Below are 112,435 nucleotides of genomic sequence, written 5' to 3' on the forward strand. Positions count from 1 at the left end.
CCCCCGGCGCTCCGTTCCGACCGGAGAAAGATAGGCATTAAGCTAGAGCGCAGAAAAGCATTCCGTGCAGACTACCCCAAACCTAAAAACCACCGCCGAACTAAAAAAGTACCGCCAAAAATTAAATCAGCGCTCCGAAAAAGGATGCGTCTTCTTCCAATGTTCAGCAATATCGATGCGTCGGCAAATCCAGACCTTGTCGTGTGACTGCACGTAATCGAGGAAGCGTTGGAGAGCACGGAATCGTCCGGGTCGTCCGAGCAGGCGGCAGTGCATCCCGATGGATAGCATCTTCGGAGCCTCTTCACCCTCTTCATAGAGCACGTCGAAACTATCCTTCAGGTACTGGTAGAAGTGCTCGCTGGTGTTGAAACCTTGCGGCGTAGCAAACCGCATGTCATTGGAGTCCAGCGTATAAGGCACCACCAGATGCGGCACCTTCACGTCGGCACTGGTTTCCACCTCCATCCAGAACGGCAGATCATCCCCGTAATAATCCGAGTCATACGCAAAGCCACCGTGTTCCACCACCAGCTGCCGCGTATTGGGCGAATCCCGCCCCGTATACCAGCCCAGCGGCGCGCTCCCGGTGAGCTCACGGAAAATCTGCACCGCCTCCTGCATATGCGCCCGCTCGGTCTCAATATCCATGTTCTGATAATGAATCCACTTCAAGCCATGGCAAGCGATCTCATGCCCCAATTCCTGGAACGCCTGGGTCACATCAGGCGAACGCTGCAAGGCCGTGGCCACGCCAAAGATCGTCATCGGCAGACCACGCTTCTCGAACTCGCGCAGGATACGCCACACCCCCACCCGCGACCCATATTCGTAAATCGATTCCATCGACATGTGCCGCGCCGGATAAGCCGCCGCCCCCACGATCTCGGAAAGGAATTGCTCCGACGCAGGATCACCGTGCAGCACGCAATTTTCGCCGCCCTCTTCATAGTTCAGCACGAATTGCAAAGCCACCCGCGCCTGGCCAGGCCAGCGCGCATGCGGCGGGTTGCGGCCATAACCGGCCAGGTCGCGAGGATAAGTTTGTTGCTGTGACATAAGTTCTTCGTTTGGCTGTCAAGAAAAGAAATCGCAGCGCCGGACAACAGCACCGCATGGAAAATCAGACACGGGCAAAACCGCTGAGCAATCCATGATAAGCCTTGGGCAAGGGCCGCGCCCATTCACCACCCTTGGCCGTGCCCAACCCCAGTGCCACCAGCGACTCCGCCAGCTTGACCGCTGCGGTCACGCCATCGATCACCGGCGCACCAATGTCGCGGCCAATGGCCGCACACAGGTCTGCCATGCCGGCACAGCCCAGCACGATGGCCTCGGCCCCGTCCTCGGCCAGCGCCCGCCGACACTCCTCGATAATGCGCGCCCGCGCATCGGACGCCGGATTCTCCAGCTCCAGCACCGCAATCTCGCAGGCCCGCACGTTACGGCAAAAACGCTGCATGCCGTAACGCTCGGCCAGATGCCAGGCCATGCCGCTGGTGCGCGCCAGCGTGGTCACCACCGAGAAGGAGGGCGCGACCAGGCTGGCCATGTGCATCGCCGCTTCCGCAATCCCGATCACCGGTCCCCGCGCCAGCTCACGCGCCGCTGACAAACCAGGATCGCCGAAACAGGCAATCACGTAGGCATCCACGCCCTCGCGCTCACCCCGCTCGATTTCCTCCAGCAGCCCCGGCACGGCCAGCGCCTCGTCATAGTGGCTCTCGATCGAGGCCGGTCCCATCTGCGGACTCACGCCCATGATCTCGGTGCCGGGGGCCGCCACCTGGCGGGCACAGGCCGTCATGGCCTCGGTCATGCTCATGGTGGTGTTGGGATTGATCAGCTTGATGCGCATGCTTGTTCCTCGATGCAATGAAGTCCAGGTCAGCGATGCTCAGCGCTTGCGCGCGAACATCAGGTAAAACACCGCGCCCAGCGCCGCACCGATGAACCAGGAGAAGTCCGCTGCTTTACGCAGCTGCGGCAGCATCACGCAGGCCACGCAGACGGCAGCGGCCAGCACCAGCGCCTTGACCGCATCACGGTTGACGCCATTGGTGTACCAGTAGCGGCCTTCAGGACGCATGGTGTAGAGATCCTCGACCTTCACCTGACGCTGCTTGACCAGGTAGTAGTCCGACAGCAGGATGCCGTACAGCGGGCCAATGAAGCCCCCCAGCACATCGAGCGTGTAATGGATCACTTCCGGGTTGCCGAACAGGTTCCAGGGCGTGATGAAGATCGACGCGGTGGCCGCGATCATGCCGCCGGCACGCCAGCTGATGCGGCTGGGCGAGAGATTGGAAAAGTCGAACGCCGCCGAGACGAAATTGGCCACGATGTTGATGCCAATGGTGGCCGTCAGGAAGGTCAGCGCGCCAATCACCGCTGCCGTGGTGCTGTCGATGCGCGAGACCGTTTCCACCGGGTCGGTGATCAGTTCACCGAACACGGCAATGGTGGCCGAAGTGGTCACCACCGTTACTATCGAGAACGCCAGGAAGTTGACCGGCAGGCCCCAGAAGTTGCCGCGCTTCACATCGGCGAAAGTATGGCAGTAGCGGGAGAAGTCGCCGAAGTTGAGCATCGGCCCCGAGAAATAGGACACCACCAGCGAGATGGCCGTAATCATCACCGAGACTGCCGCCCAGCCGCTGTACTTGATCTCGCCCAGGTTCAGGCCGACGTTCTGCCAGCCAGCCTTGTAGATCATCCAGCCGGCCAGGATGAACATGACCACATAGACCGCCGGACCGGCAAAGTCGATGAACTTCTTGATGGTCTCCATGCCGTTCCAGAACACCAGCGCCTGCAGTACCCACAGCAGCAGGAAGCCGCCCCAGCCGAGCGTAGAGAGACCGGCGAAGGAATGCACGTGAACATCGGCATAGGGCTTCAGTTCAGGGAAGAACTTCAGCACCACCACCACGAAGGCGGCCGAGGCCAGGTAGGTCTGGATGCCGTACCAGGCCACCGCGATCAGGCCGCGGATCATGGCAGGGACGTTGGCACCCAGGACGCCAAAGGATAGCCGGCTCATCACCGGATAGGGCACGCCATGCGCCTGGCTGGGACGCGCCACCAGATTGCACAGCAGATAGACGATGCTGATGCCGATGAGCAGCGAGATCAGCACCTGCCAGCTGGTCAGGCCCAGTGCGAACAGGCTGCCGGCAAAGACGTAGCCGCCCACGCTGTGCACGTCGGACATCCAGAAGGCAAAGATGTTGTAGGAACCCCAGGTCTGCTTCTTCAGCGGGGCAAGGTCTTCATTGATCAGGCGCGCGTCGTCGGCGCCGGCGATATAGGCGCCGGGTGCAGCGGAGGGGGAAGCATCGGTAGTCATGGCCGGTCTCCATCAAAGAGAAAGGGTGGGGCGAAACGAATCACGCCCGGCCTCAGCCGGGCTGTTCAACGGACTTCCTGCATGCTCTTGTCGGCATGGTGGTGGTCACACGGTCTGTATCGAGCCGCGCGACGTGGCCCTGTTCTGTTTCTCACTTCCTTCTTCCATCTTCCTGACGCTTCCTGTCGGAAAGGTCAGGGTGTGCGCGCCGGCCCGTGGGTCACAGTCCCTTGCCGAGCACGGCGCGCAGATCGAACTGATCATCCGCATCCGGCCGCACCCGGTCCTCGCACAAATGCAAGTGATGTGCCATATGCGACTGGGCAGCGGCAACGTCACCTTTTTCCAGCGCTTCCAGCACGGTCTCGTGTTCATCGAAGGAGCAGGCGTTGTGGCCCGGTGCCTCCGTCTTGGCGATCATCAGCGTGGTGCGCGAGACCAGCTTGCGCAGCGTCTCCACCAGCAGCGCATTGCCGGTCAGCTCCGCCAGCGCCAGGTGGAACTGGGCGGAAAGCCGGATCCAGCGCGGCCGGTCACCGTTGAGGTAACAATCCCGCTCCTCTTCCACCATGCGCCGCAAGCCGGCAATCTGGCGCGTACCGGCCTCGCGCCCGACCTTCTCCAGCACTGCGTGTTCGAGGATGTTGCGCAGCTCGAACATGTCGCGCACCTCGGCATGCGAAGGACTGGCGATGAAGGCGCCACGGTTGGCCTCCAGATCGACCATGCCCTCCGAGGCCAGGCGCGAGAGTACCTTGCGCACCGTGTGGCGGGCCGTATCGTAGATCTGGCACAGGGTCTGCTCGGTCAACTTGGTTCGCGGCGGCAGCCGATGTTCCATGATGGCGTCGTAGATGTCCTGGTACATCCTTTCCTCCACCGCGCCCGTACTTTCGCGCTCGCGCGCACTGGCACGCGCCGGGGCGGCAGGGGAGCGTGCGGTTTTGCTGGCTTTGTTCATGATGCTCATGCTCTGGCTGGAATGACTATCGGGAGGGTCTTGCCGGTCAACAACGAGGCGCATGGATCGTCAACAATCTGAAAAAATATTTGCAACAAAATGGGGCTCATTCTGCACCAAAAAGAGAGGCGTGTGACCCGCTTTGGGTCAGCGCAGGCAAGACTTTCGATGCTGCAGCGCAGCGCCGATAACGCAATCTTCCCTTGTAGCCAATAGTGGAGCCCATGCTGCATGGCGTAATCTTTATTTCAGAAATTGTTGTCAATCTGTGTGTTCGATTGCGGCAAAAATGTGTGGTCAATGGCGCAGGAGGTGCGCCGCAAAACGGCGTCCGGACCGTTGCCAATCCCCACGCACACTCATGCAAGAAGTGTGCTTGACCGTCGGGGATGCGAAAACGCCCGGCGCAGGGCCGGGCGTGGTGATTGACGACGTGGCTTGCTCAGTGGCTGGCGGCGTACTGTTCCAGCTCCTGATGCAGGGTGGTCTTGTCTTCGTCGGAGAGGAAGCAGGCATCGATGCCATTGCGGGCCAGTTGCAGCACCTGCTCGCGCGAGAGGTTCAGCGCGCGGGTGACGGCGTGGTAATTGGCGTTCATGTAGCCGCCGAAGTAGGCCGGGTCGTCGGAGTTGACGGTTACGGCCAGGCCGGCATCGAGCAGGCGTGCCAGGTTGTGTTCGGCCATGTCCTTGACCACGCACAGCTTGAGGTTGGACAGCGGGCACACCGTCAGCGGGGTGCGCTGTTGCGCCAGGCGCTGCATCAGGGCCGGATCTTCCTCGCTGCGCACGCCGTGGTCGATGCGTTCGACGTGCAGCACGTCGAGTGCGCCGATCACGTAGGCGGCCGGACCTTCTTCACCGGCATGGGCCACCAGGCGCAAGCCCAGTTCGCGGCAGCGCGCGTAGACGCGTTCGAACTTCTCCGGCGGGTTGCCGCGTTCGGAAGAATCCAGGCCGATGCCCAGCCACAGGTCGGCGTATTGCTCACGCAGCGGCAGTGCCGCTTCCAGGGTGGCGAAGGCGTCCTCTTCCGAGAGGTGGCGCAGGAAGGACATGATCATGACGCTACCGAAACCATCGCGGCGGCGCGCATCGCGCAGGGCGGCGGCGATGCCGGCGAATACGGTGGCAATGGGAATGCCGCGCTCGGTATGGGTTTGCGGATCGAAGAAGATCTCGGCATGGCGCACGTTGTCGGCTTGCGCACGTGCGATGTAGGCGGCGGTCATGTCGTAGAAGTCCTGCTCGGTGCGCAGCACGTTGGCACCAGCGTAGTACAGATCGAGGAAGGACTGCAGGTCGCTGAAGTTGTAGGCCGCACGCAGGTCCTCTACCGAGGCGTAGGGCAGGGCGACGTTGTTGCGCTGGGCCAGGGCGAACATCAGCTCGGGTTCCAGCGTGCCTTCGATGTGCAGGTGCAGTTCGGTTTTCGGCAGACCGGCGATGAAACCGTCCAGCGCGGCGCCGGTAGCGGAGGAAGAAATGACAGCTGAGCTCATGGAAACGACCCTTCAAAAATGGCAGAAACAGGGAAGGCGTGCGCAGGGAGAGTGTTCCTTGGCACCGCGCGACACCTCGCCGCGCCAGCATAGCCGCCTTCCGGACCCCGCATTATCACGCAAATCGCATACCTGGCTCCACAAAGCCAAAGGCCGTCAGGTCACTGAACCAAATGAGGTGCCATGGGCTCTGAGCAGCAGTGCTGTGCCTCCCGCGGGGCGGGACTTTGGCCGGGATGCAACTAAATCTCGCCAGCATCGGGCCAGCCATGTTTAAATGCTAAGCTTCTTGGGGGAAACGAATGCGCAAGTCGATCACGCAAAGCATGCAGTGGGTCTTGGGTGGCACCGTACTGGCGGCCATGGCGGGCTGTTCCATGATGCCGTGGACGGAGCCCGAGGACCCGACGGTCGTGCCTTACAAGACTGTCCTGAGCGGTTCGTATCAGGGGTTCCTGAAGAACTGGGATGAGCAGCGCCAGCCGGTCTTCTGCGCCCTCATCCGCAGCCGCGCCGACTGGGACCGCTGGATGCAGCCGGCACCGGTGATGGAGGACAAGCGCCCCTTCGGTCCCTCGGCCGATCATTTCGAACGCAAGCAATATCTGGTGGTGGCGCGCAGCATGACCGCTCCGGATGCGGCCGAGCGTCCACACATCTTCACCCCGCTGTCGGTGCGTTTGCGCGATGGCTCCCTGCGCCTGAACTATCTCTACCGCGCACCTGCTTCGGGTGCCTCGTACCGCGTCAAGGACTATCTGATGGTGTCCATTCCCAAGGACCGGTTCACTACGGGGCCGGTGGTGTTTTATGAGAATGACAGCAAGGTGTGTGAAGTGGCACGGTGATATCCCGGCTCTTCTCCAGGGGGAGGCTGCATGCTCCCCGACCAAGAATGAAAAAGCCGAAGGCAAAACATGCCTTCGGCTTTTTTCTGACGATCTTTCGGCTGCCGCTTCAAGCCCCCTGCGTCATCCCGATGAACTGCTGCAATTCCGGCGTCTTGGGATTGCCGAACAATTCTTCCGGCGGTCCGATTTCATGCACCTTGCCCTGGTGCATGAACACCAGGCGGTTGCACACCTCGCGTGCAAAACGCATCTCGTGCGTCACCATCAGCAGCGTCATGCCTTCCTTGGCCAGGCCGCGCATGACGGTGAGCACTTCGTTGACCAGTTCCGGATCCAGCGCCGAAGTGATCTCGTCACATAGCAGCGCCTGAGGATTCATCGACAGCGCACGCGCAATCGCCACGCGCTGCTGCTGGCCGCCGGAGAGTTGATCCGGATAGGCATCGAACTTGTGACCCAGTCCGACCTTCTCCAGATTGGCCTTGGCAATGGCCATGGCCTCGGCTTCGGTCGTGCCCTTGACGATCATCGGCGCAATCATCACGTTGCGACCCACCGAGAGGTGCGGGAACAGGTTGAACTGCTGGAAGATCATGCCGACCTTCAGGCGCAGGTTGCGCAGTTCCAGTTCACTCGCCCCCAGCTTGGCACCGGCCACGCTGATGTTGCCTTCGTCGATGCTCTCCAGGCCGTTGATGCAGCGCAGGAGGGTGGATTTGCCCGAGCCGCTCTTGCCGATGATGGCGATCACTTCACCCGGTTCGACGTCCAGGCTGATGCCTTTGAGGACTTCGTTGTCGCCGAAGCGTTTCTTGACGTTGTCAATGGCGATGAGCGGCATTGTATTTCCTTTCTAAAGACTGGCTGTACTTGGACAGCGGCCAGCAAAGCACGAAGTAGAAGGCACCCACGATGGCAAACACCGTGAAGGGGCGGAAGGTGGCGTTGGTGATGACGGTGCCGGCCTTGGACAATTCGATGAAGCCGATGATGGAGGTCACCGCAGTGGACTTGATGATTTGCACGCCAAATCCCACCGTCGGTGCAATCGCAATGCGGAAAGCCTGCGGCAGCACGATGTAGCGCATCTGCTGGAAGTAACCCATGGCCAGCACCGAGGAGGCTTCCCACTGCCCCTTGGGAATGGCTTCCACGCAGCCGCGCCAGATCTCGGCCAGATAGGAGGCGCTCCAGCACATCAGCGCCAGTCCCGCCGCCAGCCAGGCAGGCACTTCGAGACCGAACAACGCGATGCCGAAGAACATCAGGAACAACTGCATCAGCAGCGGCGTGCCCTGGAACAGTTCGATGTAGAGCCGCGCCGTCATGCGCAGCCAGCTCTGGCGCGAGGTGCGCATGAACAGGATGATCAGGCCCAGCGTGCCGCCGAGCAGAAAGGTGACCAGTGACAGGAGAATGGTCCAGCGCCACGCCAGCATCAGGTTGCGGACGATGTCCCAGGTGGTAAACGAGATCATGCGGACCTCCGGGCAGTGATGAAGTAGTTGCCGATCAGGCGCAGCAGCTGGCGCAGCAGGATGGCCAGCACCAGGTAGAGGGCGGTGGCGACGATGTAGGCTTCGAAGGCGCGGAAGTTGCGGCCCTGGATGTAGTTGGCCGCGAAGGACAATTCTTCCACCGCGATCTGCGAACACACGGCCGAGCCCAGCATGACGATCACCACCTGCGAAGACAGTGCCGGCCAGATCTTCTGCAGCGCCGGACGCAGGATGATGTGGCGGAAGATCTGCCCGCGCGACATCGACAGCGATTGCGCCGCCTCGATCTGTCCGCGCGGAATCGCCTGCACCCCGGCACGAATGATTTCGGTGCTGTAGGCACCCAGGTTGATCACCATGGCCAGGATCGCCGCCGTGATTTCACTGATGTGGATGTCCAGCGAAGGCAGACCGAAGAAGATGAAGAACAACTGCACCAGGAAGGGCGTATTGCGGATGATCTCCACATAGCCGCTGACGATGGGTTTGAGCCAGCCCGGCCCCTGCGTGCGCGCCCAGGCACCGAAGATGCCCACGGCCACGCCCAGCACGCCGCCGATGGCGATGAGCTCGATGGTGGTCGCCACTCCCTTGACGATGACGTCGGTGTAGTCGAGCGTGGAAAGAAAATCGAATTGATAAGCCATGATGTCGTGTCTGCCCTGCCTCGAAAATGCTGCGTTTGCCGGGTTGTCCGCCTGCCTGCTGCCTGGATCAAACTGTATTGCTGCTGTATTGCTGCTGTATTGCGGAGGTATCGCTACTATATTTTTACTGTACTGCTACTGTATTGCTGTCGTGTCGAGACTGTACCGGAGCTCTTTGGCCACTGTATTGCTGCACCCCCCGAGGTGTGCAGCAATACAGCAATACGGCAATACAGCAAATTACAGGCCAGCCGGCAGGGGCAGGCCCAGCCACTTCTGCGAGATGGCGTTGAGGCTGCCATCCTTCTTGGCTTCGGCCAGGATGGCATCGACCTTGTCCTGCAGCTTCTTCTCACCCTTGTTCAGACCGATGAAGCAAGGCGAATCCTTGATCAGGAACTTGGTCTCGGGCTTCTTGGGCGGGTTCTTGGCGATGATGGCGGCAGCCACCACGTTGCCGGTGGCCACCAGCTGCACCTGACCGGAGAGGAAGGAACTGATGGTGCTGTTGTTGTCCTCGTAGCGCTTCACGGTGGCCGAGGCGGGCACGATCTTGGTCAGTTCCAGGTCTTCCACCGAGCCACGGGTCACCGCAATGGTCTTGCCGGCCAGATCGGCTGCACTCTTGACGGGCAGGTCGGCCGGGCCGAAGACACCATTGAAGAAGGGAGCATAGGCAGTGCTGAAGTCGATCACCTTTTCACGCTCGGCATTCTTGCCCATGCTGGAGATGACCAGGTCGACCTTTTTGGTGGTCAGGTAGGGAATGCGGTTGGCGCTGGAGACCGGGATCAGTTCGACCTTCACGCCCATCTTCTTGGCGATCAGGGTGGCCACGTCAATGTCGAGACCCTGCGGCTTGAGGTCGCTGTCGACCGAGCCGAACGGCGGGAAGTCCGCCGGCACCGCCACGCGCAGCGTGCCGTGCTTCTGGATATCGTCCAGGGCGTCGGCACGGGCGGCCGAAGCGGAGAACATCATGGCGCCGGCCATCAGGCCGAGCAGGAGTTTGGTCAGTTTCATAGCAGTTTCCCTTGGTTGACTACGTTGATGAGTGGCCCGTGCGATGCGCTGGCTAAGGCCGTTTGTTTTCCTGACGCGTTGGTCCGCTCTCGCCGGCGGCCCCCTGCCGCGAGACGGACGCCAGCGCCTGCCGCAGCGGTTCCAGCGGATCGCTGCTGCGCACCTGGGTGAGCCCTGATTCCACGTGTTGCAGGTGGTCCTGCATCAGTTGCTCCGCCTGTTCCAGATCGCCGCGCTCCAGCGCCTGGACGATCAATACATGTTCCGAACACGAATCCTCGGCCTGTTCCGACGACTGGTGCAGCATGGCCGTGAGCGTGGTGCGTGCGGTCAGGTCGCGCAGCGTCTCCGACAGCAGCGAGTTGCCCAGGCATTCGCACAGGCAGACATGGAAGTCGCCCAGCAGATAACTGCGTGCTCCCACGTCGGCCCCGGCAATGGCGGCCTCCTCGCGTGCAATGTGATCGCGCAGCTGGCCGATGGCCTGGGCACTGATGGGGCGCACACGCGCCTGGCGCAGCAGGCCCAGCTCGATCACGCGGCGCGCCTCGAAGGCTTCACGCGCCTGTTCGGCAGTCGGCTCGATGACGAACCAGCCGCGCCGCGCACTGACGGTGACGATGCCGCGCGCCATGAGCCGGGTCAGCGCTTCGCGTACCTGGGTGCGCGAGACGCTGAACAGGTCGGCCAGTTGCTGTTCGCCCAACCGGGTCCCCGGCGCCAGTTGCTTGGCGAGGATGGCCTCGGTGATGCGGACCGCAATCTGCGACGACGACTTGGCGGAAGGATCGATGCTCATGAGCTCTCATCAGCAAGTTGTGTGCCACGCTGATATACAAGATTGGCATACAACAAGCCGCGACGATTATTGGCGGCCAGAGGTCGATGTGGCAAGGGTTTGCGGCAGGTGTGGCAGCGTGGTCACGATGGCGTCGACGGCGCTGATGCGGTGCGGCAACACTCAAATGAAGGTTCAGGCATCGCTATTGCCTGCTTTTGGTGCGCCTGACCCCATTTCAGGCGGGCGCTGGCTGCCCCGCTTTTGTGCAGCGCGTTAGCTGATATGAAGGAAGTTGTCTGTTTTTGGCAGTGAATGGTGGCCCGGTCATCGCGGCAGTTCCCGGGCCTGCCATTTTTTCCACCGGCGGTGCATGCGCGCATGCCCGTCCTTGACCTGGCCGGCCAGGTAGCCCCGCGCGTAGGCGATGCTGGGTGCCAGGCGCGCCTGCTTCTGCTGCAGTTGCTGCAGCAGGGCATCGGCCACCACCAGGTCGTTGTGCAGTCCCAACTGTTCCTGCAGGCGCGACAGGGCCTTCAGGTAGGGCCGACTGCTCTTCTCCCCATACAGGGCCTGGAAGAATTCGATGTCATAGCGCATCTTCTTGGCCGCGATGCGGGTGCGGTGCCGGGCACGGTCGTTTTCTTCAAGATGTGCGCCGCGCTTGTTGAGTCGCTTTTCATCCCGTCGCAGCATCTGCCGCGCAAAACGCGAGAGTGTTTGTGCCAGGGCTTCCTGGGCGTCCTCATCGCGACCATCACGCCAGCCCGCCAGCAGCAGCCAGCGGCTGAACTGCAAGACCAGTGCGGTATAGCGCGGGGAGGCCACGGCTTGTACGGCATGCGCATGTTCCTTGCCGGCCTCCACCAGCGCCGCGTGGCGCACCCTTTCCAGATCGATGGCGCCGATGGCCTGCGGGGGCAGCTTGCCCAGCGTCTGGGTCGCCAGCACATCCCAGTCGCGCGCGTGGCCGATGGCTTGCGACACCCACTCGAATTCGGTCGCCAGGGAGGCCGGCAGAGCGATCACCTCATCAAACAGGGTGAAGGCCGAACGCAGGCGGCGCAGGCCCACGCGCATCTGGTGCAGGCGTTCGATATCGTGGCTGTCCTGGTCGGCGATGTCGTTGGCCTGGATCTGCTCCACACAATTGCTGAGCACGGCCAGGAAGGCCTGCTCCACCGTCATCTTGCGCGCCAGTCGCAGCGGCCTGGCGTGGCTGGCGGAGGAAACGGCGGCAAGGCCGTTCTGTTTGCGGATCGCCTGGTGGAACAGGCCATAGCCGCGCTGCGCCTTGCTCTGGATGCCGATGCGCAGCGGCAGGTCCTGCAGCAGTTGCAGGGCGAAGTCGAACAGGGCGCGGGCATTGCCCTCTTTGAGTTCGAGTTCGATCTCGCAGACCTGCGCCTTGAGGTCGCCGTGTTCCACCGTACCCTGGTCGAGCACGCATTCGACCTGTGTGCCCTCGTCCAGCACCAGGTCCCACACCATGCGCTGGATGCGGGTACTGAAGATGGGCGTGAGCTGCGCGGCGGTGCGCTCGGAGAAGATCTTCCTGGCCCAGTCCTCGTCGGAAGCGACCAGGTCGCGCAGCACCGGAAGGTCAGGCGCTTCACCTTCCACCAACGACTCCCATTCATTGCGCTGGTGCAGGCCGCCATGGACGCCACCGCCGGCCTTGAGGGTTTGAACAAATTCATTTCCGGTCCGACGCACCCGCAGGCCGGCCTCGTTCTGGCGCAGCAGCAGGTCCGGCGTATCGAAGTAGGTACCGGTCTGGTCCTTGATGCGTGGTGCGGCCTGGGCATGGCGCTTGATCAGCGGATGACGGATGAAGGCCTTGGTGTGCTCGGGGGCGAGCAAGAGTTTCAGTTCGGTTTCCATGAGGCTTGCCGTATCGGTTGGAAGTAGGGCGCCGTCGGACTGAGTGGCGGCACAGCGTTTGAGCGGGCAAGTGGCGCCTGGCGTTGCGCCATGTAGCGCGCGGGTGGTTTGCCCAGGGTTTTCCGGAACATGGTGATGAAAGCGCTCACCGAGTCATAGCCGAGATCCTGCGAAACACGCTGCACCGAGCGCCCCGAGGCCAGCCATTGCAGGGCCAGCATCAGGTGGATCTGGCGCCGCCAGCGGCCAAAGCTCATGCCGGTCTCGGCCTGTACGAAACGCGCGAAGCTGCGCTCGCTCATCGCATGGCGCTGGCCCCATTCGGCCACCGTGCTGCGATCGGCCGGATGCTCGGCCAGGTGACGCGCAATGGCGCGCAGGCGCGAATGCTGTGGCACCGGCAGGTGCAGGGGCAGGGCGTGACGCTGGCTGTGTTCCAGTTCTTCCACCAGCACCGCCGCCAGGCGGGCGGTGCGCTCGTGCGGGGCGTAGTCCTGGCGCTGCTCGGCCAGGTGACAGATCATCTGCACCAGCAGGGGCGTGAGTGCCAGAGTACAGCACTGGTCCGGCATGCTGGCCGCCTGGGGCGCGATGAAGAGGAAGCACAGCTGCCCGTCCAGGGTGACCCGGTTGCTGTGCGGCATGCCCGGCGGAATCCAGACCGCCGATTGCGGCGGCACGATCCACAGGCCCAGGGCCGTCTCGCAGGTGACCGCACCATGCAGGGCCACCACCAGCTGGCCCTTGCGATGACTGTGGAAGGGCGTCTCGCGCTCATGCTGGCAGGTATGCACGCGCAGAGCCGTGACCGGCGCATCGAGACGGTCCGGATCATGGTCGATCAGGCTGGCGTAGAGAGTGGCCATGGTGAGCGGGGGGGTGACCGTTTTTAGCAATAAGCTGGCATTGTAGCCAAATACGTGCAAGCGGCGATTGGCTAAGCTGGGTGCTCCCTGCTTTCGATCACTCTTTCTGCTTTCTTCAGGCCGGCCATGCACGCTACGCACCCCCCTCACGTTCGCCCCGTTCATCGTGGTCTCTGGCTCATTGCCGGCATCCTGCTCATCGCCGCCAACCTGCGCGCCCCGGTCACTGCCGTCGGGCCGGTGATGGGATTGTTGCAGCAGACCTTTGCCCTTTCAGCGGGTGCGGCAGGGCTGATGCTGACCTTGCCGCTGCTGTGTTTCGCCCTGGTGTCGCCCATGGCTGCCCGCGTGGCGCGCGCCCTGGGACTGGAACGCACGCTGTTACTGGCCCTGCTGCTGATCGCGGGCGGCATCGTGCTGCGCTCTTCCGGATCGCTATTGGCCCTGCTGGCGGGCACCTGCATCATCGGTTGCGGCATTGCGGGTGGCAATGTGCTCTTGCCCAGCCTGCTCAAGCGTGACTTCCCCGATGACCTTACCCGGATGACGGCCATCTATGCGCTGACCATGGGCGCTGCCTCGGCGCTGGGCTCGGTCTGCGCGGTACCGTTGGCAGCCGGTCTGGGCTGGGCGTGGGCACTGGCCGCGTTCATCGCGCTGCCCGCACTGGCGATACTGGTCTGGCTGCCGCAATTGCGGCGTGATACGCGCCCGGCCACCGCTTCGATGCGAAGCGCGTCGATGTGGCGCCAGCCGCTGGCGTGGCAGGTCACGTTTTTTCTGGGCAGCAATTCGCTGGTGTATTACGTGGTGACGGCGTGGCTGCCCTCCATTCTCGCGGCCAACGGCCACAGTGCGGTGGAAGCGGGCAACCTGCACGGCCTGATGCAGCTGGCGTCGGCGTTGCCGGGAGTGTTGCTGGTCCCGCTGGGGCCGCGCATCGGCGATCATCGTCCGGTCGCCGTCGGCATGTCTGCCGCCACCGTCCTCAGCCTGGTCGGCCTGATGGCCTGGCCGCAGGCGTCCATCGTGTGGGTACCGCTGTTCGGATTCGGCACGGGGGCGGTGCTGATCCTGGGGCTGGCCTTCGTCGGCACGCGGGTATCGACGCCGCCGCAGGCCGCCGCGCTGTCGGCCATGGCGCAGAGTGTAGGCTATCTGCTGGCAGCAGCCGGGCCCATTCTTATGGGGCGGCTGCATGATGCCAGCGGGGGATGGACGCCGGTGCTGGCCCTGTGCGCGGGCGGGGCGGTGTGCATGGGCGTGCTGGGCTGGCTGGCGGGGCGGCCGGGGAGGGTGATCGGGGCGCAGGTGTAGAGGGTCGCTACGCGACTGGAAAAAGTCGGCGGCTTCGCCGATGATGGCGGCTGCATCGTGAACGGGTGACCTGATGGTCGCTGGTTCCTGGCCTTCCTGATCTGCGACGACTTGCTGGTAATGCCCACCATGATTGATTCTTTATTTTCTCCGGTAGACCTGTATTGCGAACGGATCGGTACTGCTTTCTGGGCGGAACCCGTGAACGCGATTTCCAATATTGCCTTCCTGCTGGCGGCGTATTTCCTGTGGTGCCTGCCACTGCCACTGCCGCAGGACCGCAGCACGATGGTGATGTCGCGGCTACTCACGCTGATGGTGGCCGTGATCGGTGTGGGCAGTTTTCTTTTCCACACCTTTGCACAGCGCTGGGCCTTGTTTGCCGATGTCATTCCCATTTCCATTTATCAGGTGTTGTTCCTGGCCTTCTACGTACGCAAGGTGGCGCGCTGCAATTGGGCTGTGACGATGGGCTGGGTGCTGTTTTTCCTTGTGCTCACCTATGGCGTCGGCATGCTGCCGCAACAGTGGCTCAATGGATCGGTGGCATCCTATGGATCGGCCTGGCTGTTCATCGGCGGACTCGGTCTGTATCACTGGCGCACGGGCAGGCATGAGCCCATGAGCCTGTTGCTGGCGGCGAGCTTGTTCACGCTGTCGCTGGTGTTGCGGTCCATGGATATGGCGGTGTGCCCGACCATGAGCATCGGGACGCACATGTTCTGGCATGTGTTGAATGGGCTCGTGCTGTATCTGAGCACGCGGGCATTCATGCTGCAGGCAGGCTGCCAGCCCAGGTAACCAGGGCCGTCATTTCCGTCTGTATCGCACCGTGTTTTTTGCGTGGTCTTTGGTCATTCTTTTGTCAGTATCAGATGCGAGCATGAAAGCGAAAGGAGCTCGCATGTATCGCAAAAGGAAGACGCAATCCTGGCTCAGTGAAGAGACCACTCCTGCTGAAAGAACGGAAGCGTGGCAAGCTGCACTGCGCCGTTCCTATCGCCACTGGACGCTGACCAAGCCCCTTGCTCCCGGCTTTCGCGCCCACCTCGTCAGACACGAATTCAGTGAGATCGTACTCATCAATACGATCTGTGATCCATGCGAGGGAGAACGCGATTACCAAACGATCAAAAGGGATGACGAATTGTATATCGGTATCCAGCTTGCGGAGAGTGGCGCCGAGCGTTTCCACTCCACCGATCAGCGTCTGGAAGTGGGCGCAGGTGACCTGATCGTATGGAGCACGGCCAATGCCACGCGATTCGAGGTGACCGCGACCTTGCACAAGGTGACGCTGATGCTGCCCTGGCGTCTGTTGAGAGAACGTTTTCCCGAGCACAAGGAACCGCCCGCGGTCGGGTTGCGCGACGGACGTCGTGGTATCGGTTATCTGCTGGTCAATCAGATGCGCGCAATGGCTAGCGAAATCCTGCATCTGGACCCTCATGTGGTCGGTGCCGCCAGTCGTTCACTGCTCGAACTGGTCAATGCCATGCTGCATCAGGATACCCGTGCCGCCTTGGATAATGCGTCCGTCAAACTGCAATTGATTCAGGAATACATTCTTCGCCATCTTCATGATGAGGCGCTCAATCCGGGCGCCATCGCAGCGGCGCATCAAATTTCCGTACGCCACCTGCATTCTCTTTTTCAGCATGAAGACGTCGCAGTCTCTCGCTTCATCCTGCAGAGGCGTCTGGAAGCCTGCAGGAAAATGCTGTGCGATCCCGCTTTCAATCATTTGCACATCTCGGAAATCGCCTACAGCAAGGGCTTTTCTTCCATCAGCCATTTTTGCAGGGTGTTCAAGGCAACTTTCGGACAGACACCCAATGAAGTTCGCCGGCTGGTGGCCAGCCGGATGACCCGACGATAGTGTGTCGGCGCGGAGAATTTATAGTGATCTCGTGATACGACTGCGCTGTCAGTCAATGCTGATGCGCTCTCAGGCAAGGACCAGATTCCTTGGCTGATACCTTGTCCGGGGGCTACTCACCTTGAAGCGCGGGTCTTGCCGTGCAGCCCGCAAAGATTGACCAGTACCGCCTTTGTTCTGTGCCGCTCTTGCCGCTTCTGGCAGGACCGCAGTGGACAGGAATGCGTCTTCGCTGTGCCAGCCATGCGCGCATGGTATCGCTCGCCTGTCTCAAGTGATTCAGTCCCGATTTATCCATCAATCAATAATTCGGGGGTAGTGTGAAAAAAATTCGTGATCTCAAGATCGCCAAGAAACTCGTCATCTCATTCAGTCTGATCTTGTTGTTGACGATGAGCATCGGTTTGTTTTCGATTTGGCAGCTGCATCGAGTCAATGCGTCGGCCAACGAACTGGCGAGCAACTGGCTTCCCAGCATCAAGACCCTGGGAGACATCAAGCTGTTGCTGGCGAGATTGCGCAGCAATGAAGCGCAAATGATCATCTATGCAGGGGACCGCGTTCAGACCGAGGTGCTCACCAAGCGGACATCGGAGTTGCTCAGTGATCTCAAGACGACGCTGGAGACCTATGAGAAGCAGATCTCCGAGCCTGAAGAGAAGTCCATTTATCCGGAGGCGAGTCTGCGGATCAAGCGACTGCTGCAGTACCACTTTGCATTGATGGCGGCGCTGGAAGGTGGTCGCATCAACGAGGCGACGTCAATCTTTACGGGCGATTCCTCGGATATCTACTTCTCCCTGCTCAAGGACATTGCTACGCTGGCCGATGTCAATCAGCGAGGTGGAGATCAGTCAGCCGCCGACACGAGTCGCATCTACGGGCAGTCTCAGAGTTTGATCTGTTATGCGTTGGTGACCGCCCTGTTGCTGGGAGGCGGACTTGCGGTGATGGTCGCGCGGGCCATCGCCCAGCCGCTCAGGCTGGCGGCCCGGATCGCCAATACCGTGGCTTCGGGCGACCTGTGTACCGAGATCGCGCTGGTTGGCAACGACGAGACGGGTGAGGTCATTGCCGCTTTGCGGCACATGAATGAAAATCTTCGAACGATTCTTCAGGGGGTCAAGTCCGGTGCCGAGAGTGTCGCCACGGCATCACGGCAGATCGCCAGCGGCAACATCGACCTTTCTTCCCGTACCGAGGAACAGGCCAGTTCGCTGCAGCAGACGGCGGCGGCAATGGAGCAGATTACCAGCAGTATCTTGCAAGCCAGTGCCCATTCACGCCAGGCCGATACGCTGGCGGTCAATGCGTCTGCCGTGGCCGGGGAGGCCGGTCAGGTGGTGACGAAGGTGGTCACGACCATGTCGGCCATCAAGCAGGCATCAACGCGTATCGTGGAGATCATCGCCGTCATCGATGGCATCGCATTCCAGACCAATATACTTGCGCTCAATGCTGCGGTGGAGGCGGCCCGTGCCGGTGACGAGGGGAGGGGATTCGCCGTGGTGGCCGCTGAAGTCCGCAATCTGGCGCAACGTTCGGCGACCGCAGCCAGGGAGATCAAGGGGCTGATCGACAATACGGTCGAGCAAGTGAGTGCGGGCAGCTTGCTGGTGCAGCAGGCGGGCAAGACGATGAGCAGCGTGGTTGGTAGCGTGGAGCAGGTCACGGCCATCGTTGCCGAGATTGCGCGCGCCAGCGACGACCAGAGCAAAGGCATTACGGAGATCAATTTTGCCATCGGACAGATGGACGGCGTGACCCAGCAGAATGCCGCCCTGGTGGAGCAAGCCGCGGCGGCCTCACAGGGACTGCAGGACCAGGCCAGTCTGCTGTCCACATTGGTGGGCCGCTTTCAACTTCCTGCCGAGCCGACGTCGGCGGTGGTCTCGTTGGCGGTGGAGGCGCAATGAGTCAGGACAGCCAGCCACCACAGACGCCGCTCTCGCTCGAAGATCTGCGCAAAGTCGTCAGCAGCACGATCAGGCTGGCCGAGGAGCTGGATCGGCTCTGTTCGGCCTTCGAGTCGGTCGCCGGCCAGATCTCCTCACCGACAGCGAACGCGCTGGAGCAAGAGCTTCACGATGTGATAAAGCAGTGTTACGGAGACGTTGCGGATCAGTTCGAATGTCAGACGTGTGTCGATCTTGTCAGAGAGATCGGTGCGGTTCAATTCGTGCAAAAGATATTGTGGAGCGAAGATGTGACGGATATGGCGATTGCCACATCCTTGCAGACAATCGTGCCGCACCTTAACGTGTTGGTCGAGCGATATCCCGACATATTGATGCGCAATGCGCATGGCGCGCTGCTACGGCTAAAGCAGAGCGGGAGCGGTGATTGAGTCTGCAGTCAGGGAGGGCGCCTGCCCGAAGTCAGCCCTTGCCAGCCCGGCTTCGCGTAGCGCGTGTCGCTTCCAATGTTCCCCCCTTGTAAGGCACCCGCCCCGACGGCACCACCACGGCCGCCTTCTGCACATGTCCTTCCTGGTCGTCAAAGAACATGTGCGCGCCGAAGGCCTGCAATACCTCGGCCTTGTTCAGCCCGCCCAGGAAGAAGGCCTCATCGACCGTCACGTTCCAGGTGCGCAGGGTATGGATCACGCGCTGGTGCGCCGGGCTGTTGCGCGCGGTGACGATGGCGATGCGCACCGGACACTGCTTGGGCGGAAACTGTTTCTGGATCGCCGACAAGGCCAGCAGCAGCTTGGCAAACGGACCTTCCTTCATGGCCTTCTTGCGATGGCGCTGCTCGTGCCGCGCAAAAGCCTCCAGCCCCTTCTCCGCAAAGATGCGTTCAGACTCTGCCGAGAACAGCACGGCATCCCCATCGAAGGCGATGCGGATCTGCTTGTCCGGCGCGCTGTAGTCCAGCGGGGCGGCATACAGCTGGGCAGCCGCTACCCCGGCATCAATGGCTTCCTGTACGTCGCCGGTATCGCGCGAGAGGAACAGGTCGATCTTGAAGGCTTGCAGATAGGGCGCAGTCGGCCCGCCCCCGGTGAAGGCGGCGCGGCTGATGTCGAGCTTGTGGGCGGCAATGGCGTTGAAGGCGCGCAGGCCGGTGTCGGGCGTATTGCGCGAGATGACCACCACCTCCACCAGACGACGTTCCGGGATCAGTTCGTTGAGTTGCAGCAGCGCCTTGACCAGCGGGAAGGCCGTGCCGGGTTGCAACGGATCGTTCTCGTGGTCGCGCTGGTATTGCGCATAGGCATCCACGCCCTGCTCGTCGTAGATGGCGTTCTCCACTTCGAGATCGAAGAGGGCGCGCGAAGAAATTCCGATAACGAGCTTGTCCGAGAGATTGTAAGGCATGCGGCACACATCCGTGGCAGGAAAGCCCTGATTGTAGAGCCCCCGGCCCGCCCACGCAGCTTTCGCGCAGATATTCGTATTCTTGATGTCTGGAGCGAACTACTGCATATATCACCTCAATTTCCGTCATCAGGCGACAAAATTTGCCAAACGAGGCTGTTACTCCGCGTAAAGAGAAAAAATCGGATTGCCCAGCTCAAAATAAATTTGTATGATGACCGGATAACTTTACGATAACGACCGCGAGACAGCATGTTTCAGAAGATCCCCGCCCAGGCGCTCAGCGACACTGTGGCCAGGCAATTGCTGGAAAACATCGACGCCGGTGCCTTCCCCCGGGGCAGCAAGCTGCCCACCGAGGCGGTGCTGGCGCAACAGTTCGGTGTGAGCCGCACGGTGGTGCGTGAAGCCATTGCGCGCCTGAAGCATGAGGGCGTGGTCGAGCCGCGTCAGGGTAGCGGTGTTTTCGTGACCGAGCAGGCGGGTATTAAGCCGCTGCGTATCGATTACACCGAGGTCAGTTCGCCCGACGCGGTGCTGCAGATCGTCGAGCTGCGCCGCGCCATCGAAGCCGAGGTCGCCGCGCAGGCGGCCAAGCGCCGCAACGACGACGACTTGCAGGCCATTGAGGCGGCGCTGATGCAGATCGGTGTGGATGTCGCCGCAGGCGGTGATGGCGTGGCCGCCGATGTGGCCTTCCATCGGGCACTGGCGCGGGCTACGCGCAATCCGTACTTCATCAAGACGCTGGAGTTCCTGTCCCAGTATCTGGAAGCGGCCACGGCGGTGACGCGTGGCAATGAAGCGCGGTATGAGGATTTCTCGCGCCAGGTGCGCGAAGAACATGAGGCCATCGTCGCGGCCATTCGCGCCGGAGATGAAATGGCGGCCCGCAATGCCGCCCAGACCCACATGTTCAATGCGGCACGGCGCTTGAGCCAGGGACAGTCCTGAAGAGAGTGTCCCGGCTTGAACGGCAGCAAATGATTTAAATGTTATAAACGATTTATAAGTTTTACGAAATTTTGAAATTCTGACGCCGGCCTCTGCCGGCGTTGCATCATCAACCCGGCGCAATGTTCTGCCCGTCAAGAGCGGCAGCGGCGTCATCAATGCGGAGGCAATTATGTCCAGGAATGTAGGTGTGATCGGTTTGGGAGCCATGGGTTATGGCGTGGCCAGCTCGCTGTTGCGTGCCGGTTTCAATGTGCATGCCTGCGACGTGCGCAAGGAAGTCCTGGACAAGTTCGCCGCCGCCGGTGGCGTGGCCTGCGCCAACCCGGCCGAGCTGGCCGGCAAGGTCGATGTGGTCATCACCCTGGTGGTCAATGCCGCCCAGACCGAGATGGTGCTCTTCGGTGAGAACGGTGCCGTCTCCGCCATGAAGCCGGGCAGCGTCGTCATCTCCAGCGCCACCGTGGCGCCTGACTTCGCCGTCGAACTGGGCAAGCGCCTGGCCGACAAGGGCCTGCTGCTGCTGGACGCGCCCGTCTCCGGTGGCGCTGCCCGCGCCGCTTCCGGCGAGATGACCATGATGACCTCCGGCCCCGCCGAGGTCTACGCCAAGATCGAAGACGTGCTGGCCGGCATGGCCGGCAAGGTCTATCGCCTGGGCGACACGCACGGCATCGGCTCCAAGGTCAAGATCATCAACCAGCTGCTGGCGGGCGTCCACATCGCCGCCTCCGCTGAAGCGATGGCCCTGGGCCTGCGCGAAGGCGTCAATCCGGATGCGCTGTATGACGTCATCACCCACAGCGCGGGCAATTCGTGGATGTTCGAAAACCGCGTGCCGCACATCTTGAACGGCGACTACACCCCGCTGTCGGCCGTGGACATCTTCGTCAAGGACCTGGGCTTGGTGCTCGATACCGCCCGCCGCAGCAAATTCCCGCTGCCGCTGTCGGCCGCTGCGCACCAGATGTTCATGATGGCTTCCACCGCCGGTCATGGCGGCGAGGATGATTCGGCCGTCATCAAGATCTTCCCCGGCATCGACCTGCCGCCGGCCAAGGCCAAGTAATCCAGCGTCGTCCCTGCATCTGAATCGAGGAGTTTTCATGTCCACATCCCGTCCCTTGCTCGGTTGTATCGCCGACGATTTCACCGGCGCGACCGACCTGGCCAACATGCTGGTGCGCGGCGGCATGCGCACCGTGCAGACCATCGGCGTGCCCAGCGAAATGCCGGCCGTGGCGGCCGATGCGCTGGTGATCGCGCTCAAGTCGCGCACCATTACCGCTACTGAGGCCATCGAGCAATCGCTGGCGGCACTGCGCTGGCTGCAGCAGCAGGGCTGCACGCAGTTCTTCTTCAAGTACTGCTCCACCTTCGACTCCACCGACGAAGGCAACATCGGTCCGGTGACCGATGCGCTGATGAAGGAGCTGGGCGTGGACTTCACCATTGCCTGCCCGGCCTTCCCGGAAAACGGCCGCACCATCTATCGCGGCTACCTGTTCGTGGCCGATGCGCTGTTGAATGAGTCGGGCATGGAAAACCATCCGCTGACCCCGATGACCGATGCCAACCTGGTGCGCGTCCTGCAGCGCCAGACCGAATCCAAGGTCGGCTTGGTGCGCTACGACACCGTGGCACGCGGCGCGGCCGCAACCCAGGAGCGCTTCACCGCACTGCGTTCCGAAGGCGTCAAGATGGCCATCGCCGACGCCGTCTCCGACAAGGACTTGTTCACGCTGGGCGAAGCCTGCGCCGAACTCAAGCTCATCACCGGTGGTTCCGGCGTGGCGCTGGGTCTGCCCGAGAATTTCCGCCGCGCCGGTCTGCTGACCGCCGCCGGTGAAGCCGCACAACTGCCCAAGGTCGATGGCCTGTCGGTGGTGCTGGCCGGTTCCGCCTCCAAGGCGACCAATGCGCAGGTGGCCGAATGGAAAGCCAAGCGTCCCGCCTTCCGCATCGACCCGCTGGCCCTGGCCCGTGGCGAAGACGTGGTGGCACAGGCGCTGGCCTTTGCCGATGAACGCATCAAGAACGAGCCGGTGCTGATCTACGCGACCGCCACCCCCGACGAAGTCAAGGCGGTGCAAAAGGAGCTGGGCGTGGCCAAGGCCGGTCACCTGGTCGAACAGGCGCTGGCATCGATTGCCGCAGGTCTGAAGCAACGTGGGGTGCGCCAGTTCGTGGTGGCCGGTGGCGAGACCTCCGGTGCGGTGGTGCAGGCGCTGGACGTGCGCGCCCTGCGCATCGGCCCGCAGATCGATCCGGGCGTGCCGGCGACCGCCACGCTGGATGAGCAACCGGTGGCGCTGGCCCTGAAGTCGGGCAATTTCGGCAGCGTCGATTTCTTCGAGAAGGCACTGCGCTATCTCGACGGGAAGACGGCATGAACCGCAACACCAACGAAAGCGCGCTGCGCGAAGAGATCTGCCGCATCGGCGCTTCTCTTTACCAGCGCGGCTATACGGTCGGTTCGGCCGGCAACATCAGTGCGCGCCTGGATGACGGCTGGCTGATCACGCCGACTGATGCCTGCCTCGGCTTCCTCGATCCGGCGGCCATCGCCAAGGTCAACGCGGCCGGCGAATGGGTCTCGGGCGACAAGCCTTCCAAGACCCTGGTCCTGCATCGCGCCATCTACGACAACAATCCCGAGATGCACGCGGTGGTGCATACGCACTCCACGCATCTGGTGTCGCTGACCATCAATGGCGTCTACAGCGAGCAGGATGTATTGCCACCCATCACGCCGTATTACGTGATGAAGGTTGGCCACATCCCGCTGATCCGCTATGCCCGTCCGGGTGCGCCGGAAGTGGCCGAGCAGGTGGCAAAGATCGCCACGCAGGTGCGCGGTGTGCTGCTGGAGCGGCTCGGTCCGGTGGTGTGGGAAAGCTCGGTCTCCAAGGCCGCTTTCGCACTCGAAGAGCTGGAAGAAACCGCCAAACTGTGGCACCTGGCCGGTGGCCGTGCCACGCCGCTGCAAGAGTCCGCGCTGCAGGATCTGCGCGACACCTTCAAGGCGCGCTGGTAGCAGTAGCGACAGCGCTCAGGCAGCTTCAGCAACCCATAGCAACAAAGCGTCATGGCGGCCGATGTTGGCCCGCCATGCCCCGCTTGCGCCCAACGGAAGGTGGTGGGTGCAGCCAAGCCGGCACCAGACCGGCCAATCAATGCCGGCCTTCGTACCGTTCCGAAAAGAGCGGTACGCGGGTCCGATTGAATCCATAAATTGCCCGTCAGACCACGGGCACCAAGCAACCAGCGGCCGTGCATAGACAGCCGCGACACTCTTCGGGAGATGTAACACCATGACCACCGCAAGCACTACCGGCGTCGGACTCGACGTCAATGACAAATCCAAGGACGGACTGTACAAGAAAGTCTTCTGGCGCATCATGCCGTTCCTCATGCTGTGCTACGTGATCGCTTATCTGGATCGCGTCAACGTCGGCTTCGCCAAGCTGCAGATGTCGCAGGACCTGGGCTTCTCCGAGACCGTCTTCGGTCTGGGGGCAGGTCTGTTCTTCATCGGCTACTTCCTCTTCGAAGTGCCCAGCAACATCCTCATGCACAAGGTCGGCGCGCGCATCTGGATTGCCCGCATCATGATCACCTGGGGCATCCTGTCGGCGGTCTTCATGTTCGTGCAGAACGCCACGCAGTTCTACATCCTGCGCTTCCTGCTGGGCCTGGCTGAAGCCGGTTTTTATCCTGGCATCATCCTCTACCTGACCTACTGGTTCCCTTCGCACCGTCGTGCCAAGGTGATCGCGGTCTTCATGTCCGGCATTCCGGTGGCCGGCATCCTGGGCAACCCGCTGTCGGGCTGGATCATGGATGCTTTCCATCACAATGGTGGACTGGAAGGCTGGCAGTGGATGTTCCTGATCGAAGCCATTCCGGCGGTCCTGATCGGTGTGGCCACGGTGCTGTACCTGGACAACGACGTCAAGAGCGCCAAGTGGCTCTCCGATGAAGAAAAGGCCAGCCTGCAAGCCGATATCGATGGCGACGCCAAGGGCAAGGAAAGCAAGCACGGCTTCGGCGCCATCGTCAAGGATGCGCGTGTCTGGCTGATGTGCCTGATCTACTTCTCCTTCGTCATGGGCCAATACGGCCTGACACTGTGGATGCCGACCCTGGTCAAGGCCACCGGCGTGAAGGGCAACCTGGAAATCGGCTTGCTGTCGGCCATTCCGTTTGGCTGCGCCATCGTGGCGATGAACCTGATCGGCCGCAGCGCCGATCGCATGCGTGAGCGTCGCTGGCACCTGGTGATTCCGGCCTTGATGGGCGGCGTGGGCTTCGTCGGTGCAGCACTGTTCGCCGACAACACCGCCATCTCGATCGCTTCGCTGTCGCTGGCCGCAGCCGGCGTGCTGACCTGCGCACCGCTGTTCTGGTCGCTGCCGACCGCCTTCCTGTCGGGTGCGGCGGCGGCCGTCGGTATTGCCGCCATCAACTCGGTGGGCAACCTGGCCGGTTTCGTCAGTCCCTACCTGATCGGTTACTTGAAGGACCTGACCCACAACAACGCTACCGGCATGTACATGCTGGCGGTGATGCTGGTGGTGGGTTCGATTGCCACCCTGGCTACCAAGCCGGGCATGGTCAACAAGTAATGTGATGTCCCGTTCAAAGCCCGCATGCCTGTGCCTGCGGGCTTTGACGTTTTCTGCACCTTCTGCCGGTGTGGGCGCGCGCAAGCGTGTTCGCGCTACACTGGCTCCCTCGTTACCAAGGAGAATCCGATGCTGCGTTTTGCCGCCAACCTGAGCATGATGTATGTGGAACACGATTTCCTGGATCGCTTCGCCGCCGCCGCCAAGGATGGCTTCTCCGGCGTCGAGTTCCTGTTCCCTTATGACTATCAGCCTGAAGAGATCAAGTCGCGCCTGGAGGCCAATGGCCTGACCCAGGCGCTGTTCAATGCGCCCCCGGGCGACTGGGCCGCCGGTGAGCGCGGCATCGCCTCGCTGCCGGGCCGCGAGGACGAATTCAAGCGCAGCATCGAGACTGCGCTGAAGTACGCCTCCGTCATCGGCAACAAGACCTTGCACGTGATGGCCGGCCTGATCAAGCCCGAGCAGGACCGCGCACGCCACCGCGCCGTGTATCTGGACAACCTGTCCTATGCCGCGCACCAGGCCGAATCGGCTGGCCTGACCGTGGTGATCGAGCCGATCAACACGCGCAACATTCCCGGCTTCTTCCTCAATCGCCAGGACGATGCGCAAGCCATCTGCGCCGAAGTGGGCGCGCCCAATTTGAAGGTGCAGTTCGACTGCTACCACTGCCAGATCGTCGAAGGTGACGTGGCCGTGAAGTTGAAGCGCGACATGCCCGGCATCGGTCACATCCAGATTGCCGGTGTGCCCGAGCGCCACGAGCCGGATGTGGGTGAGCTGAACTATCCGTATCTGCTGAAGCTGATCGATACCTTGGGTTACCAGGGCTGGATCGGTTGCGAATACAACCCGGCGGGGGCGACCTCGGCGGGATTGGGATGGTTGAAGGCGCTGGCTGAGCAAGGCCTGACCACGCTCAAGGCCTGATCACGACATGGTGTCAGCCCGCGTAAAGCGGGCAAGAAAAAAGCGGAGCCCATGTAACGGGTTCCGCTTTTTTGTTTGGACGATGGGTTCGTTCAGAACAAATCAATTTCCCCACCCACCGGCTTGGCCTGCAGCTTGGACGCATATTCACGCTCGCGGCTGGCCAGATCGGCAGCGGCATCCTTGATCTTCTTGACCAGCACCTTGCCCGTGCGCGGAAAGAAATGCACCTTGCGCGGCCAGATGTCGTTGAGGTCCTCGGCCACCACGCGGATCTTCTCGGCCGAGAGATAGTTCTTGACGAAGGCGGCATTGCGCTCGCCCACGTTCATGGCGTTCATACCGCGCAGCACCGCGCCGCCGCCGAAGACCTTGCATTCCAGGTTCTCGCGCCGGGCACCGGCCTTGAGGACGTCGTTGATCAAGACTTCCATGGCATAGGTGCCATAGCGCATGGAGGCCGAAACCGGGCTGTCGGCCTCGCCGCCGCCATCGGGCAGCATGAAGTGATTCATCCCGCCCACACCGGTGACGCGATCACGCAGGCAGGCCGACACGCACGAGCCCAGCACGGTCACGATCATCATGTCCTCGCCGGTATAGAAATATTCGCCCGGCAGGATCTTGGCGGTGTCGCAATTGAAGGCCCGGTCGTGATATCGATACGACGCGAAATTTTCCGGCTTGTTGATGACGGTCTGCATGCGGGCCCCTGATGGATTTTCTCCGCGTCCCGGTGAGGGACGGTGAGTGTTGATTGTTCCTGCATTGTCAGCCAGGCATGGTGGTGCCGATATCGGGGAATTCCCTATCCGGAAACCGGCCTGCATGGGGCCGGTGGCAGCATCGTCAGACCAAAAGACAGGGCACTGCCCGTCAGCAGGCCCTGACGGCGGTTTCAGCTGTTCTTTTGGTCATGCGAATATGAAGTTTTGTTGGAAAAACCGGGAGCCGGTGCAAGCCGGTCCATCCACGGCTCATGGCCGCTGGGCAGTACAGGGTAGCGGCAGCGCCAGCAGGCTGGGCCAGGCGCGGTCCCAGTCGCTTTCGTGCGCCATGTCCGGCACGATCGTCAGTGCGGCGCAGCGTCCCACCCGGTCGACATAGCTGCGCGTGATGGCGGTGGGGACGACGGTATCGTCGGCACCGCTCACATGTCGTTGCGGGATGCCTGCCACCCGGGATGCGACATCGATGGCATTGAGCGAGCCGGGCATCTGCGAGACGGCATGCCAGCGGTTGACGGCCACATGATCGAGATTGCCGGCCACGGTGCGAATGGCGCTGACATCCTTGCGTCGCGCCGCCAGCAGTACGGCGAGGGCGCCGCCTCCCGAATATCCCACCAGTTCCAGCCGCGCCGGTTGCAGGCGCGTGACATAGTGGCTCAGAGCCTCATCCATGGCACTGACCACTTCCGGGGAATAGCGCAGGCCGGACCAGTAGGCCGGCTGGCATGCGGGATTGCGCGCCATCGGCGTGAACTGGCAGGGGCGCGCCAGGTACACCACATCACCACCATCGCTGGCGGCCAGCCGCAGGCCCATGGCCGTGTGCGGGGTCGGATCGGGCGAGACCTGGTTGCGCGTGATCCAGGCGCGGCCGTCGCCCTCCAGATAGACGCGCAGCAGGGGCGCGTTGGGGCGGGCGTGGACATAGGCCGTCAGCAGGAAAGGACCACCCTGAACCTGCTCGCGTTGCAGGCCGGCGGGCGCAGCCAGTGCATCGGCGCGCTGCACCAGGTCGGTGGCGCAGCCGGTCAGCAGGGCGATGCTGGTGAGGGTGAGGACAAGGTGTCGGAACCGGAGCAGGGATGGGAGGCGCATCGCGCGATTGTCGCCGGACTGGAATCGGCCCGCAAGCCTTCGCTGCGGGCCGGGTCTCATGCGGCAGGGGAGATGCGGTATCAGAACAGCCAGCCTGCGCGGGCGGTGAGCTGGTGCATCAGCGCGCTCCTGGATGGGTGAGGTGGCAGGGTAATCCGGCGTGAACGGGGCTTTTTGTCCCTCGGTGTGGTCTTTCTGATAATCTCCAGTCCTAACAAGACGCTGACCATGTAAAGAACAAGGGGAGAACAAGAATGAAAAGCTTCGTCATGCAGGCGGGGGCTGGTCATGGATAAGTCGATATGGGGCTTCCTGCTGCCGCAATGGGACGGTTCGGCCTATGGCGGGCTGCAATGGCTGTTTGCGTTGCTATTGCTGGTGGTCGTGATCGTGCTGCCGCTGCTGCTGGCGCGCAATGCCCGTCCATTGCACTGGCAAGCGCGCCTGGCCGGGCTCACGGGTGAGCGAGGGCTTTTGCCGCCGACCACCACTCCGGAGCAATTGAGCCAGGCCGTGGCCACCGCCCCGGAACGCTGGGCCGCCGTGATGCCGGGGCTGATCCTGATGCTGGGATTGCTGGGCACTTTTGTGGGGCTGGGGCTGGCGCTGACTGCCACCGCGGACATACTCGGTGCGCAAGCTGCGCCGGGTGCACTGGCGGCCGTCATCGATGCGCTGGGCAGCAAGTTCAAGATTGCGGCGTGGAGCATGCTGGCGTTTCTGATCCTGAAGTCATGGATGACGCTGCGTGCGCACGAGCAGGCACGTCTGGCGTGGTGCATGGCCAAGCTCAAGGAGGTGGCGGCTACGGCGGAGCAAGAGCAGGAGCGACAGCAGGCGGCAGATCTGCAGCGCCTGGTCGAGGCCATCACGCAGAGCGGACAGGCTCTGCTGGCTGCACAACAGGCCGAGGCGCAACGGGCGCATCTGCGTCATGGCGAGTGGATGGAGGCGCTGCAGCGCCAGTCCGGGCGTTCTTCCTGAGGTTGTGATGAGGGAATCCGATCACGAGTGGATTGCCGCCACGGGCCTGATGGCGGCGCTGGCGGGGGTATTGATCGTGCTGCTGGCGGTGAGCCGGGCAGGTGGGCCGACGCTTGCACAGGTGCGCGCCGAGGCGACGCCGGTGGCGGCATCTCCGGCATCTCCAGCGCCCCCGGCACCTTTGCCTGCCGCTGCGGCCATCCCGTCTGCGCCTGCTGCGGGGGCTGAACCCGTTGCGCCGCCGGCTGCACCCACGGTGGCTGCCCGGCGCGAAGCTGATGGTCCCGGGTTGACGGTCGTCTTGCGCCAGGTGCAGACCGTGTTTGCGCAGCAGGGGGCGTCCAGGCTGGTAGCGGTGGATACCGAGGCCGGCAAGATCACCTTGAAGGAAGGAGCGTTCCGTCGCGGCAGTGCATGCGTGGAACCTGAAGCGCGTGCGGCTTTTGCGCAGGTCGAGGAGCGCATTGCGGAGTATCTGCAGCAGCATCCGGCGGGGCGCATCTATGTGGAAGGGCATACGGACGACAAGCCGGTGAAAGCCCCGGTGACCGATGTGCGTGCGTATTGCACGGTCTACGATGACAACTTCACGCTCTCGGCGGCGCGTGCGCGCGAAGCGCGCTTGCTGCTGATCGGACGCAGTGCGCCGGAAGCAGCGCGCCGCGTGATCGTGGCGGGGTATGGGGATTCACAGCCGCTGCCGGGATTGCCGGCCAGTGATGAGCGCAACAGGAGGGTGGAGGTGCGGTTCGTCAATGGGGGAGAGAAGAATTGAGCTGATCTGCTCATCGTGAGCGCATCCGCTTCTCATTGCGTTATAGATGAGCAATCTCAAACTTCCGCGATGTGCACTGCAGTTTCAAGCTGTTAACTTCTGTGCCCTCTTCATTGTTCAAGGGGCGAATATGCGCAGAGGTTTGATGTTGTTGGTGCTGGTAGCTGCTGTTGCTGGATGTAGCGATCCGAAGACGGCTAACGAAAGCAATTTCAAGGTGGCGATTCAGCAGCATCTGGATGTGGTTTATCCGCGTTGCTATCTAACGGTCAAATTCCCGTTTTCATCGCGAAGTGATTGGTTGAATACCTCCAGGCAATTGGATGCACTGGTCAGTGTCGGCGTGGTGAGTGCGACGGATGCAGGTAACAAGGAAAAAACCTATGAGCTCACCGAACTCGGCCGGAAGTTCTACAAGCAAGATGCCGTCAAGGGACTCTCTGGTGATTCTCTCGGGGGATTCTGCTTCGGCAAGGCGACGGTCACAGCGGTGAAGCAGTTCAGTGAGCCGGGTGATATTCTCGGGCACAAACTCTCGCGTGTGAACTACGAGTACAGCGTCAGTGACCTGCCTGATTGGGCACAAAGCGAGCAGGTTCAAGCGCAATTCAAGGAGCTGAAAGCTGACGCGGGATCCAGGGACAAGCCGCTCAAGGCGATGGATACCGTTTTATTGACCAACAAAGGATGGGTGCACGAAAAGCAATTCCGTCAATGAAGTGTTGTGCGCCTGAGCTTGCGGGTGGGCATGTCGGGAAGGAAGAGACGGCGAGGCGCTCCGAGTGCTGCGCGTTGTAAGCAGCGGCTCTCGGGCCTCGCAAGTTTTGGTGGCCGCAGCACGCTTATGAAGTGCGGAGTGCATCAAGCCACGGATTCCAGTCTCGGAAATGAAAAACGCCAGCCGGTGAGGGCTGGCGTTTTTGCTGAAACATTCTTGGTGGCCCGGGGCGGAATCGAACCACCGACACAAGGATTTTCAATCCTCTGCTCTACCAACTGAGCTACCAGGCCAAGACGGACAAGTATAGACACTTTAAGAAATTATGCAAGTCCTTTTTGAAAAATAGTTTTCGCCACCCCGTTTATAATCGCCAGCATGACTACCCAAGCACACACCCATTCCTCTTCGCCGGCCGCGGCTGGCACTGACATCTGCATCGTCGGCGACGGCGCGGTCGGCAAGACGGCGGCGCTGGGGCTGGCCCAGGCGGGCTTCAAGGTGACCCTGCTCGCCCCTCCGGCCAAGTCCGCTGCCCCCGATCCAGCCAGCTGGGACGTGCGTGTCTACGCGCTCAACCATACCGCGCACCGCCTGCTGTCTTCCCTGCGCGTCTGGGATGCCATGGATGGCGCACGCATCGCGCCCGTGGACAACATGACCGTGCAAGGCGACGGCCTGCCCGAAAAGGCCAGTCCCGGCCTGCTCTCCTTCGATGCCTACGCGGCCCGCACCGATGCCCTGGCCTGGATCGTCGAGGATCGCAATCTGGACCAGGCGCTGGACGCGGCCCTGCGCTTCGCTCCCAATGTGCGCTTGGTGCAAGGCCGCGCCACCGCGCTGACCGTGTCCGAGCAGTCCGCCACCCTGACGCTGGAGTCTGGTCAGCCCCTGTCGGCCGCGCTGGTGGTCGGCGCCGATGGCGCCAACTCCTGGGTGCGCGGCCAGTGCGATATCGGACTCGATTACCGCGCCTACGGACAGAACGCCATCGTCACCAACTTCTCCTGCGAACTGCCCCATCGCGGCGTGGCCTATCAATGGTTCAGCCCCACCGACGGCGTGATCGCACTGTTGCCACTTCCCGGCCAACGCGTCTCGCTGGTCTGGTCCGCACCGCAGGCGCTGGCTGACCAGCTGTTGCAGCTGCCGCTGTCGGCCCTGGCCGAACGCCTGGCCCAGTGGGCCGCACCGGTGCTGGGGGCGCTTGCCCCGCTACAGCCGGAAGTGGCCAAGGCCTTCCCGCTGCGCCTGATCAAGCCGCACGCGATGATCGCCCCGCGCGTGGCCTTGATCGGCGACGCCGCCCATGTGGTGCACCCCATGGCCGGCCATGGCATGAACCTGGGCTTCGGCGATGTGGCCGCACTGATCGATATCCTGCTCAAGCGCGAGCCGCAGTACGACTGTGGCCACGAGCGCGTATTGCGACGCTATGCCCGCGCCCGCAAGGAAGAAGTGCTGCTCATGCAGATCGCTACCGACGGCCTGCATCGCCTCTTCTCCACCGAGGCCGAGCCGGTGCGCCTGGTGCGCAACATCGGCATGAGCCTGGTCAACCATCTGCCCCTCCTGAAACGCCGCCTGATTGCCCACGCGCTGGGGCAGTAAGAGAGGGCGATTTCAGGTAAGGTAGGGCCTCTGGTGAAGCACGACAGCATCGATGCGCGTCTTTGCCAGCAAGACAGCTTCCCCCGACTTTGTTGATAGACATGTGCAACCCCAGTTCCGGCGCGGCTTTGCGGCCGATGTTCCGAAGATTGGAAGCGCGTTTGATTTGAATCAGGATGAGTATGAAAAATTTTTTGACCGCAGGTGCGAGCTCCTTGCGCCATCTGAGCATGGCAGCATGTCTGCTGGCATCCACCCTCGTGGGCGTGACCGCCCATGCGCAAACCGGGGCCGCCGACAGCACCGAGGCCACCATCAAGAAACTGATTGAACCGCGCCTGGGCAAGGATGCCAAGGTCGAGTCCGTCACCAAGACCCCCTACGCCGGCCTGTATGAAATCCAGGTCGACGGCGACGTCATCTATACCGATGCCAAGGCCCAGTACCTCTTCATCGGCCGCGTGGTCGATTCGCAGACCTATCGCGACTACACCAAGGAAAAGATCGATTCGCTGAACCAGGTGCCGTTCTCGGCGCTGCCGCTGGACAAGGCCATCAAGACCGTCAAGGGCAATGGCAAGCGCGTCATCGCCATCTTCGAAGATCCCAACTGCATCTACTGCAAGCGCCTGCACAAGACCCTGCAGGAAGTGGACAACATCACCTACTACACCTTCCAGTACAACATCCTCTCGCCGGACTCCATCGTGAAGTCGCGCAACATCTGGTGCGCGCCCAATCCGAGCAAGGCATGGAACGAATGGATGCTCAACGGCAAGGAAGTTCCGGCGGCCCCGGCCTCCTGCAATGCACCGCATGAAGAAGTGCTGGCGCTGGGCAAGAAGCTCAAGGTCACCGGTACACCTACCATCTTCTTCACCGATGGCTCGCGCATCCCGGGTGCAGTCGATGCCAAGGGACTGGAACAGAAGCTGTCCTCGCTGAAGTAAGCAGATAAAGCAAAGGGCGCTCGCATGGCGGGCGCCCTTCGTTCATCCGTGCTTTGCTCTGCAGGGGCTTACTTCCCGGTATGCAGTTCCATCATGGCCTGTTCGAACTTGCCCTGCACCAGCAGGGGGATGACGTTCAGACTCTTGTCCAGCGCCTCGTTGATCAGCGCCTGTTCTTCCTTGCGCGGCCGATGCAGCACGAAGTCGGCCACTGGTTGTTGCAGCCCCAGCGTACGCGGGTGACCGATGCCCAGGCGCAGCCGCCAGTAGTCCTGGGTGCCGAGGGCGGCGGTGATGTCCTTCAAGCCATTGTGCCCGCCCGAGGAACCGCCTTTCTTGATCTTGGCCACGCCCGGTGGCAGGTCCAGTTCATCATGCACCACCAGCACTTCGTCCGGATTGATCTTGTAGAAACGCGCCAGTGCGCCCACCGACTGGCCCGATCGGTTCATGTAGGTCTGTGGTTCCAGCAGCCAGACTTCGTTGCCGGCGATGCTGGTCTTGCCCGCCAGCGCGTTGAAGCGCTGCTCGCGCGCCAGGCGCACCGGGCCGGCGAGGTTGTCGACCAGCCAGAAGCCGGCATTGTGGCGGGTTTGTTCGTATTCCGGGCCGGGGTTGCCGAGACCGACGATGAGGCGGATGGACATGGTGCAAAAAGACGAGGACGCGCAGTGCGAAAGCGTCGATTATCCCGGCTTTGCGGCCGCGCGTCCAATCCGCGCGTGGCCGGGTATGGCCCGATGAAGCCCATGCGGCCTCGCTTCGGAGTGCCATCGGGCAATGTCAAGATTGGCTTGGCTGGCCGAATTGCGTATCATCCAACGCTTGTTTTTCCTTACTGCATAAACGCTTAACTGCTTAATTGCTCAACTGTTGACTGGGTTTCACCATGCTGCCTTCTATCGAACAACGACTCGCCCTTGAACTCGCCGCCAAGCCGGTTCAGGTCGCTGCCGCCATCGCCTTGCTGGACGAAGGTGCCACCGTTCCCTTCATCGCCCGCTATCGCAAGGAAGTCACCGGCGGACTGGACGATGTCCAACTGCGTCTGCTGGAAGAACGTCTGCGTTATCTGCGCGAGCTGGAAAGCCGCCGCGCCGCGATCATCGCCTCCATCGAAGAGCAGGGCAAGATGACGCCCGTGCTGCTGGACGCCATCACCCACGCGGAAGACAAGACCCGCCTGGAAGACCTCTATCTGCCCTACAAGCCCAAGCGCCGCACCAAGGCCCAGATCGCCGCCGAAGCCGGCCTGACCGACCTGGCCGATGCGCTCCTGAATGACCCGACCCTGAATCCGGAAGAAGAAGCGGCCAAGTTCATCAAGCCCGCCTTCACCACCGACAACGGCGACAACCCCGGCGTGCCTGATACCAAGGTTGCCCTGGATGGCGCGCGCCAGATCCTCATGGAGCGCTTCTCGGAAGATGCCGAGCTGCTGCAAAGCCTGCGCGAATACATCACCGAGCATGGCGTGGTCGAATCCAAGGTGATTGAAGGCAAGCAGGATGCCGGTGAAAAATTCGCCGACTATTTCGATTACTCCGAGACCTATTCCACCATCCCCTCGCACCGTGCGCTGGCGCTGTTCCGCGGCCGCCGCGAAGAGATGTTGAACGTCATCCTGCGCCTGGATACCGAAGAAGAGAAGCCGAAGTGGGATGCTCCGCACAATCCCTGCGAAGGTCGTATTGCTTCACGTTTCGGTGTGTCCAACAAGGGCCGTCCGGCCGACAAGTGGCTCTCCGACACGGTGCGCTGGGCCTGGCGCGTAAAAGTCTTCATGCACCTCGAAACCGAGCTGATGACCAATCTGCGCGAGAAGGCCGAGGCCGAAGCCATCAACGTCTTCGCCCGCAACCTGAAGGATCTGCTGCTGGCTGCACCGGCCGGCCCGCGTTCGACCATGGGTCTGGACCCCGGCCTGCGTACCGGCGTGAAGGTCGCCATCGTGGACGCCACCGGCAAGGTCGTGGCCACCGACACCATCTATCCGCACCAGCCGCGCAATGACTGGAACGGTTCGCTGCATACCCTGTCGCAACTGGCCGAGAAGCACAATGTCTCGCTGATCTCGATCGGCAACGGCACCGCCTCGCGTGAAACCGACAAGCTGGCCCAGGACCTCATCAAACTCCGCCCGGAGCTCAAGCTCACCAAGATCGTGGTATCCGAAGCGGGCGCATCGGTGTATTCGGCCTCCGAATTCGCCTCCAAGGAATTGCCTGACCTGGACGTGTCGCTGCGTGGCGCGGTCTCGATTGCGCGCCGCCTGCAGGATCCGCTGGCCGAGCTGGTCAAGATCGATCCCAAGTCCATCGGCGTGGGCCAGTACCAGCACGACGTGAGCCAGTCGCAACTGGCGCGCTCGCTGGATGCCGTGGTCGAGGACTGCGTCAACGCGGTTGGGGTCGATGTGAACACCGCTTCCGCGCCGCTGCTGGCGCGTGTCTCCGGGCTTAACGCCAGCGTGGCGCAGAGCATCGTGTCTTACCGGGACATGAAGGGAATGTTCAATTCCCGCGCAGCCCTGCGCGAGGTGCCGCGCCTGGGCGAGAAGACCTTCGAGCAGGCGGCCGGCTTCCTGCGCGTGATGAATGGCGAGAACCCGCTGGATGCTTCGGCGGTGCACCCGGAATCTTATCCGCTGGTGGAAAAGATCCTGGCCGACATCAAGAAGGATGTGAAGAGCGTGTTGGGCCAGACCTCGCTGCTCAAGGGCTTGTCTCCGGCCAAGTATGCCGACGAGAAGTTCGGTGTGCCCACCGTCACCGACATCCTGAAGGAGCTCGACAAGCCGGGCCGCGACCCGCGTCCTGAATTCACCACCGCGACCTTCAAGGAAGGCGTGGAAGAGATCAAGGACCTGCGCGTGGACATGATCCTGGAAGGCGTGGTCACCAACGTGGCGGCCTTCGGTGCCTTCGTCGACATCGGCGTGCATCAGGATGGCCTGGTCCACATCTCGGCGCTGTCCAACAGCTACGTGAAGGACCCGCACACCGTGGTCAAGGCGGGCCAGGTGGTCAAGGTCAAGGTGCTGGAAGTGGATGAGAAGCGCAAGCGCATCGCCCTGACCATGCGCCTGAACGACACCGCGCCTGCCCCGGGCGCGCGCAACGAACAGCGCGGTGATCGCACCGATTCGCGCCGTCTGTCGCAACACCAGAACCAGCGCGGGCGTGAGCAGGCACCGGCCAACAATGCGATGGCGGCGGCGTTTGCCAAGTTGCGTGGGTGATGTGATCGATTGATGGGCGTGTGATCGGCCTCCGCGTTTGTGGATGTTCATGCCCATACCTGCCGTACCGTGCTGCTAGGTAGGGAAGATGGCTGCTCCTGACGGGAGCAGCCATTTTTTTTGCGGCTGTTCACCATGTGCACTTCAGCGTGTTCATCTTCTCCAACTATTTTTAGTTTTGGAAGGTAAAGCATCGCTTCTGCGAGGGCTCATCTCCTGTTTCATTACTATGGCTGCCCGCCTATGCGCAGTCTGTCGATGAGATGACACAGCGTTGCATCCTCTCATCCAGACCATGCGCTTCAATATGTCAAGGAGCGTGATTTGGAATCAAGGTCCGTGTATCAACTCGATCATCCCCGTCTGCTGAAGGCCTTGCTTGCCTTCATCGCCTTCGGTACTTTCAATACCATCTTGCGCCTGATCATGAGGCGGTTCGGTCCGCCGATCGGTTTCGATGTTCTGCTGCTCCTTGTGATCGCCGCCATACCGTGGATTCATTACCTCCATCCCAGCCGGATCGGCGCCGTGGTGATGAAGATACTGTGCGTGATCCAGGCCGTGGCCAGCGCGATTGAGCTCTTTCTCATCTTCGAGCCGGAATTCCAATTTTCCGGTGGCCCCGGAAAATGGTTGTTCTTCTTCGCGGCCCAGATTCTCTCCCTGGTCTTTCACTGTCTGTTGTTCAGGGCCGTCAACGTCCATGCGCAGAACAGCGGCTTTGACGAGACAGTCGAATGGCTCGATGGCCTTTCCAAAGACCGATAAAAAAACGGCCGCCCGTTGGCGACCGTCAGCAGGGTGATGTCCAGCTTGGCGCCGGATCGCATCACGCGCTGGTACTGATCCGCGTCTGGCTCACCGAGACGGAAATGCTCACCGTCGTCTCGCTGGCCACCAGCGTGCCGCTCTGGCCATCCGCATTGCCATCGCTGCCGGTGCCATCCTCACCCTCCTGCTTGCCGCCCTTGACCTTGTTGATGAAGTCGCCCAGCGCCTTTTGAACCAGGTCGTAGGTCTTGTCGATGTTGCCGGCGATGTCACCCTGCAGCACGTTGAGACTATCGAGAATGCCGCGGGCTTCCTTGAAGCCCTGGTCGACGCCCTTGAAGATGAGATTCATGTAGTCATCGATGTTGCTGGCGTCTTCCTTGTCCGGGTTGTTCTGCTTGAAGAGGTCGAACATGTTGGTGATGAAGGAAACGATACGCCCGGCCGTAGCCTCGGGCGAATTGTCTTGCGTTGCCGCCGTCTGGATTGCGTTGTCGCCCAGCTGCGGGCGCAGGATGTCGTTGATGTTCTCGATGGCCGTCTTGTAGACCAATGACAGCGGATCGTTCTGAGTCTGTAGCGACACCTCCAGCGATGATTGCACGATGGACAGGTTGAACTGGGCCTTGGCACCACTCACGGTGAGCAGGTTGGCTTGCTTGGCCTGGGCGATCTTGTCGCTGCTGGCGCTGTCGTCCGAGGTCGCGGACAGTTGGTCGTTGCCAGACCCCCCTGCAGAGCTCGACGAGGGGGAAGCGGAGGTGGTGGGCAGCAGGGACTTGGTGTCCAAGCCGGTGGTGTTGCCGATTGCCATGACGGTCTCCTGAAAAAGAAAGGGGATCCGGGCATCAAGGGGGAGACGGATCCACGGAAGCGAAACTGCGCACCATGCGCATCCACTCCATTGCTGCATAACGGCCCGTTCAAAGCGGACTTGATGTTGACAGAAATTTACATCCTTCAGTTTCTGGGGCAGTTCGTTGACAAGTCTGCATTGCATTCGCGCAATCTTTCGAAGAGCCTTGCTGGAAAAGGATTTGCGGCGATACCGTGCGTGCCGTCGGGCGGCCTGCGATGGGCACAGGCAATCAAGAAAAAATGTAACGAAATGTGCGCACGTTGCTGGCAGCGGGATTTCAATTGCAGTGAGGTAATGAAATCGTGCTGGCAGCAAGACAATGAGCGCGCACGGATGAGCTGAATGAAAACGCAACGTCTCGAGACACTGCGTTCAACGTGGGCTTTGCACCCACTCGCTCACGCCTCACTCCATCACGAACAGGCGTCGATGTTCGCGGATGGCATAGCGATCCGTCATGCCCGCGATGTAGTCGGCCACCTTGCGCGCCTGCTTGTCCAGCCGTTGGGTTTCATCGACGATGCCCTTGACCTGATAATCCGGCGGCAGCAGGTTGGGCTGGCCGATGAAGGTGTCGAACATCTCGGCGATGATGCGGCGTGCCTTGGCGGTCATGCGGTTGACCTGGTAATGGCGGTAGAGCTTCTCGCGCAGGAATTTCTTCAGGATGGCGGCTTCGGCAGCCATGGCATCGGAGAAGGCGATCAACTGCGGTGCATTGCGTACATCTTCGATGTCGCGGGGTGCGATCTCGGCGATGCGGCTGCGCGAGGTCTGGTTCAGATCGATGATGAGTGCATTGATCATGCGACGCACCGTCTCATGAATGACGCGACGGCCAGTGATGCCGGGGTAGGTCTGTTCGACCTCGCGCAGATGGCGCGCGAAGAAATCGACTTCGCTCATCAGTTCCATGGTCAGCAGTCCGGAACGCAGGCCATCGTCGATGTCGTGATTGTTGTAGGCGATCTCGTCGGCCAGGTTGGCCAGTTGCGCTTCCAGCGAAGGCTGTTTCTTTTCCAGGAAACGCACGCCGATCTCGCCCAGCTGCCGGGCATTGTGCAGGGAGCAGTGCTTGAGGATGCCCTCGCGCGTCTCGAAGGTGAGGTTCAGGCCATCGAAGGCAGCGTAGTGCTGCTCCAGTTCATCGACCACGCGCAGGCTCTGCAGGTTGTGCTCGAAGCCGCCGTGATGCTTCATGCAGTGGTTCAGCTCGTCCTGCCCGGCATGACCGAAGGGAGTGTGGCCCAGGTCGTGTGCCAGCGAGATGGCTTCCACCAGGTCTTCGTTCAGTTGCAGGTTGCGCGCGCACGAACGGGCGATCTGTGCGACTTCGATGCTGTGGGTCAGGCGCGTACGGAACAGGTCGCCCTCATGATTGACGAAGACCTGCGTCTTGTATTCGAGACGGCGGAAGGCGGTGGAGTGGACGATGCGGTCACGGTCGCGCTGGAACTCGCTGCGCGATCCGGGCGGGGTTTCACTGTAGCGCCGACCTCGCGAACTTGCCGAGTGGGCGGCATAGGGGGCGAGATGGTCAGGCGCTTCAGTGTGCATGTTCATGCTCCGGTGCAGGCCGCCAGGGTTTGCAAGAGCAACTCCTGCGGCGCGTTGGTAATCAGAGGACTGCCCAGCGGCTTGATCAGGATGAACTTGATCGCGCCACCTTCATTCTTCTTGTCCACTTCCATGAGGTCCAGCCAGCGTTCCGTGCCCAGGTCGGGAGCCACGGTGGGCAGGCCGGCGGCGGCGGTCACGGCTCGGATGCGTTCGCACGTGGCGGCATCGATGTAGCCCAGGCGCTGCGACAGGTCCGCCGCCATCACCATGCCACAGCCCACCGCTTCACCATGCAGCCATTGACCATAACCAAGGCCATTCTCGATGGCGTGGCCGAAGGTGTGGCCGAAGTTGAGGATGGCGCGCAGGCCACCTTCGCGCTCGTCCTGGCGCACCACCTCGGCCTTGATCTCGCAGGAGCGCTGGATGGCATAGGCCAGGGCGGCGTCATCCTTGGAGACCAGGCGCGCCATATTGGTTTCGATCCAGTCGAAGAAGGGCGCATCGATGATGGCGCCGTGCTTGATGACTTCGGCAATGCCGGCCGCCAGCTCGCGCGGAGGCAGGGTGTGCAGGGTGGCGGTATCGGCGATGACGGCCTGCGGCTGGTAGAAGGCCCCGATCATGTTCTTGCCCAGCGGATGATTGATGCCGGTCTTGCCGCCGACCGACGAATCCACCTGCGAGAGCAAGGTCGTGGGCACTTGCACGAAGGGCACGCCGCGCATGTAGGAGGCCGCGGCAAAGCCGGTGAGGTCGCCGATCACGCCGCCACCCAGCGCGACCAGAGTGGTCTTGCGATCACACTTGTCGGCCAGCAGACGATCAAAGATCTTCATCAGGCTGGCCCAGTTCTTCTCCTCTTCGCCATCGGGCAGCACGATTTCGGTGACCTGCTTGCCGGCTGCGCGCAGGGCCTGCGCTACCTTGTCCAGGTAGAGCGGGCCGACCTTGTCATTGGTAACGATGGCCACGCGCTTGCCCTTGACGTATTGCGGCAGCAGGGTGGGGTCGTCCAGCAGCCCGCGGCCGATGTGGATGGGATAGCTGCGCTCGCCCAGGTCGACGTTGAGGGTCAGGGAGGCGATCGTGGTGGCGGCGGAGGCGATGTGCTGGTTCATGCTGCGAAGGCTGGGTTCGGCGCTGACAGCGCCATGAAGGATCTGGGTGGAATGACTGCGCGAGAGCGTGGTGGTGCCATCGGCAGCCTGGGTCAGGACTGCGCTGGCGGTTTCCAGGACGATGGTTTCCTCAGGTGCCGGTACCGCTTGCCAGGCACCTTCCTTGGGCGAGAGTTCCAGGTGGCTGATGATGGTCTGTACCAGGAACTGCACATTGGGCCGGTTGGTCTCGACCACGAAGTCGGCCACTTCGCGATACAGCGGATCGCGCTGGCGCGAAAGCTCTTCGAGCTTGCGGCGCGGGTCGGCGGTTTGCAGCAGCGGACGGTTCTTGTCGCGCCCGGTGCGTTGCAGGATCTGGTTGATGCTGGCACGCAGGTAGACGACGGTGCCGCCTTTCTTGAGATTCTCGCGATTCTCGGCACGCAGGATCGCACCGCCGCCCGTGGCCAGCACGATGTCGGGCTGGGCTGCGAGCTCGCGGATGACCTCGGCTTCGCGGCGACGGAAGTTCTCCTCGCCCTCGATCTCGAAGATCACCGGGATGGTGGCGCCGGTCCGCGCTTCGATCTCGTGGTCCGAATCGACGAAACGCTTGTTCAGCTTTTTGGCCAGGGCCCGGCCTATGGTGGTCTTGCCGGCTCCCATCAGGCCGACAAGGAAGATGCTTCCCGTCATATCTAAGAATTCTGCGCTTTGCGCTACTGGCCAATGTCATGGCGCCGCACGTCTGCCGGCACGGTCGCCTGCCGCCCGGTGGACGGCTGTGTTGCCCGCTGCTGGCGGGCTCGCGCCCGGCGCCACGGGCCTGGAACAGCGATTTTACCGTTCTTTGCCCCGCCACCGGGGAAAAATCCCGTGGTCAGGGCCTTGCGGCTCAATACGGGCGCGGCGCGGCGACGATGCGTGGGGTCAGGAAGATCAGCAGTTCAGTCTTGTCCCGCACCTTGCTCTGGCTGCGAAACAGCGCCCCCAGCACCGGGATGTCGCCCAGCAGCGGCACCCGCGTCTCATGGTCATTGTCGGTCTGGGTATAGATGCCGCCGATGACGACCGTGCCGCCATCCTCCACCTGGACCTTGGTCTTGATGTGCTTGGTGTTGATGGCCAGTCCGCCGGGCGTGACGCTGCCCCGGCTGTCCTTGTTGACGTCCACATCGAGGATGACGTTGCCATCCGGCGTGATCTGGGGGGTGACCTCCAGCTTCAGGTTGGCTTTCTTGAAGGCGGTGGCGGTGCTGCCGTTACCGGCGGCTTGCTGGTAGGGAATTTCTTCGCCCTGTTCGATCAGCGCGGCCTGCTGGTCGGCGGTGACCAGGCGCGGGCTGGAGACGATCTTGCCGCGGCCTTCGGCCTCCAGCGCCGACAATTCGATGTTGAGAAAGCGCTGCGCGGCGGCATTGAAGAGGGTGAAGGCGAAGCTGCCGGGGGCGGCACCGCTGAGTCCATCGGCCGGCAAGTTCAGGGCCGGTTCGCGCAGGTACAGATCAGGTGTGGCGGGTGTCTGGCCGCTGCGCTCGCCGATGGCGGCGTAGCCATTGCCCACGGCGGCCCCACGAGTGGTAGCGGCCAGCCCGAGCTTGACGCCCAGGTTGCGCGAGAAACTGTCATCGGCTTCCACGATGCGGGCTTCGATCAGGACCTGGCGGGAGGCCACGTCGATGCGCTCGATCAGCTTGCGTACGTTGGCCAGCACGGCCAGGGTATCGGTGACCAGCAACTGGTTGGTATGGCCGTCGATCATGGCGCTGCCCCGTCGCGAGAGCAGGGCGTTGCGGCGATTGGCTTGGGTGCTGCCGTCTTCGCCGATGCCCAGCGCCTTGCGCAAGGTATCGGCGCGCTGGTAATTGAGCTGGAAGCTTTCGGCGTGCAGTGGTTCGAGGTCGGCGATGCTGGCCTTCTGCTCCAGCTCCAGGCGTTCGCGCGCGAGCATCTCGTCGCGTGGCGCAACCCAGAGGACCTCGCCGTGGCGTCGCATTTCCAGCCCTCTGGCCTGCAGGATCAGATCCAGCACCTGGTCCCAGGGCAGATCCTTGAGGCGCAGGCTCAACTGTCCCGTGACCGTGTCACTGGCCATGATGTTCACACCGCCCTGCTCGGCCAGCACTTGCAGGGCGGTGCGCACGTCAATGTTCTGGAAGTTCAACGAGAGCCGCTGCCCGCCATAGGTCTTGCCCTCCTGCAAGCCCGTCTCCGCGCTCCTGCCGCCAGCGCCCGGACTGACCGGCAGGACATCGATCATCAGCTGCCGCCGGGTCTGGTAAGCCTGGTAGCGCCACGCGCCCTGCATCTCCAGCACCAGGCGGGCGCCGTCCTGATGGCCAAGTACCCGGTATTGCTGGACCGGCGTACCCAACTGGCCGGTCTCCACCTGCCGCCGCAAGGCCAGCGGTACCTTGGCTCCGGCGATGTCGACGATCAGGCGTGAGCCCAGCTGGCGTACCTGCACGGTGTGTTCGTTGCCGCCCAGTTCCACTGTCATACGCGCCTCGCCCAGTGGGCCACGGCGCAGCTCAATCGATTGCAGCGCGACCGGGTCCGCCGCAGGACGCTGCGCCAGTTCCACCATCAGACGATCCCCATCGGCGCGCAGTTGATAGGTGACGGCCTGCTTGAGCGAAACCTGAAGGCGCAGCCGCTCATCATCGGCGGCGAGCTGGATGCGCCTGACCAGACCGCTGCCGGCCAGAGTGCGGGCAAGCGTGTCGACGGCGCTGGTCCGTGGCAGGTCCAGCACCAGTTGTGGTGGATTGATCAGATGGAAGGTCCCGATTTGTGCCGGGTCCATCGGTGCCTGCAGCCGCAGTTCCAGCATCGTGCCGTCGGCACCCGGATGCAGGTGCAGGGACAGCAGTCGGTTCTCTGCGCTCGCAAGCTGGCTCACCAGCAGGGCGAGCAGGAGCAGGATCATCTTCATGGGGATACTCCGGGTCGGATCAGGCGGCGCCGGACGCTGCGCATCGGCGCGCGGGTCGGGGCCAGGCGCGTCGCCGCCATCGTTGGCGCACTGGCCGTCGGCAGGCTGGCCATGGTCATGGTCTGGCGGGCACCGTCTTCCCGGCCCATATCGATTTCCTCTTCACGCACCGCCAGCACCCGGCCCAGGCTGCCGGGCAGCTCGTCGCCGGTTTGCAACTGCCGGGTGCTCCCCTGCAGTTCGACGATGGCGATCCATTGCTGGTCGCGCCGCAGCGTGCCCAGCAGTCGCAGCTCGGGTGTCGGCGTCGGGACGGGTGGAGTGGCGGTGCCGGCCGCGGCCTGGTGCCCGCTGTGTTGCTCCTCATCTTCATCGTCGCGGGCGTCAACATGGGAGAAGGTCTGCCGGTGCGGGCTGGCCGGTGGGGCTTCCCTCAGCGCAAAGGGATCGGGCAAGTCCGCATGCTCGGCAGGCTGTGCTTCATCCGTCGCCGGTCCGGACAGTCCGGCAGCAGCCGGAAGGGGCAGGGGGGACGCGGGCCGCGCCTGCAGCTGCGCAATCCAGGCCCGCGTGGCCTGCACTTCATCGGGAGGGTCGATGGTCAGCAACACGCCCCACACGATCCCCGCCAGCGACAGCGGCAGCAAGACCAGCCAGGGCAGGCTCATGGTGCGGACTCCTTCGTGTCACCTCCGGAAACGAGAGCAGCCCCGGGGGCGCTCACGGTGGCATGTAGCTGCAGTATTGCCTGGTCGCCCTGTTCGCTCACGTTGATGTCGAGCCGCTCGAACAGCACCGGGAGGGGGAGGCTGCTGACCAGTTCGACGAAACGCAGCAGGCCGGCGTGGCTACCGCGCAGCGCGATGGCGGCGGCCAGCTTGCCGCTGAGCGGTTTGAAGGATTCCAGTGTCAGTCCGCATTCACTGGCGCGACGGGCCAGCTTGGTGTGCAGCAGATCCGGCTGCAACTGGTCGGCCGACCATAATTGCGCCTGTTGTGCGGTCAGCTGCATGAGCAGCGCGCTTTCACGTGATCGCAGGGCAGGCTGTTGCGCCCGCTGCGTCAGTGCCGCCTGATACTGCGCACGCAAATCCTGCTGGCGCTGGCGCGCTGCCTGGCGGCTGTCTTCCAGATCGCTCACGGCCAGCAGCAGTCCACTGCCGGCGCATGACAGCGCCACCAGCAAGCACAGGGCCAGGCGCGCCAACCGGGGCCAGTGCGCCGGATGCGTGCGCCAGCGGACCTGGCTCACCGGACAGCTCCTTGCGCGGGCGGCGGGGAGGGCTGCAAGGGGATGGCCAGGGTGAAGGCATAGGCACCGTCCTCAGCCTGCAGGTCATGCAGGGCGGTGCCGTCCAGTCCGGCGGCGTCGAGGGCGACGACAAAGTCGCGCACCGCCTGGGCGCTGGCGGCCTGCCCGCGCAACTCGCCGCGCTCCCCTTGCAACAAAAGCCGGTGCAGCCGGATTTGCCCGGGGGTGGACTGGGCCGCCTGCGCCGCGATTCGCATCAGGTGGGGAGCCTGCTGACGACGTCGGGTCAACTGCTGGTGCGCGGTGACCTGCTTTTCCAGCGCCGCAATCTGGTTGCGCAACGCGGCGCTTTGCCGGGCCTGGGGAGTCAGGGTGTGCAACTGTCCGGTCAGCAGCGCATTGGCCTCTTGCAGCGACGCCGTGTGCAGGCGAACGCGCCAGCCGGGCAGGGCTGCCAGCGCAGCGCCCAGCAGCAGGGCGCAGGCGAGCATCCGATAAAAGCCGCGCTCGCGCGCGCGCCGCCGCTGCGCCGGGGAGCGCGAAAAATCCATTCCGCATCTCATGCCAGTCCCTCCCACGCCAGGGCCAGGGCAAGCTGATAATCGGGCGGCATCTGCGCGGCGATCTGCGGAGCCAGCATCAACGCGGAAGGCGGGGCGGCTATCTGGGCATCGAGCCCGCCGTATTTGGCGAAGGCGCGGGCGATCGGCCCCAGGGCGGGATGGTCGCCGCTCAACAGCAGCCGGCGTGGCAAGGGCTTCAGCAGGGGCGCAGCGCAGGCCAGCAGCGCCAGGTGAGCGCCACGCGCGCTGACCTCGGGCAGGGCATGGCTGGGCCCATCACCATGCAGCAGCCAGCGCGCGCCGCGATCCAGTCGCAGTATGGCGGTCTGGTCGGTACGTCTGTCCTCACGCAGCCAGGCCGCCAGACACAGGTCTTCCGGCGCCAGCGTGGCCAGCGGGCGGGCGATGGCCGCGGCCAGCGACAGGCGGTCCTCGATGGCCAGGCGCGAAGCGGCCACCGCCAGTACCTGCCGGTCCAGCGGCGAGCCCGGCTGCGGGCCGAGCTCGCGGTAATCCAGTGCATGGTCCTCGGCACTGATGCCGTAGGCGGCCATCTCGGCGTGGACCTGCTGCTGCCGTTGCAGCGGATGGGCGTCGGCCGGCAGCACCAGGCGCTGGCCGGCGAGGCAGCGCGCCGGTACCGCCAGCGCGACGGCAGCGCCCTCGCAACCCGGTTCGTCCAGCAGGGAGCGACAGATCAGCGTCAGCGCCTCGAAATCGGTGATCTGCCCGTCCTGGCAGATCACCCCGCCGGTCAGCCGCTGGGTGAGCTTGAGCAGTTGCGCGCGCTGGCCGATGCGGCGCAGCAGCGCCAGTCGCACACGGTCGGGCGCGATGTCGAGGCCAGCGCACAGGCGTGGGTTGCTGCGACCAAAGAAGAGGGAGAAGCCTGCCATATGCCATTCTCATGCAAAGGGAAGCTTCGGATTCTCCGGCCTGTTCGGCAGGGTGGGAATAGCGAAAACTTGAGGAATGCCCGCCAATTTTCAGCAATTTGCCCCCAATGCCGCACTTCCCCGCATCCTGCCCGGAACCGGCCCGTTGTCCTTTGGTCTATTTGCAACACCTCGCCACGCGGCCCGTCAGGGCGAGCCGCTATAATGCGGGCTTGTTTCTTTCACCCGGCTCCGGCCCGCAGCTTCGGCCTGCTTTAACGCTTAATTCGAATGTCTTCCTCTTCCAACGGCGGCGATCAACGCAAACCGGCATCGGCGGATGCCCCCGCAGAAAAGGCGCCCCGCAAGCGCCTGCACTGGTCGCTGCGCATCATCCTGGGTTTGTTCGGTACCGTGCTGGGTCTGGTGGTGATGGTGATCCTGGGCGCGACCTTCGTCGTCGCCCTGACCTATCCCAAGCTGCCCGACCTCGATACGCTGACCGACTATCGTCCCAAGATCCCGCTGCGCATCTTCTCCGCCGATGGCGTGCTGATCGGCGAATTCGGCGAGGAACGCCGCAACCTGGTCCACTTCAAGGACATTCCGGACATCATGAAGAAGGCCGTGCTGGCCATCGAGGATGACCGTTTCTACGAGCACGGTGGTGTCGACTACCAGGGCATTGTGCGCGCCACCTTCTCCAACCTCTCCGGCGGTGGTGGCGGTGCTTCCACCATTACCCAGCAGGTGGCACGCAACTTCTTCCTGACCAGCAACGAGCCGACCTTCCTGCAGAAGGCGGTGCGCAAGTTCTTCTACGAGATCCCGCTGGCCTGGAAGATCGAGAACAACCTCACCAAGGACCAGATCCTCGAGGTCTACATGAACCAGATCTATCTGGGCCAGCGCGCCTACGGCTTCGCCTCGGCCGCCCAGATCTATTTCGGCAAGCAGCTCAAGGATCTCACCATCGCCGAGGCGGCCATGCTGGCCGGCCTGCCCAAGGCGCCCTCGGCCTACAATCCGGTGGTCAATCCCAAGCGCGCACATGCGCGCCAGCAGTACATCCTCTTGCGCATGCGCCAGCTGGGTTACATCACCGATGCGCAATACCAGCAAGCCAAGGATGAGGAGTTGCACGTCAAGGGTGATAGCTCGGCCTTCGGCATGCACGCCGAATACGTGGCCGAAATGGCGCGCCAGCTGGTCTACGCGCAGTACAAGGACGAGACCTACACGCGCGGCCTGAACGTCTTCACCACCATCACCAAGGCCGACCAGGACGCCGCCTACATCGCCCTGCGCCGTGGCATCATCGACTACGAGCGCCGTCATGGCTATCGGGGTCCGGAAGGCTACATGGACCTGCCCGAGAAGGCCACCAAGGAGGTCGTGGAAGATGCGGTGGCCGTGGAACTTGCCGATCACCCCGACAGTGACGACATGGTCTCGGCCGTGGTGCTGGAAGCCAAGCCCAAGGAAATCACCGCCATGCTGGCCACCGGCGAGGAGATCAGCATCTCCGGCGCCGGTCTGGGCTTTGGCGCCAACCTGCTGTCGGACAAGGCACCGCCGCAGAAGAAGATTCGTCGTGGCGCCATCATCCGGGTGTTCCAGGATGGCAGCAACTGGATCATCACCCAGATGCCGGAAGTGGAATCGGCCTTCGTCTCGGTGAATTCGCATGATGGTGCGATCCGTTCGCTGGTGGGCGGCTTCGACTTCAACCGCAACAAGTTCAACCACGTCACGCAGGCCTGGCGCCAGCCGGGTTCGTCCTTCAAGCCATTCATCTATTCCTCCTCGCTGGAAAAGGGCTTGTCGCCGGCCACCATCATCAATGATGCGCCGCTGACCTTCACCCAGACCGGCGGCCAGGTATGGCAACCGAAGAACTACGGTGGCAAGTTCGAAGGTCCGATCTCCATGCGCCGCGCCTTGCAGAAGTCGATCAACCTGGTCTCCATCCGCATCCTCGAGCGGGTGGGCGTGAAGTATGCGCAGGAATACATCACCCGCTTTGGTTTCGATGCCGACAAGAATCCGCCCTACCTGACCCTGGCGCTGGGGGCGGGCAACGTCACGCCCTTGCAGATGGTGGGCGCGTACTCGGTGTTTGCCAACGGCGGCTACAAGATCAATCCCTACCTGATCACCAAGGTCACCGACAACAACGGCGAGGTGCTCTCCCAGGCCAAGCCGGCCACTGCCGACGATGAATCCAACCGCGTCATCGATGCCCGCAATGCCTTCATCATGGACAGCATGTTGCGCGACGTGGTACGTCATGGCACGGCGGTCAAGGCACTGTCGTTGAAGCGCACCGATCTGGCCGGCAAGACCGGTACCACCAACGATTCCATGGATGCCTGGTTCGCCGGCTATCAACCCGGCCTGACCGCCATTGCCTGGATCGGCTACGACCAGCCCAAGAGCCTGGGCGACCGCGAAACCGGTGGCGGCCTGGCTCTGCCGGTATGGATCAGCTACATGTCCAAGGCCCTCAAGGACGTGCCCAATGTGGACCGCAAGGTGCCGGATGGCGTGATCGAATCGGGCGGCGAGTACTACTATGCGGAGTTCCCGCCCAGCGCCATGGTGCGTGATCTGGGCATGGGCGATCGCGGTGGGATGACGCCGGAAGAAGAAAAGGCCAAGACGCAGATGAAGAACGAGCTGTTCTGATGTCTGATTTCCGGTTTTTGATTTCCGATGTTCGGATAAAAAATATAAACGATTTATATCATTTAAAATTTTTCCGCTGATCGTCGCTCCAAATGAAAACCGCCTGTTGCAAGACAGGCGGTTTTTTCATGGGCATCAATATTGTGCCGGCAGGATCAATCCTTGCCGGACACCGCATGGCTGATGCTGCGCATGGCCAGCAGGGTCAGCACTTCATCCTGCTCGGTGCCGTAGTCGCTGAGTTTGACGATCACCGTGCGCGTGGCCGGGTTGACGTAGATGTACTGGCCGAAGACGCCTATGGCCGAGAAGTCGCGATCATCGGCGTTGCCCGGCGGGATCCACCATCCATCGCGGTAGTCCAGGGCATTGCCGTTGTTGACCGGCTGGCGCGGTTCGGCAGCCCAGGCGGGGCTGACGATCTGTTGTTCACCGATGCGTCCGCCATCCAGGTACAGCAAGCCAAGACGGGCGAAGTCGCGCGCCGTGGTATTGAGACAGCAAAAGGCCTTCTCCACGCCATGGCGGGCGCTGTCGACGCTCCAGCTGGCATCCTGTTCCATGCCCAGCGGTTCCCACAGCGCCTGCCGGGCGAAGTCGGACAGCCGCATGCCGGTAGCGCGCGCCAGTACGCGCGAGAGCACCAGCGTATCAATGCTGCGGTATTCGAAGCGTGAGCCGGGCGCAAAGCGCAGGCCGTCGCGGCGGGCGATGAATCGTTGCAGGTCGGTACTGACGTACATGCGCACCACCGGCGAAGCGAGCGAGCCACCGTAGTTCTCTTCGACATCGATGCCCGAGCGCATGTCCAGCAACTGAGCGATGGTGATGTTGGCGTAGGCCGGCGCAATCTCGTCGGGCTTGAGATAGCGACCGATCGGTTCGTTCAGGGACTTGATCCTGCCCTGCTTCAGGGCCACGCCGGTCAGCGCCGAGACGAAGGACTTGGCCACCGAGAACGAGGCAAAGCGCGATTTGGCATCATAGCCATCGAGGTAGTGCTCGTAAATCACACTGCCATCCTGGATCACCACGAAGGCCTGGGTGGCCGTGCCCTTGATGAAGTCGATCAACGGCAGTCGCTTGCCGTCCTTCCAGGGCAGCTCCAGATCGAGCGTGCGCAGCGCCGTGGGTAGCGCTTGCGGATGGCTGGAGCGCGCAATCGGATTGGCCTCGAACACCTTGTAGCTCTGGCTGTGCGGGGTCAGGTCGAACTGCAGATCGATCAGGGTTGGCAGGCCGGGCAGGTCGGCAATGCGCCGGCCGATCTCGGCGCCGGCCAGCAATAGCAGCAGCGCGGCGGCGCCGCGGGCGAGCAGGGTGGTGGTGCGGGTGCGGGGCATGGGGCTCGTTCCTGGAGTGGTGAGCCTATTGTGCCCGATCAGCCCGGGCTTTGGCTGGCCGCGTACTGTTGATAGCCGCGCGCCCGCAGTTCGCACGCCGGGCACTTGCCGCAGCCATGGCCCCAGTCATGCAGCTGGCCGCGTTCGCCCAGGTAGCAGGTGTGGGTATCGGCCCGGATCAGATCCACCAGCGGCACACCGCCCAGCGATTCGGCCAGGGCCCAGGTCTGGGCCTTGTCGATCCACATCAGCGGTGTTTCCACCTTCAATTGCGTGGCCATGCCCAGATTCAGCGCCACCTGCAGTGCTTTCATGGTGTCGTCGCGGCAATCGGGATAGCCGGAGAAATCGGTCTCGCACATGCCGCCGACCAGTACGTTCAGGCCCCGGCGATAGGCCAGCGTGGCGGCCACGGTCATGAACAGCAGGTTGCGTCCGGGGACGAAGGTATTGGGCAGGCCATTGTCCTGCATGGCGATTTCGACATCGCGCGTCAATGCCGTGTCAGAGATCTTGCCGATGAGCGACAGGTCGATCATGTGATCCTCCCCCAGGCGCGTCTGCCATTGAGGCGAGAAACCTTTCATCTTCTCCAGCAGGGCCGGGCGTACTTCCAGTTCGATGGCATGGCGCTGGCCGTAGTCGAAGCCAATGGTTTCCACCCGCTGATAGCGCGACAGCGCCCAGGCCAGGCAGGTGGTGGAATCCTGGCCGCCGGAGAAGAGCACCAGGGCGCTCTGGGTGTTCAGGGTCGGGGCGATGGCGGGGGCAGCGGACATGGGCGGGCTCAACACGTAAGGGGGAATTGACTGACAAGAATCAACGCGGGGCCTGGCGGCATCGCTGCCAGCCCAGGCCCCGCGCGTTCAACAGCGGCTAGCTTAGTTGGTTTTCCTGACCGAATCCAGCACCTGCTCGATATAGTCCCCATTGGGATCGGTGAACTTCAGGCGTACCGGATACCACTCCATCTTGGGCGCCAGCCAGATGTCGAGCTTCTGGGCCTGGTCATTCGGCGGAGGATTGCGGAACAGGTGCAGGGCTTCGGTCTCGCCCTGGGCGGTCTTGATCTTCTCGCGGCCGATCACCTTGAAGGTCCATTGCTCGGCATCGCGCGGACCTGCCACGAAGAAATTCCATTCCGAGCCCGGCTTCATCCTGGCGGCATTGGCCCGCGCGATGGCCACGAACTGCCAGGTGATACCAGTGCGGTCCTGCTCGCCGCCTTGCAGCGGGAAGCTTTCCGCAGACTCGGTGAAAGTGATCTTGTTCTGCTCACGGTTGAAGGTGGTGGTGGTCGGTTCGCGGCGCAGACGCTTCTCCACGAAGCGCGCCGGCGCCAGGCCGTAGGCGTCGATACTGCCCTCACTGCTGGTTTCCAGGATCTTGCCCAGCAGCATGGCGCGGGTTTCGGTGTTGACGCTGTAGGCAGTCTTGCTCTGCGTCCACTTCACCAACCCCTCGCCCTTGAGGTCGAGCCCGCTCTGCTTGGCGCTGATGGTGTAATGCAGCTCGGCCGAGGGCGGCAGGTTGTAGGGACGTTTTTCCACCGGATGCGGACCGTCGGCGGCCAGGACGGGGCCGCTGGCCAGCAGCGCGGCCAGCGGCAGTGAAACGAGGGTGGTTTGGAGGCGATGTGAAAGTTTTTTCATGGCGAGCTCTTCGTGTTGGTCTCTATGGGGCTTGGCGATGAGGCAAGGCCGAGCCATATGAAGGAATACGACCAGAATGCCGGGGCACGGTTCTGCCGTCCGGGCGCGTAATTGTGCGCAATTGTTTCCGATTTTGACAGGGCTTGCAGGATCTGGTCTCACTGACCCGCGGGTTTGAGGCCAGACAAGTCCAACTGGGTATAGTCACCGTTGGGCCGCAGGTCGGTATAGCGCACCCGCACCGGATACCATTCGTGCTGCGGCGCCAGCCAGATATCGACGCGGTCATCATAGGAACCGGGCTTGGGCATGCGCACCAGGTGCCAGGTCTGTAGCGCGCCCACAGGCAGGGTGAGGCGTTCCTGGCCCAATACCTGCACGCGCCAGATTTCGCCGTCGCGCACGCCGGCCACGAACAGGTCGATCACCGCACCAGCCTGCATCTGCCCGGCATCACCCCGGCCGATGGCGGCCAGCTGCCAGATCAGGCTGGCACGGTCCTGCTCGCCGCCACGGCGCGGATAACTCGTGGTGGACGCGGAAAAGCTGACCACGTTGCGCTCGCGGTTGAAATGGGTGTTGGTGGCCGATTTGAAGCCCTTCTGTTCGGTGTAGAGCTCCGGCGAGACGCCCCAGGCATCGAGTGCGCCTACGCTGGTGAAATTGAGCAGTGTGAAGAACAGCGCCTTGGCCTTGCCTTCCACCTTGTAGTGATCGCCCTCGTTGTGCCAGGCGATGCTGCCGCGACCGTAAGCCGGCTGCTGGTCCTTGGTGCCGGTGACGTCATACTCCAGCAGTGCGCTGGGCGGGGCGCTGGTCTGGTAGACCTTGCCGGGGGCGGCATCAGGGGCTTCGCCGCTGCCGTTGTCGCCGTTGTTGCCGTGGTCGGCGCTTGCGCTTCCCTCTCCCTCCCCTCGACCTGCCTGGCCTGCTCCACTGGCGGAAGTGGGGAGGGAGGCCGCTGGCGGGTCTTGTGGTGCGGGCATGGGGATGCGTTCGACGGTCTCGCGGATGGGTTCGTCGGGCGGGTCGATGGAGGGTTCCGGTACGCGGCGGGGAGCCGGGCGCCTGACAGCGTTCGCGGGTCTGGCCGAGCTCGGCCGTGTTGGCTTGGCCGCCGGCAGTGCCACCGGCTGCGCGGGCGGTGGGACCGGGCGTAGTTCCACCGTCATGGTCGGTGCCTGCGTCTGGCCCGGTACGATGATGTGACGCCGCCCCCAGTCCACCAGCGCGACATGCAGTGCCAGGCTCGATGCGATCAGGATCAGCAGGCGCGGCCAGCGCCGGGCGGGACGGGAAACTTCGCTCATGACCGCCAGTGTATCGGATCAGTTGCAGGGCGTCGTGGGGGCAACTGGCCGGAGAGGGGCATTTCAAACCACGTACAATGCGTTTTTTTTGCTGTCCTTTGCTCACCGATGAACCTGTCCCTGTCCTCCCGCTTGCTTCTGCGTGTGTTCCCGGTCGCCGCCCTGATGGCGCTGGTCACCGCCTCCACCTTCGCTGCACCCTTGCCACCGGTGCGCATCGGCATGATCGACGGGCTCTCCGGTCCCTTCGCCAATGCCGGCGAGGCGGTGGTGCGCAACATCAACTACGCCATCGAGCGCGTCAATGCGCGCGGCGGCGTGAGCCTGCCCGATGGCAAGCATTTGCTGCAACTCTCCACCTTCGACAACAAACTGGGCGTGGAAGACTCGCTGATACAGTTCCGCCAGCTTACCGACGAACGTATCCCCTTTCTGATCGAGGGCAACAGCTCGGCGGTGGCGGCCGCGCTCATCGATGCGGTCAACAAGCACAACCAGCGCGAGCCGGATCATCGTGTCCTGTTCCTCAATTACTCCGCCGTCGATCCGGCGCTGACCAATGAGAAATGCAGCTTCTGGCATTTCCGTTTCGATGCCAGCGCCGACATGCGCATGCAGGCCCTGACCGAAGCCATCAAGGCCGATCCCTCCACCAAGAAGGTCTACCTGATCGGCCAGGACTACAGCTTCGGCCGCCAGGTCGCCAAGGCCGCGCGCGAGCAGCTCGCGGCCAAGCGACCCGACATCGCCATTGTCGGCGACGAGCTGCATCCCATCGGCAAGATCAAGGATTTCTCGCCCTACATCGCCAAGATGCGCAGCGCCGGAGCCGATGCCGTCATCACCGGCAATTGGGGCAACGATCTGACGCTCTTGGTGAAGGCCGCACGCGATGCCGGCTTCAAGGCCAAGTTCTACACCTTCTATGCCAACAGCCTGGGCGCACCTGCGGCCATTGGTGACGCGGGTGTGGGCGTGGTGCGCGCGGTAGCCGAGTGGCATCCCAACGCGGGGGGCAATCCCGGTTCACCCAGCGATGCCTACTACCAGCAATTCCGCAAGCGCTACCCGCAGCCCAAGGATGATTACCTTTACCTGCGCATGCAGGTGATGATCGACATGCTGGTCAAGGCCATCGAAAAGGCCAGGAGCACCGACCCCAAGGCGGTTGCATATGCCCTGGAAGGCGCGCATTATCAGAACGCCTTCCACGAGGCGACCATGCGGGCCGAGGATCACCAACTGATCCAGCCGCTTTACCTGATGCAGATGCAGCGCGCCGACAGCGGCGGCATCCGCTTCGACAACGAGGGCAGCGGCTTCGGATTCCGTACCGAGCGCTACATCCCGGCCGAGCAGACCGCTCTGCCGAGCAGTTGCCGGATGCAGCGTCCGCCACGCTGAGAGCGACACCACAACAACAGGAGCGATCAATGCTGAACCAGGACCAGATGCCGGGCGCAGGCTCGGTAGCCGACACCATCGATTTCATGAAGAAGATGTGGAGCAGCATGGGCGCCCCCGCCATGGCCACGCCCTCGCTGTCGGTGGAGGACATCAACAAGAAGATCGGCGACCTCAAGACCGTGGCCTCCTGGCTGGAGCTGAACCTGAACATGTTGAAGGCCACCATCCAGACCCTGGAGGTGCAGAGCGCGACCCTCTCCACCCTGCAGGCCATGAGCGAGATCATGGCCTCGCGTGGTACGCCGCAGGCCGAGGCCGCTGCCGATGACGCGGCCAGCCCGGCACCGGGCTTCCCCTTCGGCTTCCCGATGTGGCCGGGCGCGGCTGCCGAACCGGAGCAAGCAACGGAAGAAGCATCCGCCCCCGATGTTGCTGAAGAGCAAACGACTACGGCACACGCCGAGCCCCCGCCGGCTGCTGCCGGCGAGGCCGATACCGCGCCGCCGGATTTCCAGTCTGCCATCGCCAATCCCAATGCCTGGTGGAATGTGTTGCAGGAGCAATTCAAGCACGCCGTCGGCAATGCCCTGGCCGGCGGACTGCCCGAGCAGGCGCCGCTGTTGAAGCCCGCCAAGCCGCCCAAACGTCGCGAAAATAAGACAGTTGCCCCAAAGCCCAAGACCGGCCTGAAAGCCAAGCCTGTGGGTGCTTCCAAGCCAGCCAAGGGGGCCAAGGCGGCAGCCAGGAAGCCACCGGCCCGGAAAGCGCCCCAGCGTGCGGAAAATACGAGCGCGCCGGTTGGCACCGCTGTTGTACAATCCCGGCAAAACAAGAAGCCAGCCTCCCGCAAGCCAAATTCCCCCTGATCCTCGCCATGGCAGAGCCTGGCCCTGGGCGCCGCCGCGCCGGGCCTCTGTCATATTGCTGAAACCTGACCGTTTTAGTATGGATCGGGAAAATCTTGTTAAAATCAAACACTTAACGCATATAGGCACATACTGAGATGCTGTACCCAGAATTGTTCAAATCGCTAGAGCAGGTCCGTTGGAATATGGATAAGGATATTCCCTGGGACAAGTTCGACGCTTCCTTGCTCACCGACGAACAGGCGCAGACCATCCGCATGAACGCCATCACGGAATGGTCGGCCCTGCCGGCCACCGAGATGTTCCTGCGCGACAATCGCGGGGACAGCGATTTCTCGGCATTCATGTCGGTATGGTTCTTCGAGGAACAGAAGCACTCGCTGGTGCTGATGGAATACCTGCGCCGCTTCCGTCCGGACCTGTGCCCGACCGAGGAAGAGCTGCACAATGTGCGCTTCGAATTCGATCCGGCCCCGCCGCTGGAAACCCTGATGCTGCACTTCTGCGGCGAGATCCGCCTGAACCACTGGTATCGCTGCGCCGCCGACTGGCACACCGAGCCGGTCATCAAGCAGATCTACAAGATCATCAGCCAGGATGAAGCCCGCCACGGCGGCGCCTACCTGCGCTACATGAAGAAGGCCCTCAACGAAGTGGGCGACAAGGCCCGTGCGGCGTTCGCCAAGATCGGCGTGCTGATGGCCTCGGCGCGTCGTACCGAAAAGCCGCTGCACCCGACCAACCTGCACGTGAACCAGGCCCTCTTCCCCAACGACACCGTCCAGAGCCGCCTGCCGGACCCCGAATGGCTGGAACGCTGGCTGGACAACCAGATCAAGTTCGACGGCGAGTGGGAAAAGAAGGTCGTGGACCGCATCCTGCACAACATGTCGCTGCTGTTCGAACGTACCTTCAGCAACGTCCAGGAGCTCAACCGCTACCGCAAGGAAGTGACCCAGCGCATCATGCCGGCCGGCGCGGCCGCAGCCTGATCGGGAAAATTCCTTCACAGGCAGTACAATGGCAAAGCCGCAACCCTTTGGTTGCGGCTTTTTTCATCCTGCAACGATGCTCCTCAAGATGGCCGACTTCGAATCCAAACTCTGCACCCGCGATGAACTCCAGCAGCGCGTGGCCCAATTGCCCAAGCCGGTGGTGATGACCAATGGCGTGTTCGACATCCTGCATCGCGGCCACGTGACCTACCTGGCGCAAGCCCGTGCCCAGGGCGCCTCGCTGGTGGTGGCCGTCAATACTGACGCTTCCGTCAAGCGCCTGGGCAAGGGCGATGACCGTCCCATCAATACCTGTGAGGACCGCATGGCGGTGCTGGCGGCGCTGGAGTCGGTGTCGCTGGTCGTCCCCTTCGATGAAGACACGGCGCTGGAAGCCGTGCAGCAGGCGCATCCCGAGATCTACGTCAAGGGCGGCGACTACGACATGCACGCCATCCCCGAGGGCCAGGCCGTAGCGGCCTATGGCGGCCAGGTGCTGGCCATTGCCTTCGAGCATGACCGCTCCACCAGCAAGCTGCTGGCCAAGGTGCGCAAGCTGGCCGGCTGAGCGCGGCGCGCGGAAACGACAAGGCCGGCAGGCGCATGGCGCGCTGCCGGCCTTGCCGTTTCAGGAACCGGTCTTGTCCGCCGGCCTGTTTGCTGCTCAGTGGTGCATGTGGTCCTTCATGTCCTTCATGTCTTTCATGCCGCCCGCGGCAGCCTTGCCGTCTTCGACATTGAAGGTCACCTCGACCTTGCCGGCTTTTTCGAAGGTCAGCGTGACCGGTACCTTCTGGCCCGCCTGCAGCGGCTTGGACAGGCCCATCAACATGATGTGGTAGCCATTGCCCGGCTGCATGGCGATCTTCTGGCCGGGTTTGACTTCCAGCCCGCCATCGAGCTCGCGCATCTTCATGACGTTGCCTTCCATGGCCATGGTGTGGATTTCGCCCGACTTGGCCACCGGGGAGGACACGCTCACCAGGCGATCCGGCGTGCTGCCCTTGTTCTCGATGCTCAGGTAGGCGCCAGCAGCCGGCTGGCCGGGCACCGTCGCGCGGGCGTAAGGATGGCCGATTTCCAGCTGGCCCAGCTTGTATTCATGGGCCTGGGACAGCGGGGCGGCAGCCAGCAGGGTGGAAGCGATGGCCAGGGCGGCCAGGTTTTGGAAGAAATGCTTCATATCGATAAGTCCTGATTGTCTCGTTCATGTCTGGAATGCGGGTGCGCGGCCCGCCAGGGGTGGCGCAAAGGCGCCAGGGACGGCGGCTTCAGACCGGCGGTGCGCGCGCCTGGGCTGAACCTGGTGCCAGGCTGGCCGAACGCACGCGCGCAGCGGTGCGGACCAGTGGATAGCTGACGCCGGGCACGACCGTCGTATCCAATGAGCAGTCCGGTGCCGGCCAGGCCGCCTGGCTGCCGCAACAAAGCGGACAGTGGCCGGCCGCCAGATGGGTCGGTGCATTGCCGGAAGCACCACCGCCCACGCTGCAGATGGCCATGGCAGGGACGTCCCGCAGCGTGCGGGCGAGCGCCTGTTGCCACCATGGCGCGGCCACCATCGCCAGAACCAGCGCCAGACTGACCCAGCCCTGCCGACGCAGCCAGGGGCGGCGCGGCGCAAGTCGCTTGGGGGAGGGACGCAGGCGGGAAGACATGGGGCCTGATTATAGCAACGGGGCGGCCTTGTGCCTTGCAGTGCAACGCATACCGATCATGCCGACCGCACAATGCGAGTCATCCGAGCGGCCCGCCATCGGGGCTGGCGGCGCGTCCTCATGCAAATTGATTGTTCACAGGCGCTAGGCTAGACTTGTCGTCTTTTCGGGTTTTTGGCTAATCATTCATATTTTTCCAAGGGAGACTGCATGTCCTACAACCACAAGCTGACACTGCGCGCGATGGTCGCAGCCCTGTCCCTGGCTGCCGTGTGCGCAGCCCCGGCCATGGCTGCCGACAAGTTTGTCGCGGTGACCGCCATCGTCGAGCATCCGGCCCTGGACGCCGTGCGTGACGGCGTGAAGGACGAGCTGAAGGAAGAAGGCTTCGACGCCGGCAAGAACCTGAAATGGGAATACCAGAGCGCCCAGGGCAATACCGGCACCGCCGCCCAGATCGCCCGCAAGTTCATCGGCGACAAGCCTGACGTCATCGTCGCCATCGCCACACCCTCGGCCCAGGCCGTGGTGGCCGCCACCAAGAGCATCCCGGTGGTCTATTCCGGCGTGACCGATCCGGTCGCGGCCCAGCTGGTGAAGGACTGGAAGGCTTCGGGCACCAATGTCACCGGCGTGTCCGACCTGCTGGAACTGGACAAGCAGGTGGAGCTGATCAAGCGCGTGGTGCCCAAGGCCAAGCGCGTGGGCATGGTCTACAACCCGGGTGAAGCCAACTCCGCCGTGGTGGTCAAGGCCTTGAAGGAACTGCTGGCCAAGTCCAACATGACCCTGGTGGAAGCCGCCGCCCCCCGTTCGGTGGACGTCGGTTCGGCTGCCAAGAGCCTGATCGGCAAGGTCGACGTGATCTACACCAATACCGACAACAACGTGGTCTCGGCCTATGAAGCACTGGTCAAGGTCGGCAACGACGCCAAGATCCCGCTGGTGGCGTCCGACACCGACAGCGTCAAGCGTGGCGCCATCGCCGCCCTGGGCGTGAACTACTACGATCTGGGCCGCCAGACCGGCAAGGTGGTCGGCCGCATCCTCAAGGGCGACAAGCCCGGCGACATCCCCTCTGCCACCAGCAGCAAGCTGGAACTGTTCGTCAACACCGCCGCCGCGCAGAAGCAGGGCGTGACTCTGTCGCCCGAACTGGTGAGTTCAGCCAAGACCGTCATCAAGCAATAAGCAGGACCCGGCCTGAAGATCCCGCTGCCATGCGGGATCTGCTGTATCGGGCTGGGGCAGGATCAGTACGACACAGCACACCGATTTACCCCATAAGCGCATAACGGGCCCGCACGAGAGGAACGTCGAGGCCTGATTACCATGAAAGAGGAGAGGACCATGTTTGCAGTTTCCAAGTCACTGCGCGCCATCGCCGGCGCCCTGGCGCTGAGCGCCATCTGCGCTTCGGCGCTGGCGGCCGAGAAGGTGGTGGCCGTCACGTCCTTCGTCGAACACCCGGCGCTCGACGCCGTGCGTGACGGCACCAAGGACGAACTGATCGCCGAAGGCTTCGAGCCCGGCAAGAACCTGAAGTGGGAGTTCCAGAGCGCCCAGGCCAATGCCGGCACCGCCGGCCAGATCGCCAGGAAGTTCGTGGGCGACAATCCGGACGTGATCGTGGCCATCGGCACCCCCTCGGCACAGCCGATGGTGGCCGCCACCAAGACCATCCCCATCGTCTACTCGGCCATCGCCGACCCGATGGCCGCCCAGCTGGTCAAGGACTGGAAGCCCTCCGGCACCAACGTGACCGGCCTGTCGCACATGCTGGACCCGGTCAAGCAGGTCGAGATCATCAAGCGCGTGGTACCCGAGGCCAAGCGCGTGGGCGTGGTCTACAATCCGGGCGAAGCCAATTCCGTGTCGGCCTTGAACAACCTCAAGGGCGAGCTGCAGAAGGCCGGTCTGACCCTGGTGGAAGCCGCCGCCCCGCGTTCGGTGGACGTCGCCCCGGCCGCCAAGAGCCTCATCGGCAAGATCGACGTGATGTACACCACCACCGACAACAACGTGGTCTCGGTCTTCGAATCGCTGGCCAAGGTCTGCAACGATGCCAAGATCCCGCTGATCGCGTCGGACACCGGCAGCGTCAAGCGCGGTGCGATCGCAGCCCTGGGCGTGAACTTCTACGACATGGGCCGCCAGACCGGCAAGGTCGTGGCCCGTATCCTCAAGGGGGAGAAGGCCGGTGATATTGCCTCGTCGCCGGTCAAGAACCTGGAGCTGTACGTCAACACTTCCGCTGCCCAGAAGCAGGGCGTGACCCTGTCGCCGGAGTTCCTGAAGTCGGCCACCAAGGTGCTCAACTAAGCATGACCGCAGCCTGATCCGCCGGCCATGCACCGCCGGCGCCGCACCACCCGTGCTGCGCCGGCGCCATGCAGAAGACATTCGGCAGGGCGTACCGCGCCGTGCCGAATGTGTTTTTTTAAGAAAGTCCTTTTATGTCGCTGTATACCCTCCTGGGCGCGCTGGAGATCGGTCTGATCTTCAGTCTGGTGGCCCTCGGCGTGCTGATTTCCTTCCGCATCCTGGTGTTCCCTGACCTTACCGTCGATGGCAGCTTCCCGCTGGGCGGCGCGGTTGCCGCCACCATGATCGCAGCGGGCTACAATCCCTTCCTCGCCACCTTCGTGGCCCTGCTGGCCGGGGCACTGGCTGGTTTCATCACCGCCTGGCTCAATGTGCGCCTGAAGATCATGGACCTGCTGGCCAGTATCCTGATGATGATCGCGCTGTACTCGATCAACCTGCGTGTGATGGGCAAGCCCAACGTGCCGCTCATTTCCGAACCGACCATCTTCACCATCCTGCAACCGGACTGGATCCCCGACTACGTGGGGCGTCCGCTGATCCTGCTGGTGGTGGTGACTGCCGCCAAGCTGCTGCTGGACTGGTTCTTCTCTTCCGAGATCGGCCTGGCCATGCGCGCCACCGGCGCCAATGCCCGCATGGCACGCGCCCAGGGCATCGCGACCGGCCGCGCCACGCTGGCCGGCATGGCCCTGGCCAACTCGCTGGTGGCGCTGGCCGGGGCGCTCTTTGCGCAGACTCAGGGCGGCTCCGATATCTCCATGGGCATCGGAACCATCGTCATCGGCCTGGCCGCCGTCATCATCGGCGAGAACATCCTGCCGGCGCGTCGCCTGGTGTGGACCACGCTGGCGGTGATCCTGGGCGCGATCCTGTATCGCTTCTTCATTGCGCTGGCACTCAACAGCGATTTCATCGGCCTGCAGGCGCAGGACCTGAACCTGGTCACCGCCGTGCTGGTGATGCTGGCGCTGGTGCTGCCCATGGGCAAGCGCAAATTGAAACTGCTGAGAAAGAGAGCCTGAGATGTTGAAAGCCACCGATCTCAAGATCACCTTCAATCCCGGCACCCCCATCGAGAACCCGGCCCTGCGCGGCCTCTCGCTGGAAATCCCGACCGGCCAGTTCGTGGCCGTGATCGGTTCCAACGGCGCCGGCAAGTCCACCTTCCTCAATGCCATCTCCGGTGACCTGCTGGTCGATACCGGCAAGATCGAAATCGACGGCACCGACGTCTCCCGCAAGCAGGCGTGGGATCGCGCCGGCCTGGTGGCGCGCGTGTTCCAGGACCCGATGGCCGGTACCTGCGAGGCCCTGACCATTGAGGAGAACATGGCCCTGGCGATGGCGCGTGGGCGTCGTCGCGGCTTCAACTTCGCCATTCGCGGCAAGATGCGCGAGTTGTTCCGCGAGAAGCTGGCGATCCTGAACCTGGGGCTGGAAAACCGCCTCACCGACCGCATCGGCCTGCTCTCGGGGGGGCAGCGTCAGGCGGTGAGCCTGTTGATGGCCTCGCTGCAACCGTCGCGCATCCTGCTGCTGGATGAGCATACGGCGGCACTGGACCCCAAGACGGCGGCCTTCGTGCTGGAACTGACAGCCAAGATCGTGTCCGAAAGCAAGCTGACCACCATGATGGTGACCCACAGCATGCGCCAGGCGCTGGACTACGGCGACCGCACCGTGATGCTGCACCAGGGGCGCGTGGTGCTGGATGTGTCCGGGCCGGAACGCGCCGGTCTGGATGTGCCGGATCTGCTGAAGATGTTCGAGCAGACGCGTGGCGAGAAACTGGCGGACGACGCACTGCTGCTGGGCTGACCGCCTGCCAACGAAAACGGCTCCCTCGGGAGCCGTTTTTTTCATGCCGGTGACCGGCTTTCAGCTGCCGCCGTCATAGCCATTCTGCCGCCACGCTTCATACACCACCACCGCCACCGTATTGGAGAGATTGATGCTGCGATTGCCCGGCCGCATCGGCAGGCGGATGCGCTGTGCGGTGGGGAAGGATTCGCGGCGCTCCGGCGCCAGGCCGCGGGTTTCGGAGCCGAACACGAAGCTGTCGCCCGGACGGAAAGCCAGGCCCGCAAAGGGCGTGGAGCCATGCGTGGTCATGGCGAACATGCGTGCCTCGTCAAATTGCGGATCCGCGCGGCGATGGGCCAGGAAGCTGTCCCAATCCTTGTGCACCTGCATGTTGGCGTACTCGTGATAATCCAGCCCGGCACGCCGCATCTTGGCGTCATCGAGCGGGAAGCCGAGCGGCTCCACCAGATGCAGTTGCGCACCGGTATTGGCGCACAGGCGGATGATGTTGCCGGTATTGGGAGGGATCTCCGGCTCGACCAGGACGACGTGGAACAAAAAACTTCTCCTGCTGAAAAATGGATGGCCGGCTTCAGACCGGCAGGGTGCGCGCAAAGACCAGGTTGGTCACGCGCCGGGCGCCGTGCCGCTTGAGCACGATCGCTACTTCATTCAAGGTGGCCCCGGTGGTCATGACATCGTCGACGATGCCCACATGCAGTCCGCGCACCTGGTCCATGGCGGCGAAGGGCAGGGCGAATGCCGAGCGCACGTTGCGCACCCGGGCGCCCACCGGCAGGGCCGATTGCGCTTCGGTTTCCTTTTTGCGCTCCAGCAGGCGTGGATGTACCGGGATGTCCATGAGCTTGCCCAGCGGACGGGCGATCTCCAGTGCCTGGTTGAAGCCGCGCTCCTGCAGCCGCGCCAGGCCCAGCGGCACCGGGGCCAGCAGGGTCGGCATGGGCAGTTGCACATCACTGCCGGGTACCGGATTGCGACGGGTGGCATCGAAGATCAGGCGCGCCAGCAGCGGGGCCAGCCGCAGGTCGCCGCCGAACTTCAGGGCCAGCGCCAGCTGGTCGGACGGGGCGAAATAATCGGTGGCCACGATGGTGGCATCGAAAGCCGGGCGATCCTTGAGACAGGCGCCGCAACGCAACTCCTTGCCGGTCACCGGCATGGGCAGCGCGCACTGGATGCAGCGGCGGTGCTGGCGGGTGTAGAAGCGCTTGTGGCAGGGCGCGCACAGGGTCTCGCGCCCGGCAGCACCACACAGCGCGCAGGAGGACGGCAACAACTGCGGCACCTGCGCCAGCAAACGCTGCAGCCAGCCGGGGCCGGCGGGCTTGCCCTGTCGTGCCGGCTTGCCGCCGACGGCGCGATAGGCGGTGCCAGGCTTGGCCTGGGGCGATGCAGCAGCGGGTTTGGAGGATTTGAGATCCATGTGAGTGGCGCCCGGGGAAAATGGATTTCGACTAAACTACGCGCATTATCGCATCAGCCCCGTGGATCGGCGGCCCTCTGCTGGCCGCCCGAGCTTGCCACGCTGCTGCGCAGTCCATCTTCCTGTGTTCCATTGCCCATGTCCCTGCCGCCGCCTTCTGCCAGCGCCAAGCTGAGCGCTCCCATCGATCTGCCCCTGGTACGCCGCCGTTTCGGCGAACCCCGGCGCGTGGCCGAATCCGATTTCCTGCGCCGCGAAGTCTCGGCCCGCATGCAGGAGCGCCTGGCCCTGGTGAAAATCGCCCCGCGCGAAGTGCTGGACGCCGGATGCGGCGAAGGGGCCGACCTGCCGGTGTTGCAGAAGCGCTACCCCGAGGCGCAGGTGATCGGCCTGGACGGCGCCTATGGCATGCTGGCCAAGGCCGCCGACCACCAGCGCGGTGCGCAGACGGCCATGAACCGCCTGTTCGGTTCCATCAACAAGTGGCTAGGCTCCGGTCCGAATGCCGGCGGGCCGGAACTGGTCTGCGCCGACTTCGCCCGCCTGCCGTTGGCGGCCAATGCGCTGGACCTGGTCTGGTCCAACCTGGCCCTGCACTGGCATCCCCAGCCCGACCGCGTGTTTGCCGAATGGCGTCGCGTGTTGCGGGTGGAGGGCCTGCTGATGTTTTCCTGCTTCGGTCCCGATACCCTGCGCGAAGTGCGCAGCGCTTTCGAACAAATCGATCTTGCACCGCACACCTTGCCCTTCGTCGACATGCACGACTTCGGCGACATGCTGGTCAATGCCGGTTTTTCCACACCGGTGATGGACATGGAAACCATCACCGTGACCTACCAGACCCCCCAGCGCCTGCTGGAAGACGTGCGCGCCTGGGGCGGCAATCCACTCGAATCGCGGCGCCGCAGCATGATGAGTCGCAGCCAGTACCAGCGCCTGCTGGCGGCCTTCGAGGCCATGCGCAAGCCCGATGGCAAGATCCCGCTGAGCTTCGAAATCGTCTACGGCCACGCCTTCCGCCCCGTGCCCAAGACCACCGCGGCCGGCGAGAGCATCATTCGCTTCGAACGCCCGTCGCGATAGTCGTTTCTTCATATAAGGCTTAGTCGTCCAGCCCTATCCGGCCTGCCGGATAGTTGCTGTATCGTTACGCCCTGCCGCTCCCGGAAGAATCCTTCATTTCGCCGAAAAGCCACGTCCCTGGCCGTTGTCCGGGCAGTGTCAGGGCGTCCCGGAGAGGCCGGGAGCGCCACCGTTGTCAATGCGGCGGTGCGTGCTTGATCCATGGCGACGTTAGCCCTTATACTCAAATGGGTAAAAAAATTCACACAAAGAAATTCCAGTACGAACGAATAGCAAGAATAAATAAAGACCGCAGAACGGATAGCCACGGATAGCGTTCATCGCAAGACGACCCGGCAAGACCGGACCAGTCCGCATCCAGTGCGTGTTCCCTGCGGTGAGAAATAGAACTAGAAGCAGAGACAGAGACACGCTCGACCGACAATCATGCTGGCGAGGTGCCATGGAGACGCGGGAATGGATATTGAAGCGCAATTGTTCGATTGCGCCACGCCAACTGGCGTGGGTCTTCGCAATCCTTTGTACGGTTTCACTGACGGTCGCGCTGGGCTTCACGCTGCGCGGTGCATGGATCATCCTGATTTTTTCATTCATTGAACTGGTGGCGGTGGGCGCGGCCTTGCTGGTCTACGCCCGCCACGCCACAGATCGCGAAGTAGTAGTGCTGGCCGATCATGGCCTGGAGGTTGACGTGATCCAGGGCAGTCGCTCGCACCGCAGCAGCTTGCAGCTGCAGGGCATGCGCATCGCGTTTCCGGTCGGTCGCCAATCGCTGGTGGCGCTGGAAAGCCGGGGGCAGCGTGTGGAAGTAGGCCGGTTCATGAGCTTGTGGCAACGGCGCGCCTTCGCGCAGGAGCTGCAACGTGAGCTGGCCGCCAGGGGTGGCGGGATGGCAGCACTCTCATTCTTATAATTTTGGGCTTTTGAGGAAATCCATGAAACTTGCGAAGCGCCTTCAATCCTTGACCCTCGGTGCCTCGCTGCTGGCGGCCGGCTTGCCGGCCTGGGCAGTGGTGGATAGTCCGGGCGGACCGGCCGTGCTGCAGATGAATTTCCAGCCGCCGGTGACCAAGATCGCCGAGCAGATCTACGACCTGCACATCCTGATGCTCATCATCTGCCTGGTCATCTTCGTGGCCGTGTTCGGCGTGATGTTTTATTCCATCATCAAGCACCGCAAGTCGGTCGGCCACAAGGCCGCCAGCTTCCACGAAAGCACGACCGTGGAAATCGCCTGGACCGTGGTGCCCTTCCTGATCGTCATCGGCATGGCCCTGCCGGCCACCAAGACGGTGGTGGCGATGAAGGATACCTCCAATGCCGACCTCACCATCAAGGTCACCGGCATGCAGTGGAAATGGGGATATGACTACCTCAAAGGCGAAGGTGAAGGAATCTCCTTCCTCTCCAACCTGGCCACGCCGCGCGAGCAGGTCACCGATCCCAGTCTGAAGAAAAACGACAATTACCTCATTGAAGTCGACAACCCGGTCGTGGTGCCGGTCAACAAGAAGGTGCGCATCGTCACTACCGCCAATGACGTGATCCACTCCTGGACCGTCCCCGCCTTCGGCGTGAAGCAGGATGCGATTCCCGGCTTCGTGCGCGACACCTGGTTCCGCGCCGAGAAGATCGGCACCTATCGCGGCCAGTGCGTGGAGCTGTGCGGCAAGGATCACGCCTTCATGCCCATCGTGGTCAACGTGGTCAGCGAAGACGACTACAAGAAATGGGTGGACGGCAAGAAGAAGGAAATGGCCGCCAAGGCCGATGATCCCAACAAGGTCTGGACGGTGGACGAATTGAAGCAGCGCGGCGAGAAGGTCTATGCCGCCAACTGCGTGGCCTGCCACCAGGCCAACGGCAAGGGCGTGCCGGGTGCCTTCCCGGCGCTCGATGGCAGTGCCGTGGTCAACGGTCCCAAGGCGGACCAGATCCACCTCGTGCTCAACGGCAAGAACGCCATGCCGGCCTGGAAGGGTGTGTTGAACGACACCGAAATCGCCGCCGTGATCACCTACACGCGCAACAACTGGTCCAACAAGGCCCAGGAAAACATCGTGCAGCCGGCTGAAGTCCTGGCCGCCCGCAAGTAATCGTTTGGAGAACCGGACATGACTACCACCGTCGATCACGCCCCCGATCATTCCCACGATCACGGGCATGGGCACGCTCACGATGAGCACGCACACGACCACCCGCACGGCTGGCGCCGCTGGCTCTTCGCCACCAACCACAAGGACATCGGCACGCTCTACCTGTGGTTCTCGTTCACCATGCTGCTCTCGGGCGGGGTGCTGGCGTTGTTGATCCGGGCCGAGCTGTTCCATCCGGGCCTGCAGTTCTTCCGGCCGGAGTTCTTCAACCAGCTCACCACCATGCACGGCCTGGTGATGGTGTTCGGCGCGATCATGCCGGCCTTCGTGGGCTTTGCCAACTGGATGATTCCGCTGCAGATCGGCGCCTCCGACATGGCCTTTGCGCGCATGAACAACTTCTCGTTCTGGCTGCTGCCGCCGGCCGCGCTGCTGCTGGCCGGTTCCTTCCTGGTGCCGGGCGGTGCCACCGCAGCCGGCTGGACGCTGTATGCCCCGCTGTCGACCCAGATGGGACCCGGCATGGACATGGCCATCTTCGCCATGCACATCATGGGTGCCTCCTCCATCATGGGCTCGATCAACATCATCGTCACCATCCTCAACATGCGCGCGCCCGGCATGACGCTGATGAAGATGCCCATGTTCTGCTGGACCTGGCTCATCACCGCCTATCTGCTCATCGCGGTCATGCCGGTGCTGGCCGGCGCCATCACCATGACGCTCACCGACCGTCATTTCGGTACCTCCTTCTTCAATGCCGCCGGTGGCGGTGACCCGGTGATGTACCAGCACATCTTCTGGTTCTTCGGTCACCCCGAGGTCTACATCATGATCCTGCCGGCCTTCGGCATCGTCTCGCAGATCATCCCGGCCTTCGCCCGCAAGCCGCTGTTCGGCTATGCCTCGATGGTGTATGCGACGGCATCGATTGCAATCCTGTCCTTCATCGTCTGGGCCCACCACATGTTTACCACCGGCATGCCGGTGACCGCGCAGCTGTTCTTCATGTACGCCACCATGTTGATCGCCGTGCCCACCGGCGTGAAGATCTTCAACTGGATCGCCACCATGTGGCGCGGCTCCATGACCTTCGAGACGCCGATGCTGTTCTCGGTGGGCTTCATCTTCGTCTTCACCATGGGTGGCTTCACCGGGCTGATCCTGGCGGTCACCCCCATCGACATCCAGATGCAGGATACCTACTACGTGGTGGCGCACTTCCACTACGTGCTGGTGGCCGGTTCGCTGTTCGCGCTCTTCGCCGGTTACTACTACTGGGGCCCCAAGTGGACCGGCTTCATGTACAACGAATGGCGCGGCAAGTTCCATTTCTGGGCTTCGCTGATCACCTTCAACATCACCTTCTTCCCCATGCACTTCCTGGGGCTGGCAGGCATGCCGCGTCGTTATGCCGATTATCCGGCGCAGTTCACCGACTTCAACATGATCGCCTCCATCGGTGCCTTCGGTTTCGGGCTGTCGCAGGTGTACTTCCTGTTCTTCGTGGTGATCCCCTCGATCAAGGGGGGCAAGAAGGCCGAGGCCAAGCCCTGGGAAGGCGCGGAAGGACTGGAATGGACCGTGCCCAGCCCGGCGCCCTTCCACACCTTCGAGGAACCGCCGGTGGTGAAGTGAGCGCCAGTGGATAACACAAGTCATCGCAGCTAATGCAAAGGCAAGCCTCATGACCGAACGCAAGAAACCCAACAACCTGCGCACCGCCCTGCTGCTGGGGCTGGTGGCGCTGGCCTTCTTCGTCGGCATCTTCGTCAACCGCATCTGGTTCGCCCGATGAGCAGAGACGACGATCCGGCGGAGGAGGGCGCAGCACCCGGCCTGAACCGCGTGATGCTCAAGAAGCTCCTGGTGGTGGCGGTGCTGATGTTCGGCTTCGGCTACGCGCTCATTCCCGTCTATCGCAAGATTTGCGAGGTCACGGGCGTGAACTTCCTCACGCCCAAGGATGCAAGCGTGGAAGCGCCGGCCAATACGCAGATCGACAAGTCGCGCACCATCACCGTGGAGTTCGACGGCAATGCCCAGGGTCCGTGGCGTTTTCGTCCGACCGTGTCCAGCCTGCAGGTGCATCCGGGCGAGATGACCCAGGTCACCTATGAAGTGGTCAACACCCAGCCGCGCAATGTGGATGCCCAGGCCATCCCCAGCTATGCGCCGCTGCAGTCGGCGGCTTTCTTCAAGAAGGTGGAGTGCTTCTGCTTTACGCAGCAGACGCTGGGGCCGAATCAGGCCAAGCAGATGCCGGTGGTGTTCTACATCGATCCCAAGCTGCCCAAGGAGGTGACCACGATCACGCTGTCCTATACCTTCTTCGAGATCAACGGCAAGAACAAGACGGCGGGTTGAGAGGCCCGGAGGAGCTGGTGTGAACGATGAGCTGAAACAGGCCGCGCAGCGCAAGGCGTCGTTCGGCGCGACGATGAAGGCGGTGTTCTGGTCCTTCTTCGGCGTGCGCAAGCGCAAGGATTACGAGTCGGATGCGGCACGCCTGAATCCGGTCCACGTCATCATCGCCGGCATTCTCGGTGCGGCGATCTTCGTCGCCGTGCTGGTGAGCATCGTCAAGCTGGTGGTGCGCGGCGCCGCAGGTGGGTGAGCGTGACCGAAAAAGAGCATTAAGGAAAAGTGAATCCTGGATCGCAAGAGTATTTAATACAGCTTAATGCTCGTGTTTGCTGCTCTTGCCCCAGGCCAGAACAATCGGATTTCGTACCGGGAGAAGAACATGAGTTCTCAACAAGCCAAGGCGCCCCATTACTTCGTTCCAGGCCCGTCGCGCTGGCCGATGATGGCCGGCATTTCCATGCTCATCACCATGATCGGGGCCTCGGGTTGGGTCAATGGTCTGGCATGGGCACCGTACGTCAACATCCTCGGCATCCTGATGGTGCTGGTGGTGCTGTACTACTGGTTTGGCGATGCCATCGGCGAGTCCGAGTCCGGGCTCTACAGCGAGCGCATCGACCTGTCCTATCGCTGGAGCATGAGCTGGTTCATCTTCTCGGAGGTGATGTTCTTCGCCGCCTTCTTCGGTGCCCTGTTCTATGCGCGCAGCATCACCATGCCGTGGCTGGCCGATCTCGACCACAAGATGATCTGGCCCGACTTCACCGGCCAGTGGGGCAATGTCGGCCCGGCCGGTACGGTGGAGAATTTCACCACCATGGGGCCGTTCCCCATCCCGACCATCAACACCCTGCTGCTGCTGAGCTCGGGTGTGACGCTGACCATCTCGCACCACGCCATGCGCGCCGGACATCGTACCCGGACGGCGGTGTGGCTGTTCCTGACCATCCTGCTGGGCGCGGTGTTCATGGGCTTCCAGGCCTATGAATACATCCACGCCTACAGCGAGCTGAATCTCAAGCTCAGCTCGGGCATCTATGGATCGACCTTCTTCATGCTGACCGGCTTCCACGGTTTCCACGTGACCATGGGTGCGATCATGCTGTCGGTGGTGCTCTATCGCGTGCTGCGCGGGCACTTCACGCCCACCCATCACTTCGCCTTCGAAGGCGCGGCCTGGTACTGGCACTTCGTGGACGTGGTGTGGCTGGGGCTGTATGTGGTGGTGTACTGGTTGTAAGGCGGGCACGCCTTCTGCAATGACAAAGCCGCACCTCGGTGCGGCTTTTTTATGCGATGCGTACGATGCGTGGGGAGGAGCTCAGCGGATGCCGGTCGGCTGTATCCAGCCCAGCTTGTAGCTCAGCAGGATGAAGAGGAACAGCGCCACCGAGAAGCCGACCCGCAAGGTGAGCGCCTGGACGGTGCGGTTGCTGCGGCCCTTGTCGCGCATGAGAAAGATCAGTGCCGAGGCCAGGCTGGCCAGGATCAGGATGAAGGCGATGGCGACGACGATTTTCATGAGGATGCAATCCTGTCTCCGAAGGCGTGCATGCGGTATGCTGCGACGCTGGTGTGTATGTGATTTTTCTTGTCCCGTGTGCGCTTCATTGTAAGGCCAAACTTCATCGATGCCGACCCGATTCGTTTTTCGCCTCATTCCGTTTTGCGCCACGCTGATCGTGGCTGCCGCCGGGTTTGCACTGGGCCAGTGGCAGACCCATCGTGCCGAAGAAAAACTGGCGCTGCAGCAGCGCATGCAGGCGCGTGGCAGCCAGGCGCCCCTGGTGGCGCTGCCTGCCGATGCAGGCGATGCGGAGTTCCGCCACATCCGCCTGCGCGGCCGCTTCCTCCCGCAGTGGACGCTCTACCTGGAGAACCGCCCCTACAACGGCGCCGTGGGCTTCCATGTGCTCACGCTGTTCCAGCCCGAGCACAGTACGCAAGCCGTGGTCGTGGTGCGTGGCTGGGCGCCGCGTGATGCGGCCGAGCGCACCCGTGTGCCGCAGGTGCCGCCTCCGTCGGGCGTGACCGAGGTGGACGGCATCCTGCGCCGGGATGCCGGGCATGTCCTGCAACTGGGAACAGCCGATGCACCGCGTCCTCAAGCCATCCTGCAAAATCTGGATCTGCCGGCCCTGGCCAAGGCCAGCGGCCTGCCGCTGGCACCGCTGGTGATCGAGCAGGGCGGGGCGGCAGGCGACACCCTGGTGCGCGACTGGCCGGCCCCTTCGCTGGGCATCGATCGTCATCGTGGCTATGCCGTGCAGTGGTATGCGCTGGCGGGGATGGCCCTTCTTTTTTTCATCGTGACAGGATTCAAACGTGGTCGTCATGACAAAGCCTGATATTTCGCAATCGCCTCAAGCCACCGCCCAGGACGAGGCGCGTCGTCGCCGCAGCGGCCGCTGGAAGATGCTGGCGGTGCTGGCCGTGTGCGCCGCACCGCTGATCGCTTCCTATCTGACCTATTACGTGATCAAGCCGCAGAGCCGCAACAACTATGGCGCGCTGATCGATCCACGCCAGTATCCCATCCCCGATCTCGGCAGCAGCGCCATTGATGGCGGCCCGGCCCGGCTGCAGGATTACAAGGGCAAGTGGGTGATGCTGCAGGTCGATGGCGGCGACTGCGACGAGCCCTGCCAGAACAAACTGCTGACCATGCGCCAGCTGCGGCTCATGCAAGGCAAGGAAATGGACCGCATCGAACGGGTGTGGCTGGTCACCGACCGCGTACCGATTGCGACCCTGCTCCTGCGCGAATTCGACGGAACCGATATCCTTCGGGTTGACGCCGGCAAATTGCAGTCCTGGTTGCCGGTCGATGCCGGGACCTCGGCGCGCGACCACATCTATCTGATCGACCCGCTGGGCAACCTGATGATGCGCTTCCCCAAGGACCCCGACCCCGGCAAGATGAAGAAGGACATTTCCAAGTTGCTGCGCGCTTCCTCCATCGGCTGATGCCGCGTGGAGGCGAGTGTGTGGTGACGCAAGTTTGACTCAAGATGAATGCAACGACGCTGATACAACTGGGCCTGACCGGGCTCGTGGTCGCCCTGATTCCGCTGGCGCTGGTGTGGCGCGCCCAGGGTGTGGTCAACAAATACCGCAAGCTGGTGTGGGTGACGCTGTTCTTTACCTTCGACCTGATCATGTTCGGCGCCTTCACGCGCCTGACCGATTCGGGCCTGGGCTGCCCTGACTGGCCGGGCTGTTACAGCCACGCCAATCCGCTCCTGGCGCATGAACACATCAATGCCGCAGAAGAGGCCATGCCCTTTGGTCCGGTGACCTGGGCCAAGGCCTGGATCGAGATGATCCATCGCTATTTCGCCATGGCCGTGGGTTTCCTCATCATCGTGCTGATGGTGGTGGCGTGGCGGCGCTGGATGCGCTCGGGCAAGACCGAACTGCAGTTCCGTCCGTGGTTCCCGACGGCGCTGCTGGGCTTCGTCTGCCTGCAGGGGGCCTTCGGTGCCTGGACCGTGACCATGAAGCTGCAGCCGATCATCGTCACCACGCATCTGCTGCTCGGACTGACTCTGCTGGCCATGCTGACCTGGCTGGCAGCGCGGCAGGAGCCGCATGCAGCGGTCTCGGCGGGCGGACGCGCACTGATCGTGCCGGCCACCGTGGGGGCCGCGCTGCTGGGCTTGCAGATCGCGCTGGGCGGCTGGGTCAGCACCAATTACGCGGCGCTGGCCTGCTCCGACTTCCCGCTGTGCAATGGCAAGCTGGTGCCGGACATGGATTTCGAACATGGCTTCACGCTCTGGCGCCACCTTGGCATGACGGCCTCCGGCGATTACCTGCCGGTCGAAGCGCTGACCGCCATCCATTGGGTGCATCGCAGTTTTGCCTTTGTCGTCATCTTGTATGTTGTATGGCTGGCACACCGGGCGCTGCGCGAGGAGGGCTTGCGCAAGACCGGCCGCTGGATGCTGACGGTGCTGGGTTTGCAGCTCTGTACTGGACTGGCGACCATCTATCTGAACTGGCCGCTGGCCATTGCCGTGCTGCATAACGGCGGCGCGGCGCTGCTGGTCATCCTGATGGTCATGTTAAACTACAAGGTCCGTTACGCACCCTCCGGCCTGGCCGCCGCTGCTCCACCAGCATCCGCCCGGCCCGTCACGCCATGACCACATTGACCGCCCAACCCAACCGCATCGCCCAGTACTGGGCACTGACCAAGCCGCGTGTGACGCAGCTGGCGGTGTTCTGTGCCGTGATCGGCATGTTCCTCTCCACGCCCGATCTGCCGGACTGGCGCAAGGTCGTCTTCGGCACCTTGGGGATCTGGCTCCTGGCCGGTGCGGCCTTCGCCATCAACTGCCTGGTCGAGCGCGAGATCGATTCGCGCATGGCCCGCACCGCCCGCCGTCCGATGGCGCGCGGCGAGATCACGGTGGGCCAGACCCTGGTGTTCTCCGGCGTGCTGGGCGGCCTGGGCATGTGGGTGCTGTACAACCTGGTCAATCCGCTGACCATGTGGCTGACCTTCGCCACCTTCGTCGGCTACGCCATCATCTACACCATCATCTTGAAACCGGCGACCTCGCAGAACATCGTCATCGGCGGCCTGGCCGGTGCCATGCCGCCCGCGCTGGGCTGGGCGGCCATGGCCAATGACGTGCCGATGCAGGCCTGGGTGCTGGTGATGATCATCTTCATCTGGACCCCGCCGCATTTCTGGGCGCTGGCTATGTACCGCCGCGACGACTACGCCAAGTCCGGCCTGCCGATGCTGCCCATCACGCATGGCATGGAGGTGACCAAGCTGCATATCCTCATGTACACCATCGCACTGCTGGCGGTGAGCATGCTGCCCTTTGCCATCGGCATGAGCGGGCTGATCTACCTGGGCTCGGCCATTGTGCTGGGGGCGATCTTCTTTTGGTACTCGTGGCAGATCTACCGTCACTACACCGACCTGATCGCGCGCAAGGCCTTTGCCTATTCCATCATCTATCTGTCCATCCTGTTTGCGGTGTTGCTGGTGGACCATTACTTCCTGTTCCGCAGTTTCTGACCTCATGAAAAGATTCTTCTCGGCGCTGCTGCTGGCCGCTTGCGCGACGCTGCTGGCGGCTTGCGGGCCCTCCAAACCTGAACTGAAGTTCAACAATACCGATGTCACCGGGCTGGACTATGCGCGCGATTTCGCGCTCACCGACCACACCGGCAAGCCGCGCACCCTGGCCGATTTCAAGGGCAAGGTGGTGGTGATGTTCTTCGGCTATACCCAATGTCCGGACGTCTGTCCGACCACCATGGTGGAGATGTCCAACGTGATGAAGGAACTGGGTCCGGATGCGGACCGCGTGCAGGTCCTGTTCGTCACCGTTGACCCCGAGCGCGATACCCAGGAAGTACTGGCGCAATACGTGCCTGCCTTCGACAAGCGCTTCCTCGGACTGCGTGGTGACCTGCAACAGACCGAGAAGGTGGCCAAGGAATTCAAGGTGTTCTACCAGAAGGTGCCGGGCAAGCAGCCGGGCAGCTATACCATGGACCACACCGCCGGCAGCTACGTCTTCGATCCGCAGGGCCATATCCGGCTGTTCGTCAAGCACGGCCAGGGTCCGCAGACGCTGGCGCATGACATCAAGCTGCTGCTCTCGTGATGCTGCGGGAAAAGGGATAAAAAAGGGATAAAAAAGAGATAAACGATATAAATCGTTTGGATGAAAAGAAAGGCGCCCGAGGGCGCCTTTCTTGTTGGTGCTGCTGAACCGGTCTGAAGAATCGAAGAATCGATCAGGAGTAAGCCTGCAGCGCGGTCTTCATCTTCTTCAGCGCCACTGCCTCGATCTGGCGGATACGTTCGGCCGAGACGCCGAACTCGTCGGCCAGCTCATGCAGGGTCGCACCCGAGCCATCGTCATTGGCCAGCCAGCGGGCTTCGACGATACGGCGCGAGCGGTCATCCAGCTTGGACAGGGCGGCTTCCAGGCCTTCGGACTGCAGGCGGTCGTACTGCTTGGCCTCGATCACGCGGGTCGGTTCCGAATTGTCGGAGGACAGGTAGGCGATGGGCGCGAACTTGTCATCGTCGTCATCGGTGGGCGACTCCAAGGCGATATCGCGACCGGAGAGACGGGTTTCCATCTCGATGACTTCCTCGCGCTTGACGTCCAGGGTCTTGGCCAGGGCCTCCACCTGGGCCGGGGTCATCGCGTCCAGACCTTCCTTGTGGCTGCGCAGGTTGAAGAACAGCTTGCGCTGGGCCTTGGTGGTGGCGACCTTCACCAGACGCCAGTTCTTCAGGATGTACTCGTGGATCTCGGCCTTGATCCAGTGCATGGCATAGGACACCAGGCGCACGTTCTGGGCCGGGTCGAAGCGCTTGACGGCCTTCATCAGGCCGATGTTGCCTTCCTGGATCAGGTCGGCATGCGGCAGGCCGTAGCCCAGATAGCCTCGGGCGATCGACACCACCAGACGCAGGTGTGACAACACCATTTTCTGGGCCGCGCCCAGGTCGTTCTTTTCACGCAGGTCACGCGCCAGCTTGACCTCTTCCTCGTGGGTCAGCATGGGCAGGCGGTTCACTGCCGAGATGTACGCGTCGATGTTGCCCAGGCTGCCGGAAAAACCCAGCGCGAGTGCATTGGACTCGGCAGGCATGAGTGCAGTTTGTGCAGACGCAGATTTCATGGATTCTCCTTGGTTCCTTTGCGGAAACGGTTGAAACGGTAGGAAGCAGAGGCTTCGGTGACCAGGGGCGATGTTCCCGACTTCCCTGGTGCGGCCACGCGGGCCGGTACTGTTTGATGCAGTGCTCCACGAAAACTGGAGCAATTCGATAAGGTATTCTAGCACTCGTCACCCCGGAGTGCTAATAGCATGATGGTGATGGGTCAATAGTGCAATCCTATTGCTTTTCAGCCAATCATTGCATTCCATTCCCTTTATATTAGTCGCCTTTGGGCGACAAAAGTTGCGATCGGGGTCAAAAGGAGGCCAGAAACTTGTAACACTTTTTTGCAGCGCGCAAGATGAAGACAAACGGACGCGGCAGACCTGCCAGGACGACAGGAACGGGCATTGGCCCGATGGCAGCTCGTCATCTGACGAGCTTGCTGCTGTTTAGAAGACGCGGGGAGGGCAAGTTTATTGTTGGCGATGGGCTGGCCCGATAGAATTTCTCGCCAGAAAGTCCAAAGCCCGCAACAGCGGGCTTTGTCCTCAATTTACAGGGGCACGACCAATTGCCTGGAAAACCCCTGTCTCTATGGCGGCGAGTATAGCACCCGACGCACTTCACTTTCAACCGGCTCACGGCATGCTGAAACACCTCACTGCAGCTCGCTTGTCCACTCTCCAGCGCTTCTTCCTCACGACTTCGCACGGCGATACGCTCGGATGTTATGCCTGGACCCAGGCGGTTGCCGCTGGCATGTTGCCGCTGCTGGCCGATGTCGAGGTATCGCTGCGCAATGCCGTGCACGGTGCGTTGTCGCGTCATTACGGCGCGCGCGATTCCTTTGGCTGGATGATGCCCAGACCGAATCCGGCGCACGCCGTCAATCCCGCCGCTCCTCCGATGCTGCCGCCGGTGCACAAACTGAGTTCGAGATCCCGTGATGATGTGGTCTGTGCGATCGACAAAGTCAAAGGCAGGAAACCATCTGCCCATGTCGTCACCCCGGATGACGTGGTGGCGACATTGCCCTTTGGATTCTGGGAGGTGCTCATCGGCGCGCTCGCGCATCACGCGCAGCCAGCAGGGTTGCAGGCGGCGATCCTGGCGGCAGTCTTTCCGCATGCGCCAGATACGCAGGCTTTCCCCTATGACAGTGCTGCGTTCAGGAAGCGGGTGGTCGCTCTGCTCAAGCGGATACGCGACGTACGCAACCGCATCGGGCACCACGACGCCATCTGGACGATTCCTGAATTCGACCGTTTTGGCGTCCTGGGTCTTATCCCGCGTCGGCCCAGGCAAACCGTCAACAGCCTGCGTCTACTCGTCGATAACCTGTTCTGGTTTGCCGGCTGGATCGACCCGGTGATCTCTCTGCACTTGCGCAAGAGCGACCACTGGTGGTCATTGCAGGCCTTGCTCGACCGGCAGGCACTGGCGATCTATCGTCGTTGCGCCGGCGGTGCCGGCACCTATCGGCTAGTGCTGGACAGTGCAACACCGCCCGGCCATGGCAAGCATCGCATGACCAAGGGCAAGCGTACCCTGTCTCGCGTCCGACGTGACATCACGCGTTATTTCTTCTGATCGGTGCAACGAGAGCCCTTGCACCTCAAGCCTTCCTGGCCAACTGCCTGCGTACCGACAGCATCGCCCCGAACAAGCCCAGCAAGCCGCTGGCGGCCAGCAGCAGGCCGATGGCCATGGGGCTGGGCAGGGCCAGCTGGAATTCCGAGGCATAGAGGTGGGCAAAGTCCAGAATGGCTGCATTGAGCGGCTGCTGCGCCGCCACCACCAGCCCCAGCGCCACCAGACCCGCACACAGACCCAGCAAGGCGCCGGTGTAGTAGAACGGACGATAGATGAAGGAATTGGTCGCCCCGAACAAGCGCGAGACCTCGATTTCGTCGCGCTGCGTCATCACCTGCAGACGGATGGTGTTGAACACCACCGCCACCACCACCGCACCCAGCGTCATCCCCAGGAACAGCAGTACCAGCCGCAGGATGCGCAGCAGCGCCGCCAGCCGCTTGACCCATTCGGAATCGATCTGCACGGTATCCACGCCCGGCTGCTTCTTCAGCTGCTGGGCAATGTCATCCACGCGGGTGGCATTCATGGCGTTCTCGAAGCCCGGCAGGCGCACCACATAGCCGTCCGGTAGCGGATTGCTGCCCAGCGTGTTGAGCACGTCGGCCAGCCCGGTCTTGCTCTTCAAGGCATCGAACGCCTTCTCGCGCGGGATGAACTCGACCTTGCCGTTGGTATTGCTGTCCTTCAACACCTGACTGATGGTCTTGCCCACCGCCAGGGCAGCCTCGCGGCTGGCATCGGGCTTCATGAAGAGGCTGATCTCCGGCTCCACCGACATCTGGTCCGAGATCGGCCGCACATTTTCCAGGGCCGACAGGCCCGCAAAGGGCAGCGCCAGCGCAATCGAGACCACCAGCACGTTGAGCACGAAATTGCCGGGCGAGCGCAGCAGGTGGCGCAGCGCATCGGCGATGGCGGCAAGATGCTGTCCGAGCCAGTTCATGACGATACCTCCACGGGATTGGCGACGCCGTTGTGCCAGCCATCGACGATGCGGCCACGGTCCAGATAGACGATGCGGTCGGCACCGGTGAGAAAAGTCTCGTCGTGGGTCGAAATCAGGCAGGTCACGCCCACTCCGTGGAAGGATTTCAAGGCCGCCAGCACCTTGTTGGCATTGGCGCGATCCAGGTTGGCGGTGGGTTCGTCGGCCAGGATGATCTGCGGTCGGTTGACGATGGCGCGCGCAATGGCCACCCGCTGCTGCTCGCCCCCGGAGAGCTCCAGCGGTTCGCAGCGCGCCTTGTCCAGCAGATCGACCTTGTCCAGCGCGGCGCGGGCGCGCTTTTCGGCGTCCGGGCGGGAAGAACCGGTCACGATCAGCGGCAGCATCACGTTGGCCAGCAGATTGCGGTCCAGCAACAGTTTCTGTTGCTGGAAGATCAGGCCCAGGTTGCGTCGCAGATAGGGCAGCCCGGAAGGCTTGAGCCCCACGATGTCGGTCCCGCTGACGGTGAGCTTGCCCGAGGTGGGCCGCTCGATGGCCGCGATCATCTTCAGCAGGGTGGATTTGCCGGCGCCGGAAGGGCCGGCCAGGAAGATCAATTCGCCCTTCTTCACCGACAACGTAATGTCGCGCAGGGCATAGACCTCGCGCGCGTATTGCTTGGAAACCCGGGTAAATTCAATCATCGGTTCAACTCAGGAGGGCATCGACGAATTCGGTGGCGTTGAAGGCCTGCAGATCTTCGATCTGCTCGCCCACGCCGATGAAATACAGCGGCACCGGGCGGGTCTTGGCGATGGCGGCCAGGATGCCGCCCTTGGCCGTGCCATCCAGCTTGGTCACCACCAGGCCGGTCAGCCCCAGCGCATCATCGAAGGCCTTGACCTGGGCCAGGGCGTTCTGGCCGGTATTGCCGTCGATGACCAGCAGCACTTCGTGCGGCGCCGAGTTCATCGCCTTGGCAATGACCCGTTTGATCTTCTTGAGTTCATCCATCAGGTGCAGTTGCGTGGGCAGGCGACCAGCGGTGTCGACCATCACCACATGGGTGCCGCGCGCTTGTGCCGAGTGCACCGAGTCATAGGCCACGGCGGCCGGATCGCCGGATTCCTGGGCGATCACCTGGACGTTGTTGCGCTCGCCCCAGACCGCCAGCTGCTCGCGGGCGGCGGCGCGGAAGGTGTCGCCGGCGGCCAGCAATACCGACTGACCATGCGCCTGCAGGTGCAGCGCCAGCTTGCCGATGGTGGTGGTCTTGCCGGCGCCGTTGACACCGGCAATCATCATCACCAGCGGCTTCTCGCGACCCAGCACCAGCGGCCGCTGCAGGGGTTGCAGCAGGTCGATGAGCAGGGCGCGCAAGGCGGTACGCACCTGGGCGGCTTCGGTCAGGCGCTCGTTTTTGACCTTTTTCTTCAGTTCGTCCAGCAGCCAGCGGGTGGCCTCGACCCCGGCGTCCGACATCAGCAGGGCCGATTCCAGCTCTTCGTACAAATCTTCATCAATGCGCGCACCCACGAACAGCGTGGTCAGATTGCTCGACGTCTTGGATAGCCCCGCCTTGAGGCGCGACAGCCAGGAGCGCTTGGCCTCAGGGGCAGGCTCCGGAGCGGCCACGATCTCGACTTCCTCGGCCTGCTCTTGCACAACAGGCTCTGGCGCGGCCAGCGCTTGCGGCGCGGGTTCGGGCGCCACGACAGGGGCCGTAACGACAGGGGGGATGACAGGGGCAGCCGTGACGGGAGGGGGCACGACCGGTTGCGGCGCGGGTGCGGGCTCGGCCTGGGCCTCGGGCGGCAGCGCGGGTTGCGCTTCCGGTTTGGGTTTTCTCTTGAAGAAACTGAACATCGGATGGCGGATAGGCTGGATGGTAGCTGCGGCCGGGGCGGGGCAGGGCGGGACGGCAGGCGCGTGGCTGCCCTGACAACCGCAGTGGACAGGTTACAATTGCCCTTCCACAAGCCCCGCGCATGGCCGCCAGGGTCAATGAATCCAGCATTTTATCAGAGCACAGCCCATGAAATTGAAGATCCGAGCCCTCCTGGCCACCGCCCTGTTGAGCCTGCTCGCCACCACGGCGACGCAGGTGCGGGCCGCGCCGGCGCAAGAGTTCGTGCTGGCCAATGGCATGAAGGTGGTCGTCAAGGAAGACCGGCGCGCGCCCACGGCGGTGCAGATGGTCTGGTACAAGGTTGGCAGCATCGATGAACTCAATGGCACCACGGGTGTATCGCACGCGCTGGAACACATGATGTTCAAGGGCACGAAGCACCACAAGGTCGGCGAATTCAGCCGTCTGGTGGCCGAACTGGGCGGGCAGGAAAACGCCTTCACCGCCAATGACTTCACCGCTTACTTCCAGCAGATCGAAAAGAGCCACCTGGAAAAGGTAATGGCCCTGGAAGCCGACCGCATGGCCAACCTGCAGTTCGACGCCAATGAATTCGCCAAGGAAATCCGCGTCATCATGGAAGAGCGCCGCTGGCGCACCGATGACCAGCCCATGGGCCTGCTCAACGAAGCCCTGAACGCCGCCGCCTGGACCGCCCATCCCTATCACCATCCGGTCATCGGCTGGATGGACGACCTGCAGCACATGCGCGTGCAGGATATCGCCAGCTGGTACCGCCAGTGGTATGCCCCCAACAATGCCACGCTGGTCGTGGCCGGTGATGTCGATGCCCAGCGTGTGCTGGCCCTGGCCAAAAAATATTTCGGCAAGATTCCTTCTCACCCCTTGCCCCGCGGCAAGCCGCAGAACGAGCCCGAGCAGCTGGGCCTGCGTCGCGTCACCGTCAAGGCCCCGGCCGAGAATCCGTATGTGGTGATGGCCTGGAAGGTCCCGGCACTGCGCCATGTGGAAGCCGACCAGGACGCCTACGCCCTCGATGTGCTCTCCGCCGTGCTGGATGGCTATGACAATGCCCGCCTGACGGCCAACCTGGTGCGCACCGCCAGCCAGGCCACCGCAGTGGGCGCCAGCTACAGCGGCGTGGCGCGCGGCCCGGTGCTGTTCACGCTGGAAGGCAGCCCGGCCAATGGCGTGACCACCGAACAGCTCGAGGGCCTGCTGCGCGCCGAGGTCCAGCGCATCGCCAGTGAAGGCGTGTCCGAACAGGAACTGCAGCGCGTGAAGACGCAACTGATCGCCTCCCAGGTCTACAAGCGCGATTCCGTCTTCGGCCAGGCCATGGAGATCGGCATGATGGAAACCACCGGCCTGGGCCAGAAGAACATCGACCGCATCATCGACCGCTTGAAAAGCGTGACCGCGGCCCAGGTGCAGGCGGTTGCACAAAAATACTTCAAGGACGATACGCTCACCGTCGCCACGCTGGTGCCCCTGCCGCTGGACGGCAAGAAGCCCGCCGCGCCGCCGCCGGGCCTGCTGCATTGAGGATTGACGTTTTTTGCACCATTAAGCCGGGCTCAATGCTGTATTGAATGGCATTAACGCCAGCTTAATGGTGTACCCAAGTCGCTGAGTTCTTCCTGATCGATCGGCTTCTGTTCTTTACGGAGAAAACCATGCCCGTCATCGTCGTCGCCAATCCCAAGGGAGGCGTAGGCAAGACCACCCTGGCCACCAACCTGGCCGGTTATTTCGCCAGTCTTGGCCATGCCGTCATGCTGGGCGACATCGACCGCCAGCAATCCTCGCGTGCCTGGCTGTCGATCCGTCCGGAACAGGCACGCCCCATCAGTACCTGGGACATCAACGAGGACTACGTTGCCAAGCCCCCCAAGGGCAGCACCCACGTGGTGCTGGACACGCCCGCCGGGCTGCATGGCTGGCGTCTGAACGATACCCTCAAGCTGGCCGACAAGATCCTGGTACCGTTGCAGCCCTCGATCTTCGACATCCTGGCCACGCAGGATTTCCTGCGCCGCCTCGCCGCTGAAAAGGCGGTGCGCGAGGGCGAGATCGAGGTCGGCATCGTCGGCATGCGCGTCGATGCCCGTACCCGTTCGGCCGAGCAGCTGCAACGTTTCATCGAGGGGCTGAAGCTGCCGGTGCTGGGCCATCTGCGTGACACCCAGAACTATGTGCAACTGGCCGCCCACGGCCTGACCCTGTGGGATATCGCACCCTCTCGCGTGCAGCGCGATCTCGACCAGTGGCAACCCATCCTCGATTGGATCGCCGGCCAGCCGGCCCCTGACCAGGCCGCATGACAGCACGCATGCAGCCTCGCTTTCGATTGTCCTCTTCCATGAAAAAAACCTTCTCTCTCCTCTTGCTCCCGCTGGCCCTGTTGGCCAGCGCGCCCGCCTCGGCAGCCCTGGCCATCCAGTCCTGGACCCAGCCTGACGGCGCGCGCGTGCTGTTCGTGGCCAACCACGCCATCCCCATGCTGGATGTGAGCGTGCAGTTCGATGCCGGCCAGCGCCGCGATCCCGCCGACAAGGCCGGCCTGGCCGAGCTGACCGTGGCCAGCCTGACACGCGGCGTGGAGGCCGCCGACGGCGCGCCTGCCCTGAGCGAAGCGCAGATCCTGGACGGCTTTGCCGATGTTGCCGCCCAGCAGCAGGGCGGCGCCGGGCAGGACCGCGCGGGGGTGAGCCTGCGCACCCTGTCCTCGCCCGCCGAACGTGATGCCGCACTGGGCCTGCTGGGCCGCATGCTGGCCCATCCTGCTTTCCAGCAGGCCGGTCTTGAGCGTGACCGCGCACTGGCCATCGCCAACCTCAAGGAAGAGCTGACCAAGCCCGAAGCCATCGCCGAAAAAGCCTTCATGGCAGCGGCCTACGGTCGTCATCCCTATGCCGTCGAGGCCAGCGAAGCCAGCCTGCAAGCCATTACCCGCGAGGACCTGCTGGCTTTCCATCGCGCCCACTATGTGGCCAATCGCGCCGTCATCGCCTTGATCGGCGACATCAGCCAAGCGCAGGCGCGCGCCATTGCCAGCGCCCTCACGCGCGAGCTGCCGCAAGGTGCAGCCTTGCCGGCGCTGCCGCCGGTGACCGCGCCCAAGGGCGGGGAGCAGCGTATCGCCCATCCGGCCTCGCAATCGCACATCCTCATCGGTGCGCCGGCCATCCAGCGCGGCGACAATGATTTCTTCGCGCTGACCGTGGGCAACTATGTGCTGGGCGGTGGCGGCTTCGTCTCGCGCCTGACCGATGAAGTGCGCGAGAAGCGTGGCCTGAGCTACAGCGTCTACAGTTATTTCTCGCCCCTGGCCCAGCCCGGTCCCTTCCAGATCGGCCTGCAGACCAAGAAGGAACAGACCGCCGAAGCCCTGCGCGTGACCCGCGCCACGCTGGACAAATTCCTCCAGGAAGGACCAACAGCTGCCGAACTGAAGGCCGCCAAGGACAACCTCGCCGGTGGCTTCGCCCTGCGCATCGACAGCAATGCCAAGCTGCTGGAAAACCTCGCGGTGATCGGTTTCTACGGTCTGCCGCTGGACTACCTGGACCACTGGATCGAGCGCATCCGTGCCGTGAGCGTGCAGGACGTGCGCGCGGCCTTCCGCAAGCATGTGCATCCGGACGAGTTGTCCACGGTCATCGTCGGCGCAGCCGCCGAGTAAATCATTTACCTCATTTCATTTACCTCATTTGACATCGGCGGTCCCGCGCCGCCCGCAGCAAGGAAAGTCATGCGCAAGAGCAGTCCCCCGCGATCCGGTCCCGCCGCTGGCGGCAAGCCGTCCAAGCCCGTCAACCGTGGCCCGCATCAGGTACGCATCATCGGCGGCCAGTGGAAGCGCACGCCGTTGCCGGTGCTCGATGCCGAGGGCCTGCGCCCCACGCCGGACCGCGTGCGCGAGACCGTCTTCAACTGGATCACCCACCTGATCGACGGGCAGTGGGAGCAGGTGGCCTGCCTGGATCTGTTCGCCGGTTCCGGCGCGCTCGGTTTCGAGGCCGCCAGCCGGGGCGCGCGCCGCGTGGTGATGGTGGAAAACAGCGCGGCTGCCGTGCGCCAGCTGGAGTCCAATCGCGACAAGCTCAAGGCCGAGGCACTGGTCATCGTGCGCGGCGATGCCCTGGCCGCCGTGCACAATGCCGCCGGCCGCGAGGCTGCCGGCTACAGCCTGGTCTTCATCGATCCGCCGTACCACCAGGGCTGGCTGGAAAAAGTGTTGCCGGCGTGCATGCCTTTGCTCACGCCGTCCGGATTGATCTACGTGGAAGCCGAGTACCCATTGCAAGGCGAAGACGCGCCGGCCTGGATGCAGGACTGGGAAGTGGTGCGCGCCGACAAGGCCGGCATGGTCTTCTATCATTTATTGCAACGCAAAAGCGCTACCCAAATTGAGGCATAATGCGCCTTCTGATTCAATAGCCGGAGAGGAGACACCATGGTCACAGCCGTATATCCGGGGACATTCGATCCGTTGACGCGAGGACATGAGGACCTGGTCCGCCGCGCATCGGGGTTGTTCGACAAGCTGGTCGTGGGCGTAGCCGACAGCAAGAACAAGAAGCCCTTCTTCTCGCTCGAAGAGCGTCTGTCGATTGCCAATGAAGTGCTGGGGCACTACCCCAACGTGCAGGTGGAGAGTTTCTCGGGCCTGTTGAAGGATTTCGTGCGCCAGAACAATGCCCGCGTCATCGTGCGCGGCCTGCGTGCGGTGTCGGACTTCGAATACGAATTCCAGATGGCCGGCATGAACCGCTACCTGTTGCCGGACGTGGAAACGCTGTTCCTGACTCCGTCTGACCAGTACCAGTTCATCTCCGGCACCATCGTGCGCGAGATCGCCCAGCTGGGGGGGGACGTGTCCAAGTTCGTGTTCCCGTCGGTGGAGAAATGGCTCAAGGAAAAGATCGCCAAGCAATGATGTTTCAAGCAAGAGAGGTGCGGCAATGGCACTGATGATTACCGACGATTGCATCAACTGCGACGTCTGCGAACCGGAATGTCCCAACGAGGCCATTTACATGGGGCCGCAGATCTACGAGATCGATCCGGACAAATGTACCGAATGCGTGGGACATTTCGAGGAACCGCAGTGCCAGCAGGTCTGCCCGGTCGCGTGCATTCCCTTCAACCCGGCCTGGCGCGAGAGCCCCGAGCAGTTGATGGAGAAGTACGAACGCCTGCAGGCCCAGGCCAAGCGCAGTTGAGTCTGCACACCTGGCGGTGCTGCCAGGAAATGCCGTTCAGTGCTGCACTGAACGGCATTTTGATTTGGTGAATGCTGCTGCGCGCAGCATTCAACCTGCATGAATACTCGCTATCAGCGCCGACCATGCCAAGCCTGTTGCGGCGCAAGTAGAGTAGGCAGGTTTCCGGACTTTTCCATGCGCATCCACCCACACAGAACATGCACTCCCTCCCCAAATCCGCTGTTGCCGCCCTGCTGTTGAACACCACCATCTGGGGTCTGTCCTGGACCGGCACCCGCGCCCTGGAAGGCATGGGCCTGCATCCGGTCTGGGCCACGGCAGCCATCTTCAGCGCCTGCGCCTTGCTGCTGCTGACCTTGCGCTACCGTGAACTGCCACTGCTGTGGCGTCATCCGGCCTTGCTGGCCGTGGGACTGACCACCGGCCTGACCAATGCCTCCTTCAATGTTGCGGTGGCCTATGGTGATGTGGTGCGGGTGATCCTGCTGTTCTACCTGATGCCGGTGTGGACCGTCATCCTGGCGCGCCTGGTGCTGCATGAAGCCATCACCCCGCGCTCGCTGGCGCGCGTGGCACTCGGGCTGAGCGGCGCCTTCATCGTGCTGTACCAGCCGCGTCTGGGCCTGCCACTGCCGCAGAGCCTGCCGGACTGGATGGCAGTGGCGTCGGGCCTGCTGTTTGCGGTGACCAATGTGCTGTTGCGACGCCTGCACGGCCTCTCCGATGGCGCTCGCGCCGTGGCCATGCTGGCCGGCAGCGGCGTGCTGGCCAGTCTGTTGGGCGTGCTGCTGTCAGCCAGCGGCGTGATTGCCTGGCCGTTGCCCTTGCCAGCGGCGGCCGCGCCCGTGGTAGCGCTGTGGGCGTTGCTGTTCCTGGTATCGAATCTGAGTCTGCAATATGGGGTGGCGCGCCTGCCGGCCAATATCACGGCAGTCATCATGCTGGCCGAAATCCTGGTGGCGACCTTCTCGGCCTGGCTGCTCGGTGCAGCGGAACTCCGCGCGCAAGACCTCATCGGCGGCGTGCTCATCATCACCGCCCCCTGGATCGTGCGGGACCGCCCGGTGGCGGCGCAGCCTGCCTGATCAGTCGTGGGTGGCCAGCATGACGCGGTTGCGTCCGGCTTCCTTGGCCTGGTAGAGCGCCTGGTCGGCCGCCTTGAGCATGGCCTGCTTGACCTCGCCCGCCGCGCGCCCGCGATCCGGCGGTGACAGCGAGGCTGCGCCGATGGAGGCGGTGATGCGCAACGGATCGCGCGAGCCCTCGATCATCACGCCACGGCTGCAGATGCCGGCGCGGATGCGTTCGGCGATGCGTGCGGCGTCGTCGCGCGTGGCGTGGGTCAACAGCACCACGAATTCTTCCCCGCCGAAGCGACCCAGTGCATCCGACAGGCGCAGTTCCTTCTTGATGCGCGCAGCCACTTCGCGCAGCACGTCGTCCCCGCTCTGGTGGCCGAACTGGTCGTTGACGCGCTTGAAATGGTCGATGTCGATGAACAGGCAGGACAGTGCCGAGCGATCGCGCTGGCTGCGTGCCACTTCCTCCTGCATGCGTTGCTCGATGTAGCGGCGGTTGTTCACGCCCGTGAGCGGATCGGTCAGGCCGATGTGCTTCAGGCGCTCATTGTTGATGACGTTTTCCAGGCAGATGGCGGCTACCGTCGCCAGGCGCTGGATGAAGTCGGTGGCCAGCGTGCGCGTGAAACGTTCGGCATAGGCGCTGCCCAGCGACAGATAGCCCAGCAGCCGGTGCTGGCGCACCAGCGGCAGCACTGCCACGCTCACCGGCTGGTAATGCGGGAACAGCGGCCCGTGCAGGGCCGGCACGTACTGGCCCAGGCGCGGTTTTTCATCCGACAGCGGACCATCCTCGTCGATGAAGTGCAGCGGGTCCTTCAGGAACAGCAGCTTGGGGAATTCGTTCACGCCGATCTGCAGGTCGCGCAGAATGCGCTGGATCGCGTAGTCGCCATCGATGAGGGACAGCGTGACCGTCTCCAGGCTGAACACCCCCGGCATCACCGTGAGCATCACGTCGATGAGCTCGCGGAATTCGCTGGCACCGATCAGTTTCAGATCGAAGGCCTGATGGCGTTCGATGATGGACTGGTTGATGTGCGCCTGCTGCAGCAGATCCTGCAGCTCGCTCCTCAGTTGTTCGTTGTCGGCAATCAGCGATTCCATATCGATGGTCGATGTCATGTGCTCATCTGCATATTCCGGCGTGCGGCCGGCCCCTTGCCCAAACCGGTCGCCCGGTCACCCTACAGCCCGCCACGTGCGGGGTGGGCGGTCTGACTGCCTGTGCTGCAATTTGCAATTTGCGAGTTGCGATCTGCGATCTGCGATCTGATCCGACGTTATCGGCAGGGCGGGCCGCAAATGAAGGCTCCATCCCCTTCCTGATACCGAGCAAGAAGCGTTCCCGTCCGCCTGCCTGCTGCTGCCGACCGGGGCCGACTCAGGCTGCCTGCGGGGCGAAGAAGCGTTCGCCCATCTCATCCAGTCCCAGCGTGCGCAATACTTCCTGCAGGCGCTCGGCCGGACGGCGGCGCGGCAGGTCGCGGTATTGCGCAATGATCAACTCGTTCTTCATCGAATGTTCCCAGCCCACCAGCTCGGTCACGCTGACCTTGTAGCCATGCGCTTCCAGCTGCAGGCAGCGCAGCACATTGGTAACCTGGCTGCCGAATTCGCGGGTATGCAGCGGATGGCGCCAGATCTCGGTGAGCGAATTGGAGAGCGACTTGCCCTTGTTGCGATTGAGCACGGAGGCCACTTCGGCCTGGCAGCAGGGCACCAGGACGATGAAGCGCGCTTCCTTGGCCAGGGCGAAATGGATGGCGTCATCGGTGGCCGTATCGCAGGCATGCAGAGCGGTGACCACGTCGATCTTCTCCGGCAGGCTGGGCGAAGTGATCGAATCGGCCACCGACAGATTGAGGAAGGACATGCCGCCAAAGCCCAGGCGCGCGGCCAGTTGCTCGGACTTGCGCACCAGCTCCTCGCGGGTTTCGATGCCGTAGATGCGGGGCGCGCCCTGCAGGCCCTTGAAGAACAGGTCGTAGAGGATGAAGCCGAGATAGGACTTGCCCGCGCCATGGTCGACCAGGCTGACGTCGGGATGATCGTCCAGCACTTCCTGCAGCAGCGGTTCGATGAACTGGTAGAGGTGATAGACCTGCTTCAACTTGCGGCGGCTGTCCTGATTCAGCTTGCCATCGCGGGTGAGGATGTGCAGTTCCTTCAACAGCTCGATGGACTGGCCGGGCCGGATCTCATGCGCCTGCGGGGCGCTCTCGGCAGTGGGTTTGGCCCGGTTCGGCTGGCGGCCGGAGGCGCTGTTGGCTTGCTTGCTCATGATGCTGCACTGGCGAAGGGCCGACGCGGGGGCCGGCGGGTTGGAGTCGGGGGCAGGGCGGCGAGCGCAAGCTCGGCCAAGGACTGCCGTGGCCGGGCATTTTAACCGATCCCGATGTCAGGCTCATGAAGTGCCTCCCGCCGCGCGCGACTTGTTGCCATACGACAAAGACGTCGCGCGGACCGATGCCAGGGCCTTACGCTACCCGCTCGATCACCAGCGCAATTCCCTGGCCCACGCCGATGCACATGGTGCATAGCGCATAGCGGCCACCGGTGCGCTCCAGCTGGTTGAGGGCGGTCGTCACCAGTCGTGCGCCGGAAGCCCCCAGCGGATGACCGATGGCGATGGCGCCGCCATTCGGATTGACATGCGCGGCATCGTCGGGCAAACCGAGATCGCGCGTCACGGCCAGCCCCTGCGCGGCGAAGGCTTCGTTCAGTTCGATCACGTCCATCTGCGCCAGCGTCAGGCCGAGCTGCGCCAGCACCTTGCGTGCCGCCGGCGCCGGGCCGAAGCCCATGATGCGCGGCGCCACGCCCGCCGTGGCCATGCCCAGCACGCGCGCACGGGGCTTGAGGCGATACAGGTCGGCGGCCTTGGGCGAGGCCAGCAGCAGCGCGCAGGCACCGTCGTTGACGCCGGAGGCATTGCCTGCCGTGACCGTGCCATCGGGGCGCACCACGCCCTTGAGTCTGGCCAGCGTGGCCAGGGTCGTGTCCGGGCGCGGATGTTCGTCGGTGGTGACGATGAGCGGATCGCCCTTCTTCTGCGGGATGGTCAGCGCTGCGATCTCGCCCGCGAAGAAACCGGCCTCCTGTGCTGCGGCCCAGCGCTGCTGGCTGCGCAGAGCAAACGCGTCCTGGTCGGCACGGTTGATGTTGAAATCGGTGGCGACGTTTTCCGCCGTCTCGGGCATGGAGTCGATGCCGTACTGCGCCTTCATCAGCGGATTGACGAAGCGCCAGCCGATGGTGGTATCGAAGAGCGCGGCGCTGCGCGAGAAGGCCGATTCCGCCTTGCCCATCACGAAGGGCGCGCGCGTCATGCTCTCCACCCCGCCGGCGATCATCAGCTCCACCTCGCCCGACTTGATGGCGCGTGCAGCCATGCCCACCGCATCCAGGCTGGAGCCGCACAGGCGGTTGATGGTGCTGCCCGGCACGTCGATGGGCAGGCCAGCCAGCAAACCGGCCATGCGGGCCACGTTGCGGTTGTCTTCACCGGCCTGGTTGGCGCAGCCGTAGAGGATGTCGTCGACGCGGCTCCAGTCCACGCCGGGGTTACGCTCCATGAGGCTGCGAATGGGTGCGGCCGCCAGGTCATCGGCGCGCACCGCGCCCAGGGCGCCACCGTAGCGTCCGAACGGGGTGCGAATGGCGTCACAAATCAATGCTTGCATAGGTCTCTTTCTTCCAGGATCAAGGGTTTGCGGGCCATGCCTCAGGCCGGGAGGGCCGACGCGACGGCGCTGTCGGCTTTCTTGCGATGGTCGATCACCCGTTTGGCCTTGCCCACCGAGGTGCGCTCGATCATGCCGGCCGGCACCACCGTCACCTTGGTGGAAATGCCCACATAGGTCTTGATGCTGTGCTGCAGTTCCTTCTCCAGTGCCTCCACGTGTTCGGTGGAGGCGTCCTCGCGCAGCTCGGCGAAGACGCACATGCTGTCCATGTGGCCGTGGCGTTCGATCTGCAATTGATACTGCGGGGCCAGTTGCGGCAGTTTCAGGATCAGCTCCTCGATCTGGGTCGGGAACACGTTCACGCCCCGGATGATGAGCATGTCATCCGAGCGTCCGGTGATCTTGCCGATGCGGCGCATGGAGCGCGAGGTCGGCGGCAACAGGCGCGTGAGGTCGCGGGTGCGGTAGCGGATCATCGGCAGCGCTTCCTTGGAGAGCGAAGTAAAGACCAGTTCGCCCTCCTCGCCGTCGGGCAGCACTTCGCCGGTATCAGGATCGATGATCTCGGGATAGAAATGGTCTTCCCAGATCACCGGCCCATCCTTGCTCTCGATGCACTCGCTGGCCACGCCCGGTCCCATCACCTCCGACAGACCATAGATGTCCACTGCATCGATGCCGGCGCGCTGCTCGATTTCGCGGCGCATGGCATCGGTCCAGGGCTCGGCACCGAAGATGCCGACCTTGAGCGAACTGGCGGCAGGGTCCAGCCCCTGGCGCTGGAATTCCTCGATCACGTTGAGCATGTAGGAGGGCGTGACCATGATGATGGCCGGCTTGAAATCGCGAATGAGCTGCACCTGCTTTTCAGTCTGGCCGCCCGACATGGGGATGACGGTGCAGCCCAGCTTTTCCGCACCGTAGTGCGCGCCCAGCCCCCCGGTGAACAGACCATAGCCATAGGAAATCTGCACGATGTCACCGGCACGTCCACCGGCGGCGCGAATGGAGCGCGCCACCACCGTGGCCCAGGTGTCGATGTCATTGCGCGTGTAGCCCACCACGGTGGGCTTGCCGGTGGTGCCGCTGGAGGCATGCACCCGCACTACCTGCTCGCGCGGTACGGCGAACATGCCGAAGGGATAGTGGTCGCGCAGATCCTGCTTGGTAGTGAAGGGAAACCTGGACAGATCCGACAGGCTCTTCAAGTCGTCCGGGTGCACCCCGGCCTGGTCGAAGGCATGGCGATAGTGCGCCACGTTTTCATAGGCATGCTTGAGCGACCATTTCAGGCGTTGCAGTTGCAGCGCCTGCAGTTCGTCGCGACTGGCCGTTTCGATGGGCTCCAGATCGCCGGGTTGGGGAGTGCGGGTGGTCATGGTGGTCTCCTGTCTCTGTTGATGTTGGTGTTCTTTTTTTTGCGCGGTCACTGCGCAGCCTGCAGGCCGCTGATCACCTCGCCTCTGATGCGATAGGACTTGCCCCGGAACAGCGCAATGATCTTGCCGTCCTGGTTGCTCACGGTGATGTCGTAGACCCCGGTGCGGCCGGCCAGCGTGCGTTCCTGCGCCTCGGCGATCAGCACGTCGTTGCGCATGGCCGGTGCCACGTAGTCGATGCTGCACCCCGATGCCACGGTGTTGAGGTTACGGCTGTTGCAGGCAAATGCAAAGCTGCTGTCGGCCAGCGCGAAGATGAACCCGCCGTGGCAGGTGGCGTGGCCATTGAGCATGTCGCTGCGCACCAGCATGCTCATGCGCGCCCGGCCCGGTGCGATCTCCAGGATCTTCATCCCCAGCGCCTGGGAGGCGTTGTCGCGCGGGTACATGGCTTGCACCGTGGCCTCGGCCAGGGTTTGCGGATCCATCTCGGTCGATGGGGATGACAAGGCGGTCTCACTCATGGAATTTCCTCCCGGAAGCTTGCAGGCGTTGAAGCAGGGGCGAGACCCGATAGCGGTCTTCGCCATAGGTGGCACTGAGCTGGCGCAGTACGTTGGTGACGGTGTCGATGCCGATGGCGTCGGCCCAGGCAAGCGGGCCACGCGGATAGTTCACGCCCTTCTGCATGGCCATGTCGGCATCGCTCCGACTGCACACGCCCTGGTTGACGGCATCGGCGGCTTCATTGGCGAGCATGCAGACGGTGCGCATGACCACCATGCCCGGCACGTCCTGCATGGCCGAGACCGCAAAGCCGCAGGACTGCAGCACCGCGAGCACGGCCTGGCAGGCGCGGTCGCGACACTGGTCGGCGCGCGTCACGCCCAGGCGGGTGGCGCGGGCATAGTCCAGCGCCAGGTCCACCAGCACCACGTCGGGCATGTTGTAGTCGTAGGATTGCTGGGTCGCGCTACGGCCTTCGGTGACGTACAGGCGGCCGGGGCCGGCCTTCATCAGCAGGTGGTCGGCGCGTGGCCCGTGGTATTCCACGCGGCCCTGGTAGCGCGCGCGGATCACTTCCACCAGCGGATGCGTCCCGAACAATTGCAGTGGCACCGTGGGCAGCTCGTACTCGGGTTCGGTCGCCGGCTGGGGGATCTCGGCATCCTCGCCATAGCGATAGAAACCGCGCCCGCTCTTGCGGCCCAGCAATCCGGCCTGCACCAGTTCCTGCTGGATCAGCGAGGGCGTAAAACGCGGGTCGTTGAAGAAGGCATGGAATACCGATTGCGTGACGGCGAAGTTGACGTCATGTCCGATCAGGTCCATCAGCTCGAAGGCACCCATGCGGAAACCGCCGCTCTCGCGCAGCAGGGCGTCGATGGTGGCCGGGTGCGCGCCGCCTTCGTTGAGCACCCGCAAGGCTTCGGCGTAGTAGGGACGGGCCAGACGGTTGACGATGAAGCCCGGGGTCGAGCTGGCCACCACCGGGACCTTGCCCCAGGCCAGCGCGGTGTCGTGCAGGCATTGCACCACGGTGGCGTCACTGCGCACGCCACGGATGACTTCCACCAGGGCCATCTGCGGCACGGGGTTGAAGAAGTGCAGTCCCGCCAGGCGCTCGGGATGACGCAGCGTGGCCGCGATATGGGTGATCGAGAGCGAGGAGGTATTGCTGGCCAAGAGGCATTGCGCATCGACCAGGTCTTCCAGCTTGCCGAACAGTTCCTGCTTGGCGCCGAGCTGTTCGACGATGGCTTCGATCACCAGGCGTGCATCGCGCATCTCCTGCAGGGTGTGGGCAACGCAGAGCCGGTCACTGGCGGCGTGGGCCTCTTCGGCGGGGATCTTGCCCTTGTTGGCCAGTTTGTCGAGACCGGCGCGGATGCCGGCGATGGCCTTGGCCGCCGCGCCTTCGCGGCTGTCGTAAAGTTGCACCGGATGCCCGGCCAGCGCGGCCACCTGGGCGATACCGGCGCCCATGGTGCCGCTGCCGATGACGGCCACCGGGGCCGTCGCGGGCAGGGCGTACCTGATGTCTGCCGCGTTCATGTCATTGCCCCGTGAACTGCGGCGCGCGCTTTTCCAGGAAGGCGCTCACGCCCTCGCGGTAATCCCGGCTGTGGCCGAGCGCGCGCATGGTGTCGCGTTCCAGGTCCAGCTGTTGCGCCAGGGTGTTGGCCGGGCTGGCATGGAGCGTGGCCTTGGTGGCGGCCAGGCCCTTGGTGGGGGCGCGGGCGAAGTGTTCCGCCATGGCGCGTGCCTGCCCCATCAACTGGTCGTCCTCCACGCATTTCCAGATCAGACCCCAGCGTTCGGCCTGCTCGGCGCTGATCTTCTCGCCCAGCAGCGCCATGCCCATGGCGCGCGCCGTACCCACCAGGCGCGGCAGGAAGTAGGTGCCGCCGGTATCGGGAATGAGCCCCAGCTTGCAGAACACTTCCACGAAGCTGGCCGAGCGCGCGGCCAGCACGATGTCGCAGGCCAGCGGCAGGTTTGCACCCGCACCGGCGGCCACGCCGTTGACGGCGCAGATCACCGGGAAGGGCAGCGCACGCAGCGACTTCACCAGCGGACCGTAGTACTTGTCGATGGATTCGCCCAGGTCGACGGCACCGTCACCGGGTTTGACGGCGCGGTCGCCCAGGTCCTGGCCGGCGCAGAAGCCGCGTCCGGCGCCGGTGAGCAGCAACACCCGCACGCTAGTGTCGGCCTGCAGCGTGGCGATGGCCTCGCGCAGTTCCAGGTGCATGGCCACGGTGAAGCTGTTGAGCTTGTCGGGGCGGTTCAGCGTGATGACGGCGATGCCGTCGCGGTTCTCGAAGAGGATGGATGAGTAGCTCATGGGCTCGGAAAAAGTAAGTGGCGGGGAAGAGCGTCAGGCTCAGTTGTCCTGGTCGAAGTCCAGCAGCAGCTTGTCGCTGACCGGGAAGGACTGGCAGCTCAGGACGAAGCCGCGGGCGATCTCGTAGTCTTCCAGGGCATAGTTGGCATCCATGTCGACCTTGCCCTCGACCACCTTGCAGCGGCAGGTGGCGCACACGCCACCCTTGCAGGAGTAGCGCAGGTCGATGCCGTGCTTCAGGCCGGCATCGAGCACGGATTCCTTTTCCTTGTCCATGGTGAAGACGTTGTGATAGCCGTCGACGATCACCGTGACCTCGCATTCCTTCCTGCCCACCACCGGGCGCGAGGCATGCGCACGCGTCGGTGTGCTGGCGGCAAACAATTCGGTCTTGATCTGCGTCTTGGGCATGCCATGTGCCTGCAGAGAATCGGAGACGGCCTGCACCATTTCTTCGGGACCGCAGAGGAAGGCCGCGTCCATGTCCTTGAGATCGATCCAGGAAGCGAAGAAGGCATCGCACTTCTTGCGGTCGATGCGTCCGTTGAACAGTTCCACGTCCTGCTGCTCGCGGCTCATCACCCAGATCACGTTCAGACGTTCGAGGTAGGCATCCTTGAGGTCGGTGAGTTCTTCCTTGAAGATCACCGAAGACGAGGCGCGATTGGCATAGACCAAAGTAAAGCGGCTGTGCGGCTCGGTCAGCAGCGTGGTCTTGATGATGGAGATCATCGGCGTGATGCCGCTGCCGGCGGCAAAGGCCAGGTAGTGCTTGCGGTTGGCGGCATCCAGCGGAACGTTGAAGTGGCCCATGGGCGGCATCACCTCGATACTTTGTCCCGGGACAAAGGACTCATTGGCCCAGTTCGAGAACAGTCCGCCAGGGACGCGCTTGATGGCGACCCGCAACTGCTTTTCCTGGGTGGCCGCGCAGATCGAATAGGAGCGGCGCAATTCCTCGCCCTCGATGTGCGAGCGCAGCGTCAGGTGCTGGCCCTGCTGATAGGCGAAGGTATCCTGCAATTCGGCCGGGACGGCGAAGGAGACCACGATGGTATCGCGCGTTTCCTGTTTTACGCCCGAGATGGTCAGTGGATAGAATTTGCTCATGATGTTGTGCCTTGGTTCTGGGACATTGAGCACGGCTCAATGCGCCTTGAAGTAATCGAACGGCTCGCGGCAGTCCTTGCACTGGTACAGCGCCTTGCAGGAAGTGGAGCCGAACTGGCTCACGCACACCGTCTGCATCGAACCGCAATGCGGGCAGGGAACCTGCGGTGCGGCCTGTCGCCGGATGCTGATGCCGCGGATGTCGACGACCTGCTGCGCCGGTGGCGCGATGCCGTATTGCTGCAGGTTGCGACGGCCTTTCTCGCTCATCCAGTCGGTGTTCCAGGCCGGTGCCAGCTGGGTGCGGATGGCCACCTCGGTCAGTCCGTGCTGCTTGAGCGCCGCGCCGATCTCCTGGGCGATTACGCCCATGGCCGGGCAGCCGGAATAGGTCGGGGTGATGACCACCGTGCAGCGTGCCGCCCCGGCATCCTCCTCCGAGACCTCGACGGCGCGCACGATGCCCAGGTCCACCACCGAAATGACCGGAATCTCCGGATCGGGAATGGCTTGCAGCCATTCCCAGATCCTTGCCTGGAGCGCCTGCGCAGGCGATGCCAGCTCGCTCACCAGCTGGCTCCGGGATAGGTGCGCTGCAAGAACTGCATTTCCGCCAGCAGGTAGCCCAGGTGTTCGGTATGTCGGCCCTGCTTGCCGCCGCTCTGCATCCACAGGCCCGCAGCCGGCAGTTGCAGCGTGGCTTCGCGCATCACCTCGGTGACGTGCTGCTGCCACTTCTGTTGCAGTTCGCCCAGGTCCGGTGCGATACCGTCGGCCTGCATGGCCTGATCCAGCGTGTCGGCCGTAAACAGTTCGCCGGTGTACATCCACAGGGCGTCGATGGCGTCCTGCATGCGGCGATGGCTTTCTTCGGTGCCGTCACCCAGGCGGATCATCAGATCGGTACTGCGGCGCACGTGGTAGGTGACTTCCTTGAGACACTTCTGCGCAATCTCGACGATGCGTGCATCACTGCTCTCGCACAGTCCTTCGAGCAGGAAGTAATGCCAGACGTCGAAGAGGAACTGACGCGCCAGCGTATCGGCATAGCTGCCATTGGGCAGCTCCACCAGCAGCAGGTTGTGGAACTGATGGGCATCGCGCAGGAAGGCCAGTTGATCTTCGTTGCGGCCCGCACCTTCCAGTTCGGCGGCGTAGGCCAGCCACAGGCGGGCCTGGCCGATCAGGTCCAGCGAGACGTTGATGAGCGCCATGTCTTCTTCCAGCGCCGGGCCCTTGCCGCACCATTCGGAGAGGCGTTGCGAGAGCACCAGGGCGTTATCGCCCAGGCGTCGCACGTAATCGGTTTTGTGGGTCATGGTGCGTACCTCTTACAGGTTCTTCAGCTCAGCCGGCATGGGGAAGAAGGTCGGGTGGCGATACACCTTGCTGTTGGCCGGCTCGAACAGCGGCGCCTTGTCGCCCGGGCTGGAAGAGACGATGTCGGCGGCACGCACCACCCAGATGCCCACGCCTTCATTGCGGCGGGTGTAGACGTCGCGGGCATTGTTGATGGCCATCTCGCCATCGGGGGCGTGCAGGCTGCCGACGTGTTTGTGGGCCAGACCGTGCTGGCTGCGGATGAAGACTTCCCAGAGAGGCCATTCCTTGCTCATGATGCTTTTCCTTGTTGGCGGGCCGCTGTCATGGCGGCCACTGGCATGGTTGTGTGATGAAACGAATCGGATCGGATATCGAAGCGACGACTCAGGCCGCCTTGCGCGCGGCCCGCTTGTCGGCATGCGCCACCAGCGCATCGCGGAACCAGGCGCCGTCGTCGTAGGCTTTCTTGCGGGTGGCCAGGCGTTCGCGGTTGCAGGGACCGTTACCGCGCAGGACGTTGTGGAATTCGTCCCAGTTGATTTCACCGAAGTCGTAACGACCGCGTTGCTCATTCCACTTCAGGTCGGGATCGGGCACGGTCAGGCCCAGGTATTCGATCTGCGGGATGGTCTGGTCGACCATGCGCTGGCGCAGTTCATCGTTGGAGAACAGCTTGATGCGCCACTGCATCGATTGGGCGCTGTTGACCGATTCTGCATCGGAGGGACCGAACATCATCAGCGCCGGCCACCACCAGCGGTTCAGCGCATCCTGCGCCATCTGCTTCTGCTCGGGCGTGCCGCGGCATAGCGCCAGCATGATGTCGTAGCCCTGGCGGGCGTGGAAGGATTCCTCCTTGCACACGCGCACCATGGCGCGCGAGTAGGGACCATAGGAGCAGCGGCACAGCGGGATCTGGTTGATGATGGCCGAGCCATCCACCAGCCAGCCGATGGCGCCCATGTCGGCCCAGCTCAGGGTCGGATAGTTGAAGATGCTGGAGTACTTGGCACGTCCCGCATGCAGATCGTCCAGCAGTGCATCGCGCGACACGCCCAGGGTTTCGGCCGCGCTGTAGAGATAGAGACCGTGACCGGCCTCATCCTGGATCTTGGCCAGCAGGATGGCCTTGCGTTCCAGGGTCGGGGCGCGCGTGACCCAGTTGGCCTCGGGCAGCTGGCCGACGATTTCCGAATGCGCGTGCTGCGAGATCTGGCGCACCAGTGTCTTGCGATACGCTTCGGGCATCCAGTCCTTGGGCTCGATCTTGACCCCGGCATCGATGCGGGCCTGGAAGGCTTGCTCTTGGGCGGACATGTCCTCGGCGCTGCGCACCTTGGCCAGTCCGGTTTCTACGAGTTGTGCATACATGTGCTTCTCCGTGAAGGTGAATCACGCGGGTGAAGGACGAACGCGGTCCTTGCCGCAAGGCCAGGCCCTGCGTCTGCGTGAGTTGAAACCGCGAAACTGAAAAAAATGCTGCTTGCTAGGGCCTGTTCACATTCAATCTGTGAGTGCGAGAGGTCGCCAAGCGTTGTCTGCCTAGGCGCAGCGACGCGCCGTGGTGGTGCCACGGCAAGGAGCTGCAACAACGGCAGGCGACGCTTGGCGGCCTCTCCCGGAGGGTTGCCCCCAGAAGGCGTGGTGGCAAGGCATCTCACAGATTGAATGTGAACAGGCCCTAGGCCCGCCTGGTCGCGATCAGCGGCTCGACGAAGGGGGCGGCCAGGCTCGGCCGGTTCTCTTCGATGTGCTGCAAGGGGCTGACCTCCCGCAGGCTCTTCAGACTGCGCCTGGTGAGGTCGTGATAGGTCTCGGTACCGGCCTGTTTCCAGGCCATCTCTTCATCCGTCAATGCGCGTACCACCTTGGCCGGCAGGCCGGCCACCAGCGTACGCCGGGCAATCTGCATGCCGGCGCGTACGAAGGCGCTGGCCGCCACGATGGCCTGTTCTCCCACCACCGCGTCATCCATCACCACGGCATTCATGCCGACCAGCGCGTCGCGCTCGACGGTGCAGCTGTGCAGCACCGCGCCGTGACCGATGTGGCCGTTCTCGCCCACTACCGTGTCATGCCCGGGGAAGCCGTGGACCACGCAGGTGTCCTGCACGTTGGCCCCACGCTTGAGCACGATGCGGCCGAAGTCGCCGCGCAGACAGGCGGCCGGACCGACATAGCAGTCCGGGCCGACGATGACGTCGCCGATCAGCACCGCCGTCGGATGCACATAGGCGGTCGGATCGACCACCGGGATCACGCCTTCGATCGAGTAACAGGGCACAGCGTCTCCTTTGCCAGCGTGTCGCCTCGGGCGCAGCGGCTCCTTGTGGTGGCAGCGCTGTGGCGATTGCCTGGCTTTCCTTGTTGAAACGCTGGAAAAAACCATTTGCCTGGCGCTGTTTTTTGAGGAATAATAATTTCGACCGACCGGTTGGTCAATAATGTTTTAAAGATTTTTTCTGACCGCTTCGGGAGGTATCGGGTTTCGGACAGGGCAGGGAGGCTTGCAGAGCGGGATGTCTCCGATAGATGTTTCGTAAGAGTTTTGATTTACGGCACAATCATGACTTTGCGGAAATATCGACGAGGACGCATTTATGGCACGCAAGCGAGCAGCGGGATACGACAACCAGCGCGAGACCATCATCGAACAGGCGGCTGCCTTGTTCGCGCGCAATGGTTTCGTGGGCACATCGATGAATGAGGTGGCGCTGGCGTGCGGGCTGTCCAAGGCATCGCTGTATCACTACTTTGCCGACAAGCACCAGTTGCTCATGCACATCTGCGAGGACCACATCGATCGCCTGTGTGCGCTGGTGGAGGAAGTCGCGCAGCAGGATCTGTTGCCGGAACCACGACTGCGCCTGCTGATCCAGCGCTTCGTGGAGGAATACCGCGATGCGCAGAACGAGCATCGGGTGCTGACCGAGGACGTGCGTTTCCTGGAGCCGGGTGACCAGAAGCGCATCCTCAACGGCGAGCGCAAGGTGGTCAAGGCGGTGGCCGACGCCATGTGCGCGGTGCGCCCGGAACTGGACCGCAGCCGCATGGCCAAGCCGCTGGCCATGCTGTTGTTCGGCATGATCAACTGGATGTTCATGTGGTTGAAACCGGATGGTGAACTGACCCATGAGCGCATGGCCGTGGTCGTGTCGGATCTGTTGTTTGGCGGAATCGGCGCCGTGAGCCTGGACGGCGCCGGAAAGAAGAAACGATGACGTGAGCCCTTGATCGGTAGCGTCATTGCAGGCACGCAGCACCACAATGACAAAATCATCAAGGAGACCTCCATGCAGTTTGCTCGCCCTTTGCTGGCGCTGGCCCTGGCCGGCTGCGCCCTCGCCGCACATGCTGACATCAACGTCGGCGTCACCGTATCGACCACCGGCCCGGCTGCCTCGCTGGGCATTCCCGAAAAGAACACCATCGCACTGCTGCCCACCACGATGGGCGGGCAGAAGATCAACTACATCGTCCTCGACGATGCCTCCGATACCACGCAGGCGGTCAAGAACGCGCGCCGCTTCGTCTCGGAAAACAATGTGGACGTGATCATCGGTTCATCGGTGAGCCCGAACTCGATCTCGATGATCGAAGTCGCCGCCGAAGCGCAGACCCCGATGATCTCCCTGGCTGCCGCCGCGCGCATCGTCGAACCCATGGATGCCAAGAAGAAGTGGGTCTTCAAGACCCCGCAGAACGACATCATGATGTCGCTGGCGATTGCCCGTGACATGGTGGCGCGCGGCTATCAGCGCATCGCCTTCATCGGTTATTCCAACGCCTATGGCGAAGGCTGGTACGAGGAATTCAAGAAAGCGGCCGGTCTCAAGAAGCTCGAGCTGGTGGCCAATGAGCGCTTCGCGCCCAACGATACCTCGGCCACAGCGCAAGCCCTGAAGCTGGTGGCGGCCAAGCCGGATGCCATCCTCATCGCCGCTTCCGGCACACCGGCGGTGGTGCCGCAACGTGCGTTGAAGGAGCGTGGTTTCAAGGGCCAGATCTACCAGACGCACGGCGTGGCCAATGCCGACTTCCTGCGCGTGGGCGGCAAGATGCTCGATGGCACCCTGCTGCCGGCCGGCCCGGTGCTGGTGGCGGCGCAACTGCCGGCCTCCAACCCCATCCGCAAGGTGGCCCTGGACTACACCGCGAAATACGAAGCGGAACACGGCAAGCACAGTGTCTCGCTCTTCGGCGGCTATGCCTGGGATGCCGGCGTGCTGCTGCAGTCGGCCATTCCGGTGGCCCTGAAGCGCGCCAAGCCGGGCACGCCGGAATTCCGAGCGGCCCTGCGTGATGCACTGGAAGCCACCAAGGAAGTCACCGGCGTGCACGGTGTCTACAACATGACCGCCACCGATCACCTGGGGCTGGACCAGCGTGCTTCGGTGATGGTCAAGATCGTGGATGGCGCCTGGCAGTATCAGCCCTGATTGGCGTGGCCCCGGCCTGATCCCATTTTCCAACACGCTGCGGGTGCGTCCTCGTCCGCAGCGTGTCGTCCTACCCGCTCACAGGAGTCTTCGATGACCACCCGTCCCCCTTTGCTACAGAGTTTCATCGCCGGTCGCTGGTTCGGCCAGAGCCCGTCCCAGGCGCTGCACAGCGCGGTCAATGGCCAGCCCGTGGCCAGTACGCATCAGGAATCCATCGATTTCGGCGAAGCGCTGGACCATGCCCGCCGTCAGGGCCTGCCTGCGCTGATGCGCCTGGACTTCCAGCAACGTGCGGCGATCCTCAAGGCGCTGGCCAAGTATCTGGTCGAGCACAAGGAAACCCTGTACGCCATCTCGGCCCACACCGGCGCCACCCGCACCGACAGCTGGATCGACATCGAAGGCGGCAGCGGCACGCTGTTCACCTATGCCAGCATCGGCACCAATGAATTCCCGTCCTCCAACCTGGTCCATGAAGGCCCGGCCATGTCGCTGGGCAAGCAGGGACGCTTTGCCGGTACCCACATCCTGGTGCCGCGCGGCGGCGTGGCGGTACACATCAATGCCTTCAACTTCCCGGTCTGGGGCATGCTGGAAAAATTCGCCCCGACCTTCCTGGCCGGCATGCCCTGCATCGTCAAGCCGGCCACCGCCACCAGCTATCTGGCCGAAGCAGCCGTGCGCCTGATCCAGCAGTCGGGCCTGCTGCCCGAAGGCAGCCTGCAACTGGTCATCGGCAGCACCGGTGATCTGCTCGATCGCCTGCAGGCGCAGGATGTGGTGACCTTCACCGGCTCGGCCGACACGGCGGCCCGGCTGCGCGCCCATCCCAATCTGATTGCCAACTCCATCCCCTTCAATGCCGAAGCCGATTCGCTGAACTGCGCCATCCTCGGTCCCGACGTCAACGTCGACGATGAAGAATTCGATCTCTTCGTCAAGGAAGTGGCGCGTGAGATGACCACCAAGGCCGGCCAGAAATGCACCGCGATCCGCCGTGCCATTGTGCCGCGTCAGCACTTGGGTGCAATTTCGGAAAAACTCGCCGCGCGCCTGTCGAAGACCGTGATCGGTGACCCGACGCTGGAGTCGGTGCGCATGGGTCCGCTCGCTTCGCATGCGCAACAGCGCGATGTGGAAGAGCGCGTGGCCTTGCTCAAACAAAGTGCAGAAGTGATCCTGGGCGCCGGCAGCCACTTCCAGCCGCAAGGCGAGGGCGTGCGCGAGGGTGCGTTCTTCGCCCCGACCCTGCTGCTGGCGCGCGATACCTCCGCAGGCAGCCCGGTGCATGAAGTGGAAGCCTTCGGTCCGGTCAGTACGCTCATGTCCTATGACGATCTGGACGAAGCCCTGGCGCTGGCCGCACGCGGACGCGGCAGTCTGGTGGCCAGCCTGGTCACGCGCAGTCCTGCCGTGGCGGCACGGGCCATCCCGGTGGCGGCAGCGTGGCACGGTCGCCTGCTGATCCTCGATCGCGAAGCTGCACCGGAATCCACCGGCCACGGTTCGCCCTTGCCGCAGCTCAAGCATGGCGGTCCCGGACGCGCCGGAGGCGGCGAGGAACTGGGTGGTTCGCGCGCCGTGAAGCACTACCTGCAACGCAGTGCCGTGCAGGGTTCGCCCACCATGCTGGCGGCCGTCGTCGGCGAACACGTGCGTGGTGCGCAGGTGCGCGAGTCGGGCATTCACCCCTTCCGCCACTACTTCGAAGATCTGCAGATCGGCGATTCGCTCACCACCCATCGCCGCACCGTCACCGAAGCCGACATCGTCAATTTCGGCTGCCTTTCGGGCGACCATTTCTACATGCACTTTGACGACGTCGCGGCACGCCAGTCGCCCTTCGGCAAACGCATTGCGCATGGTTACTTCGTGCTGTCGGCGGCGGCCGGGCTGTTTGTCTCGCCGGCACCCGGTCCGGTGCTGGCCAACTACGGGCTGGACACGCTGCGCTTCGTCAAACCGGTGGGCATCGGCGACACCCTCTCGGCGCGCCTGACCTGCAAGCGCAAGATCGACCGCAACAAGAAGGACGCCAATGGTCAGGGCCAGGGCGTGGTGGCCTGGGATGTGGAGGTGAGCAACCAGGAAGGTGAACTGGTGGCGTCCTACGACATCCTGACCCTGGTAGCCAAGAGACCGGCGGCCTGAGCCTCCCGGTTTTTTGCAAAAAGCTTCATGTCCTGTCCGGTAATCCGCGCCACACACAAGATAGCAGCCCCAAAGGTTCATCTCTGACAAGAACCGGGCCACTCCGGCCAGTCGCAGCCCGATCTGCGGCGGCCGGCCACAACAGGAGGAGACAAGTGGATTCGAGCATTCTGACCGTGCTGATCCAGGACGGCATCACGACCGGCGCCATCTATGCGCTGCTGTCGCTGTCGCTGGTGCTGGTGTTTTCAGTGACACGGGTAATTTTCCTGCCGCAGGGCGAGTTCGTCGCCTTCGGCGCCTTGACGCTGGCCGCCATCCAGAACGGCCAGGCCCCCGGTACCGCATTGCTGCTGATGGCGCTGGGTACGGTGACGCTGGCAGTCGAGGCCGGCACCGCGTTGCGTCTGGCGGCCACGCGTAGCCGCTTTCTGCGCCGCCTGCCACTGCTGCTGGCCACCCAGATCGGACTGCCGCTGGTGCTCTGCGGCATCACGCATTACCTGGACCTGCAGGCGCTGGCCATGCCCTGGCAGATCCTGCTCACGCTCCTGATCGTGGTGCCGATGGGACCGATGATCTATCGCGTAGCCTACCAGCCGCTGGCGCATTCCAGCGTGCTGGTCTTGCTGATCGTCTCGCTGGGCGTGCACCTGGCCATGGTCGGCCTGGGCCTGCTGATGTTCGGTCCCGAGGGGACCAACACCCGACCCTTCACCGAGATGCAGTTCAGTCTGGGGGACAGCCCGGTCTCCGGCCAGAGCGTGATCGTGCTGGTGACGGTGGCCGCGCTGATCGCCGTGATCTACGTCTTCTTCGAACGCACCTTGACCGGCAAGGCCCTGCGCGCCACCGCCGTCAATCGTCTCGGTGCGCGACTGGTGGGGGTGGGCATCAACCAGGCGGGCCGCTTGTCCTTTGCGATGTCGGCGGGCATCGGGGCGCTGTGTGGCATCCTGATTGCGCCCTTTACCATCGTCAACTACGAGTCCGGTTTCATCATCGCGCTCAAGGGCTTTGTCGGCGCCATCTTCGGCGGGCTGGCGAGTTATCCGATTGCGGCGCTGGGCTCGGTATCGGTCGGACTGATCGAGAGTTTTTCGTCCTTCTGGGCCAGTGCCTTCAAGGAACTGATCGTCTTCACGGTCATCATCCCCATCCTGCTGTGGCGTTCGCTGACCAGCCACCACATCGACGAAGAAGCCTGAGGACCCCGTCATGACCGCATTCACATCGCATCGCGCCGCGTGGCCGGCGCTGTTCTTCGCCATCGTGCTGGTGTTGCCGCTACTGGGCCTGCCTCCCTTCTGGGTGACGCTGATGTCCTACGTCGGCCTGTATGCCATCGTTGCACTGGGACTGGTCTTGCTCACTGGCGTGGCCGGGCTGATTTCGTTCGGACAGGCGGCCTTCGTCGGCATCGGTGCCTACACCACGGCCTATCTCACCACACAGTTCGGACTCTCGCCCTGGATCGGGCTGCTGGCCGGCATCGGCCTGACCGCGCTGTCGGCCTTCCTGATCGGCATGCTCACCATGCGCATCTCCGGGCATTACCTGCCTCTGTCGACGATTGCCTGGGGCCTGTCGCTGTACTACCTGTTCGGCAACCTGGAGATGCTGGGCAAGCATGACGGCATCAACGGCATCCCGCCCATTGCCGTGGGCCAGTTCACCTTCGGCAACGGCGCATCGATGTATCTGCTGATCTGGGTGGTGCTGATCCTGGCGCTGGTGTCGGTGGTCAACTTTCTCGATTCACGCGCGGGCCGGGCGGTGCGGGCGCTCAAGTTCGGTACCGTGATGCCGGAAGCAATGGGGGTGGATACGGCGCGGCTGAAGATTGTCATCTTCGTCTATGCGGCGGTGCTGGCAGGCATTTCCGGATGGCTCTACGCGCATCTGCAACAGGCGGTCAATCCCACGCCTTTTGGCTTGAAATACGGCATCGACTATCTGCTCATGGTCGTGGTCGGCGGGGCCGGCCATGTGTGGGGGGCCATTCTTGGTGCGGGGCTGCTGGCAGTGCTGAGCAACTTCCTGCAGGAGTGGTTGCCGGGTGTGTTGGGCACAGGCGGAAATTTCGAAGCCATCGTCTTCGGCATCGCACTGGTGATCTTCCTGCAGTTCGCCAATGAGGGCTTGTGGCCGCGTCTGCAGGCGCGCTTCGGGCGTCGCCTGCCGCACCGGTTGCCGGCCGACGCCGCGCCGCTGGCGCAGATTCCCAAGCCGGGGCGTGGTGACGTGATCCTGGAGGTGGAAGCCGCGCGCAAGCAGTTCGGTGGACTGGTGGCGGTCAATGATGTGAGCTTCTCGGTGAAGGCCGGAGAAATCGTTGGCCTGATCGGACCGAACGGTGCGGGCAAGTCGACCACCTTCAATCTGGTCACCGGTGTGCTCTCGATCACCAGTGGCAAACTCAATTATCGCGGACAGTCGCTGGCGGGATTGTCCTCGCGCGAGATTTCCAGCCGAGGCATTGCGCGCACCTTCCAGCATGTGCGGCTGGTGCCTGGCATGAGCGTGCTCGAGAACGCTGCCATGGGAGCCTTCCGCCGTGGCCAGTTCGCACCCCAGCGCGGCATCCTGGCCAGTCTGGCGCGGGCCAATCGCAAGGAGGAGGCGCGCATTCTGAGCGAGGCGCGACGTCAGCTGGAACGCGTGGGTCTGGGTGAACTGATCGACCGGCCTGCGGGCAGCCTGGCGCTGGGCCAGCAGCGCATCCTGGAGATTGCCCGTGCGCTGTGCTGTGATCCGGCGTTGCTGTTGCTCGATGAACCAGCGGCCGGTTTGCGGCTCAAGGAGAAGCAGGCGCTGGCCGCCTTGCTGGACAAACTGCGTGGCGAGGGCATGGCGGTGCTGCTGGTGGAGCACGACATGGACTTCGTGATGCAGTTGACCGACCACATCGTGGTCATGGAATTCGGCACCAAGATTGCCGAAGGCACGCCGGCGCAGATCCAGGTGCACCCGGCGGTGCTGGAAGCTTATCTCGGAGGAGCCCAATGATGACTGCAGCGACCATGATGAATCCCGCCAGCGTGGCACCGGAGGTGCGCGCTACGACCGCGCCGGTGTTGCTGGAAGTCAGTGCACTCTCGGCGCGTTATGGCAAGGTGCCGGCGCTGACCGGGGCGGCGCTGACGCTGCGGGCCGGACAGATCGTCACCGTCATCGGCCCCAATGGCGCGGGCAAGTCGACCCTGCTCAATGCCATGATGGGCGCCTTGCCCGGCGGGGCTGCTGCCAGTGGGCGGATTGCCTTCCAGGGCGAGGATGTAAGCCAGATGGAAGTGGAAGAGCGCGTCGCACGTGGCCTGTCGCTGGTGCCGGAAAAGCGTGAATTGTTTACGTCCATGAGCGTGGAAGACAATCTGCTGCTGGGGGCGTACAAGCGGCGGCGCAATGGTGAGTCGGGATATCTGGATCAGCAGGAATTTGTCTATGCCTTGTTTCCGCGCTTGAAGGAGCGGCGCAAGCAGGCGGCCGGGACGCTCTCCGGTGGCGAGCGCCAGATGCTGGCGGTGGGGCGCGCCTTGATGGCCAAGCCGCAGGTGCTGATGCTGGATGAACCCAGCCTGGGGCTGGCACCATTGATCACCAAGGAAATCCTGTCCATCATCAGCCAGTTGCGCAGCACCGGCGTGGCCACCTTGTTGGTCGAGCAGAATGCGCGGGCGGCCTTGCAGGTGGCCGATTACGGGTATGTGCTGGAGATGGGGGAGATGGTCTGCGAGGGACCGGCGGGGGTGCTGGCGGCGGACAAGAAGATTGTGGAAAGTTATCTGGGGGTGGCGCGGCATTGAGCGCGGGTCAATCAGGCAACCGGTACATTCATGAGCGGTCTCATTTCATGTTTTCTTTCCAGCGTGATGGCGCGCTGGTGATGTTGCCACTTCGCGTTTCGCAGCAACAAGGGGTTCCCTCATTGATAGTCAGAGTTCGGCGAGCAGCTCCCAGGTGATGGCCTCGCGTTCGATCGCGCGCAGCAGCAAGCTGTCAGGCGCTTTGCGATGGTGGAGATCGAATGCGTGACTGCGTGACTCCGTGACTGCGTGGCAGCTGGAAGTAAAGCTCTGATATGCAGCCCTTTTGCCAGCCTCGTTCAGTCAGGCAGAAGATCGCATATTCCGTGGCCTGCTCGCGATGCTCGCCGGAAGAAAGGTACCACTCGATGCAGTCATCTTCATCGAGCTTGGCGGCGTAGTTGCGTAGCTTGGGAATTTTTTTGTCGGCAAGTTTTCTGGTCTGCCAGCTCTCGGGATCGCAACCCCACTTCAATTCGCTCCCGTAGGCTTCTTCGTACGCCTCAAACAATTCAATGATTGCTTGGCGTTTCTCCGGTGTATGGCCGCCCCAGAAATAAAGAGAGGCGGTCAGGCCGACGCTTGTGATGATCCGGTCATCATCCACATATTGAAAATCCGGAAGCAGGGCTTCAATTTTCTCCAACGCATGTTTCATCAGTGTTTCTCCTTTTCGTCTTTTTGATTCGCATTGGCCGTTCTTGTACCGGCTACCAGTACGACCAACGCCGCAGCGGCAGCGCCGGCGGCTTCAAGAGGAAGGGCAGCAATGGCAATGGCACCCACCAGAATCGTGCCGCCGACCACTGCGGCACCTTTGAGATAGTCGGCAAGCGGCATACCTTCGTCTTGCGATGCGACGGGGCCGTAGCGCGGCTTGACCGGTTGTGGGGGTGGTATGGGAGCGGGGAGAGGTGGTGTCCGGCTATACCAGTGATCTTTTGCCTTGCGTTCCTGTTCCATTGGTGTGGTGACCGGCGCGCGAACGGGATCTTGGACAGGCGCAGATGTATCTCGTTGGCAATCGCACTCTGTGATCGTGAGCAAGCGAAACCTATCCGGGTCCCCTGCGATCCTTTGATAGTCGTTCATTTGTTCTCTGCCCAGTGTATCGCCTTCAAACTTGATCTCTACCACCGCTTCAATATTCGCCTGCACCGGCATCAACCGCTTCCAATCAATCTTCCCCGAGGCCTGCATGGCGGCCAACTCTTCGCCTGTAGTCGCAAGAATGATGCAGTCCGGAATCCTCAACAGCCCCTTCTGCGGCTTGCCATCCAACTGCCATTTGAGCAGCCCATCGGCCATGGCCCGTCCAAGCGGAAACCGGCTGGGACGGTTTGGCTGATCCCGGCTCATGAGTGGAGCGGGAGGATTGCTGGCCATGCTGTAGCCGACTTCGGCCTTGTAGCGCCAGACCAGCTGGTTGCGCTCTTCGTCATTCCAGATGCTGGCGGTGGTGCAGCGCTGCTTCAGATCGCGCCCGAGGCTATCCCTGAGCTTGGTCCCCTGATTGCACATGCACATCACCGCACACAGATAGCTACGATCCATGGGATTGTCGAGCGTCAGCACGCGGCCTCTCGGCCCCTGGTGTGTTCCTGATCGCCCCACTGGGCGGGAGGATGGCGAGATACCTTCTCCCATCAGAGATCCTCGCAACGCTGATCCTGCACATGGTAGGGATCAGCGCCGCCCATCGGTTTGGGACGCGCAATCACTTGCAGCGGCAGGGGCGAATCAGTCCAGACCACATCGGTGCGGCCTTCGGCATCGGTCTCGCCTTCCACTATCCGGCCATCACCTGTTTTGATCAGATAGGGAACGCCTGCCAGCAATTCTCCGGTGGTGTTGTTGCGCAGGACGAAGTGCTCCTGGAAGCGCGGTGCCTGGCGGGGAACGTGTTGTTCCGGTGGCGCGTTGGTGCTTCTGTCGTCGTCTGGCGAGCCCCAGCCAGCGTGATTGTTGTGCCGCGAGTAGAGGATTGCGCCGCAGTCGGTGACGTCCTGGTCATAGACTACCGGCTGGCCGTTATCCATGATCGTCGGGAAGCGACTGCTGATAATGGTCGCCACGCGCTTGGCGACCTCTCGCACTCACAGATTGAATGTGAACAGGCCCTAGCCCGCCGTGCGAGGTGCGGTCGCCCATGACGATGAAACCGATGATTGCCATGCCGAACTCCTGATCCTTGTCAAAGCGACCGAGGCTAGCAAGATCGCTTTGGCGAGATAAGACGGACCATGGGGCAATTCGGGAAAGTTGGCGATAATGCGTTGCGGATCTCGAAAGTTTTTGAGTTCCGGTAGGCCGCAGTCATGCGAGACCGCACATGAAAAACGGGCGCCCCATGGCGCCCTGGCAAGTCGGTTGCATCAGATCAGTCGGCAGTCTGTAAGGTCTTGTCTGCTCTGCCCCGCTGTTGCAACAAGGCATACACTCCCATCGATGCCACGAAGGTCAGCGGTGCCGACAGTGACAGCCAGAAGCCCGCCATCTCCATCAGCACGAAACCCAGCACGACACCGCAGAACCAGGCACCCAGCCCGACTCGGTTGATACCCGCTGCGCCATCGGTAGCGGTGCCATGGTCGCCCGCGGTGAGAATGTGCGCCAGTGCCACCCCGACCCATGCCACCACGAACACACCCTGATAGGCCAGCGCCTTGAGCAGATAGGAAAACACGTCGGCCAGCATCAGCGCATACACCACGATACCCACCACCACCGCCCATACCAGGCGCGACGCGTGCAGGCCCAGCAGGTTGCCGAAGAAGGCCTGCATGTTGACCGTGGCGAGATAGTAGTTGGCGGTGTTGATGCGCGTTTGCGTGACCCAGACGAAGAGCAATCCCCAGAATCCCATGAGCTTGAGGATGGCCATTACCACCGACACTTCAGACAGCGGACCATCTTGCGGAATGCTGCTGGCCAGGTAGATGCCGGCTGCGCCATTGAGCAGGATGGTGACCAGGTAGAAGGGCATGCCGAAATTGAAGCGGCCGTGATACGTCGCATCTTCCGGCTTGCCGAAGCGGGCATAGTCGAAGGTGAACATCATCAGTACCCACACGCCCATGTAGTACGTGAAGCAGCTCCACCAGCCATCGGCGGGCGGCACAGTCGGGCCGAAGTCCAGCCACTGCGGCTGGTAGCCGTACTGGCTCACCGCCAGCACCAGCGCCATCAGCAGGCCCAGCAGGTAGAACGGCAGCAGCACGCCGTTGAACTTGTCCAGCCAGTGCTGCACGCTGCCGAAGACCAGCGGCACGCTGTAGAGCACCACGATGAGCGCGGCCACCGGATAGAGCAGCGACGGGTAGAGATGATGCAGGGCCACCGCGATCACCGAGCCCTCGAAGACGGCGTAATAGATCGCGGTGGAAAAGAAGATCAGCGTGGCCAGCGAGGCGCCCAGCCGTCCGAACAGGATGCGCGAAAACAAGGCCACCGACAGGCCGGTGCGCATGGCATAGCGGCTGATGCAGGCATTGATGAGCCCGTAGCTGATGACCGAGAGCACCATGCCGATCAGAGCGTTGCGGGCGCCATAGGTCAGCGCCAGCGAAGCTCCCACGACGATGTAGAAGATGGCGCTACAGACGGCCCACCAGGCCATCGTCAGCGAGAGTTTGCCCATGCGCGCAGTGGCGGGAACACTGTAGGTGGAGAGGTCGATTTCCTTGTTCTGCGTTTGTGATAAGCCGGCCATGTCAGTTTCTCCTGAGACGTTGAAGCGATATTCAATGAGGTGGATGAGAGGCGAGAGCGAAAAACGAAAGCGAAAAAACCGAAGCGAAATACCAACGGAATTGCGTATGCAAAACTCGCTGGCAAAGTCGCTCCCATCCCGGGGCGGCGACTGCACGTCGGCCCGGGGCGGGAATCAAACGGAGGGATGCGCGGCTGTGCCGGTCTCAGTCGGTCAGGAGACTGCCCAGGCGCTGGAAGCGCTGCTGGTAGTGGCGCCGGGCCTCCAGCGCCTGCTCCAGTGTCACGCGCACGAACTGCGCCTTGTGGTTGGGTTGCAGTTGTCCGATCAGGTCGAGGTCGGCGCTGATGACGGTGCCGATGGTGGCGTAACCGCCGCCGGAAACGGCATCGCGCAACAGCACGATGGGCTCCACGCCACCAGGGATCTGGATCGAACCGATGGGATAGCAGGCATCGACGATGTTGGACGGATCCGACCCGGCGCCGAAGGGCTGTTCACGCGGCCGGAACTGCATGGGCTGGCCGCCCTTGAAGCGGTAGCCGATGCGGTCCGCTTCCGAGGCCACGGTCCAGGTATCGGCAAAGAAACGCTCCACGGCGTCCTCGGTGAGGCGATGTATATACAGCCCCGGCACCACGCGCAGCGTGGCTTCGCGGTCGAACACCGGCACCAGCGACAGCGGCAGGGCACGCCCTTCGACGGCCTGTACGGACGCGCGCCCCAGCGGCAGTTCGTCGTCCCTGGCCAGCTTGCGGCCATGCCATCCACCGAGTGCGCCCAGGGCATAGGTGGCGCGGCTTTCCAGTACCAGCGGCACGTCGATGCCACCGGCGATGGCGAGATAGCTGCGCGCGCCGGCCTTGGGATAGTCGAAGCTGAGCACCTGGCCGCTGCGCACCTTGAAGGCGGTATCGAGTGGCCGGTCGCTGCCATCGAGGCGCGGCTGCATGCGCGCGCCGGTGACGGCGACCAGCGCATCGCACTGGAACTCCAGTTGCGGCCCCAAGAGGCTGCATTCCAGGGCCGAGCTGGTGGCGGGGTTGCCCACCAGCAGGTTGGCGCTGCGCAGGGCGTACTGGTCCAGTGCACCGGAGGGCGGGATGCCCAGGTGGTAGTAGCCTTCGCGGCCACCATCCTGCACCGTGGTGGCCAGGCCGGGCTGTTTC

Annotated in this window: 109 protein-coding genes, 1 tRNA gene and 1 pseudogene (1 of these 111 cut by a window edge); 55 read left to right on the forward strand and 56 right to left on the reverse strand. The window is 63.0% G+C overall.

Annotation, left to right across the window (positions count from 1 at the left end; all coding sequences use genetic code 11):
- Positions 1-126: 126 nt before the first annotated feature.
- The 5 genes from puuE to ACODSZ_RS13640 all read right to left on the reverse strand — a co-directional run bounded on the left by puuE (position 127) and on the right by ACODSZ_RS13640 (position 5,811).
- Positions 127-1,059 (reverse strand): allantoinase PuuE, encoded by a 933-nt coding sequence (gene puuE, locus ACODSZ_RS13620; protein ID WP_008332755.1) that lies wholly within the window; start codon positions 1,057-1,059, stop codon positions 127-129.
- Between the two features lie 64 nt (positions 1,060-1,123).
- Positions 1,124-1,858: an aspartate/glutamate racemase family protein gene (locus tag ACODSZ_RS13625; protein WP_488927801.1), complete on the reverse strand. Its 735-nt coding sequence runs from the start codon at positions 1,856-1,858 to the stop codon at positions 1,124-1,126.
- A 39-nt stretch (positions 1,859-1,897) separates the two neighbouring features.
- On the reverse strand, positions 1,898-3,349 hold the full coding sequence (locus ACODSZ_RS13630) for an NCS1 family nucleobase:cation symporter-1 (protein ID WP_008332751.1): 1,452 nt from the start codon (positions 3,347-3,349) through the stop codon (positions 1,898-1,900).
- 220 nt (positions 3,350-3,569) lie between these two features.
- Positions 3,570-4,310 (reverse strand): GntR family transcriptional regulator, encoded by a 741-nt coding sequence (locus ACODSZ_RS13635; RefSeq protein ID WP_008332749.1) that lies wholly within the window; start codon positions 4,308-4,310, stop codon positions 3,570-3,572.
- 442 nt (positions 4,311-4,752) lie between these two features.
- Positions 4,753-5,811 carry an adenosine deaminase gene (locus ACODSZ_RS13640; protein WP_175344863.1) on the reverse strand — a complete coding sequence of 353 codons (1,059 nt, stop codon included), beginning with the start codon at positions 5,809-5,811 and terminating at the stop codon, positions 4,753-4,755.
- 302 nt (positions 5,812-6,113) lie between these two features.
- Between ACODSZ_RS13640 and ACODSZ_RS13645 the strand changes: the two genes are divergently transcribed.
- Positions 6,114-6,659 (forward strand): hypothetical protein, encoded by a 546-nt coding sequence (locus tag ACODSZ_RS13645; RefSeq protein WP_008332736.1) that lies wholly within the window; start codon positions 6,114-6,116, stop codon positions 6,657-6,659.
- 109 nt (positions 6,660-6,768) lie between these two features.
- On the opposite strand, the gene ACODSZ_RS13650 is transcribed toward ACODSZ_RS13645, so the two are convergent.
- From ACODSZ_RS13650 to ACODSZ_RS13680, 7 genes are all read right to left on the reverse strand, one after another.
- Positions 6,769-7,503 (reverse strand): amino acid ABC transporter ATP-binding protein, encoded by a 735-nt coding sequence (locus ACODSZ_RS13650; protein WP_008332735.1) that lies wholly within the window; start codon positions 7,501-7,503, stop codon positions 6,769-6,771.
- The gene (locus ACODSZ_RS13655) at positions 7,484-8,140 is read right to left on the reverse strand and encodes an amino acid ABC transporter permease (RefSeq protein ID WP_488927802.1); all 657 of its coding nucleotides are present in this window, start codon (positions 8,138-8,140) and stop codon (positions 7,484-7,486) included. The genes ACODSZ_RS13650 and ACODSZ_RS13655 overlap by 20 nt, the downstream gene beginning before the upstream one ends.
- Positions 8,137-8,808: an amino acid ABC transporter permease gene (locus ACODSZ_RS13660; RefSeq protein ID WP_008332733.1), complete on the reverse strand. Its 672-nt coding sequence runs from the start codon at positions 8,806-8,808 to the stop codon at positions 8,137-8,139. Before ACODSZ_RS13660 ends, ACODSZ_RS13655 begins: the two co-directional genes overlap by 4 nt.
- A 240-nt stretch (positions 8,809-9,048) precedes the next feature.
- Complete coding sequence (locus tag ACODSZ_RS13665) at positions 9,049-9,831, reverse strand: transporter substrate-binding domain-containing protein (RefSeq protein ID WP_008332732.1); 783 nt, start codon at positions 9,829-9,831, stop codon at positions 9,049-9,051.
- A 52-nt stretch (positions 9,832-9,883) separates the two neighbouring features.
- Positions 9,884-10,630 carry a GntR family transcriptional regulator gene (locus ACODSZ_RS13670; protein WP_008332731.1) on the reverse strand — a complete coding sequence of 249 codons (747 nt, stop codon included), beginning with the start codon at positions 10,628-10,630 and terminating at the stop codon, positions 9,884-9,886.
- 306 nt (positions 10,631-10,936) lie between these two features.
- The gene (locus ACODSZ_RS13675; RefSeq protein ID WP_488927803.1) at positions 10,937-12,493 is read right to left on the reverse strand and encodes a CYTH and CHAD domain-containing protein; all 1,557 of its coding nucleotides are present in this window, start codon (positions 12,491-12,493) and stop codon (positions 10,937-10,939) included.
- Positions 12,478-13,359 (reverse strand): AraC family transcriptional regulator, encoded by an 882-nt coding sequence (locus tag ACODSZ_RS13680; RefSeq protein ID WP_488927804.1) that lies wholly within the window; start codon positions 13,357-13,359, stop codon positions 12,478-12,480. The genes ACODSZ_RS13675 and ACODSZ_RS13680 overlap by 16 nt, the downstream gene beginning before the upstream one ends.
- Positions 13,360-13,485: 126 nt before the next feature.
- Here ACODSZ_RS13680 and ACODSZ_RS13685 point away from each other — a divergent pair, with 126 nt between their 5' ends.
- From ACODSZ_RS13685 to ACODSZ_RS13705, 5 genes are all read left to right on the forward strand, one after another.
- Positions 13,486-14,676 (forward strand): MFS transporter, encoded by a 1,191-nt coding sequence (locus ACODSZ_RS13685; protein ID WP_175344867.1) that lies wholly within the window; start codon positions 13,486-13,488, stop codon positions 14,674-14,676.
- 129 nt (positions 14,677-14,805) lie between these two features.
- Entirely contained in the window at positions 14,806-15,477 is a 672-nt protein-coding gene (locus tag ACODSZ_RS13690) for a ceramidase domain-containing protein (RefSeq protein ID WP_488927805.1), read from the forward strand.
- A gap of 103 nt (positions 15,478-15,580) precedes the next feature.
- Positions 15,581-16,555, forward strand: coding sequence for a helix-turn-helix domain-containing protein (locus tag ACODSZ_RS13695; RefSeq protein WP_488927806.1), 975 nt, complete (start codon positions 15,581-15,583; stop codon positions 16,553-16,555).
- 320 nt (positions 16,556-16,875) lie between these two features.
- On the forward strand, positions 16,876-18,471 hold the full coding sequence (locus ACODSZ_RS13700; protein ID WP_175344869.1) for a methyl-accepting chemotaxis protein: 1,596 nt from the start codon (positions 16,876-16,878) through the stop codon (positions 18,469-18,471).
- Entirely contained in the window at positions 18,468-18,902 is a 435-nt protein-coding gene (locus ACODSZ_RS13705) for a hypothetical protein (RefSeq protein ID WP_175344870.1), read from the forward strand. Before ACODSZ_RS13700 ends, ACODSZ_RS13705 begins: the two co-directional genes overlap by 4 nt.
- 31 nt (positions 18,903-18,933) lie before the next feature.
- Here the strand turns inward: ACODSZ_RS13705 and ACODSZ_RS13710 are convergent, their stop codons facing one another.
- Positions 18,934-19,875, reverse strand: a complete 942-nt coding sequence (locus tag ACODSZ_RS13710; RefSeq protein ID WP_488927807.1) for a 5'-nucleotidase — start codon at positions 19,873-19,875, stop codon at positions 18,934-18,936.
- A gap of 252 nt (positions 19,876-20,127) precedes the next feature.
- Here ACODSZ_RS13710 and ACODSZ_RS13715 point away from each other — a divergent pair, with 252 nt between their 5' ends.
- The 6 genes from ACODSZ_RS13715 to otnI all read left to right on the forward strand — a co-directional run bounded on the left by ACODSZ_RS13715 (position 20,128) and on the right by otnI (position 26,390).
- Positions 20,128-20,829, forward strand: a complete 702-nt coding sequence (locus tag ACODSZ_RS13715) for a FadR/GntR family transcriptional regulator (RefSeq protein ID WP_488927808.1) — start codon at positions 20,128-20,130, stop codon at positions 20,827-20,829.
- 172 nt (positions 20,830-21,001) lie between these two features.
- Positions 21,002-21,898: an L-threonate dehydrogenase gene (ltnD, locus tag ACODSZ_RS13720; protein WP_299531047.1), complete on the forward strand. Its 897-nt coding sequence runs from the start codon at positions 21,002-21,004 to the stop codon at positions 21,896-21,898.
- A gap of 37 nt (positions 21,899-21,935) precedes the next feature.
- Complete coding sequence (gene otnK / locus ACODSZ_RS13725) at positions 21,936-23,222, forward strand: 3-oxo-tetronate kinase (protein ID WP_488927809.1); 1,287 nt, start codon at positions 21,936-21,938, stop codon at positions 23,220-23,222.
- Entirely contained in the window at positions 23,219-23,866 is a 648-nt protein-coding gene (gene otnC / locus ACODSZ_RS13730; RefSeq protein WP_175344874.1) for a 3-oxo-tetronate 4-phosphate decarboxylase, read from the forward strand. Before otnK ends, otnC begins: the two co-directional genes overlap by 4 nt.
- Positions 23,867-24,143: 277 nt before the next feature.
- Positions 24,144-25,457 (forward strand): MFS transporter, encoded by a 1,314-nt coding sequence (locus ACODSZ_RS13735; protein WP_175344875.1) that lies wholly within the window; start codon positions 24,144-24,146, stop codon positions 25,455-25,457.
- Between the two features lie 129 nt (positions 25,458-25,586).
- A complete protein-coding gene (gene otnI / locus ACODSZ_RS13740) occupies positions 25,587-26,390 on the forward strand; it encodes a 2-oxo-tetronate isomerase (RefSeq protein ID WP_154135452.1) in 804 nt (267 codons plus the stop codon).
- A gap of 92 nt (positions 26,391-26,482) precedes the next feature.
- Here the strand turns inward: otnI and cheD are convergent, their stop codons facing one another.
- Both cheD and ACODSZ_RS13750 read right to left on the reverse strand, forming a co-directional pair.
- Entirely contained in the window at positions 26,483-27,094 is a 612-nt protein-coding gene (cheD, locus tag ACODSZ_RS13745) for a chemoreceptor glutamine deamidase CheD (RefSeq protein WP_008332701.1), read from the reverse strand.
- A gap of 273 nt (positions 27,095-27,367) precedes the next feature.
- Positions 27,368-28,216 (reverse strand): alpha/beta fold hydrolase, encoded by an 849-nt coding sequence (locus tag ACODSZ_RS13750; RefSeq protein ID WP_241821230.1) that lies wholly within the window; start codon positions 28,214-28,216, stop codon positions 27,368-27,370.
- A 288-nt stretch (positions 28,217-28,504) separates the two neighbouring features.
- Here ACODSZ_RS13750 and ACODSZ_RS13755 point away from each other — a divergent pair, with 288 nt between their 5' ends.
- From ACODSZ_RS13755 to ACODSZ_RS13765, 3 genes are read left to right on the forward strand one after another with little or no spacing between them, the layout of a single operon-like run.
- The gene (locus ACODSZ_RS13755) at positions 28,505-29,200 is read left to right on the forward strand and encodes a hypothetical protein (protein WP_488927810.1); all 696 of its coding nucleotides are present in this window, start codon (positions 28,505-28,507) and stop codon (positions 29,198-29,200) included.
- A gap of 7 nt (positions 29,201-29,207) precedes the next feature.
- A complete protein-coding gene (locus ACODSZ_RS13760; RefSeq protein ID WP_008332686.1) occupies positions 29,208-29,975 on the forward strand; it encodes an OmpA/MotB family protein in 768 nt (255 codons plus the stop codon).
- A 46-nt stretch (positions 29,976-30,021) separates the two neighbouring features.
- Positions 30,022-30,693: a hypothetical protein gene (locus ACODSZ_RS13765; protein WP_488927811.1), complete on the forward strand. Its 672-nt coding sequence runs from the start codon at positions 30,022-30,024 to the stop codon at positions 30,691-30,693.
- 217 nt (positions 30,694-30,910) lie between these two features.
- Here ACODSZ_RS13765 and ACODSZ_RS13770 read toward each other — a convergent pair.
- Positions 30,911-30,986, reverse strand: a tRNA-Phe gene (locus ACODSZ_RS13770).
- A gap of 85 nt (positions 30,987-31,071) precedes the next feature.
- Here ACODSZ_RS13770 and ACODSZ_RS13775 point away from each other — a divergent pair.
- The gene (locus tag ACODSZ_RS13775; RefSeq protein ID WP_175344735.1) at positions 31,072-32,304 is read left to right on the forward strand and encodes a UbiH/UbiF family hydroxylase; all 1,233 of its coding nucleotides are present in this window, start codon (positions 31,072-31,074) and stop codon (positions 32,302-32,304) included.
- A 182-nt stretch (positions 32,305-32,486) separates the two neighbouring features.
- Positions 32,487-33,254, forward strand: a complete 768-nt coding sequence (locus ACODSZ_RS13780) for a DsbC family protein (RefSeq protein WP_008332681.1) — start codon at positions 32,487-32,489, stop codon at positions 33,252-33,254.
- A gap of 68 nt (positions 33,255-33,322) precedes the next feature.
- Here the strand turns inward: ACODSZ_RS13780 and pth are convergent, their stop codons facing one another.
- Positions 33,323-33,901 carry an aminoacyl-tRNA hydrolase gene (pth, locus tag ACODSZ_RS13785; protein WP_008332680.1) on the reverse strand — a complete coding sequence of 193 codons (579 nt, stop codon included), beginning with the start codon at positions 33,899-33,901 and terminating at the stop codon, positions 33,323-33,325.
- A gap of 242 nt (positions 33,902-34,143) precedes the next feature.
- Between pth and ACODSZ_RS13790 the strand changes: the two genes are divergently transcribed.
- Both ACODSZ_RS13790 and ACODSZ_RS13795 read left to right on the forward strand, forming a co-directional pair.
- Positions 34,144-36,495, forward strand: coding sequence for a Tex family protein (locus ACODSZ_RS13790; protein ID WP_488927812.1), 2,352 nt, complete (start codon positions 34,144-34,146; stop codon positions 36,493-36,495).
- Positions 36,496-36,834: 339 nt separating this feature from the next.
- Entirely contained in the window at positions 36,835-37,263 is a 429-nt protein-coding gene (locus tag ACODSZ_RS13795) for a hypothetical protein (protein WP_175344737.1), read from the forward strand.
- A 61-nt stretch (positions 37,264-37,324) separates the two neighbouring features.
- On the opposite strand, the gene ACODSZ_RS13800 is transcribed toward ACODSZ_RS13795, so the two are convergent.
- The 8 genes from ACODSZ_RS13800 to pilM all read right to left on the reverse strand — a co-directional run bounded on the left by ACODSZ_RS13800 (position 37,325) and on the right by pilM (position 46,434).
- Positions 37,325-38,080 (reverse strand): DUF5610 domain-containing protein, encoded by a 756-nt coding sequence (locus tag ACODSZ_RS13800; protein WP_488927813.1) that lies wholly within the window; start codon positions 38,078-38,080, stop codon positions 37,325-37,327.
- A 450-nt stretch (positions 38,081-38,530) separates the two neighbouring features.
- The gene (locus ACODSZ_RS13805) at positions 38,531-39,682 is read right to left on the reverse strand and encodes a deoxyguanosinetriphosphate triphosphohydrolase (protein WP_034351432.1); all 1,152 of its coding nucleotides are present in this window, start codon (positions 39,680-39,682) and stop codon (positions 38,531-38,533) included.
- Between the two features lie 2 nt (positions 39,683-39,684).
- On the reverse strand, positions 39,685-41,484 hold the full coding sequence (gene aroKB, locus ACODSZ_RS13810; RefSeq protein ID WP_175344739.1) for a bifunctional shikimate kinase/3-dehydroquinate synthase AroKB: 1,800 nt from the start codon (positions 41,482-41,484) through the stop codon (positions 39,685-39,687).
- A gap of 199 nt (positions 41,485-41,683) precedes the next feature.
- Positions 41,684-43,723, reverse strand: a complete 2,040-nt coding sequence (locus ACODSZ_RS13815) for a type IV pilus secretin PilQ (protein ID WP_488927814.1) — start codon at positions 43,721-43,723, stop codon at positions 41,684-41,686.
- The gene (locus ACODSZ_RS13820; RefSeq protein ID WP_488927815.1) at positions 43,720-44,391 is read right to left on the reverse strand and encodes a hypothetical protein; all 672 of its coding nucleotides are present in this window, start codon (positions 44,389-44,391) and stop codon (positions 43,720-43,722) included. Before ACODSZ_RS13820 ends, ACODSZ_RS13815 begins: the two co-directional genes overlap by 4 nt.
- Positions 44,388-44,975 (reverse strand): type 4a pilus biogenesis protein PilO, encoded by a 588-nt coding sequence (locus tag ACODSZ_RS13825; RefSeq protein ID WP_175344742.1) that lies wholly within the window; start codon positions 44,973-44,975, stop codon positions 44,388-44,390. The genes ACODSZ_RS13820 and ACODSZ_RS13825 overlap by 4 nt, the downstream gene beginning before the upstream one ends.
- Positions 44,972-45,526 carry a pilus assembly protein gene (locus ACODSZ_RS13830; protein ID WP_488927816.1) on the reverse strand — a complete coding sequence of 185 codons (555 nt, stop codon included), beginning with the start codon at positions 45,524-45,526 and terminating at the stop codon, positions 44,972-44,974. The genes ACODSZ_RS13825 and ACODSZ_RS13830 overlap by 4 nt, the downstream gene beginning before the upstream one ends.
- Before the next feature lie 8 nt (positions 45,527-45,534).
- Complete coding sequence (gene pilM / locus ACODSZ_RS13835; protein ID WP_488927817.1) at positions 45,535-46,434, reverse strand: pilus assembly protein PilM; 900 nt, start codon at positions 46,432-46,434, stop codon at positions 45,535-45,537.
- A 351-nt stretch (positions 46,435-46,785) separates the two neighbouring features.
- Here pilM and ACODSZ_RS13840 point away from each other — a divergent pair, with 351 nt between their 5' ends.
- The gene (locus ACODSZ_RS13840; RefSeq protein WP_081486099.1) at positions 46,786-49,101 is read left to right on the forward strand and encodes a penicillin-binding protein 1A; all 2,316 of its coding nucleotides are present in this window, start codon (positions 46,786-46,788) and stop codon (positions 49,099-49,101) included.
- A 155-nt stretch (positions 49,102-49,256) separates the two neighbouring features.
- On the opposite strand, the gene ACODSZ_RS13845 is transcribed toward ACODSZ_RS13840, so the two are convergent.
- From ACODSZ_RS13845 to ACODSZ_RS13860, 4 genes are all read right to left on the reverse strand, one after another.
- On the reverse strand, positions 49,257-50,444 hold the full coding sequence (locus tag ACODSZ_RS13845; RefSeq protein ID WP_175344745.1) for a serine hydrolase domain-containing protein: 1,188 nt from the start codon (positions 50,442-50,444) through the stop codon (positions 49,257-49,259).
- Between the two features lie 38 nt (positions 50,445-50,482).
- A complete protein-coding gene (gene queC, locus ACODSZ_RS13850; protein WP_008332659.1) occupies positions 50,483-51,223 on the reverse strand; it encodes a 7-cyano-7-deazaguanine synthase QueC in 741 nt (246 codons plus the stop codon).
- A gap of 102 nt (positions 51,224-51,325) precedes the next feature.
- Positions 51,326-52,096, reverse strand: coding sequence for a DUF3108 domain-containing protein (locus ACODSZ_RS13855; RefSeq protein ID WP_488927818.1), 771 nt, complete (start codon positions 52,094-52,096; stop codon positions 51,326-51,328).
- Between the two features lie 158 nt (positions 52,097-52,254).
- Positions 52,255-53,406 (reverse strand): DUF3108 domain-containing protein, encoded by a 1,152-nt coding sequence (locus tag ACODSZ_RS13860; RefSeq protein WP_488927819.1) that lies wholly within the window; start codon positions 53,404-53,406, stop codon positions 52,255-52,257.
- 108 nt (positions 53,407-53,514) lie between these two features.
- Here ACODSZ_RS13860 and ACODSZ_RS13865 point away from each other — a divergent pair, with 108 nt between their 5' ends.
- From ACODSZ_RS13865 to rfaE2, 4 genes are all read left to right on the forward strand, one after another.
- Positions 53,515-54,810 (forward strand): branched-chain amino acid ABC transporter substrate-binding protein, encoded by a 1,296-nt coding sequence (locus ACODSZ_RS13865; RefSeq protein ID WP_175344747.1) that lies wholly within the window; start codon positions 53,515-53,517, stop codon positions 54,808-54,810.
- A 29-nt stretch (positions 54,811-54,839) separates the two neighbouring features.
- Positions 54,840-55,679, forward strand: coding sequence for a PhaM family polyhydroxyalkanoate granule multifunctional regulatory protein (locus tag ACODSZ_RS13870; protein ID WP_488927820.1), 840 nt, complete (start codon positions 54,840-54,842; stop codon positions 55,677-55,679).
- A 137-nt stretch (positions 55,680-55,816) separates the two neighbouring features.
- Positions 55,817-56,671 carry a ferritin family protein gene (locus ACODSZ_RS13875; protein WP_088756811.1) on the forward strand — a complete coding sequence of 285 codons (855 nt, stop codon included), beginning with the start codon at positions 55,817-55,819 and terminating at the stop codon, positions 56,669-56,671.
- An 88-nt stretch (positions 56,672-56,759) separates the two neighbouring features.
- Positions 56,760-57,242: a D-glycero-beta-D-manno-heptose 1-phosphate adenylyltransferase gene (rfaE2, locus tag ACODSZ_RS13880; RefSeq protein ID WP_488927821.1), complete on the forward strand. Its 483-nt coding sequence runs from the start codon at positions 56,760-56,762 to the stop codon at positions 57,240-57,242.
- Positions 57,243-57,338: 96 nt separating this feature from the next.
- Here rfaE2 and ACODSZ_RS13885 read toward each other — a convergent pair whose 3' ends face one another.
- Entirely contained in the window at positions 57,339-57,857 is a 519-nt protein-coding gene (locus ACODSZ_RS13885; protein ID WP_488927822.1) for a copper chaperone PCu(A)C, read from the reverse strand.
- An 88-nt stretch (positions 57,858-57,945) separates the two neighbouring features.
- Positions 57,946-58,332 (reverse strand): DUF2946 family protein, encoded by a 387-nt coding sequence (locus ACODSZ_RS13890; protein ID WP_488927823.1) that lies wholly within the window; start codon positions 58,330-58,332, stop codon positions 57,946-57,948.
- 210 nt (positions 58,333-58,542) lie between these two features.
- On the opposite strand from ACODSZ_RS13890, the gene ACODSZ_RS13895 reads away from it, so the two are divergent.
- From ACODSZ_RS13895 to ACODSZ_RS13910, 4 genes are all read left to right on the forward strand, one after another.
- Positions 58,543-59,523 carry an ABC transporter substrate-binding protein gene (locus tag ACODSZ_RS13895; protein WP_488927824.1) on the forward strand — a complete coding sequence of 327 codons (981 nt, stop codon included), beginning with the start codon at positions 58,543-58,545 and terminating at the stop codon, positions 59,521-59,523.
- 159 nt (positions 59,524-59,682) lie between these two features.
- The gene (locus ACODSZ_RS13900) at positions 59,683-60,654 is read left to right on the forward strand and encodes an ABC transporter substrate-binding protein (RefSeq protein WP_175344752.1); all 972 of its coding nucleotides are present in this window, start codon (positions 59,683-59,685) and stop codon (positions 60,652-60,654) included.
- 134 nt (positions 60,655-60,788) lie between these two features.
- Positions 60,789-61,682 carry an ABC transporter permease gene (locus ACODSZ_RS13905; RefSeq protein ID WP_008332634.1) on the forward strand — a complete coding sequence of 298 codons (894 nt, stop codon included), beginning with the start codon at positions 60,789-60,791 and terminating at the stop codon, positions 61,680-61,682.
- Position 61,683: 1 nt separating this feature from the next.
- Positions 61,684-62,478 carry an ABC transporter ATP-binding protein gene (locus ACODSZ_RS13910; protein ID WP_008332633.1) on the forward strand — a complete coding sequence of 265 codons (795 nt, stop codon included), beginning with the start codon at positions 61,684-61,686 and terminating at the stop codon, positions 62,476-62,478.
- Between the two features lie 60 nt (positions 62,479-62,538).
- Here the strand turns inward: ACODSZ_RS13910 and ACODSZ_RS13915 are convergent, their stop codons facing one another.
- Entirely contained in the window at positions 62,539-63,021 is a 483-nt protein-coding gene (locus tag ACODSZ_RS13915; RefSeq protein WP_008332632.1) for a tRNA (cytidine(34)-2'-O)-methyltransferase, read from the reverse strand.
- 34 nt (positions 63,022-63,055) lie between these two features.
- Entirely contained in the window at positions 63,056-63,907 is an 852-nt protein-coding gene (locus tag ACODSZ_RS13920) for a ComF family protein (protein ID WP_175344754.1), read from the reverse strand.
- A gap of 138 nt (positions 63,908-64,045) precedes the next feature.
- Between ACODSZ_RS13920 and ACODSZ_RS13925 the strand changes: the two genes are divergently transcribed.
- From ACODSZ_RS13925 to ACODSZ_RS13960, 8 genes are all read left to right on the forward strand, one after another.
- Positions 64,046-64,990, forward strand: a complete 945-nt coding sequence (locus ACODSZ_RS13925) for a methyltransferase domain-containing protein (protein ID WP_241821207.1) — start codon at positions 64,046-64,048, stop codon at positions 64,988-64,990.
- A gap of 442 nt (positions 64,991-65,432) precedes the next feature.
- Positions 65,433-65,903 carry a DUF2244 domain-containing protein gene (locus ACODSZ_RS13930; protein WP_175344756.1) on the forward strand — a complete coding sequence of 157 codons (471 nt, stop codon included), beginning with the start codon at positions 65,433-65,435 and terminating at the stop codon, positions 65,901-65,903.
- Between the two features lie 22 nt (positions 65,904-65,925).
- Entirely contained in the window at positions 65,926-67,086 is a 1,161-nt protein-coding gene (coxB, locus tag ACODSZ_RS13935) for a cytochrome c oxidase subunit II (RefSeq protein ID WP_175344757.1), read from the forward strand.
- A gap of 18 nt (positions 67,087-67,104) precedes the next feature.
- The gene (gene ctaD, locus ACODSZ_RS13940; protein WP_008332625.1) at positions 67,105-68,724 is read left to right on the forward strand and encodes a cytochrome c oxidase subunit I; all 1,620 of its coding nucleotides are present in this window, start codon (positions 67,105-67,107) and stop codon (positions 68,722-68,724) included.
- A 49-nt stretch (positions 68,725-68,773) separates the two neighbouring features.
- Positions 68,774-68,884, forward strand: coding sequence for a cytochrome oxidase small assembly protein (locus tag ACODSZ_RS13945; protein ID WP_217509972.1), 111 nt, complete (start codon positions 68,774-68,776; stop codon positions 68,882-68,884).
- Positions 68,881-69,453 (forward strand): cytochrome c oxidase assembly protein, encoded by a 573-nt coding sequence (locus ACODSZ_RS13950; RefSeq protein ID WP_008332623.1) that lies wholly within the window; start codon positions 68,881-68,883, stop codon positions 69,451-69,453. Before ACODSZ_RS13945 ends, ACODSZ_RS13950 begins: the two co-directional genes overlap by 4 nt.
- Before the next feature lie 19 nt (positions 69,454-69,472).
- Positions 69,473-69,703: a DUF2970 domain-containing protein gene (locus tag ACODSZ_RS13955; protein WP_008332621.1), complete on the forward strand. Its 231-nt coding sequence runs from the start codon at positions 69,473-69,475 to the stop codon at positions 69,701-69,703.
- Positions 69,704-69,832: 129 nt separating this feature from the next.
- The gene (locus tag ACODSZ_RS13960; protein ID WP_008332619.1) at positions 69,833-70,693 is read left to right on the forward strand and encodes a cytochrome c oxidase subunit 3; all 861 of its coding nucleotides are present in this window, start codon (positions 69,833-69,835) and stop codon (positions 70,691-70,693) included.
- 81 nt (positions 70,694-70,774) lie between these two features.
- Here ACODSZ_RS13960 and ACODSZ_RS13965 read toward each other — a convergent pair whose 3' ends face one another.
- Positions 70,775-70,975, reverse strand: coding sequence for a twin transmembrane helix small protein (locus tag ACODSZ_RS13965; RefSeq protein WP_008332618.1), 201 nt, complete (start codon positions 70,973-70,975; stop codon positions 70,775-70,777).
- A 109-nt stretch (positions 70,976-71,084) separates the two neighbouring features.
- On the opposite strand from ACODSZ_RS13965, the gene ACODSZ_RS13970 reads away from it, so the two are divergent.
- The 5 genes from ACODSZ_RS13970 to ACODSZ_RS13990 are packed head-to-tail and all read left to right on the forward strand — an operon-like array spanning position 71,085 to position 75,086.
- On the forward strand, positions 71,085-71,801 hold the full coding sequence (locus tag ACODSZ_RS13970) for an SURF1 family protein (protein WP_488927825.1): 717 nt from the start codon (positions 71,085-71,087) through the stop codon (positions 71,799-71,801).
- Positions 71,788-72,420 (forward strand): SCO family protein, encoded by a 633-nt coding sequence (locus ACODSZ_RS13975; RefSeq protein WP_034351336.1) that lies wholly within the window; start codon positions 71,788-71,790, stop codon positions 72,418-72,420. Before ACODSZ_RS13970 ends, ACODSZ_RS13975 begins: the two co-directional genes overlap by 14 nt.
- Before the next feature lie 44 nt (positions 72,421-72,464).
- On the forward strand, positions 72,465-73,601 hold the full coding sequence (locus ACODSZ_RS13980; protein WP_008332613.1) for a COX15/CtaA family protein: 1,137 nt from the start codon (positions 72,465-72,467) through the stop codon (positions 73,599-73,601).
- Positions 73,598-74,491, forward strand: coding sequence for a heme o synthase (gene cyoE, locus ACODSZ_RS13985; protein WP_034351333.1), 894 nt, complete (start codon positions 73,598-73,600; stop codon positions 74,489-74,491). Before ACODSZ_RS13980 ends, cyoE begins: the two co-directional genes overlap by 4 nt.
- Positions 74,492-74,495: 4 nt before the next feature.
- Positions 74,496-75,086 carry an SCO family protein gene (locus ACODSZ_RS13990; RefSeq protein WP_008332611.1) on the forward strand — a complete coding sequence of 197 codons (591 nt, stop codon included), beginning with the start codon at positions 74,496-74,498 and terminating at the stop codon, positions 75,084-75,086.
- A gap of 133 nt (positions 75,087-75,219) precedes the next feature.
- On the opposite strand, the gene rpoH is transcribed toward ACODSZ_RS13990, so the two are convergent.
- Positions 75,220-76,119 (reverse strand): RNA polymerase sigma factor RpoH, encoded by a 900-nt coding sequence (gene rpoH / locus ACODSZ_RS13995; protein WP_175344764.1) that lies wholly within the window; start codon positions 76,117-76,119, stop codon positions 75,220-75,222.
- A gap of 628 nt (positions 76,120-76,747) precedes the next feature.
- Here rpoH and ACODSZ_RS14000 point away from each other — a divergent pair.
- The gene (locus ACODSZ_RS14000) at positions 76,748-77,692 is read left to right on the forward strand and encodes a hypothetical protein (RefSeq protein WP_249777047.1); all 945 of its coding nucleotides are present in this window, start codon (positions 76,748-76,750) and stop codon (positions 77,690-77,692) included.
- Between the two features lie 25 nt (positions 77,693-77,717).
- Here the strand turns inward: ACODSZ_RS14000 and ftsX are convergent, their stop codons facing one another.
- Genes ftsX through ftsY form a run of 3 tightly spaced genes read right to left on the reverse strand, consistent with a single transcriptional unit; the run spans position 77,718 to position 80,492 of the window.
- Positions 77,718-78,641: a permease-like cell division protein FtsX gene (ftsX, locus tag ACODSZ_RS14005; protein WP_175344765.1), complete on the reverse strand. Its 924-nt coding sequence runs from the start codon at positions 78,639-78,641 to the stop codon at positions 77,718-77,720.
- Positions 78,638-79,330: a cell division ATP-binding protein FtsE gene (locus ACODSZ_RS14010; protein ID WP_488927826.1), complete on the reverse strand. Its 693-nt coding sequence runs from the start codon at positions 79,328-79,330 to the stop codon at positions 78,638-78,640. Before ACODSZ_RS14010 ends, ftsX begins: the two co-directional genes overlap by 4 nt.
- A 4-nt stretch (positions 79,331-79,334) precedes the next feature.
- A complete protein-coding gene (gene ftsY, locus ACODSZ_RS14015; protein ID WP_488927827.1) occupies positions 79,335-80,492 on the reverse strand; it encodes a signal recognition particle-docking protein FtsY in 1,158 nt (385 codons plus the stop codon).
- Positions 80,493-80,661: 169 nt separating this feature from the next.
- On the opposite strand from ftsY, the gene ACODSZ_RS14020 reads away from it, so the two are divergent.
- From ACODSZ_RS14020 to ACODSZ_RS14050, 7 genes and pseudogenes are all read left to right on the forward strand, one after another.
- A complete protein-coding gene (locus ACODSZ_RS14020) occupies positions 80,662-82,041 on the forward strand; it encodes a M16 family metallopeptidase (protein WP_175345089.1) in 1,380 nt (459 codons plus the stop codon).
- A gap of 131 nt (positions 82,042-82,172) precedes the next feature.
- Positions 82,173-82,820, forward strand: a complete 648-nt coding sequence (locus ACODSZ_RS14025) for a ParA family protein (protein WP_175345088.1) — start codon at positions 82,173-82,175, stop codon at positions 82,818-82,820.
- 38 nt (positions 82,821-82,858) lie between these two features.
- Positions 82,859-84,181: a M16 family metallopeptidase gene (locus ACODSZ_RS14030; protein ID WP_488927828.1), complete on the forward strand. Its 1,323-nt coding sequence runs from the start codon at positions 82,859-82,861 to the stop codon at positions 84,179-84,181.
- 69 nt (positions 84,182-84,250) lie between these two features.
- On the forward strand, positions 84,251-84,919 hold the full coding sequence (rsmD, locus tag ACODSZ_RS14035) for a 16S rRNA (guanine(966)-N(2))-methyltransferase RsmD (RefSeq protein WP_488927829.1): 669 nt from the start codon (positions 84,251-84,253) through the stop codon (positions 84,917-84,919).
- 36 nt (positions 84,920-84,955) lie between these two features.
- Positions 84,956-85,438 carry a pantetheine-phosphate adenylyltransferase gene (gene coaD, locus ACODSZ_RS14040; protein WP_006461533.1) on the forward strand — a complete coding sequence of 161 codons (483 nt, stop codon included), beginning with the start codon at positions 84,956-84,958 and terminating at the stop codon, positions 85,436-85,438.
- Positions 85,431-85,724, forward strand: a pseudogene (locus tag ACODSZ_RS14045) (YfhL family 4Fe-4S dicluster ferredoxin); the annotation flags it as partial. The gene coaD and the pseudogene ACODSZ_RS14045, both read left to right, overlap by 8 nt.
- Before the next feature lie 200 nt (positions 85,725-85,924).
- Positions 85,925-86,812: a DMT family transporter gene (locus tag ACODSZ_RS14050; RefSeq protein ID WP_008332592.1), complete on the forward strand. Its 888-nt coding sequence runs from the start codon at positions 85,925-85,927 to the stop codon at positions 86,810-86,812.
- On the opposite strand, the gene ACODSZ_RS14055 is transcribed toward ACODSZ_RS14050, so the two are convergent.
- The 13 genes from ACODSZ_RS14055 to ACODSZ_RS14115 all read right to left on the reverse strand — a co-directional run bounded on the left by ACODSZ_RS14055 (position 86,813) and on the right by ACODSZ_RS14115 (position 99,439).
- Entirely contained in the window at positions 86,813-87,931 is a 1,119-nt protein-coding gene (locus tag ACODSZ_RS14055) for a sensor domain-containing diguanylate cyclase (RefSeq protein WP_008332590.1), read from the reverse strand.
- Positions 87,932-88,190: 259 nt separating this feature from the next.
- Positions 88,191-89,090 carry a class I SAM-dependent methyltransferase gene (locus ACODSZ_RS14060; RefSeq protein WP_488927830.1) on the reverse strand — a complete coding sequence of 300 codons (900 nt, stop codon included), beginning with the start codon at positions 89,088-89,090 and terminating at the stop codon, positions 88,191-88,193.
- Positions 89,091-89,286: 196 nt separating this feature from the next.
- Complete coding sequence (gene pcaF, locus ACODSZ_RS14065; RefSeq protein WP_488927831.1) at positions 89,287-90,492, reverse strand: 3-oxoadipyl-CoA thiolase; 1,206 nt, start codon at positions 90,490-90,492, stop codon at positions 89,287-89,289.
- A gap of 41 nt (positions 90,493-90,533) precedes the next feature.
- The gene (gene paaK / locus ACODSZ_RS14070) at positions 90,534-91,874 is read right to left on the reverse strand and encodes a phenylacetate--CoA ligase PaaK (RefSeq protein ID WP_175345083.1); all 1,341 of its coding nucleotides are present in this window, start codon (positions 91,872-91,874) and stop codon (positions 90,534-90,536) included.
- A gap of 47 nt (positions 91,875-91,921) precedes the next feature.
- Positions 91,922-92,398 carry a hydroxyphenylacetyl-CoA thioesterase PaaI gene (paaI, locus tag ACODSZ_RS14075; RefSeq protein ID WP_008332584.1) on the reverse strand — a complete coding sequence of 159 codons (477 nt, stop codon included), beginning with the start codon at positions 92,396-92,398 and terminating at the stop codon, positions 91,922-91,924.
- The gene (locus ACODSZ_RS14080) at positions 92,391-93,929 is read right to left on the reverse strand and encodes a 3-hydroxyacyl-CoA dehydrogenase (RefSeq protein WP_488927832.1); all 1,539 of its coding nucleotides are present in this window, start codon (positions 93,927-93,929) and stop codon (positions 92,391-92,393) included. The genes paaI and ACODSZ_RS14080 overlap by 8 nt, the downstream gene beginning before the upstream one ends.
- Position 93,930: 1 nt before the next feature.
- Positions 93,931-94,722 carry a 2-(1,2-epoxy-1,2-dihydrophenyl)acetyl-CoA isomerase PaaG gene (gene paaG, locus ACODSZ_RS14085; RefSeq protein WP_488927833.1) on the reverse strand — a complete coding sequence of 264 codons (792 nt, stop codon included), beginning with the start codon at positions 94,720-94,722 and terminating at the stop codon, positions 93,931-93,933.
- Between the two features lie 39 nt (positions 94,723-94,761).
- Positions 94,762-95,832 (reverse strand): 1,2-phenylacetyl-CoA epoxidase subunit PaaE, encoded by a 1,071-nt coding sequence (gene paaE / locus ACODSZ_RS14090; RefSeq protein WP_241821194.1) that lies wholly within the window; start codon positions 95,830-95,832, stop codon positions 94,762-94,764.
- Between the two features lie 36 nt (positions 95,833-95,868).
- Complete coding sequence (gene paaD / locus ACODSZ_RS14095) at positions 95,869-96,402, reverse strand: 1,2-phenylacetyl-CoA epoxidase subunit PaaD (RefSeq protein ID WP_008332578.1); 534 nt, start codon at positions 96,400-96,402, stop codon at positions 95,869-95,871.
- Entirely contained in the window at positions 96,399-97,151 is a 753-nt protein-coding gene (paaC, locus tag ACODSZ_RS14100) for a 1,2-phenylacetyl-CoA epoxidase subunit PaaC (RefSeq protein WP_241821193.1), read from the reverse strand. Before paaC ends, paaD begins: the two co-directional genes overlap by 4 nt.
- A gap of 12 nt (positions 97,152-97,163) precedes the next feature.
- On the reverse strand, positions 97,164-97,448 hold the full coding sequence (gene paaB / locus ACODSZ_RS14105) for a 1,2-phenylacetyl-CoA epoxidase subunit PaaB (protein ID WP_008332574.1): 285 nt from the start codon (positions 97,446-97,448) through the stop codon (positions 97,164-97,166).
- A 91-nt stretch (positions 97,449-97,539) separates the two neighbouring features.
- A complete protein-coding gene (gene paaA / locus ACODSZ_RS14110; protein WP_175345077.1) occupies positions 97,540-98,526 on the reverse strand; it encodes a 1,2-phenylacetyl-CoA epoxidase subunit PaaA in 987 nt (328 codons plus the stop codon).
- Between the two features lie 310 nt (positions 98,527-98,836).
- The gene (locus ACODSZ_RS14115) at positions 98,837-99,439 is read right to left on the reverse strand and encodes a phenylacetic acid degradation protein PaaY (protein ID WP_175344823.1); all 603 of its coding nucleotides are present in this window, start codon (positions 99,437-99,439) and stop codon (positions 98,837-98,839) included.
- 316 nt (positions 99,440-99,755) lie between these two features.
- Here ACODSZ_RS14115 and ACODSZ_RS14120 point away from each other — a divergent pair, with 316 nt between their 5' ends.
- The 6 genes from ACODSZ_RS14120 (at position 99,756) to ACODSZ_RS14145 (ending at position 107,554) form a co-directional block, all read left to right on the forward strand.
- Entirely contained in the window at positions 99,756-100,376 is a 621-nt protein-coding gene (locus tag ACODSZ_RS14120) for a TetR/AcrR family transcriptional regulator (RefSeq protein ID WP_008332569.1), read from the forward strand.
- A gap of 72 nt (positions 100,377-100,448) precedes the next feature.
- Entirely contained in the window at positions 100,449-101,594 is a 1,146-nt protein-coding gene (locus ACODSZ_RS14125) for an ABC transporter substrate-binding protein (RefSeq protein ID WP_008332568.1), read from the forward strand.
- Positions 101,595-101,687: 93 nt separating this feature from the next.
- On the forward strand, positions 101,688-103,748 hold the full coding sequence (gene paaZ / locus ACODSZ_RS14130) for a phenylacetic acid degradation bifunctional protein PaaZ (RefSeq protein ID WP_488927834.1): 2,061 nt from the start codon (positions 101,688-101,690) through the stop codon (positions 103,746-103,748).
- A 155-nt stretch (positions 103,749-103,903) separates the two neighbouring features.
- A complete protein-coding gene (locus ACODSZ_RS14135) occupies positions 103,904-104,956 on the forward strand; it encodes a branched-chain amino acid ABC transporter permease (RefSeq protein ID WP_488927835.1) in 1,053 nt (350 codons plus the stop codon).
- Positions 104,957-104,966: 10 nt separating this feature from the next.
- On the forward strand, positions 104,967-106,757 hold the full coding sequence (locus tag ACODSZ_RS14140) for a branched-chain amino acid ABC transporter ATP-binding protein/permease (RefSeq protein ID WP_008332561.1): 1,791 nt from the start codon (positions 104,967-104,969) through the stop codon (positions 106,755-106,757).
- Positions 106,757-107,554 (forward strand): ABC transporter ATP-binding protein, encoded by a 798-nt coding sequence (locus tag ACODSZ_RS14145; protein WP_488927836.1) that lies wholly within the window; start codon positions 106,757-106,759, stop codon positions 107,552-107,554. Before ACODSZ_RS14140 ends, ACODSZ_RS14145 begins: the two co-directional genes overlap by 1 nt.
- Before the next feature lie 193 nt (positions 107,555-107,747).
- Here the strand turns inward: ACODSZ_RS14145 and ACODSZ_RS14150 are convergent, their stop codons facing one another.
- The 5 genes from ACODSZ_RS14150 to ACODSZ_RS14170 all read right to left on the reverse strand — a co-directional run.
- Complete coding sequence (locus ACODSZ_RS14150) at positions 107,748-108,212, reverse strand: type VI immunity family protein (RefSeq protein ID WP_488927837.1); 465 nt, start codon at positions 108,210-108,212, stop codon at positions 107,748-107,750.
- The gene (locus ACODSZ_RS14155) at positions 108,212-109,129 is read right to left on the reverse strand and encodes a VRR-NUC domain-containing protein (protein ID WP_175344819.1); all 918 of its coding nucleotides are present in this window, start codon (positions 109,127-109,129) and stop codon (positions 108,212-108,214) included. Before ACODSZ_RS14155 ends, ACODSZ_RS14150 begins: the two co-directional genes overlap by 1 nt.
- Before the next feature lie 71 nt (positions 109,130-109,200).
- Positions 109,201-109,629 (reverse strand): hypothetical protein, encoded by a 429-nt coding sequence (locus ACODSZ_RS14160; protein WP_488927838.1) that lies wholly within the window; start codon positions 109,627-109,629, stop codon positions 109,201-109,203.
- 305 nt (positions 109,630-109,934) lie between these two features.
- Entirely contained in the window at positions 109,935-111,266 is a 1,332-nt protein-coding gene (locus ACODSZ_RS14165) for a purine-cytosine permease family protein (protein WP_488927839.1), read from the reverse strand.
- A gap of 205 nt (positions 111,267-111,471) precedes the next feature.
- Positions 111,472-112,435, reverse strand: the 3' portion of a protein-coding gene (locus tag ACODSZ_RS14170; protein ID WP_488927840.1) for a 5-oxoprolinase subunit C family protein. Its footprint extends 14 nt past the window's final position; only the last 964 of its 978 coding nucleotides appear in the window; its start codon lies off the right edge, out of view; its stop codon occupies positions 111,472-111,474.

The organism is Herbaspirillum sp. FG34 (genome assembly GCF_057809315.1).

Coding starts and splice junctions, on each gene's coding strand:
- puuE (WP_008332755.1), bottom strand. CDS start 1,059: ATGTCACAGCAACAAACTTATCCTCGCGACCTGGCCGGTTATGGCCGC.
- ACODSZ_RS13625 (WP_488927801.1), bottom strand. CDS start 1,858: ATGCGCATCAAGCTGATCAATCCCAACACCACCATGAGCATGACCGAG.
- ACODSZ_RS13630 (WP_008332751.1), bottom strand. CDS start 3,349: ATGACTACCGATGCTTCCCCCTCCGCTGCACCCGGCGCCTATATCGCC.
- ACODSZ_RS13635 (WP_008332749.1), bottom strand. CDS start 4,310: ATGAACAAAGCCAGCAAAACCGCACGCTCCCCTGCCGCCCCGGCGCGT.
- ACODSZ_RS13640 (WP_175344863.1), bottom strand. CDS start 5,811: ATGAGCTCAGCTGTCATTTCTTCCTCCGCTACCGGCGCCGCGCTGGAC.
- ACODSZ_RS13645 (WP_008332736.1), top strand. CDS start 6,114: ATGCGCAAGTCGATCACGCAAAGCATGCAGTGGGTCTTGGGTGGCACC.
- ACODSZ_RS13650 (WP_008332735.1), bottom strand. CDS start 7,503: ATGCCGCTCATCGCCATTGACAACGTCAAGAAACGCTTCGGCGACAAC.
- ACODSZ_RS13655 (WP_488927802.1), bottom strand. CDS start 8,140: ATGATCTCGTTTACCACCTGGGACATCGTCCGCAACCTGATGCTGGCG.
- ACODSZ_RS13660 (WP_008332733.1), bottom strand. CDS start 8,808: ATGGCTTATCAATTCGATTTTCTTTCCACGCTCGACTACACCGACGTC.
- ACODSZ_RS13665 (WP_008332732.1), bottom strand. CDS start 9,831: ATGAAACTGACCAAACTCCTGCTCGGCCTGATGGCCGGCGCCATGATG.
- ACODSZ_RS13670 (WP_008332731.1), bottom strand. CDS start 10,630: ATGAGCATCGATCCTTCCGCCAAGTCGTCGTCGCAGATTGCGGTCCGC.
- ACODSZ_RS13675 (WP_488927803.1), bottom strand. CDS start 12,493: ATGGAAACCGAACTGAAACTCTTGCTCGCCCCCGAGCACACCAAGGCC.
- ACODSZ_RS13680 (WP_488927804.1), bottom strand. CDS start 13,359: ATGGCCACTCTCTACGCCAGCCTGATCGACCATGATCCGGACCGTCTC.
- ACODSZ_RS13685 (WP_175344867.1), top strand. CDS start 13,486: ATGCACGCTACGCACCCCCCTCACGTTCGCCCCGTTCATCGTGGTCTC.
- ACODSZ_RS13690 (WP_488927805.1), top strand. CDS start 14,806: ATGATTGATTCTTTATTTTCTCCGGTAGACCTGTATTGCGAACGGATC.
- ACODSZ_RS13695 (WP_488927806.1), top strand. CDS start 15,581: ATGTATCGCAAAAGGAAGACGCAATCCTGGCTCAGTGAAGAGACCACT.
- ACODSZ_RS13705 (WP_175344870.1), top strand. CDS start 18,468: ATGAGTCAGGACAGCCAGCCACCACAGACGCCGCTCTCGCTCGAAGAT.
- ACODSZ_RS13710 (WP_488927807.1), bottom strand. CDS start 19,875: ATGCCTTACAATCTCTCGGACAAGCTCGTTATCGGAATTTCTTCGCGC.
- ACODSZ_RS13715 (WP_488927808.1), top strand. CDS start 20,128: ATGTTTCAGAAGATCCCCGCCCAGGCGCTCAGCGACACTGTGGCCAGG.
- ltnD (WP_299531047.1), top strand. CDS start 21,002: ATGTCCAGGAATGTAGGTGTGATCGGTTTGGGAGCCATGGGTTATGGC.
- otnK (WP_488927809.1), top strand. CDS start 21,936: ATGTCCACATCCCGTCCCTTGCTCGGTTGTATCGCCGACGATTTCACC.
- otnC (WP_175344874.1), top strand. CDS start 23,219: ATGAACCGCAACACCAACGAAAGCGCGCTGCGCGAAGAGATCTGCCGC.
- ACODSZ_RS13735 (WP_175344875.1), top strand. CDS start 24,144: ATGACCACCGCAAGCACTACCGGCGTCGGACTCGACGTCAATGACAAA.
- otnI (WP_154135452.1), top strand. CDS start 25,587: ATGCTGCGTTTTGCCGCCAACCTGAGCATGATGTATGTGGAACACGAT.
- cheD (WP_008332701.1), bottom strand. CDS start 27,094: ATGCAGACCGTCATCAACAAGCCGGAAAATTTCGCGTCGTATCGATAT.
- ACODSZ_RS13750 (WP_241821230.1), bottom strand. CDS start 28,216: ATGCGCCTCCCATCCCTGCTCCGGTTCCGACACCTTGTCCTCACCCTC.
- ACODSZ_RS13755 (WP_488927810.1), top strand. CDS start 28,505: ATGGATAAGTCGATATGGGGCTTCCTGCTGCCGCAATGGGACGGTTCG.
- ACODSZ_RS13760 (WP_008332686.1), top strand. CDS start 29,208: ATGAGGGAATCCGATCACGAGTGGATTGCCGCCACGGGCCTGATGGCG.
- ACODSZ_RS13765 (WP_488927811.1), top strand. CDS start 30,022: ATGAGCAATCTCAAACTTCCGCGATGTGCACTGCAGTTTCAAGCTGTT.
- ACODSZ_RS13775 (WP_175344735.1), top strand. CDS start 31,072: ATGACTACCCAAGCACACACCCATTCCTCTTCGCCGGCCGCGGCTGGC.
- ACODSZ_RS13780 (WP_008332681.1), top strand. CDS start 32,487: ATGAAAAATTTTTTGACCGCAGGTGCGAGCTCCTTGCGCCATCTGAGC.
- pth (WP_008332680.1), bottom strand. CDS start 33,901: ATGTCCATCCGCCTCATCGTCGGTCTCGGCAACCCCGGCCCGGAATAC.
- ACODSZ_RS13790 (WP_488927812.1), top strand. CDS start 34,144: ATGCTGCCTTCTATCGAACAACGACTCGCCCTTGAACTCGCCGCCAAG.
- ACODSZ_RS13800 (WP_488927813.1), bottom strand. CDS start 38,080: ATGGCAATCGGCAACACCACCGGCTTGGACACCAAGTCCCTGCTGCCC.
- ACODSZ_RS13805 (WP_034351432.1), bottom strand. CDS start 39,682: ATGCACACTGAAGCGCCTGACCATCTCGCCCCCTATGCCGCCCACTCG.
- aroKB (WP_175344739.1), bottom strand. CDS start 41,484: ATGACGGGAAGCATCTTCCTTGTCGGCCTGATGGGAGCCGGCAAGACC.
- ACODSZ_RS13815 (WP_488927814.1), bottom strand. CDS start 43,723: ATGAAGATGATCCTGCTCCTGCTCGCCCTGCTGGTGAGCCAGCTTGCG.
- ACODSZ_RS13820 (WP_488927815.1), bottom strand. CDS start 44,391: ATGAGCCTGCCCTGGCTGGTCTTGCTGCCGCTGTCGCTGGCGGGGATC.
- ACODSZ_RS13830 (WP_488927816.1), bottom strand. CDS start 45,526: ATGGATTTTTCGCGCTCCCCGGCGCAGCGGCGGCGCGCGCGCGAGCGC.
- pilM (WP_488927817.1), bottom strand. CDS start 46,434: ATGGCAGGCTTCTCCCTCTTCTTTGGTCGCAGCAACCCACGCCTGTGC.
- ACODSZ_RS13845 (WP_175344745.1), bottom strand. CDS start 50,444: ATGCCCCGCACCCGCACCACCACCCTGCTCGCCCGCGGCGCCGCCGCG.
- queC (WP_008332659.1), bottom strand. CDS start 51,223: ATGTCCGCTGCCCCCGCCATCGCCCCGACCCTGAACACCCAGAGCGCC.
- ACODSZ_RS13855 (WP_488927818.1), bottom strand. CDS start 52,096: ATGAAAAAACTTTCACATCGCCTCCAAACCACCCTCGTTTCACTGCCG.
- ACODSZ_RS13860 (WP_488927819.1), bottom strand. CDS start 53,406: ATGAGCGAAGTTTCCCGTCCCGCCCGGCGCTGGCCGCGCCTGCTGATC.
- ACODSZ_RS13865 (WP_175344747.1), top strand. CDS start 53,515: ATGAACCTGTCCCTGTCCTCCCGCTTGCTTCTGCGTGTGTTCCCGGTC.
- ACODSZ_RS13870 (WP_488927820.1), top strand. CDS start 54,840: ATGCTGAACCAGGACCAGATGCCGGGCGCAGGCTCGGTAGCCGACACC.
- ACODSZ_RS13875 (WP_088756811.1), top strand. CDS start 55,817: ATGCTGTACCCAGAATTGTTCAAATCGCTAGAGCAGGTCCGTTGGAAT.
- rfaE2 (WP_488927821.1), top strand. CDS start 56,760: ATGGCCGACTTCGAATCCAAACTCTGCACCCGCGATGAACTCCAGCAG.
- ACODSZ_RS13885 (WP_488927822.1), bottom strand. CDS start 57,857: ATGAAGCATTTCTTCCAAAACCTGGCCGCCCTGGCCATCGCTTCCACC.
- ACODSZ_RS13890 (WP_488927823.1), bottom strand. CDS start 58,332: ATGTCTTCCCGCCTGCGTCCCTCCCCCAAGCGACTTGCGCCGCGCCGC.
- ACODSZ_RS13895 (WP_488927824.1), top strand. CDS start 58,543: ATGTCCTACAACCACAAGCTGACACTGCGCGCGATGGTCGCAGCCCTG.
- ACODSZ_RS13900 (WP_175344752.1), top strand. CDS start 59,683: ATGTTTGCAGTTTCCAAGTCACTGCGCGCCATCGCCGGCGCCCTGGCG.
- ACODSZ_RS13905 (WP_008332634.1), top strand. CDS start 60,789: ATGTCGCTGTATACCCTCCTGGGCGCGCTGGAGATCGGTCTGATCTTC.
- ACODSZ_RS13910 (WP_008332633.1), top strand. CDS start 61,684: ATGTTGAAAGCCACCGATCTCAAGATCACCTTCAATCCCGGCACCCCC.
- ACODSZ_RS13920 (WP_175344754.1), bottom strand. CDS start 63,907: ATGGATCTCAAATCCTCCAAACCCGCTGCTGCATCGCCCCAGGCCAAG.
- ACODSZ_RS13925 (WP_241821207.1), top strand. CDS start 64,046: ATGTCCCTGCCGCCGCCTTCTGCCAGCGCCAAGCTGAGCGCTCCCATC.
- ACODSZ_RS13930 (WP_175344756.1), top strand. CDS start 65,433: ATGGAGACGCGGGAATGGATATTGAAGCGCAATTGTTCGATTGCGCCA.
- coxB (WP_175344757.1), top strand. CDS start 65,926: ATGAAACTTGCGAAGCGCCTTCAATCCTTGACCCTCGGTGCCTCGCTG.
- ctaD (WP_008332625.1), top strand. CDS start 67,105: ATGACTACCACCGTCGATCACGCCCCCGATCATTCCCACGATCACGGG.
- ACODSZ_RS13945 (WP_217509972.1), top strand. CDS start 68,774: ATGACCGAACGCAAGAAACCCAACAACCTGCGCACCGCCCTGCTGCTG.
- ACODSZ_RS13950 (WP_008332623.1), top strand. CDS start 68,881: ATGAGCAGAGACGACGATCCGGCGGAGGAGGGCGCAGCACCCGGCCTG.
- ACODSZ_RS13960 (WP_008332619.1), top strand. CDS start 69,833: ATGAGTTCTCAACAAGCCAAGGCGCCCCATTACTTCGTTCCAGGCCCG.
- ACODSZ_RS13965 (WP_008332618.1), bottom strand. CDS start 70,975: ATGAAAATCGTCGTCGCCATCGCCTTCATCCTGATCCTGGCCAGCCTG.
- ACODSZ_RS13970 (WP_488927825.1), top strand. CDS start 71,085: ATGCCGACCCGATTCGTTTTTCGCCTCATTCCGTTTTGCGCCACGCTG.
- ACODSZ_RS13975 (WP_034351336.1), top strand. CDS start 71,788: ATGACAAAGCCTGATATTTCGCAATCGCCTCAAGCCACCGCCCAGGAC.
- ACODSZ_RS13980 (WP_008332613.1), top strand. CDS start 72,465: ATGAATGCAACGACGCTGATACAACTGGGCCTGACCGGGCTCGTGGTC.
- cyoE (WP_034351333.1), top strand. CDS start 73,598: ATGACCACATTGACCGCCCAACCCAACCGCATCGCCCAGTACTGGGCA.
- ACODSZ_RS13990 (WP_008332611.1), top strand. CDS start 74,496: ATGAAAAGATTCTTCTCGGCGCTGCTGCTGGCCGCTTGCGCGACGCTG.
- rpoH (WP_175344764.1), bottom strand. CDS start 76,119: ATGAAATCTGCGTCTGCACAAACTGCACTCATGCCTGCCGAGTCCAAT.
- ACODSZ_RS14000 (WP_249777047.1), top strand. CDS start 76,748: ATGCTGAAACACCTCACTGCAGCTCGCTTGTCCACTCTCCAGCGCTTC.
- ftsX (WP_175344765.1), bottom strand. CDS start 78,641: ATGAACTGGCTCGGACAGCATCTTGCCGCCATCGCCGATGCGCTGCGC.
- ACODSZ_RS14010 (WP_488927826.1), bottom strand. CDS start 79,330: ATGATTGAATTTACCCGGGTTTCCAAGCAATACGCGCGCGAGGTCTAT.
- ftsY (WP_488927827.1), bottom strand. CDS start 80,492: ATGTTCAGTTTCTTCAAGAGAAAACCCAAACCGGAAGCGCAACCCGCG.
- ACODSZ_RS14020 (WP_175345089.1), top strand. CDS start 80,662: ATGAAATTGAAGATCCGAGCCCTCCTGGCCACCGCCCTGTTGAGCCTG.
- ACODSZ_RS14025 (WP_175345088.1), top strand. CDS start 82,173: ATGCCCGTCATCGTCGTCGCCAATCCCAAGGGAGGCGTAGGCAAGACC.
- ACODSZ_RS14030 (WP_488927828.1), top strand. CDS start 82,859: ATGAAAAAAACCTTCTCTCTCCTCTTGCTCCCGCTGGCCCTGTTGGCC.
- rsmD (WP_488927829.1), top strand. CDS start 84,251: ATGCGCAAGAGCAGTCCCCCGCGATCCGGTCCCGCCGCTGGCGGCAAG.
- coaD (WP_006461533.1), top strand. CDS start 84,956: ATGGTCACAGCCGTATATCCGGGGACATTCGATCCGTTGACGCGAGGA.
- ACODSZ_RS14050 (WP_008332592.1), top strand. CDS start 85,925: ATGCACTCCCTCCCCAAATCCGCTGTTGCCGCCCTGCTGTTGAACACC.
- ACODSZ_RS14055 (WP_008332590.1), bottom strand. CDS start 87,931: ATGACATCGACCATCGATATGGAATCGCTGATTGCCGACAACGAACAA.
- ACODSZ_RS14060 (WP_488927830.1), bottom strand. CDS start 89,090: ATGAGCAAGCAAGCCAACAGCGCCTCCGGCCGCCAGCCGAACCGGGCC.
- pcaF (WP_488927831.1), bottom strand. CDS start 90,492: ATGCAAGCATTGATTTGTGACGCCATTCGCACCCCGTTCGGACGCTAC.
- paaK (WP_175345083.1), bottom strand. CDS start 91,874: ATGACCACCCGCACTCCCCAACCCGGCGATCTGGAGCCCATCGAAACG.
- paaI (WP_008332584.1), bottom strand. CDS start 92,398: ATGAGTGAGACCGCCTTGTCATCCCCATCGACCGAGATGGATCCGCAA.
- ACODSZ_RS14080 (WP_488927832.1), bottom strand. CDS start 93,929: ATGAACGCGGCAGACATCAGGTACGCCCTGCCCGCGACGGCCCCGGTG.
- paaG (WP_488927833.1), bottom strand. CDS start 94,722: ATGAGCTACTCATCCATCCTCTTCGAGAACCGCGACGGCATCGCCGTC.
- paaE (WP_241821194.1), bottom strand. CDS start 95,832: ATGAGCAAATTCTATCCACTGACCATCTCGGGCGTAAAACAGGAAACG.
- paaC (WP_241821193.1), bottom strand. CDS start 97,151: ATGACCCACAAAACCGATTACGTGCGACGCCTGGGCGATAACGCCCTG.
- paaB (WP_008332574.1), bottom strand. CDS start 97,448: ATGAGCAAGGAATGGCCTCTCTGGGAAGTCTTCATCCGCAGCCAGCAC.
- paaA (WP_175345077.1), bottom strand. CDS start 98,526: ATGTATGCACAACTCGTAGAAACCGGACTGGCCAAGGTGCGCAGCGCC.
- ACODSZ_RS14120 (WP_008332569.1), top strand. CDS start 99,756: ATGGCACGCAAGCGAGCAGCGGGATACGACAACCAGCGCGAGACCATC.
- ACODSZ_RS14125 (WP_008332568.1), top strand. CDS start 100,449: ATGCAGTTTGCTCGCCCTTTGCTGGCGCTGGCCCTGGCCGGCTGCGCC.
- paaZ (WP_488927834.1), top strand. CDS start 101,688: ATGACCACCCGTCCCCCTTTGCTACAGAGTTTCATCGCCGGTCGCTGG.
- ACODSZ_RS14140 (WP_008332561.1), top strand. CDS start 104,967: ATGACCGCATTCACATCGCATCGCGCCGCGTGGCCGGCGCTGTTCTTC.
- ACODSZ_RS14145 (WP_488927836.1), top strand. CDS start 106,757: ATGACTGCAGCGACCATGATGAATCCCGCCAGCGTGGCACCGGAGGTG.
- ACODSZ_RS14150 (WP_488927837.1), bottom strand. CDS start 108,212: ATGAAACATGCGTTGGAGAAAATTGAAGCCCTGCTTCCGGATTTTCAA.
- ACODSZ_RS14165 (WP_488927839.1), bottom strand. CDS start 111,266: ATGGCCGGCTTATCACAAACGCAGAACAAGGAAATCGACCTCTCCACC.